The following is a 115,343-nucleotide window of genomic DNA, read 5'->3' as shown; positions in this document are numbered from 1 at the left end:
TTCCGCCTGGGCATAGACACCGGCATTTTTGGTTTCCCCTTCCGGGTGGGAGCCCGAGCCGCTGCGGGTATAGGAGCCGAAGTCACGCGGATTGCGCCGTTCCTGATACTGGCCGTCGAGGCCGGTCGTCAGATAGGCCATCCAGGTGTCGCTCAGCGCGAAGGTGGCGACGTTGTCGATCTTGGCCTGATAGGTCTCGTAGGAGTATTCGGAATTATAGCCGAACGGGTAGTAGCAGAAGGTGGGGCTGAAACAGATCTGATCCTGGTTCTTCTGTTTCACCCTTGTGTCCGACCAGCTGACCTGGGCTTTGACATCAAGGAGATCGTTGCCGGAAAAGGCGTTCTCATAGCCCAAAATCGCGGTCTGATCGGTCACTTTCCGGTCGACGTCGCCAAAGCCGGTGCCCCAGGCAATCTGGTCGTAATTCTGGTTGTCCTCGTCGCTCGACCAGTTCTGGTAGCTTGCAAAGACCGACTGATCGTCGTTTTCGCCGAACGTGTAGCGGGCCTTGATGAGGCCGTTGATCGAGGAAAAATCCGTGTCGTCGATCTTATTGCCATGGCCATCCTTCAGGTCCTGGGACTGGCGATAGTTGAGCGCACCGAGCAACTCCAGGTTCTTGACTGGTTCGGCCGCGATGATCGCACTGCCGAGCCAGCCATTGCCATTGGAATCCCAGGAGGTCTTCAGGCGGCCGCCGAGTAGGTCGCCCGGGTCGAGGAAATCGCTGGCGTCCTTGGTGGTGAAGGTGACAACACCGCCCATGGCGCCGGACCCGTAGAGCGTTGAGGAGGCCGGTCCGCGCAGGACCTCAACCTGCTTGTAGAGCTCCGGATCGGAAAAGAACGAGCCCATCCGGTACTGTTCGTAGAACTTGTTGACCCCGTCGACCTGCATGATGATGCGGGTTTCGTCGCCGGACAGCGCTTCCCCGATGCCGCGAATGTTGATGCTTTCGCCCAGCACCGAGTTGGATCCGATCGGGGTGACGCCCGGAATTTCCCGGAAGACGTCGCCAATGGTGCGCGGTTGCTGCTCGTCGATGGCGTCCTGATCCAGAACGGTGACAGCCTGCGGCGTGTCGATGGCGACCTTGTCGACGCCCGTGCCGACCACAATTCTCTGCAGCGGCGTCGCTGCCTCGTCCGCCGTGATGTCCTCAGCGGCTGCCCCGCCATTAAAAGCCAATACCCAAAGGGCAACACCGCCCATAAGGCGGCTGTGACTGGTCTTCTTGAGCCCCATTAAATTCTCCAAGAGTGCGCGTTGATCGCGTCCTGACCGCTGCCTCTCAAACAGCGTTTTAAACATGAGTCAGTGACTCAGGTATTGCGGTGATAATGAAACATGAGTATAGGAGTCAAGTATTAGATCGCGGTCGCGAAGAGATTTTGCCTCTTTAGAAGAGTTCAAAATTATCTCGCAGTCTCAGGCATTTAGCGAAACGAGGCTGAGCGCGTCGCTTTCCCGATACGAGCCACAGACCTTGAGGGCAGGACCCATGAAAGCCGAACAGATTGCCGCTGAAACCAGGCCAGGTGCCGCTGACATTCGTCAGGCGCGGGAGCAGAATCCGAAGATGCGCGAGCGCGACCTGGCGCGGCTGCTGGGCATCTCCGAGGCCGAGTTCGTTGCCAGTCTTGTCGGCCATGGCGCCCGGCGAATCGCGCCCGATTTCGAGGCCCTGTTTTCAGGACTGCAAAGGGTCGGCGAGGTGATGGCACTGACCCGGAACGAAAGCGCGGTTCTTGAAAAGATCGGTCCTTTCGAGAAATTCGTGAACGGCAAGCGCGCGGCGCTGATGCTGGGCGAACAGATCGACACACGCATGTTCCCGGCAAACTGGGTGCATGGCTATGCGGTCGAAAAAGACGACGGCAAGGACGTGCGACGGTCGCTTCAGTTCTTCGACGCCCATGGCGATGCGGTGCAGAAAATCCATGCGCGCCCGGCGACGGACCTGGCCGCCTGGACAGCACTTGTCGAGACCCTGCTGCTCGACGACCAGACCCCTGACGTTCTGCCGGATGTAACCGACGCCGAACCGTTCACCCGCAAGCTGCCGTCTGACGGGGTCCAGGAGACGCTGCGCGAACGCTGGCAGGGAATGACCGACCCGCATCAGTTCCACGGGCTGCTGAAGGATCTCGACATCGACAGGGTCAGCGCCTTTGAACTGGCCGGAGAGGCCTGGGCCTGGCCGCTTGATCGGGGTTCCGTTCCGGCCCTGTTGCGGCTGGCCGCATCGGAAGGCATTCCCATCATGTGTTTTGTCGGCAACCGTGGCTGCATCCAGATCCATTCCGGCGCGATTTCAACCGTGATGGACAAGGGACCCTGGATCAACGTCATGGATCCGGCGTTTCATCTGCATCTCAGAACCGACCACATTTATGAGGTCTGGGCCGTGCGCAAGCCGGCCGATGTCGGTCACGTCACCTCGATCGAGGCCTATGACAGCGACGGCCAGCAGATCATCCAGTTCTTCGGCGTGCGCGGCGAAGGCAATCGCGAGCGTGCCGACTGGCGCGGGCTGGCCGAGAACCTGCCGAAACTCGACCGGGCCATCCAGTTGGGAGCGGCAGAATGAACAGCCTCCTTCGTAACCGGGTTTGCAGCCTTGCTGCTGCGCTCACGCTGACGGTCGCCGCGCTGATCACGCCGGCGCGCTCGCTTCTGGCGGAGACCTCCGCAGGGGTGGACGCCACGCGCATCGTTGCCATTGGCGGGTCGGTGACGGAAATCGTCTTCGCGCTCGGTGAACAGGACCGGCTGATTGCGCGCGACACGACCAGCATTCACCCGGAAGCCGCCGGCCGGCTGCCGGATGTCGGCTATATCAGGGCCCTGTCGCCGGAAGGGGTTCTGTCTGTCGATCCGGATCTCCTGTTGATGCTGGAAGGCAGCGGTCCGCAGGAAACCGTCGATGTTCTGAAAAAGTCCGGTATTGCCATTGCGGACGTGCCGGAGGCGTTCACGGCGGAAGGGATCGTCAACAAGGTGCGGGCCGTCGGCGCAGCCCTTGATGCGGCCGACAAGGCCGAGGCTCTGGCGGAACGCCTGGAAGCCGATCTTGCGGCTGCCCAGAAGGAGGCTGCCGGCAAGGCACGCGGTGTCCGGGTGCTGTTCATCCTGTCGACCAAGGGCGGCCGTATTCTGGCTTCCGGCCGGGACACGGCTGCGGACGGCATTCTGCATCTGGCCGGTGCGGAAAACGCTGTCGCTGATTTTCCCGGATACAAGCAGCTCAGCGATGAGGCGATCCTGAGCGCTGCGCCTGACGTGGTGCTGATGATGGACCGGACCGGCGATCATGGTGCGACTGCCGACGACCTGTTCACCCATCCCGCCCTTTCCCAGACCCCGGCCGGCAAGAACAACCGGTTGATCAAGATGGGCGGTCAGTATCTGCTCGGCTTCGGACCACGCACCGCGGAAGCCATCCGCGACCTTGCCCGGCAGCTCGCCGCGATCAGGAGCTGACGGGCCGATGAGCGAGACAACGGCACCACAACGCCTGCCGCAGCCGCCGGTCTGGAGCGTGTTGCACCGGGCCGCGGCAGGGAACCGGGAGCCCCTTGCGCGTCTGGTGATCGGGGGGCTGGCGCTGACCACGATCCTGGTCATGCTGGGCAGCCTTGCGACCGGGCCGATCTCCGTTCCGGTCCTGGACGTGGTGCAGCGGTTGCCCGGTCATGTGCTTGCGGGTGCAGACGGCGTGCCGGTGGGTATTTCGATCCGCGACTGGATCGTGATCATGGACATCCGGTTGCCACGCGTGGTGCTCGGCGCTCTGGTCGGTGCGGCTCTGGCTGTTTCCGGCGCGGTCATGCAGGGGCTCTTCCGAAACCCGCTGGCGGACCCGGGGATCGTGGGGGTTTCCGCTGGCGCCGGTCTCGGCGCGGCGCTCTTCATCGTCCTGGGCAATGCGGCTCTGGCACCGGCCATGGCCTTGCTCGGGATCTATGCGGTTCCGCTTGCCGCCTTTGTCGGCGGTCTGATCACCACCTTGCTGCTTTACCGGATCGGCACGCGGGGTGGCGTCACCTCCGTTGCGACCTTGCTGCTTGCCGGTATTGCCCTCGGTGCCCTGACGGGTGCGGTCACCGGGCTCCTGGTCTACGCGGCCGATGACCAGCAATTGCGCGACCTCCAGTTCTGGGGACTTGGCTCTCTCGCCGGGTCTAACTGGGAAAAGGTCCTGTCCGCGGCACCGATCATCCTGGCCATGCTGGTCTGCGTGCCGCTCCTTGCCAGAGGGCTCAACGCCCTGACACTTGGTGAAGCGGCTGCCAGCCATATCGGTATTCGGGTTCAGCGCCTGAAGAATCTCAGCATTGTCCTCGTCGCCGCAGCGACAGGCGCATCGGTTGCCGTCAGTGGCGGCATCGGGTTTGTCGGCATCGTGGTGCCGCATCTCCTGCGCCTGACCATCGGGCCGGATCATCGCTATCTGCTGCCGGCCTCGGCGCTGTTGGGAGCGTGCCTCCTGATTGCCGCCGATACGCTGGCCCGAACGATTGTGGCCCCGGCCGAAATGCCGATCGGCATCATCACCGCCTTTGCCGGTGCGCCATTCTTCTTGTGGATCCTGCTGCGCAAGCGCGGGCTGATGGGCCTTTGAGGAGGACGTGATGCTTTATCAACCCGTTTCAGAAGGCGTGTCCCTGACATCCGATCTTGTGGTTGACCGGGCTTCGGTATCCGTTGGCAGGACGCAGATCGTCAAGGACGTCTCGTTTCATGCCGGGGCCGGTGAACTTCTGGCGATCATCGGTCCGAGCGGTTCGGGCAAAACCACCTTGATGCGGGCGATGACAGGAGAGATGCCCTATGCCGGTGCGATCCGGCTGGCCGGGCTGGAGGTCAGCGGTCTAGCGCCGGAGTTTCAGGCCGAACTCAGGGGCGTCTTGCCACAGGCAAGTCAGATCTCCTTTCCGCTCAATGTCTCGGAAGTGGTCGGTCTCGGGCTGATCGACCGCCGTCGCGGACGGCAGGAAAGATCCCGCCGGATCGCCGAGGCGCTTGGCCGGGTCGGGCTTGCCGGATTTGAAGGTCGTACCTACCAGGACCTGTCCGGCGGTGAGCAGCAGCGCGTTCAGCTGGCCCGCGTGCTGTGCCAGGTCTGGGACCCTGTGCCGGCCGATGGACCTCCGCGCTGGCTGTTTCTCGACGAACCGGTCTCCAGCCTCGACATCAAGCACCAGTACCAGATCATGCGTCTGGCGGCGGCCTATGCAGCCAAAGGCGGCGGAGTTGTCGCCGTCATGCACGACCTCAACCTGACAGCCGCCTTTGCCGACACGGTGCTGGTCATGCGGAACGGTGAACGGCTTGCCTTCGGGACACGGGATGAGGTGATGCAGCCCGAACTCCTGTCAAAGGCCTATGATTTCCCGCTTGAAATCATCCCGCACACGCGCGCGCGACCGGTGATTGTGCCGATGGAAGGCGAGTGACCGGGCCCGTTCACTTGACCGGCAATTTGCCAGACGATGCAGGCTTTCCTCGGCGCGCTGCTTCGGCAAATGCGCAAATCAGGTTTGGTTCAAACACGATTATCTTGTGCGTTTAGGCCGTTGCTTTCTGATCCGGGGCAGCTGCGGAGAAAGTACCGTCCACGTAGCTCTTGAGCGTTGCGGCAACGCCGTTTGCCCTGATCCTTTCCACTGCATGACGGAAGGCCCTCAGGAAGGCTTCGTGCGTTGCAAGTGTGCCAAACAGCTCTGGCAATGTGGACAGTTCCGGATCTCCTTCGAAGACGCTGCGGGCCCAGGCGTGAAGCAGATCGGCGCTTTCGTCCTCGATGACATGCGTGTTGCCCTGTTCGTCTCTGCCCAGGCAGTAGCGGCACCAAAGCGCAGTTTCAAGGGCGAGGCCCGTGATGGAGAGGCTCCGGTTCAGCCGATCCTGAATGGCCGGTAGAATGAATTTCGGCTGGCGGTTTGAACCGTCAAGGCAGAGGCGCGGAATGGTATCGCCGACGGCCGGATTGGAAAAGCGTTCCATCACGGTCTGAAGATAGGCTTCGAAGCTGACACCTGGAATGCCGGGAACGGTCGGCAGGATTTCCTGTTCTTCGAGCCGCTTCAGATAAGCCCGGATCAGCGGATCGGCCATTGCGTCATGGACGAAATGATGTCCGAGAAGGGCCCCGGGATAGGCAATCGCCGCATGGCCGCCATTCAGGATGCGCAGCTTCATCAGCTCGTATGGGGCAACGTCTTCGACGAACTCGACGCCGACTTTTTCCAGGGCCGGACGGCCCGTCGGGAAATTGTCTTCCAGAACCCACTGGCGAAACGGTTCGCAGACCACGGGGGCCGCATCGGTGAGACCGAAGGTTTCTCGGACAAGCTGGCGTTCCCTGTCACCGGTGGCCGGAGTGATGCAATCGACCATGCCGCTTGGAAAGGCGACGTTTTCTTCAACCCAGTCACCAGCTTCGGTGGATAGTGCGCGCGCAAAACTGGCAACCGCTTGTCGGGCGATGTGACCGTTTTCCGGCAGGTTGTCACAGGACATGACGGTGAAGGGGGCGAGACCATTGTCCCGCCGTTTGAGGAGAGCAGAGACAAGAGCTCCGAAAACGGTTTTGGGGGCGTCCGGGCGGTGTAGATCAGCGAGGATCTCAGGATGAGCCGCATCAAAACCGCCCGTGTTCGGATCCACGAAATAACCACCCTCGGTGATGGTCAGCGAGACGATGCGGATGTCCGGTTGGCAAAGACGCGCCACGAGCTTTGCCGGGTCGACTTCGAGGAAGTCGATCATGGCGCCACAGACCAGTGCGTTCAGCCCGTCCGGGGCGAGTTCGACGACGGTTGTCAGCCAGTCCTGCGGGGCAAGCCGGTCGCGCATGGCGGTGTCATAGGGTTTCAACCCGGCACCGACGATGGCCCATTCGTGGCTTTCGCCGAGATCGAAGAGCCTGTTCAGATAAACCGCCTGATGGGCGCGGTGAAAATTGCCGACACCGATATGGAGAATGCCGGGTGACAGGTCGTCCCGGCGATAGGACGGCTTGGCAATGTTGCCTTCAAGGGTGTCGAGCACGGTCTTGTCGAGTTTCTGGGTCATGGTCAGCTCATCCAGTTGCCGCCATCGACGTTGTAGGTCTGCGCGACAACGTAATCGGCGTCGGAACTCGCCAGGAAAACCGCCATGCCGGTCAGGTCCTCGGCGGTGCCCATGCGCCCGAATGGCACGGCGGCGCCGACGGCGGCTTTCTTTTCGCCGGGTTGCAGGCCTTCATGTTTGGCAAAGAGTGCGTCGACGCCGTCCCAGTGTTCGCCGTCGACCACACCGGGAGCGATGGCATTGACGTTGATGCCGTGTTTGATGAGGTCGAGACCTGCGGACTGGGTCAGGCTGATGACGGCGGCCTTGGTGGCACAGTAAACGCCCACAAGTGCTTCGCCACGTCGGCCTGCCTGGCTCGCCATGTTGATGATCTTGCCGCCCCGGCCCCGCTTGATCATGGACCTGGCGGCGGCCTGCAGCATGAACAACGTGCCGCCGACATTGATCTTGAACAGGCGATCGTAGCTGTCGCGGGTGATCTCCACGATAGGGGCAAGATCGAACAGCGCCGCGTTGTTGATCAGGATGTCGAGACCTCCCGTTCTGGCTTCGATGGCTCCGATCGCGGCGTCGATGGAGGCCTGGTCGGTGACATCGAGCTCGACCGCATAGGCATTCGGCCCGAGTTCACTGGCCGCCGCCTCCGCGCCGGCGAGATTGATATCGCCGATGGCGACCGTTGCGCCTTCGGCCACATAACGTTCGGCAAAAGCCTTGCCGATGCCGCGGGCGGCGCCCGTGATCAGTGCGGATTTTCCGGTCAGGCGCGTCATGCGATCCTCAGGCCCTGGTTGTCGAAACGGTGAATTTTTTCCGGGTCCGGCGTCAGGTAGACCGTGTCGCCGTGGCGCAGGCCGACCTCGCCGGAGGAGCGCACGGTGAGCGGGTCGTCCAGCCCGTCGATCTCGACATACAGGAACGTGTCGGAGCCGAGGTGTTCGGAGACGCCGACAGTGCCCTGCCACTTGCCCTCGGTTGAAGAGACCGTCAGATGTTCCGGCCGGATGCCGATGGTGGTGGCATCATACTCGGACGCATAGGCGCCCATCAGGAAATTCATCTTCGGCGAACCGATGAAGCCGGCGACGAACTTGTTGCGCGGCGTGTGATAAAGATCCAGCGGCGAGCCGACCTGCTCGATGACACCTGCCTGCAGCACCACGATCTTGTCGGCCATGGTCATGGCTTCGACCTGGTCATGGGTGACATAGATCATCGTCGTCTGGAGCGACTGGTGGAGCTCGGAGATTTCCAGGCGCATATTGACGCGCAGAGCGGCATCGAGGTTCGACAACGGTTCGTCGAACAGGAAGGCCGCCGGTTCGCGCACGATGGCCCGGCCGATGGCGACACGCTGGCGCTGGCCGCCGGAGAGCTGTCCCGGACGTCGGTCCAGGTAGTCCGTCAGGTTCAGGACCTTGGCCGCCGCTTCCACCTTCGCGTTCTGGGCGTCCTTGTCGAGACCGGCCATGCGCAGCGGAAAGGCGATGTTCTTGCGCACCGACATGTGCGGGTAGAGCGCATAGGACTGGAACACCATGGCAAGACCGCGCTTGGCGGGCGGCACTTCGGTCGCGTCCTTGCCGTCGATAGTGATCTGGCCGCTCGTTGTGTCCTCCAGGCCCGCGATCAGACGCAGCAGCGTGGACTTGCCGCAGCCGGAGGGACCGACAAAGACAACGAATTCTCCATCTTCGATCTGCAGGTCCAGCGGCGGGATCACCTGGACGTCGCCGAAGCTCTTGGTGATCTGGTTGAGGGTAATCTGACCCATGGTCCGTCTCCTATTTGACCGCGCCGAAGGTGAGGCCGCGCACAAGCTGTTTCTGGCTGAACCATCCGAGGATCAGGATGGGCGCGATCGCCATGGTCGAGGCGGCGCTGAGCTTGGCGTAGAAAAGGCCTTCCGGGCTGGAATAGCTGGCAATGAATGCGGTGAGGGGCGCGGCCTTGGCGGCCGTCAGGTTCAAGGTCCAGAACGCTTCGTTCCAGGCCAGGATGAAGTTGAGCAGCATCGTGGAGGCAATTCCGGGAATGGCCATTGGCGTGAGGATATAGAGAATTTCCTCTTTCAACGTCGCCCCGTCCATCCGGGCCGCTTCCAGGATCTCGCCAGGGATTTCCTTGAAGTAGGTGTAGAGCATCCAGACGATGATCGGCAGATTGATCAGCATCATCACGATGGTCAGACCGACGCGGGTATCCAGGAGGCCCAGTTGAATGAAGAGAAGGTAGATCGGATAAAGCACGCCGACGGCGGGCAGCATCTTGGTGGACAGCATCCACATCAGGATGTCCTTGGTGCGTTTGGAGGGCACGAAGGCCATCGACCAGGCTGCCGGGACGGCAATGATCAGCCCAAGAACGGTTGAGCCGCCGGCAATGATCACCGAGTTCCAGAGGAAACGCATATAGTCCGAGCGTTCCTGGACGATGGCGTAGTTCTCCAGGGTCCAGTCGAAGAACAGGAACAGCGGCGGGTCGTTGATCGCCTGGGCTTCCGTCTTGAAGCTGGTCAGGATGGTCCAGAGGATCGGGAAGAAGATCAGGAGGCCGATGGTCCAGGCGGCCATCGTGTTGATCGTCTTGCGGCGGGTGGTAACAGCGCGTGCCATTTGCAGTCCCTCCTCAGGTGTCCAGGTTTTTGCCGACGATGCGCATCAGGAAGATGGCAACGATGTTGGCGAGAATGATTGCGTAGACACCGCCCGCCGATCCGAGACCGACATTCTGGCTTTCCAGAACCCGCTGGAAGATCAGGTAGGTGAGGGTTCTGGTGCCGAATGCGCCGCTTGTGGTGACGAAGATTTCCGCGAAGATCGCAAGCAGGAAGATCGTCTGGATCAGCACCACAATGGTGATGGCGCGCGACAGGTGCGGCAGGATGATGAAGGCGAAGCGGGCGAGCGGCGGCGCGCCGTCCATTTCGGCGGCTTCCAGCTGCTCACTGTCGAGCGACTGAATTGCGGTCAGCAGGATCAGGGTGGCAAAGGGGAGCCACTGCCAGGACACGATCAGGATGATGGAAAACAGCGAGGCATCGCTGAGCCACTCGATCGGCTGGGCGCCGAAGGCTTTCCACAAATGGGCGAAGAGGCCGTTCACGGGATCCATGAACATGTTCTTCCAGACAAGCGCGGAAACCGTCGGCATGACGAAGAACGGAGCGATCACGAGAATGCGGACGATGCCCTGGCCCCACATGGGCTGGTCGAGCAGGATCGACAGCAGGACGCCGAAGACAATGGTGATGACAAGCACGCCGCCAACGATGACGAGGGTCGTCTGGACGCTGGGCCAGAAGGCGCTGGAGGAGACGAAGCGGACATAGTTGTCGAACCCCACCCATCCGAGGTCGCCGCCGCGCAGCGGCAGGTATTTCTTGAACGAGAACACCAGGGTCATCGTGAGCGGGATGAGCATCCAGCCGAGCAGCAGAATGACAGCAGGCGCCATCATGATGCGGGCGGCGGAGCGGGAGTGCTGGGTAGCCATGGACACACCTTCTCTGTTGACGGAAGCAAGCTTACCGCGACGAGGGAGTGATGGGGGTGCTTGTCGAAGGAGAATTAAAAAGGGAGGGTGGATCGGTTCCACCCTCCCAGTTAAGGGGAGGAAACCCTTAGTAGCCGGCGGCTTCCATTTCCTCGGCGGTCAGCGCCTGGGCCTTTGCCAGGGCTTCGTCAACGCTCTGCTGACCAGCCACCATTGCCGAGAATTCCTGACCCGCCGCGGTGCCGATGCCTGCCCATTCCGGGATGGCGACATACTGGATGCCGACATAGGGAACCGGCTCGACGGTCGGGCTGTCCGGGTTGGCCGCGTTGATGCTTTCAAGCGTCATCTTGGCGAACGGGACCTTCTGGTATTCCGGGTTCTCGTAAAGGGACGTGCGGGCGCCCGGAGGAACATTGGCCCAGCCTTCCTTGGACGCGACCAGTTCGATGTAGTCCTTGGAGGTTGCCCATTCGATGAACTGCTTGGCCGCTGCTTCCTTCTGGGTGCCGGCCGGGATGGCAAGAGCCCAGGCCCAGAGCCAGTTTGCCCGCTTGTCGACACCTTCCTTGTTCGGTGCCAGCGCGAAGCCGACCTTGTCCGCCACGGTGGAGTCATTCGGGTTGGTCACGAAGGAGGCCGCGACGGTGGCGTCGATCCACATGCCGCACTTGCCCTGCTGGAACAGCGCCAGGTTCTCGTTGAAGCCGTTGGTGGAGGCGCCCGGAGGACCGTAGTTTTCCAGAAGGTTGTTGTAGAAGGTCACGGCGTCCTTCCACTGCGGGGTATCCAGCTGCGGCTTCCAGTTCTCGTCGAACCAGCGCGCGCCGAAGGAGTTGGCAACGGTGGTGATGAACGCCATGTTCTCACCCCAGCCGGCCTTGCCACGCAGGCAGACGCCGTAGATCTCGTTGTCCTTGTCGGTCATGGCCTTTGCCGCTGCCTCGACATCGCTCCAGGTCGGAGCGTCCGGCATCGTAACGCCGGCCTTTTCCATGAGATCCGTGCGATACATGATCATGGAGCTTTCGCCGTAGAACGGGGCGGCGAAGAGGCTGCCACTGTGGCTGAGACCGGCGCGCATGGCCGGCAGGATGTCATCGGCGTCGTAGCTTGCCGGCAGGTCGTCGAGAGACACGAGCCATTCATTGGCGGCCCAGATCGGGGTCTCGTACATGCCGATGGTCATGATGTCGAACTGACCGCCCTTGGCGGCGATGTCCTGGGTGACGCGCTGACGCAGCACGTTCTCTTCCAGTGTGACCCACTCGACCGTGTGGCCGGTCTTGGCGGTGAAGTCTTCCGTCAGGCCCTGCATGCGGATCATGTCGCCGTTGTTCACGGTCGCAATGGTCAGCGTTTCCGCATAGGCGGCTGAGGTTGCAGAAATCAAGGTAAGTGCGGTGACCGCACGTAATGCGTTCTTCAATGACATCCTATGTCCTCCCTGGCTTGGATGTTGATCAAAGCCTGAGGTAAAAATTGTCTGGCGTCAAGAAAAATTTTACGCGCGCAAAATTTTAGGCGGACGCGCGTAACACAAGTCGCGCTGCAAACAGGGTTTCCTGCCGATTTTGGAAGGTGCCGCCGGCCTCGATCAGATCCTGCAAAGTCCGGAATGCATGGTCGGCAACGGAGTCGTAGTCATGTGCGGCGGTCGTCAGGGACGGGCAGGTGAAGCGCGAAAAGGGGTGGTCGTCGTGGGAGGCGACCCTGAGGGCGCAACCTTCGCCACGGCCCACACGGAAGCCCTTTTCATAACAGGCGGACAGGAGGCCGATGGCCAGGCGGTCGTTGCTGCACAGGATGGTGTCGGTCGGAAAGCCGTGCACGTCCAGGATCCGCAGTGCCCCATTTCGGCCGATTTCCTCGAAGGCCCAGCCTTCGCCGTCGACCTTGACCACGTGCGCTTCGTGCCCGAGGTCCTCCATCACCTTCAGGTATGCGTTGCGCCGCTTGTTGGCGTTCGGGTTGGCGGGCGTGCTCATTTCAAAGAAACACGGCGGTTCTCCTGACCTGGTGAGATATTCGACGGTCTGGGAGACGAAGCTGAAATTGTCCGAGCCGACAAACGCCTCGCCAATGCCTTCAATATTGCTGTCGAAGAGGACGGTCGGCACATCCTTGCAGAACTTTTCGATCACGGACCGGTCCGAGGCGCGCCCAAGCGGCGCCAGAAGAACGCCGGCCGGCTTCAGGGAGCGCAGGCTGGAGAGAATGTCGTTTTCCTGTTCCTGCTCGCCGTGGGAACTGAACAGGGTGGGCCAGAACCCGGCCTCGATACAGCGCCGCTCGATGTTGCGGGCGATCTCCGCAAAAAACGGATCGGCAAGATATGGCACCACGATGCCGATATTCTTGGTCAGGCGCCGGTTCTGGTTGATGGCATAAATGTTCGGGCGGAAATCATAGCGTTCCAGGGCCTGCTCGATGCGCTCGCGGGTCGACTGCCGGACACTTTCCGGGTCGTTGAAATACTTGGAGACGGTCGGTCTGGAGATGCCGCTGACAGAGGCAAACTCTTCCATGTTTCTGATTTTTCGATCCGTCATCTGCTCGTCCTGGCGTGAGCCGCATTGTTGTCATTCTTGGTGCAATTGCCTGTTGATACAGGCGAATTGCAAACTTTCCGCGAGTAAAGTTATTTGTTTACATTAGAAACTTTCCGCCGGACCGGTCAAGGTGGCCGCCGTGAGAGACCGAAGTGGAAGGCGGTGGCAATCAACTGTGTAAAGTCGCCGCCGTGCGCTGGAGGAAGAGTGCCTGCGGGGAGGGCCTGCCAAAACAAACCCCCTTTTTTGAGGAAGCGCGCTAGGGCTGTCTCGAAGGATCGGTGACGTATTCCGACAAGAACGGACAATCCGTGGAAAGGAACCTGCCGGTCCCTTTCAGGATGTGCCTGAGATTAACGGCAGCGAGTTCTGCGTTTCCGCTGTCTGGCTCAGCCGAACCAGCGCTTCAGCCAGCGCCGGAAGCCGCTGGTGGCTTCGCTTGCCCGTTTGGAGGCATGGGCGCGTGCCTGTTCCGCATTGTCGCCGACATCGTCCATGAAGCCGTCGATGCTGTCGACAACCGGATCGATCCGGCGTTTCTTGAAGGCATTCACGGTCTTCAGGATCAGCATGCCAAGCGCGGCGAGCACCAGGATGAACAGGATGTTGAACCAGGGGATCAGCAACGTGTCAGGTCCGTCAACGACCTCGATGTCGATGGCGTTCGGAAAGATCGTGAACAGCTCGACACGCCAGCCGTAGTGGGTAACGGCGACCCAGACGTCGCCCTCTTTCTTGACCAGGTCCTGGGCGCGGGCGGTTATGTTGCTGCTGTCGAACTTGAAATAGGGAGGCCAGCCCCAATCGGTGTCTTCGTTGCGATAGACCCTGGGACGTCCGTCCGGCCACACCGTGCTGATGAAGCGCACGTCACGGGTCCAGTTCGGGTTGGTGCCGGCGTCCGGCGCGGCCCAGAAGAAGGCCGAAGAGCCGATGTCCATGCGTTTGACGTCGGTGCCGACAATGCGCACGACATCGCGGCCAGGCAGCGTGTAATGCAGGAAGGCAACGACCACGATGAGCAGCGGAATGCCGATGATCCATTTGAGATATTTCATCGCGCTCGGTCCTCGTCCTCATCTTGCGGTACGGCGCCCCAGGGCCCGCGATTGCGGCCGAAGCCGTAATCCTCGACCTCGTCTTCTTCCATGCCGGGTTCCGGTCCGAACAGTTCCAGACGGGTGCCGACCTTGTCGACGAGGTATTCCTCGGCCAGGAAATTGGCGGCATAGGTCTTCTTGGTGTCGGACCAGGTCGCGTAGTGGGCGTAAAACGCATCCTTGTGGCAAATGAACAGCTGGCGGAAGTCCAGTTTTGTCAGGTCCGCCAGCAGCATGTTCACCAGATCCCGGTCGCGGTGGTTGCGGGACCTCAGCAGGTAGAAATAGGCGGGATTGTCGACCGATGGCCAGCCACTGCCGCCGCCGCGGCCAAGCGTTCGGACCGCCCGGTCGAGCGCGTGATATTCGGGCGGAAGGTTCTGGTGATATTTCCGCTTCAGGACACGCAGATCGCGCCGGGTGACGTCACTCAGGTCCTCGCCCTGACCGGCTGCGGCGTCAATGACGATGAAGTCGAGTTTCTGTTTCAAAATGTTGGCCGCGCGTTCTCCGCAGGCCTCGTAGATCGGTTCGACCAGGGTATTCCGGTACAGAAATTCGGCAATCGACTGACGGTCTTCGAGGGTCAGCACTTCATTGACAGGCAAGTCGACCACGATATCCGTGTCGGACGGGGCAATCACGGCCGAGTCCTTCACGTCCCGGAACACATAAAGACCGCCATAGTGCGAGGTATAGAAATTCCGCTGCTCGTAACGGACATTTTGCAGCGTGAGGGGCGTGCGGATGATGTCGCCGGTCTGTTTGGACAGCTCGATCATCTCGGCGATGAGCACGTCGTCCCACCAGCCGTCCGGCTCCTTCATGAAGCGTTCGATCAGGTCCCCGAGATCCTCGCCGGCCTCTGCATGACCGCCAACCGTGTCTGCCTCGATTTCAATGGTGCGGATGTCGAAGAGATCCCTTGGAGACCTCAGCGAATAGACGGAGTTGATCAGCTCGCCGACAATGCTGTCACGAATGGAGAGCGCAAAGAGCTGTTCCTCGTTGTCGTCGATGAAACGGCGCAGGATCTTTCTGGATGTCGAAAACCTGGCATTGAGCAGCGGGGCGGTCTTCTGCTCGACAGTCAGCAGAATGAACTGCCGGTTGGAGCCGTTCGGGTTCAGGTAATGTTCGTCGCCAAGCTCGTCCCCGATCTCCGGTGAATATCCGGATATGTCGATGTGGAATTCCTGGAGGCTCGTTTGCTTGCCGGTCAGGTGTTCCAGGGCCCGATTGTAGCGGGCAACCATGGACGGAGACGTCACCTCGATCAGGTTGCCATACATCAGTCCATGTTTGACGAGACGCATCATGGGCGGTTGGCTTCCATGTAGCGGCGCTTGGCCTCCTCCATGCGCTGCATCTCGCGAACCGCGTTTTCAATCGCCACTTCGTCGGACTTGTCCGCATAGCGGAATTCGCTGTCGGCGTAGCGGTTGATCTCCTGGATGACCATCTCCACCGTGATCGGCTGGGCGAGGTCGGCGATCATGGATTTCTTGGTGTCATAGTCCCTGAACAGGAACAGGTCCGGATTTTCCATCCACTCATCGGGCAGCTCGAAGTCCATCGCGCGCACCTTGATGGCGTCCGTGATGTTCTTGATCGCACGGCCGGTGAAACGCTCGTCCGCTTCCTGGATGCCTTTCAGATAGGCGCCCAGCTTGGCGATCGTGTCGAGACCGCCAATATCTGCCTGCACCTTGTCGAAGACCTTCAGGAGCGCGTCTTCCTGGGGACGGGAGTGCTTGTCATAGGAGGCCGCGACCGCCTTCTTGATCGCCTGCGCCTCGAACAGCTCGTGCTCGCCGACGGGGATCGAATGGTTCTTGCCCATCAGGAGATGCAGGATGTCGATATAGTCCTCACGGGTCTGCGGCCCGTCGACCAGGAAACGTGCGCCGGCCCGCTGGCGCAGCGCGTCGTCGACATTTTCCGGATAGTTGGAGAACATGCCGAAGGTGCAGTTGCCGCGCACCACCGTGTTGGCCCCGGCGAAGCTTTCCATCAGGACGGCGGTGATCTCCAGCTGACCTGCGGAAGACTGGCGGTCGCCGCGTTTGCCGGCGAGCTGATCGATGTCGTCGATGGTGCCGAAGCCGATGACATTCGGGTCGATGACGTTGCGAATGAAGGCCTTGGCGTTCTGGGCCGATTTGCCCTGGTAGCTGTCGATGCTGTCGGTCGAGAGATTCTGGTAGCGGAACGGATAGCCGGCGACCTGGCAATAGTCGTTGATCATGCCGGCCATCATCTGGATCAGCGTGGTCTTGCCGGTGCCCGGCTTGCCGTCACCCATGAAGGTGAAGATGAAACCACCAAGCTCGGCAAAAGGGTTCAGCTTTCGCTCGAAATCGTAGGCCATAAGCATCTTGGCAAGCTTCATGGCCTGGTATTTGGCGATATGGTTGCCGACAACCTCTTCGGGCTTCTTGAAGGCCATGGTTAGCGTGGTCGAACGCGCATGGGCCGACGGTGTGAAGCCGGTGATCTCGAAATTGTCGGCCTCGACCCGGTACTGCGCTTCGGAAAAGGGGGCGAGCTCGTTGAGGCCTTCGGCGCGCAGGGTCACCTTTTCCATCAGCTGCTCGCAGAAGGATGTGACAAGTGCGATCAGCTTGGCATCGGTGTCGACGCCGGCCGCGGCGATCTCCTGGTCGAGTTCCCAGAGCGTTCCGTGCAGGGCGAGCTGGTCGTTGTCGATCAGGATTTCCTCGACATCGCCGCACTGGATTTCCGCTTCGCCTTCGTCGGCCGACAGGCCGGACACCAGAAAATCCGTCATGTTGGCAAAGACATGCAGGGAAATCAGCGCGCTGGCATTGAGCAGCTTTTCAAATCGCAGCTTCTGGGAGGCATCGAGGGTCCCGGCCAGGTTGGCCCGTTTCAGGTCCGACAATCCGGTCTGGTCGGCAAACTGGTCAGACGTCACCTGGGCGACCGACAAGGCACGGCGCAGGGCGCGGAGCAGGCTCGCCTGCAGCGGCGTGGTCAGCGCGTCGTCGTCGCTTTCCAGAATACGCTCTGAAAGCTGTACGCCTTCCGGCCGCGCCGTGGAACGGCTGACCAGGCCCGGGGTGGTGGAGCGGAAGCGCCGGCGGGAGCCGAGCCCTGGCGAACGTTCGGAAGACACACGGTCGGGTGCGCTTTTCTTGGCGATGCGCGGTGTGTGGTCAAAGCCCTGCAACATCGCTTCCGCGAGTGGATATTTCTCGCGGATCTTGTCTTCTTTCAGTTCCATGAGGTCGTTGGAAAGGGTCACGCGTGAAACCTATTTGTAGCTGAGAATTTTGCCCGCAGGCGTAACGGCGTATTTGCGGATATGGGAAAAGCCGGGCGGATCGCGTTCCGCCAGAATCTGGTAGGGGCGCTGCGGCAGGATCAGCGACCGCTGCTGATGCGTATGGCCGGCCACCTCATAGGACGTGGCGCTGCCGGCTGCCAGCGGGTCGAGCTCATAGATCTGCCGTTCGACGGAGGAGAAGAACCCCGAGGCTTCATATTCGGAGCCGGAAGACACCAGCGTCTCCGTGGTCCAGGCAAGCGCCCAGTCTTCCCCGGGCCGGCCGTCGACCTCCGCTAGCACGTCCCGCAGGGGGCCGGTTTGCTGGGTGAAGGTGTGGCTGTACATCGGTCCGACAAAAAAGCGCCGAAGCCGCTTGGGGTGCAGGTCGTCGAAATCCCGGTCGAAGCCGCGCGCGATCGTGACCAGCTTTAGGGACGCTGCGGATTGGGCCGTCAGGTGGCTTTGAACCCGCGGCCAGCGGCGCTCGTCCTTGGCAAGCGGGCGCTTGCCGCTGTCCTCGACGTCCATGATGTAGATGAGCGGAATATTCTGCTGGCTGTCATAGACCGCCCAGTGCAGCCGGTACCTGCGGCGGCTTTCCGTGACATTCCCGGTCCAGGTGAGGCGGGGATCGTTGCGCGCCCAGAACAGCTCGCTTCCGGCAAGCTCTTCGTAATACTGGCGCTGAGAGGCCGCAAATTGCAGGTTGGTCGGCGCCGACTGTTCCCGCAGGATGTGGTTGATCATCGCCAGCTTGAGGCCGCGCATGTCCGGCAGCGACCGCAGGTGGTTGTCCACCTGCATGGCGTCATTCGCCATCTGCAGCAGTTCCTGGTAGACGGGAAATCCGCTGTCCTGCCGGTCGATGCTGAGCAGGGACGGCATCATTTCGGACACGCGGCCGGCCAGCAGATACTTGTAGGACAGCGCCGTGAACGTGCCGGACAGGGCCGCCAGGTATTGCTGCAGGATGGGAATCTCGCTCGCCAGCGCCGTGTTTTCATTGACGACGCTGTCGGCGACACCCTTCAGGTGATGGATGATCCGCTCGAACTTGGCGAAGTAGCGCCGTGTTTCATGCGCTTCTTCCAGGGTTCTGTGATCCAGTGTCAGATCCAACGCTTAGGCTCCCGAACCGGAGTGTCAGGCACCGTAGGCGTTCTTGTCGTGTTTCTCGACGATCTTTTCAAAGCGGCGGGCGAAGCGCTCGTCCGACTTTGCCTTTTCTTCCAGCACCTTGCGGGCGAAGACCATGTGGTCCTCATGGGCTTCCATCATGTCGGCCATGCGCTGGTTGGTGGCAGAGCCGATGGCGGCCATGGCAGACTGGGCTTCCTTGTCGGTCGCCACTCCGATCTCGTTGATCTTGTGGGCAACATCCTGCTGCTGTGCCGTTTTCAGCGACTTGACCAGGGCATCATAGAGAACGACTCGCTGCTTGGTATCCGTCTGCAGCTTGTTGATCAGCACCATCTGGGTGGCCGCCTGGTTCTGAAGGCTGTCGACCCAGGTCTTGCCTTTCTCGATGTAGCGTTCCAGCGTCTGGCTTTCGGCGAGCTTGACCTGCTCTTCCTGCGCAAGACGATTGTATTCGGAATTGAGTTCCGCCAGCTCGCTCTCCAGCTTGGTCCGGGCGGCGGCGTCGGTTTCCATCGAAATCTTGTTTTCCAGCGCGATGATGTCCGGGTCCATCGCGACCAGCTTCTGCTTGATGTCTTCCAGCGTGCCGACGGTCTGTTCCCGCTGGGCGAGCGTGCCGGACAGGTTGGTTTCCACCCGCTTGGAATGTTCGTTCAGCGTGTTGAGCTGTTCCTGCAGCAGCTGGCCGATGACATTGGACTTGGAAATCAGGTCCTGCAGCTTGTCGTCGATGCTGGCGGTGCGCATGCGTTCCTGACGAATGCTGTCGGAGCGCTGCTTGGAGAAGAAGCCGATAAAGGTCTCCCAGCCGGTCTTCGAACGCATGGCGTCGAAGTCCTTGGAGAAATTCGCCGTGACATCGTCGAGACCCATGATCAGCTCGGCGATGTTGGCGCCCATCAGCTCGGTATGCGCATGAACGTCGTCCAGGGTTGCGTTTTCAATGTCGATCGAGATGTCCTGGCCGGCCTCCAGCTTTCCACGTGCGGATTCGATTTTCGAAGTCAGCTCGTTGATCTTCTGCTGCGCTGCAGCCACTTCCTGTTTCGATTTCTCGATTTGAACATTGAAATCTGCCATGGGCCCCTTCCTGAATTTTCCTAAAAATAACACATCTTATGTAGCAACTCTTCTTGTAAATACAATTACAAGCGGTGCCGCCGGGATCGTTTACAGCGTCAAACGTTAACATTGCGTCGCGGCAACAAGTCTCTGGCAAGAAGGTCGTCCACCATTCTCTTGATATGCCCCGGCTAAACGAATGACCTTTTCTGCGAATCGGTGCTGTATATCCCTGTCAGACATGGCCGGTTTACCTGCAAGCGGCTGACTTTGTTGGACAAAGCCGGTTCGGTTTCGAGGAGTTGGATACAACTTGATTGACGTATGTCAGAATGCTGCCGACAGTAGCGCTTTCAAGGAGGCGTAATGGCAAAGCCAACCGTCCATGATATCGCGCGGGAAGCCGGGGTCAGTCTGTCGACCGTCGACAGGGTGCTGAACGGCCGTGCCGACGTGCGGCCGAAAAATGCCGAGCGGGTCAAGGCGGCGGTCGAAAAACTTGGCTATGTGCGGGATACGAACGCAGCCAACCTGGCCAAGCAGCGGCAGTACCGCTTCGTGTTCGTGCTTCCGGAAGGCGGTAATCACTTTGTTGAAACCATCGTGGCGGCCGTTGGTGAGGCGTCCGGCACACGGCTCGCCGACAGGACGGATGTCAGCGTTCTTTTGGTCAATGCCGCGGATCCGCATGCCATAGTCGAGGCGCTCAAGGCACTCGATCTGTCGACCCTGGACGGCGTTGCCATGATGGTTCCCGAAACGCCGCAGGTGCGCGACGCGATTGCGCATATCAAGAGCGCTGGCGTTTATGTCGTGGCTCTGGTTTCGGATCTTCCGAACTCGAAATGCCACTATTTTGCAGGGATCGACAACTTTTCCGCCGGCAAGACGGCGGGGGCGCTGCTCGGGAAATTCCTGCGCAACGAAACCGGCAGCATTCTGGTGACCACAAGTTCCATGGTGGCGCGCGACAGTATCGAGCGGCGGTTCGGGCTTGATGAGGTGCTGTCACGCGACTTTCCGCATTTGCAGACCCTGCCGACCATCGAATTCCACGATGACCCGGACCGTATTCACGAGACCCTGCATCACGCGCTGAAGGCGCATCCGGAAGCCAGGGCCGTCTATTCCATGGGGGCCGGTAATGCCGCGATGCTGGACGCCCTGCGGGCGCATGGCGTGGCGGGCAAGCTGGTGGTCATCGCGCATGACCTGACCACCGTGACGCGCCAGGCGCTTCAGGACGGAGAGCTGGATGCGGTCATTGCCCAGAATGTCGGTCATCTGGTGCGCAGCGCCCTGAGGGTTCTGCGGGCGAAATGCGATGACACCGACATTTATGAGGCGCAGGAAAAGATCCGCATCGAGATCATTATGCGCGAGAACCTCTACTGAGGTTTTGGCTCAGGTCCTGAGAGCAGGAAAATAAACACAACAAAATCAATGTAGTGAGGCCGCATCAGGGTGGGCGGTGCACGTGTCTGACATCAAAAAGAAAGACGTATGTCAGTTTTTTCATTGACGTGACATACGTATGTCAATTACCGTGCCCGGGCACTTGGAGGAGTGCAGCTGCCCGGCAGGCGCCGGTGCGCGATCACTTCGGGAGGATTTCACCCATGAAAACTGCGCAACTACTCGCAGCCACCGCTATTCTTGCGGTCGGCGGACTGTCTGTTTCCAAAGCGCAGGCTGATGACCTGACGCTGTGCTGGGCGGCCTGGGATCCGGCCAACGCCCTTGTGGAACTGTCCAAGGAATTCGAGGCCGAATACGGCCACACCATGAACTTCGAATTTGTGCCCTGGCCCAATTTTGCCGACCGCATGCTCAACGAGCTGAATTCTGGCGGCAAACTCTGTGACCTCCTGATCGGCGACAGCCAGTGGATCGGCGGCGGCGCGGAAAACGGCCATTATGTCAAGCTGAACGACTTCTTCGACAAGGAGGGAATCAGCATGGACGATTTCGCCCCGGCGACCGTCTATGCCTATTCCACCTGGCCGAAAGGCACGCCCAACTATTATGCGCTGCCCGCCATGGGCGATGCCAATGGCTGGTTCTATCGCAAGGACTGGTTCGAGATGCCTGACATCCAGGCAGCCTTCAAGGAAAAGCACGGCCGCGATCTGGCGCCGCCCAAGACCCAGGCCGAATTGCTAGAGGTCGCACAGTTCTTCCAGGGCCGCGAGATTGACGGTCAGACCCGCTATGGCGCTGCCATCTTCACCGAGCGCGGCTCGGAAGGCATCACCATGGGCGCGACCAGCTCCATGTATCCATTCGGCTTCAAATACGAGATGACCCCGGGCAAATACGACATGGAAGGCGCGGTGAACTCACCGGAAGCCGTTGCAGGCCTGGAGTTCTACAAGGAGCTCTACAAGACCGGCACGCCTCCCGGATATACCGACAGCTACATGGAACAGTCGCTCGACGCGTTCAAATCCGGTCAGGTGGCAATGGCGATGAACTGGTTCGCCTTCTTCCCCGGCCTTTATGCGGATCCTGATACCGGTGGCGACAAGATCGGTTTCTTCGTCAATCCGGGCCAGAATGTCGAAGCCTCCACGCTCGGCGGGCAGGGCATCTCCGTGGTGGCCTATTCCGACAAGCAGGATGCGGCGCTTGAATACATCAAGTGGTTCGCCCAGCCCTCCGTCCAGAAGAAATGGTGGGATCTCGGCGGTTATTCCTGCCATGTCAGCGTGCTGAACGATCCGAGCTTCCCGGACAGCGCACCGTTCGCTTCCGACTTCCTGCTGGCGATGGATAACGTCAAGGACTTCTGGCAGGAGCCGGCCTATGCCGAACTGCTGCTGGCCATGCAGAAGCGCCTGCATGACTACGTGGTGGCCGACCAGGGCACCGCCAAGGAAGCTCTCGACAAGCTGATCGAGGACTGGACGGAGACCTTCGAGGACGAAGGCAAGCTCTGACCATCCGCATGCATCTCAGCGGTCCGGCCATGCGCCGGACCGCACCTGGCGACAGGCTCCATCGACCACACCAGCCCGGCTGCGCAAGACTTGCATCCGGGCGCCGTGTGAGGCCGCTTGCAAGCGGGCTTTCCGCCTGACCTTTCCTTTCCAAGAGTTTCTCATGGCCGTGACACCAATCGACCACGTAGCAAAAGCGACCCCGCCCTCGGTCGCGAAAAAAATCAGGGGTCTCTCGGATCGCACGATAGCCTGGCTGTTTGTTGCGCCGACCATCTTCCTGCTTCTGGCGGTAAACATCTTTCCGCTGATCTGGACGATCAATCTGAGCTTCACCAACTTCCGCGCCAACCGGCCCAACCGCGAGGTCGACTATATCGGTCTGCGCAATTACGAGCGCATCCTGACCGACGGCGATATCTGGCTGACCATGCAGGCGACCGCGCATTTCCTGTTCTGGACCATCGTGCTGCAGGTGCTGATCGGTTTTGCGCTGGCCTGGCTGATCAATCGCAAGTTCAAGGGCAACGATCTCTGGACAACGCTGATCGTGTTGCCGATGATGCTGTCGCCTGCGGTGGTTGGGAACTTCTGGACCTTTCTCTACCAGCCGCAGATCGGTCTCTTCAATTACGGCATTTCGTTCCTCACCGGTATCGATCCGTCCTCGTTCCAGATGATCGGCGATGTGAAGCTGGCACCCTGGGCCATCGTAATCGTCGACACCTGGATGTGGACGCCCTTCGTGATGCTGATCTGTCTCGCAGGCCTCCGATCGATCCCGGACTACATCTATGAAGCAGCCGAGATCGACCGGGCAAGCAAATGGCGCCAGTTCTGGACGATCACGGTGCCAATGGTGCTGCCCTTCCTGATGCTGGCCGTGCTTTTCCGCGGCATCGAGAACTTCAAGATGTTCGACCTGGTTGTGCAGCTGACCGGCGGTGGCCCGGGCTCCGTCACCGAGCTCACCTCCATCAATCTCAAACGCGAAGCCTTTGAAAAATGGCGCACGGGCTATGCCTCCGCCTACGCCATCATTCTCTTCGTGACCGTCTTCGGCCTTGCCTCGATCTATGTGAAGGCGCTCAACAAGGTGAAAGAAAGATGAGCAGTTTCTCCATTACCGAGCCGTCCCCACGGCAGAAATGGGTCGCCGGGTCCCTGGTCATCGCCTATGCGGTCATCACCCTGCTGCCGCTGGTCTGGATCCTGACCACCGGCTTCAAGTCGCCGGTCGATGCCATTGCCTATCCGCCCAAGGTGCTCTTCGAGCCCTCGCTGGAAGGTTATGTCAATCTCTTCACCACCCGCACGCGGGTGTCCCCGGAACAGCTTGAGGCCCTGCCGCCACCAGCAAGCTGGTACGAGGAGATCGTTCGCAACCGGGACATGGTCATTGCCGGCCCGTCACGCTACGGCGAGCGGTTCCTGAACTCCGTGATCATCGGGTTTGGCTCGACCTTCCTGTCGGTGTTTCTCGGGACGTTGGCCGCCTATGCCTTTTCCAGGTTCAAGGTGCCGCTCAAGGACGATCTTCTGTTCTTCATCCTGTCGACGAGGATGATGCCGCCGATCGCGGTGGCCATCCCGATCTTCCTGATGTTCCGGACGCTCGGCCTGTCGGACACCCATCTCGGCATGATCCTGCTCTACACGGCGGTGAACATCTCGCTGGCGGTCTGGCTCCTGAAAGGCTTCATCGACGAGATCCCGCGAGAATATGAGGAGGCGGCGCTGATCGACGGCTATACCCGGTTCCAGGCCTTCTACAAGGTGGTGCTGCCGCAGGCGGCGACCGGGATTGCCTCGACCGCCATCTTCTGCCTGATCTTCTCGTGGAACGAATATGCTTTCGCGGTGCTCCTGACGTCGGGAACGGCCCAGACTGCGCCGCCCTTCATCCCGACCATCATCGGTGTCGGCGGCCAGGACTGGCCGGCGGTGGCGGCGGGCGCGACCCTCTTCCTCGTGCCGGTCATGGTCTTCACTATTCTCCTGCGCAAGCATCTGCTGCGTGGCATCACCTTCGGAGCGGTCCGCAAATGACTGAGTTCGTCAACGGCCTTGTGCGCTTCCGCCGCGGGTCCTGGGAAATGCTGGCATCCATCCTGATCGCGGTCGGCGTGATCATGCTGATGCAGCCGCTGGTTCTCTGGGCCTACACCTATTCCTTCATTGTCACGCTGACCGGAACGGTGATGTTCATCGTCGTCAGCCACTTTCCGGAGTGATCTTCATGGCAGAGATCGTGATCAGGAACCTCAGGAAGGAGTTCGGCGATTTCACCGCCGTGCAGTCTTCCTCCTTCAAGATCGAAGACGGCGAGTTCTTCATGCTGCTTGGCCCGTCCGGCTGCGGCAAGACCACCACCTTGCGGATGATCGCCGGGCTGGAGCTGCCGACCGCAGGCGAGATCTATATCGACGGCGAGGAGGTCGGCCAGCATCCGGCGAGCAAGCGCGACATTGCCTTCGTCTTCCAGATGTTCGCCCTCTATCCGCACATGAATGTGCGCAAGAACATCTCCTATCCGCTGGTCAGCCAGGGCATGTCGAAACAGCAGGTCAAGGAGAAGGTTGGCGAGGTGGCACAGATCCTCGGTATCACCGACATCCTCGACCGGCCGGTCGGCGGCCTGTCCGGTGGCGACCGCCAGCGGGTTGCGCTCGGGCGAGCCATCGTGCGCGACCCGAAGGCCTTCATGATGGACGAGCCGCTGGGTGCCCTTGATGCCGAGTTCCGCGAACACATGTCGGAAGAACTGCGCGCGCTGCATGACCGGATGGGGGCAACCACGGTCTATGTCACCCATGACCAGCTGGAAGCCATGCAGATGGGTGACAAGATCGTCGTCATGAACCATGGTGTCATCGAGCAGTTCGGCACGCCGCAGGACATTTACGACAAGCCGGCGACCATGTTCGTCGCCGACTTTATCGGTTCTCCGTCCATGAACTTCCTGCGCTTTCATGGCGAGGTACATGCCGGGTCATCAGAGGTGAAGATCCATCACGAGAGCTTGAAGGTGCCGCAGCTGCGCGAGCCCTTCGAAGGGGATCTCGTTTTCGGCATTCGCCCCGAGCACATTTCTTTGACGGACAATGGCAGCTATCGCGGCGAAGTGCTGGCGGCGGAATATCTCGGAACGACCCAGATCGTGACGCTCAAGACGGCCAATGGAGAGCTCAAGGCCCGGATCCCCTCCGACCAGCCGGTCCGGGTGGGCGAGTTTGTCGGCCTTGATTTCAACGGTTCGACCGTCACCCTGTTCGACAACCAGTCGGGCCGGGCGCTGCGGTCCGAGCTCAACGAGGGAGTGCTGGCCCATGTCTGAAGTCAAGCTCGGCAATCTCTCCAAGGCATTCGGGGATACGCTTGCCGTCGACGATGTCACCATGACCATCCCGAACGGCGCGTTCGTGACGCTGCTGGGGCCGACCGGGGCAGGCAAGACAACGATCCTGCGGCTGATCGCAGGGTTGGAGCAGCCGGACAAAGGGGATGTGACCATCGCAGGCCGATCCGTCGTGCAGGACACGCCTGCGCAACGAAACGTCGCCATGGTCTTCCAGCAATATTCGCTCTATCCGCATCTGAGCGTGAAGGACAATCTGGCCTTTCCGTTGAAGTCGCCGCTTTTGAAAACACCGGCAGACGAGATCGATCGCAAGGTGCAGGAAGTCGCCGAGGTCCTGAAGATCTCGCACAAGCTCAACAACAAGGCGACCAATCTGTCCGGCGGCGAGATGCAGCGGGTCTCCATCGGGCGGGCTCTTGTGCGCGATCCCTCCATCTACCTGATGGATGAGCCGCTCAGTTCGCTCGATGCCAAGCTGCGCTCGGATCTGCGGATCGAGCTGAAACGCATTCAGGAAAACCTGGGGGCGACCTTGCTCTACGTGACCCACGACCAGATCGAGGCGATGACCATGGCCACCCATGTCGGGGTGCTTGATCATGGCCGTCTGGTCCAGTTCGGCTCGCCGCGCGAGATCTATGAAGACCCGGTCAATCTTTATGTGGCGGGCCGGCTCGGTCAGCCGCGTATCAACGTCCTGCCCGCGGACCTGTTTGCCGGAGCGCCGTCAGGCGCGACATCGATCGGTCTGCGGCCGGAGCATATTGCGCAAGGGGAGGGCAAGCCGTCCGAGGTCCGGCGGGTGGAACATCTGGGAGATCAGACCCGCCTGCACCTGTCACTGGACGGACACGACATCGTCACCCTGTCGGAGCCGCACACATCCCTTGAACCCGGCGACATGCTCGCCATCCAGCCACGCAATCCGCTGTTTTTTGACGGCAGCGGCGCCAGAATTGCCTGAGGAGACGGGACATGAAACAGTTCATCAATACCAAGGAAACCCTTGTCACCGAAGCGATTGACGGCATGCTCCGGACCGCCGGCGGGCGGCTTGCGCGCCTCGATGGTTATCCGCATATCAAGGTCGTTGTCAGGACCGACTGGGACAAGTCCAAGGTGGCGCTTGTTTCCGGAGGCGGTTCCGGTCACGAACCGAGCCATGCCGGCTTTGTCGGCCAGGGCATGCTGACGGCAGCCGTCTGTGGCGAGGTCTTTGCCTCGCCCTCCGTCGATGCGGTTCTGGCAGGCATTCTTGCGGTGACCGGCAAGGCGGGTTGTCTGCTGATCGTCAAGAACTACACCGGCGACCGGCTCAATTTCGGCCTGGCGGCGGAACGCGCCCGAGCCTTTGGTCTCAAGGTCAACATGGTGATCGTCGACGACGATGTCGCCCTGCCGGACCTGCCGCAGGCACGCGGTGTTGCCGGCACCTTGTTCGTGCACAAGATCGCCGGGGCGCTGGCCGACCAGGGAGCCGATCTCGACACCATCACGGCGGCGGCCAGGAAGGCGATTGGCGGTGCAATTTCCATCGGCATGTCGCTCGACACCTGCACCATCCCCGGGGCGCCCAAGGAAGACCGGATTGCCATGGGCAAGGCCGAACTCGGCCTTGGCATTCACGGCGAAGCCGGCATCGAGCAGGTGGACTATTCCAATGCCAGGGCGGCCATGGCCATGGTTGTTGAAAGGCTTGCCCCCAATCTCAAGCCGGGTCCGCATGTGGCGATCCTCAACAATCTCGGTTCGACGACGCCTCTGGAAATGAGCGTGCTGCTGGAAGAGATGACAACGTCCCGGATCGGCAGCCAGATCCGCTGGGTGATCGGACCGGCGGCCATGATGACATCGCTCGACATGCATGGGTTCTCCGTGTCGCTGCTGCCGGTCGACAAGGCCGAAGAAGCGCTGTTGCAGGCGCCGGTCGCGCCCTGGGCGTGGCCGGGTTGTCTGTCGCTTGGTGCCGTCGCCGTGCGGCCCTTGCCGGACGGGCTGAGCCCGATCCAGCCGCTGCCGTCGAAAAATCCGGAAACCCGCGCCTTCATCGAACGTTGCTGCAACATCCTGATTGCCGCGGAGGACGACCTCAATGCGCTCGACCTGAAATCCGGCGACGGCGATACGGGCAGCACGCTGGCCACCGCAGCGCGTGCCTTGATCCAGGCGCTGGATCGCCTGCCGCTGGCCGATCTGACCCAGCTCTACCGGGCCATCGGCCTGGAACTCAGCCAGACCATGGGAGGCTCGTCCGGCGTGTTGCTGGCGATCTTCTTTGCCGCGGCGGGGGATGCGTCATCCAGCGGCCGCGGTGCCATCGGCGCTCTGCATGCCGGGCTGGACCGGATCATGCAGGTCGGCGGGGCGAAGCCGGGCGACCGCACCATGATCGATGCCCTGCTGCCGGCCCTGAATGCGCTGGACAACGGCATTGAAGCGGCAGCGGCAGAAGCCCGCCAGGGCGCGGATGCAACGGCCCGGATCACCCGCGCAAGGGCCGGCCGGGCCTCCTATGTCTCCGAAGCCAGCCTCTCCGGTCACAATGATCCGGGCGCAGAAGCGGTTGCGCTTCTCCTCGAGCAACTCACGGACACACCGGCCCTTTCCTCCCGATCCGCATAAGGCCGGACCTCGACCGGCGGGCCCCAGCAGCTTGAGCCCGCCGGTTTTTTTGCGCCATATCGTTTTTGGCCGACAATCATTTGATTTCCTTCTTTGGAAAGTAAGTGGCTTAAATTCTCATTTTACTTCCTGTTTTGGTTCATTCAATATCCGAGACAACAGGGAGGATCGGATGCATGGCCAGGATCTCATCGTCGCGCGTGATCCGTTGCGGCCGCCGCATGACGAGCCATCCAGCGCCTCGCGCGACAGGTGAAGGCAACGACAGGCGAGCACAGCCGATAGGCCTGCCGGCCTCTGGTTTCGCGCCATCTGACCCGTACGGTATCTTGCCTTCCGGAAAAATTCGTCACACACTCCGTCCAAATTGGAGGGGAAATGTGATGCTTTGGGAGCCGGTCCGCAGGAATGACTTTTCGTCAGGGCCTGCGCATGCAAAGCTGGCCGCGGCGGTTTGCCTGACAGAGCCGCTCACCGAGGTTGAACAAGGTTACAAAGTATAACTATCTTATTTCATCACCTGGTTGGAGCGAGGATGCCGGCCGGGTTTTGGAGTTGATCGAACAGGGAGGAAACCATGATCAACTTGAACAAGACGATTGCCAAGCTGGCTGCTGCGGCCGCCGTGTCGGCCGTCGCACTGGCCGGCACGGCCTCGTCCAGCTTCGCGCAGGAAGTCACCTTGCGCATGCACCAATTCCTGCCGGCCCAGGCCAATGTGCCGAAGAATGTGCTCTATCCGTGGGCGGACAAGATCGAAGCCGAATCCGGTGGCCGGATCAAGGTGGAGCGCTACCCGTCCATGCAGCTGGGCGGAAAGCCGCCGGAGCTGATCGACCAGGTGGTTGACGGTGTTGTCGACATCGTATGGACCGTGGCCGGTTACACGCCGGGCCGCTTCCCGCGCGCCGAAGTGTTCGAGCTGCCTTTCACAATGGGTGATGCGGAAACCATGTCCCGCGCCTACTGGAAACTGGCCGAAGAAACCATGATGGACGAGGACTTCGCCCGCTTCAAACCGCTGGGCCTTTGGGTCCATGGTCCGGGTGTGATCCATTCCAGCAAGCCGATTTCCTCGCTGGATGACCTGAACGGTGTCAAGCTGCGCGCTCCGACCCGGATGACCAACAAGCTGTTCTCCAATCTCGGTGCAACGCCGGTCGGGATGCCGGTTCCGGCAATTCCGGAAGCCCTGTCCAAGGGCGTGATCGATGCCACCGTCATTCCGTGGGAAGTGGTTGGCGCGCTGAAGGTGAACGAGCTTGTGGGCAACCACACCGAGTTCCCGGGCGATGCGCTCTACACCACGACCTTCATCTTCGCGATGAACAAGGAAAAATACGACAGCCTGCCGGACGATCTGAAGGCCATCATCGATGCCAATTCCGGTGAGGAGTTCTCCGCATTCGCCGGCAAGCAGATGCAGTCCGACGATGCCGGTCCGCGTGCGGCGGCCGTGGACAAGGGCAACAACATCATCACGCTCACTCCCGAGCAGATCGCGGAGTGGAAAGCGGCTGCCCAGGCAACCAGCGACGAGTGGGTTGCCGAGATGGACGGCAAGGGTCTCGACGGCAAGGCCCTGAAGGACCGTGCTGCAGAACTGATGGCCAACTGATAGCGCTGTCTGATAAGACGTCCCCGGAAGACATCTTCCGGGGACACTCTCTGACTGGATTACCGACATGCTGCAAACCCTGATGGAACGCCTTGCACGTTTCATGGCGATCCTTGGCGGTCTGGTGCTCACAGCAATGATTGCGCTGACCTGTGTCAGCGTGCTGGGGCGCGGCCTGAACACGCTGGGACATTCGGACCTTCTGAAGTCCATTTCCGATGCGGCCGCCAATGCGCTGATAGCCACCGGTGTCGGTCCGGTCTTCGGCGATTTCGAGCTGGTCGAAGCCGGGGTCAGTTTCACGATTTTCGCGTTTCTGCCGATCTGCCAGCTGCACCGGGGCCATGCCACCGTTGATGTCTTTGCAACGGCTTTCCCGCGCTGGCTCAACCGCTTGCTGGAAACTGTCTGGGAAGTGCTCCTGAGCGCCCTGATCCTGCTGATCACCTGGCGCCTGTTCCTCGGCATGGAAGACAAGATGCGCTACAACGAAACCACCTTCATCCTGCAGTTTCCGATCTGGTGGGCCTTTGCGCTCAGCTTTGGCGCAGCGCTGGTCGCTTCCGTGGTGGCGATCTATTGCGCGGTGAAAAGGGTGTTTGATCTGGTGACGGGCAAGAACATGTCGCCGGAGAGCGGGGAGGGCGTCCATTGAGCATGCTCGAACTCGGGTATTATTCCTTTCCCGTCCTGCTTCTGCTGATTTTCCTGCGTGCGCCGATCGGCCTGGCCATGATGATCTGCGGCCTTGGTGGCCTGTGGCTGGCAATCGGAACGCCGAACATGTTCCTGTCCAAGCTGAAGAGCGAGACCTATTCGACGTTCTCCAGCTATTCGCTGACGATTATTCCGATGTTCCTGCTGATGGGCCAGTTCGCGACCCATTCGGGCATGTCGTCGTCGCTGTTCAAGGCGGCTGAAAGCTGGCTTGGGCACCGCAAGGGCGGTGTCGCCATGGCGGCGGTCGGCGCCTGTGCCGGGTTCGGTGCCATCTGCGGCTCCTCACTGGCAACAGCTGCAACCATGAGCCGGGTCGCGCTGCCGGAGCTGCGCCGCTACGGCTATTCCGGCGGCTTCTCGACGGCGACGCTGGCGGCCGGCGGCACGCTTGGCATTCTCATTCCCCCGTCGGTCATCCTGGTGATCTACGCCATCCTGACCGAACAGAACATTGCCAAGCTGTTCCTGGCGGCCTTCATCCCGGGCATTCTGGCGGCCATCGGCTACATGATCACCATCTCGATCTATGTCCGCCTGCATCCGGACGCGGCCGGCACGCGTGAACCGGTGCCCTATTCAGAGCGGATCAAGGCCATGATCGACGTCTGGCCGGTGCTCCTTGTGTTTGGCCTTGTGGTTGGCGGGATCTATCTTGGCTGGTTCACCCCGACCGAAGGCGCTGCCGTGGGCGCCGCCGGAACCGGCGTGATTGCCCTTCTGTCGGGCAATCTCACCTGGAAGATGTTCCTCGACAGCATGATCCAGACCGCCATGAGCACGGCGATGATCTTCTTCATCATCCTCGGGGCCGGGTTCTACAACAGCTTCCTAGCGCTCAGCCAGTTGCCGCAGGAGCTCAGCGGCTGGGTCGTCGGCCAGGGCCTCAGTCCCTGGATGGTGCTGACCCTGATCCTGCTGTTCTACCTCGCCTTCGGCTGTCTGATGGACAGTCTGTCGATGATCCTCCTGACCATTCCGATCTTCTTCCCGGTGATCAGCGTACTCGATTTCGGCATGAGCCCTGAACATGTCGCAATCTGGTTCGGTATTATCGTGCTGATCGTCGTGGAGGTCGGGCTGATCACGCCACCCGTGGGCATGAATCTCTTCATCATCAACACGATGGACACGACGACCCCAATGACCGCGACCTACAAGGCCGTGATGTGGTTCGTCACGTCCGATATTCTCCGGGTCGTTCTTCTGGTTCTGTTCCCCTCGATCACCCTGTTCCTTCTGGGCGGCTAGGCCGCCCGGAACACCGGAGAGGATATGTGTGCGTTTAAATAGATATGTGATATAACAATGATGATGAATACTGAAATGGAGGCGAGTCAATGAAACTGGCGCAGAGCAGGGTACTGGTGACAGGCGCGGGCAGTGGCCTGGGCGCGCAGACCGCGCGCCATTTCGCCGGGCAGGGTGCGAAAGTTGTCCTGCTGGACCATGACATTGACAAGGCCCGGCAGGTCGCCGACGAGATTGGCGGGCAGGCCGTTCAGGCCAATGTCAGCGATGAAGCCGCGGTCGGCCGAGCCCTCGATGAGGCTTCGGCACATCTGGGCGGTGCGCCCCGGGTGATTGTCAACTGTGCCGGCGTCGGCTTTGCGGCACGCATCGTCGGGCGGGAAGGCAAGCTCTCCTTCGACACGTTTGAAAAGACATTGAAGGTCAATCTCTTCGGCACGTTCAACGTCATGAGCCATGCGGCCAGACGTTTGCTGGACGAAGACCCGACGGAGACCGGCGAGCGTGGTGTGATCATCAACACGGCGTCCGTCGCCTTCGAAGACGGTCAGCTCGGACAGGCGGCCTATTCGGCCTCCAAGGGCGGGATTGCAGCGATGTGCCTGCCGGCGGCGCGCGAATTCGCCCAGCATGGCATCCGCGTCATGGCGATTGCCCCTGGTCTCTTCCGGACGCCGATGATGGAAGGCTTGCCGGAAGAGGTCTCCGCGAAGATCACCGCCAACATTCCTTTTCCGCCACGTCTTGGCGAGCCGGACGAATTTGCGCGTCTTGCAGAACACATCGTGAGCAATCCGTTCCTGAACGGAACAACCATCCGGTTGGACGGCGCCGTGCGCCTGCCGCCGCGCTGAGGAAAAGCAGATGACGGACGACATCCTGACCATCGACATTGACGACGGCGTCGCGACGCTGACCATGAACCGGCCGGACAAGCGCAACGCCATGTGCGACGCCCTGCTGGACAAGATTGACGGCTTTTTCTCCAAACCGCCGGACACTGTGAAAGCCGTGGTCCTGACGGGAACGGCCGGTCACTTCTGCTCCGGTCTCGATCTGAGCGAGCATGTTGCCCGCGACGCGGAAGGCACGATGCGGCATTCGCGTGGCTGGCACGAGGTGATGGACCGGATCCAGTTCGGCGGCCTGCCTGTTGTCTCCGCAATGTTCGGTGCGGTGATCGGCGGCGGCCTGGAATTGGCCTCGGCCACCCATGTGCGGGTTGCGGAACCGACCGCCTTCTTCCAGTTGCCCGAAGGACGCCGCGGCATCTTTGTCGGAGGGGGCGCGTCCGTGCGGGTCGGCCGCATTCTTGGCGCAGACCGGATGACGGAAATGATGCTGACAGGTCGCAAGTACAGCGCTGAGGAAGGTCTCGCCCTGGGTCTGACCCACTACGCTGTCGGGGATGGTGAGGCATTGGCCAAAGCACAGGATCTGGCCCGCAAGATCGCCTCGAATGCACCGCTCTCCAACTACATCATGATCCAGGCGCTCGCCCGGATCGGCGACATGTCCAAGGCCGACGGATTGTTCACGGAAAGCCTGTGCGCTGCAATCACGCAAACCAGCCCGGATGCGCTGGAAGGCCTTGCGGCCTTCCTGGAAAAGCGCAGCCCGACATTCCGGTGATGCCATGAAGACACCAGCCCTCAAACCGGATGTCCAGAGGGAAGCCGTCAGCGTCAGCGACCGCACTTTGCGGTCCTTGTACGGTTATCAGATCAAGCGTGCCTTCAACGTGATCCAGTCCGATCTGAACCGGACCCTGAAGCCCTTCGAGCTTCGCATGATCACCTATACGGCGCTGGTGCTGATCGTCGACAATCCTGGCTTGCGCCAGTCGCAGCTGGCCGAAGCGATGGATGTCGAACGGCCAAATCTTGTTGTCATCATCGACGAGCTGGAACGGCGGGAGCTGATCGTTCGGGACAGGTTGCCGAGCGACCGCCGCGCCTATGCGCTCAAGGCAACGCTCGCCGGTCGCCAGCTTTATGAAAAGGCCGTTGCCGCGGTTCAGGCTCATGAAGACCGCCTGGTGCAAGGCATCACGCCCGAGGCGCTGAAAGGGGCCATGAAGGTGATGCAGTTGATTGAAGCCAATCGGAACAGGGAGACCTGAGATGGCTTTGGGAGGAGATGTCATGCAACGCACGGCCGACTATCAGGTTCATTCCGTCGACCAGGAGATGCGCACAGATGGTTCGATCCTGCTGAGGTCGAACCACATTCTGTCGGAAGCTGCCGAACGCACCGGCGACTGGCTGCATCAGTGGGCGGAGACAGCTCCGGACCGTGTGTTCCTCGCAGAACGCAGCGGTGCCGGGTGGCGCGCGGAAGGCTACGCCGCCATGCTGGAAAAGGTCCGCGCCGTTGGCGCAGCCCTGCTGGCGCGGGGACTGGACGGCTCGACACCGATCCTGGTGATGTCGGGCAACGGTGTCGATCACGGCATTCTGGCACTCGCGGCGCAATATGTCGGCGTGCCCATCGTGCCGGTGGCCGAGCAATATGCGCTGGTACACGGTGCTCACGGCCGGCTCCGCGAGGTGATCGGACTGATCCGGCCGCGCATGGCTTATGTGGTCGATGCCGAGCAATTTGGCGAGGCGCTTGATCTGGACGCACTGCAGTCTGTCGAGATCGTCGCCAGCCGGCCGGGCGCGCGCACTGTCACTCCTTTCTCGGATCTGCTGAAGGGCGATGGCGGCATTGATGTCGACAAGGCCTTTGCCGATGTCACGCCGGATACGGTTGGCAAGATCCTGATGACGTCCGGCTCGACGTCCAGCCCGAAAGGGGTTTTGACGACGCACCGGATGATGTGCGTCAACCAGGCGCAGCTCCGCGATGCGCTGCCGTTCCTTTGCAAGCGCCCCCCGTGATCGTCGACTGGCTGCCCTGGAACCATGTCTTCGGCGGCTCGCATAACTTCAACATGATGCTGGCGAATGGCGGCAGCCTCTACATTGACGACGGCAAACCGGTCAAGGGTCTGTTCGAGCGTACGGTCGAGAACCTGGGTCTCAAGACCGGGACGCTGGCCTTCAATGTGCCGCTCGGCTTCGGCATGTTGCTGAAGGCCCTTGAGGCTGACCGCGACCTGCTGAAGCGCTTTTTCGAAGACCTCGACCTGATCTTCTACGCCGGAGCGTCGCTGCCCCAGGACGTCTGGGCGGGCTTTGAGAAAATGGCGCTGGAAGTCAAGGGCGAGGTACCCCTGATGACCTCTTCCTGGGGCCTGACGGAAACAGCCCCATCCGCAATGATGCAGCAGGAACCGGCCCCGCGCTCGGGCATTGTCGGCGTGCCGCTCAATGGTGTCACGGTCAAGCTGATCCCGGACGAGGACCTGCGCTGCGAAGTCCGGGTCAAGGGCGCCAATGTCATGCCGGGCTATTTCAACGACCCCGACAAGACCAGGGCCGCCTTCGACGAGGAGGGGTTCTTCATTACCGGCGACGCCATGGTGTTTCTGGACAAGAACGACCCGGACAAGGGCATGCGTTTCGACGGCCGGATTTCCGAGGATTTCAAACTGCAGTCGGGCACCTGGGTGCGCGCGGCACAGCTGAAACTCGACTTGCTCGCCCGCCTCGCTCCCCTGGCTGCCGATCTTGTTGTCACGGGTGCGGACCGCAAGGAGATCGGCGTGATGATCTTCCCGAACATTGCGGAACTGACAAGGGAAGGGTTTGACCTTGCCGAAGCGGAGGGCGCCTATCGCTGCAAGCTGTTGCAGGGCGAAATCCATCGACGCCTGACTGAGCGGGCCCGCGAGATCAGCGGGAGCTCAACACGTGTTTCGCGCGCCCTTGTGCTCGCCGAACCGGCCTCGATGCCGGACGGCGAGATGACGGCAAAGGGCAATCTCAACATTCGCAAGGTCCTTGCGCGCCGCGCGGCGCTTCTGGACCGGCTTTACACCGACGACGACCCGGCTGTGGTCCGGATTTGAGGAGCGTTTGAAATGGTTGATATCACCAAGGTTCGCGCCATCGACATTCACACCCATGCGGAAGAACCCTGTGGCTGTCATTCCGATGACGGCTACGACGATCTGCAGGCGACCATGGCACAGTATTTCCGCGCGCCCTGGACCCATCCGCCGACGGTGCCGGAGACGGCGCAACACTACCGCGAGCAGAACATTGCCGCGGTGATCTTTCCGGTCGATGCGGAGCGCGAGACCGGGTACCGCCGCTACAAGAACGAAGAGGTCGCCGAACTTGCAGCCGAGAATGACGACGTTCTCATTCCCTTTGCCTCCATCGATCCGCACAAGGGCAAGATGGGCGCGCGCGAGGCCCGGCGGCTGATCAGCGAATTCGGTATCAAGGGCTTCAAGTTCCACCCGACCATGCAGGGGTTCTACCCGAATGACCGCATGGCCTATGAACTTTACGAGGCGATTGCCGAGGCAGGTGCCATCGCCCTCTTCCATACGGGGCAGACCGGGGTCGGCAGCGGCATGCGCGGCGGCAACGGCATGCGGCTCAAATATTCCAATCCGATGTACATGGATGATGTCGCCGTCGACTTTCCGGACATGAAGATCATCCTGGCGCATCCGTCCTTCCCCTGGCAGGAGGAGGCACTGGCGGTCGCCCAGCACAAGCCGAATGTCTATATCGACCTGTCCGGCTGGTCGCCGAAATACTTTCCGGAAATCCTGGTCAAATACTGCAATTCGATCCTGAAGAAGAAAGTGCTGTTCGGCTCGGACTGGCCGATGATCACGCCGGAGCGCTGGCTGGCCGATTTCGAGAAGATCAACATCAAGGACGAGCTGCGCCCGGACATCATCAAAGGGAATGCGGCGCGGCTTCTGGGGCTGACATGATCGTTCCCGAGCTCCGTCATTTCTGTGACCTCGAAGTCCAGCTCGGTCCCGTGCGAGAGATGGGGGAGGGACGGAACGGCACTCGCCGGATCGTTCCGATCACCGGTGGATCAGTGTCGGGCAATATCTCTGGCAAGGTCCTGGATCTGGGCGCCGACTGGCAGACGACCCTGGCCGATGGGTCTACGGATATCGACACGCGTTATGCGGTCCAGACCGACAATGGCGCGGTGATCGAGATCGTCAACAAGGGCGTTCGACACGGTCCGCCTGAGGTGCTCGGTGCGCTGGCGCGCGGCGAAGACGTTGATCCGGCACTGTATTACTTTCGCACAAGCGCGCGTCTGGAAACCGGCGATGAGCGCTTCACCTGGGTCAACCGCACGATCTTTGTCGGCACCGGACGGCGGCTCGCCTCCGCCGTTCAGGTGTCGTTGTTCGCCGTCAATTGAGAATGGTTTGAAATGATTCAAGAGCCTGTCCCAGCAAACGCCCGCCACACCCACAGTGTCATCCTGAGGAGGACCGCAAGGTCCGTCTCGAAGGATCTGCGACACATGCGAGCGCAAGCGGCCGATCCTTCGAGACGGGCTGACGCCCTCCTCAGGATGACGCTTGTGGGGGGAGAGAGACTGCATGCCTTCGTTTGGAAACCAGGCGTATGCGAGGTGCGTCCATGAAACCCTTCTCCGCCCCGCTCGATGACATCCTGTTCTCGCTGGAGCATGTTGCCGGCGCCTCGGTCCTGCCGCACTGGGACAGGGACCTTGCCGCCGAAATCGGTGCGCATTTTGCCGCCTTTGCAGAAGGACAGCTGGCGCCGCTGAATGAACCGGGTGACCGGCAGGGCTGCCGGCTGGAAAACGGGCGGGTGCGCATGCCGGACGGGTTCGCGACGACCTATGCCGCCTATGCCGAACAAGGCTGGCCAGGGCTGACCGTTCCCGAGGCCTTTGGCGGGCAGGGGCTCGACGCGACAGTTCTCGCAATCACATCCGAGATTTTTTCCGGGGCCAATCACAGCCTGCAGATGGTCACCGGGCTGGTGCCCGGCGCCGTGAGCACGCTTCTGGACTTCGGCACGGAAGACCAGCAGGCGCGCTACCTGCCGGAGTTCGCGTCGGGCGCTGCGCTGGCGACCATGTGCCTGACGGAACCGGAGGCCGGGTCCGACCTGTCTCGTATCCGCTGCCGGGCCGAGCCGGCTGGCGCAATCTGGGCCATCACCGGCGAGAAGATCTTCATCTCCGGCGGTGACCAGGACTTGAGCGAAAAGATCCTTCACCTGGTGCTGGCGCGAACGTCTGATGACGGGCTCAAGGGACTGTCGCTGTTCCTTTGTCCGGGCACGCTCGGAGATGGCAGCCGCAATCAAGTGTCGGTCACCCGGATCGAGGACAAGATGGGGCTGCATGCCTCGCCGACCTGCCAACTCAGCTTCGAGGCTGCCGAAGCGGAGTTGGTTGGCGAAGAGGGCGCCGGGCTGAAGGCCATGTTCACGATCATGAACCATGCCCGTGTCGATGTGGCATTGCAGGGTATTGCCCATGCCGCCCGCGCAGGTGACATCGCGCGCAGCTACGCCGCGGAGCGGGTCCAGGGACGCGGCGCTGATGGCGCCGCCGCCACCCTTGACGGACATGCGGACGTACGGCGCATGCTCGACGAGATCGATACGCTGGCACTGGGCGGTCGTGCCCTTGCCCATCTGACGCTGGTCACGATTGAAGAGGGAAAGGACCCGGCGCTCGCGGAATTTCTGAAGCCGGTTGCGAAGGTCTATTGCACCGAAGCCGGCATGCGTGCCACGGAGCTCGGCATGCAGGTCCTCGGCGGCTACGGGTACCTGAAGGAATATCATCTGGAACAGGCCTATCGTGACGCGCGGATTACTTCGATTTATGAAGGCGCCAACGGAATACACGAACGCGCAGTCGCAACGCGGCTCCTCTCTGCTGACGCGGGCCGGGCTTTCACGACGTTCCTGAAACGGACCTGCTCGGGGCCCGACAGGGAGCATCTCCGGCTTGTGGACCTATTGCGCGGCTGGGAGGCGGCGCGTGACCAGGTTCTGGCAGGCGATCATCCTGCGGCACTGGCCCACGCGTTCATGAAGGTGACCTGCGATACGCTTCTGCCGATCCTGTGGGCGCGCATGGCGGAGACGGCAGACCATCATCCGGACCCGGCACGGATCAGGCGTCTGGCGGAGAAGGTTCTGGCACCGAAGGGGGTGTTGTCGGCGGTGTGAGCGGAAGTTCGATGACCTTCTGTTGTCGTCATCCCATGGCTTGACCATGGGATCCATGCCGCTTCTTTTCTATTTGCAACGCCTTTCTGAAGGACAGGGTCACGGAATGGATTGCCGGATCAAGTCCGGCAATGACGAAGGCGATGAAAGGGTGTTGACGGAACTGCCGAACCGGCAATTCGAAGGCAAGTTCACCACATGGTCGGTGTCACTCCTGGCGACTGAAGGGAGACCCGGGGCCAACTCCTTTCCAGGGCTATTGAAGGTTTTGGAGAGCTTCTTGAAAGGTCCCAGATCTTAAGCAAGCTGACTTGCGAGTAGGCCCCGGATCTCCGCTGCGCTGCGTCCGGGGTGACACTGTATGAGTGGATGAGGTTTTGGTTTTAGTGGTGTTGCGGGGCACTCACCCTTCCCATTCCCCGCCAGCTGACGCATGCTGGCCAAAAGAAAACAAAAGGCTTTCCGGATGCACCCGCTCAATCTCGATCAGCTGAGAGCGTTTCTGGCCGTTGTCCGCCACGGCGGGGTCAACAAGGCGGCGCATATTCTTCATCTCACCCAGCCTGCGGTGACCTCGCGTCTGAAGCGCCTTGAGGAGACACTGGGAACCGAACTGTTTGAACGTTCACCCGGCCGTCTAAAACTGACCAAGCGCGGCGAATTGCTGCAAACCTTCGCCGAACAGTTCGAGCGCCTCTCCGACAAGGTGGAGGAGACCGTTGTCGCAAAGGGAGGCATTGACCGGCACCTGCGCATCGGTGCGTCGGAAACCATTGCCCAATGCTGGCTGCCGGACCTGGTGGCGGAGCTGCGGAGCGAATATCCGAACCTGATCGTGGAAATCAATGTCGATATCTCGGTCAATCTGAGAGCGGCCCTGATGGATCGCGAGATCGACCTGGCACTGCTGCTCGGGCCGGTTTCGGAATACTCGGTCGACAATGTCGAACTGCCCGGATTTGAACTTGCCTGGTATGTGCAGGCGGGCACCGGAACAGAAGACGGTGCGGCGTTGCTCAGGGAGAAGCCGGTGATCACCTATGCCCGGCACACGCGGCCCTATCGGGAGTTGAAGACACTGCTGCAGGAGAGGGTCGCGACGGATGTGCAGATGTTTCCTTCGTCTTCCCTTTCGGCCTGTTTCCGGTTGGTTGAGGCCGGGCTGGGCGTGGCGGCCCTGCCAAAGGTGCTGGCACAGCCTTATGTGGAGGCTGGCCGGATTGAGGAATTTGCCCCTGGATGGGTGCCGGAAGCGTTGAGGTTCTCGGCCAGCTATCTTGGCGATCCGCGCAGTCATGTCGTTGCGGCTGCCGCACAAAAGGCGCGCGAGGTTGCCGACGCCTATTCAGGATATAAAGATCCTTTATAGTTTTTCTTAAAAAACTTCAATTTGAGTTTATAGCTCCTGTGCGGGACGCTTCTCTTAATGGAGGAGTAAGCCCGTGTTGCAGAATTATGATGCCCTTCGGCTGGAACCGATCGACGCAGTCCGTGCACAGATCAGAAGCGGCGGTTACACCGCGCACACGGCCGGCCTGGGGCGCAATCTGCTGCAGGCCAATCTCGCCATCATTCCCGAACAATATGCGCTTGATTTCATGCGATTTTGCCAGCGCAATCCCAAGCCCTGTCCGCTGATCGGCGCGTCCGATACCGGCAACCCGATCCTGTTCACCCTTGGCCAGAACATCGACATCCGCACTGATGTGCCGGCCTACAATATCTATCGGGACGGCCAGCTGGAGCGCTCGGTGACGGAGCTTGTCGACCTGTGGTCGGACGATCTGGTGGCCTTTGCGCTCGGCTGTTCCTTCACCTTTGAACACGCGCTGATCGAGGCGGGTTTCGACCTCTGGCACATTACCAACAATGTCACCGTGCCGATGTTTCGCTCCAGCCTGGAAACCATTCCGGCGGGCCCTTTTCGCGGGCCGACGGTAGTCTCCATGCGCATGATCCCGAATGAGCGGGTCGAGGAAGCCATCGCGATTTCGGCACGTTTTCCGCTGGCACACGGGGCTCCCGTGCATGCGGGAGACCCCGCCGTCATCGGTATCTCAAACCTCCAGGAACCGGATTGGGGGGACAGGGTGCCGGTGCCGGCGGGGCATACGCCGGTGTTCTGGGCCTGCGGTGTCACGCCCCAGGCCGTCATACAACAGGCCGCCCTGCCGCTGCTGATCACGCACAAACCCGGTCACATGCTGATCACGGATATCCCGGACACGGCCGAAATTCCAATCATAACAAGCAATAACGTGCCAAAATAAAACCTTCACGGAGTGGAACCAATGAAAAAGATCCTGCTTTCCCTTATGGCCTCGGTGGCCGTTTCTTCCCCGGCGCTCGCCGAAGAGCTTTCGGTGGTCGGCAGCTGGTCCAGCCTGCCTTTGCACAAGGAATACGAGGCCCCCTTCTGGCAGAACAAGCTGCCGGAGGCTTCGGGCGGCGCCATCACCACCAATGTCACCACCCACAACCAGATGAACCTTGGGGTCGGCGAAGTCTTTCGTCTGCTGGGCCAGGGCGTCTTTGACGTCGGAATGACCGTTGGGGACTATGCGGTTGCCGATGCGCCGGAGCTGGAAGGTCTGGATGTGCCGCTGGTTGCCATGAGTGCGGACAAGGCTCAGCAGGCGGTCGAAGCCGCCCGGCCGATGGTCGAGGAGATCTTTGAAAAGCGCTTCAATGCCAAGGTTCTGGCCATTGCGCCCTATCCGCCGCAGGTTGTCTTCTGCAACGCCGAAATCGGCTCGCTGGAAGACCTGAAAGGCAAGAAGATCCGGGCGTCCGGGCGCATGACCGCCAAATTCCTCGAGGCGCTCGGGGCCGAGGGCATCACCGTTTCCTTTTCCGAAGTGCCCGGTGCGCTGCAGAAGGGCGTGGTCGACTGCGCCGTGACCGGTGCCGGCTCCGGCTACAGCGCCGGCTGGTGGGAAGTCTCCACCCATCTGCTGCCGATCCCGCTGGGCGGTTGGGACCCGGTGGTGACAGCAATCAATCTCGACAAGTGGAACTCGCTCAGCGATGAGACCAGGACCCTGATCGAAACCGAAATTGCCACCCAGTTCGAGGCTCCGGCCTGGGCGACGGCCGAAGGCGCCCTCGCCAACGACATTGCCTGCCTGACCGGCAAGGGCGATTGCGCCTCCGGCGACAAGCGCAGCATGGTGCTTGTCGAGGCCAGCGACGGTGACATCGAGCGGGCCCGCGAGATCCTGCAGAGCCAGGTTCTGCCGGAATGGGCAGAGCGTGCCGGTGGCGACTGGGCTGCCCGCTGGAACGACAGCGTCGGCCAGGTCGTCGGCGTCTCGATTGAGACGAACTAACGGACAGGAGAGGTCGAGGTGGCGGAGTTGCTCTTATCAATCCTGGCGCGGATCAACCGGGCAATCGCGATTGCCGTCGGTGTGGTGTTTCTCACCTGCGCAGGGCTTGTTCTCATTGATATCGTGCTCCGTCAGCTCGGCGCATCCATCGGCGGAACCGACGAGATTTCCGGATATGTGATGGCGATCGGCACAGCCTGGGGCATGGCCTACGGCCTGACGGAACTGTCCCATATCCGGATCGATTTCCTGCGCCGCTCGGTCGGTCTGCCGAAATGGCGGGCGGTGCTGGACCTTCTGTCGATATTTACACTCGCGAGCACGATCTCCGTAGTCGCACTGAAATGCTGGCCGGTGGTGGAAACCACCTTGCGCAACAATTCCACGGCAAACACACCCCTGGAAACCCCGCTGATGCTGGTGCAACTGCCCTGGTTTGCCGGTTGGGTGTGGTTTGCGACTGCGGCCTGGCTCACCTTTGTTGCCGCGCTGGCCCTGATCGTGAAAGGCGAATTCACCAAGTCCGAACAGGCCATTGGTGCATTTCCGGAAGGGGAGGTAGCCTGATGCTGTCCTTTGTCTCCATCGGCCTGCTCGGCCTTCTGACCCTGTCCATCCCGGTTGGAATCGTACTTTTCCTGCTCGGCTTCGGTGTCGACCAGTTCTTCAGCCCCTTTCCGCTGACGCGCGGTCTCGGGTCCATGGTCTGGTCGACCTCGGAAAACGCGGCGCTGATTGCCATTCCGTTCTTCGTGCTCTTGGGCGAAATCCTCGTGCGCACCGGGATTGCGGCCCGGACCTATTCCGCGCTGGATCGCTGGGTGTCCTGGCTGCCGGGCGGGCTGGTGCATGCCAATGTGGCAACTGCCACCATGTTCTCCGCAACGTCCGGCTCGTCCGTGGCCACGGCAGCCACGGTGGCAACGGTTGCCATGCCTCAGGCCGACCGGCTCGGTTATGATCCGAAACTCTTCTCCGGCGCCATTGCCGCCGGTGGCACGCTCGGCATCATGATCCCGCCGTCGATCAACCTGATCGTCTACGGCTTTCTCACCCAGACCTCGATCCCGCAGCTGTTCCTCGCCGGACTGGTGCCGGGGATATTGCTGGCACTCGGCTTCATCGTGGTGACGGCCCTTGTGTGCATGGTCCGGCCGCAGCTTGGCGGGGCACGGCGCACCTTTCCGATCATGGAAATGCTGCGCGGCCTGGCGGACCTGCTGCCGATCATCCTCCTCTTCAGTGCCATCATCGGCTCGATCTACAAGGGATGGGCGACCCCGACCGAAGCAGCCTCCGTCGGGGTCGCCGGGGCGCTGGGGATCGCGGCCCTGTTCGGCGGCCTCAACCTGCGCATGATCTATGAAGCCATTCTGGGCACAGTGAAGGTCACCTCGATGATCATGCTGGTGGTGATCGGCGCGTCCTTCCTCAACTTCACACTGTCCGCCGCTGGCCTGTCCGGTGAGCTGCGCGGGTTCCTGGAAGGGCTCGGGCTCAATCCGCTGGCGACGCTGCTTGTCATTGTCGCGATGTATATCGTGCTCGGCTTCTTTATCGAGACGCTGTCGCTGATGGTGATCACGATCCCGATCGTCGTGCCGATTGTCATCGCCCTTGGTTACGACCCGATCTGGTTTGGCATCCTGATGATCGTGCTGATCGAGATGGCACTGATCACACCACCGGTCGGCCTCAACCTGTTCGTGGTCCAGGGCGCGCGCCGGGGCGGATCCATCGCCGAGGTCATGCTGGGGGCAACGCCTTACGTGCTGGCCATGCTGGCCATGGTGGTCGCACTGATCGCCGCGCCCGAAATCGCGCTCTACTTGCCGGCTGCCATGCGTTAGCGATCATCCTCCTGTTCTCCCCAGACCCTTGCCGGCCGGGCAGCCCTCTGCCCGGCCGGTCCTTTTTCAGGCAGGGGCAAGTCAATTGGCCGGTGCCGCGCTGGCAAAGAGGGCGTCGATGGCCTTGCGGGTTCCCGGGCCGATGACGCCGTCAATGCCGCTCTGGTAGAGGCCTTCGTCTGCAAGCACCCGCTGGAACTCGAGACGAAGCGGTTTGGGCCAATACTTGAAGGACGTGGTTACGTGATCGTGCAGGTAGCGATCGCCCCGGCGGAGGCCAGCTGCCAGGAACGCAGCCACTTCCGGTGCTTCTAGACCTTTTTCCTCCGGATCGTAGAGCCCGACCAGCATGCGCACGGAATTGGCGTTGCCGGTGCTGGCAGCCATCCTGTGACCGTTGATGTCCCTGAAGCGTTTTTCGCTGTCATCCAGCTCCTCTTCCGCGAGCCATTTCGACAGGGCTTCGCGGGCGGTCGGGCCGATCTTGCCGAGAGCATCATCGCGCGCCCTTGCCAGCCGCTTGCGCGTTTCCGGCGAGAGCCAGACCGCGTGTTCGGGCAGAATGCCATCAAGGGATTTGATCGCCAGCCGCGCTTCGCCCCATTGCGCGGCTGAATAAGCGAGCGAGTCGATGATGCATTCCGCATCGGTATCCGAGCTGCAGTATTCCGTGTTCAGAGCATTTTCGACGGCTTTGGCGACGCTTTCCGTCGCGCCCCAGCCGAACTTGTAGCTGCCGGCTGCCTTGCGCCACTCTTCGACCTGCTGCTTGTGGTCTTCGGAGGCCGGCTGCCAGCCACCGCGGGTTTTGTGGTCCCTGGCAGACGCGATCTCTCGCACCCGCGCAGCCTCCTCGGTTTCGCCAGCCTCCTCCAGCTGAACGGCCAGTTCCCGCAGCATCGGAGGCAGGTCGGTGGCCACCGTGCCTTTCAGGATCAGGTCTTCTGCGTCTGCAAACTTGTTCTGGCGCATCAGATGCCGGGCAGCGACCTTGACGGTTCTGCTGAAGTGGTTGTCGATGGACTGGTACCAGGTGTCCCATTCTTCGTCGTCACGCGTCTCCAGCGTCGCCAGCGCCTTGCTGGTATTGCCGGCCAGGATGTGCAGCAAGAGATCGGTCATGCGGCTGTAGTCGGTTTCGTCGTTGGACAGGTTGATCACCTGTTTCCGGGCACGGCTGATCCCGTCGCGGTTGCCGATGGGCAGCGAAAGCCTGGCCACGGCGACCGAATTGTTCCATTCGCCAAGCGGATTGAACGGGTTTCCGCCATTGTCGCGTATGACTTTCAAAGCCTTCCTGGATTGGGTAAGCGCCGCCAGGGCTTCATGACTGTCCGGTTTGCGCCGCAGGATCTTTCTGGCAAGGGGTTGCCAGTCTTCGGGGGGACGGAAGGTGAGTATCGCATCCCGAAGCTCGATTTCCTTGAAGTAGAGATAGTCGCTGTTCCATTGCCGGTGAGCGAAATAGGGATCCTTGCTGTTCTCTGCCAGGGACAGGCGGACCAGATCGGAGACGGTGTATTTGTCGTCGGTCAAGAGCTCCTTCGGCAGCTTCTCCAGCATGGTCAGGGTGGCTGCCGGAAAAAAATCAGCCAGCACATCCAGTGCTGCGACAAGGTCGTCGAGATAGTCCTCCGGATCGTCAAAGTCGGAATAGGCCTCGACAAGCCCGACGAGGTCGCCGACATCGGCAAGGTTATCCCGCAGTCTTTCCGAGGCGCTGCCGGGATCATAGTCATAGGAATGTGTTTCGCTGTTCTGGCGCGCGAGTTCCCTGGCCTCAGCCGCGATCTCCTCGTTCCCCACCTGGTCGGCGTTTCTGGCGATCGTATCGAAGAGGTCCGTCTTTTTCGGTTCCGAATAGTCGTTTTCAGGCGGCACATCCGGGAACTCCCGGGCAGCTGCGATTGCCCTGCGAAAGAGATCCGTCTCGTTTGCAAGCATCTGTTCGTTCAGCCGGGAGATTTCCTTGGTAATGGCTTCTGCATTCGTGGCCTCCGGCACCATGACCAGGTAAAGCCGGAACAGCAGGGCTGCCTTGATCGTGTTGCCGTTTCGGGCGTTTGCCAATGCGTAGTTGAAGACAACGCTCGGATTGGATTCCGTTTCCGAGTTGACCAGGCCGATCACTTCAACCGCTTTTTCGAAATCGCCGGCCCTGGCGGCATCCAGGCCTCTTTGATATTCCGCCTTCCAGTCCCTGAGGTCCGCCCAAGCCGGCTGGCAACAAGTGGCACAAGCTGCTGCGAACAGGATCAAGAACCGTTTCATCACGACACCTATTGTTGGGCCTGGACGATTTCCTCTGCAGTCTCGAACGGATCAGTCATGAATTCCGCCCAGGCGGCATATTCCGCGGCATTGAGCCGGTCCCGGATGACCTTCCAGGGCGGGCGAAGGTTCGGATCGTGGCGGACCAGAACATTCGCGTCGTGGCGGGTCTCCTTCAGGTCGCGCCAGGTGTCTTCCAGCCGGTTTTCAAACTCCGACAGAAGAAAGACCTCGCCCGTCGGCGTGTACTCTCCGGCCAGACCGATCGCGTGATAATAGGCAAAGGTTGCGGCATCGTCGTCGAGCAGCGCGCCTGGACTTAAATGGTCGATGGCGCCTTGATAGTCACCCGTGCCCATCTTGATAAAGGCCTCGGTCAAGGTCTGTATGTCGGAGCCGGTTCCGGCCCGTTCCAGGACCCGTTCCCTGAAGTCGTCCCAGGCTGCGAGGCCCTCGACATATTGCAGCGCTGCACGCCGGTCGGGGTCGGCGCCGGGATCGGAATAGAGCGAACGGGCCTGCATCAATCGTTCGCGTTCGTCGTCACTCAGAAGCTCATAGGCTCCGCTGTTCAGGAGCGAGGCATATTCTCGGACATAATGCAGGGGATCCGGCGGCGGACAGATCAGCTTGCCGCAATTCTGGTTCCAGTCGAGATAGAGGTCCGCCTGGGCGAGACCGGAGACAATGCCGTAGGCCTCCAGAGCGGACGGATCATCGGGGTCTATCTGGTAACTTGCCGCGAGAAAATCGGCGGCTGTCTGGTAGTCGCCGTCCATCCAGGCATTGATGCCCTTCTTGTAACGGGCATTGCCCAGTTTGGAGATGGCCAGATGGCCCTGGTGCAATCCTTTCAGATAGAGCAGCGCATCGCGTGCCGCCCTGTCATCCGGGTTGTTCCGAAGCGTTTTTTCCAGATCCCTGATGCTCTCCGCCCAGTCGCCCCGGCCGGCCTCCAGCGCATCCAGGAGATGGTTGGCCTTCCGGCTCGGCATGATGGCGTCGGCGTCGAGAAAACTCAGTCCCGTGTCGGAGGAGAGGGCCGGCGCATCAGACGAGGCTTTTGTCGCGGCAGCTTCTATCCTGCTCTGGCTCCGTCCCGCCTCCCTTTGCAGTTCGGCAAGCGCCGAGAATTTGCTGTAACTTGTTTCCAGGTTCGACCGCATGCCGCTGAGCGAGGTATCCGATCCGACATCGGTGCAATCATCGTCATAGCCGCAGAGTTCCAGCGCTTCGTCATAGTAGCTGACAGCAGCGGCATAGTCCTTGTCCGTCTCGGCCTTGTCGGCATTGGCAAGGGCCATGTTCCAGCGATGAACCTTGCAGCTGCCGCCTGCCTTCTGGCAATAGTCCAGGGCAGCCGAACAATGCCTGATCAGCGTCTTGATGCGTTCATCGTTGAAATAGAGAACGTCGAAGGCTTCCAGGCACTTTTCGTTTTCCTGCGACGCCTTGCGGCGCCAGTTTGCAATCTGCTTCTGCCGACGGATCTTCTTCCTCTGGCTCGCGCTTGGGCGCATCTTGCGCGGCCCGGTGCTGGGCTGCGTCTTGGAGCGCTTCATCTGTTCGTGCTGGTAGCTGTAGGAGCCGCCGCCATAGTCATAGTCGTCATAGGTCGGAGGCGTGTAGGTGTCACAAAAGGCGACACAGACCCCGTCGCCGACATCCGGAACCTGGGCCGATACAGGCAGGGAGCAGGCGAAGATTACGGTCGCCGTCAGGCCCATGTGCCGAAGCACGCTTGCGAAAGAAAAACCCGGATTTTTGCGCAGGTCTTGCCGGCCCCTCACCAGCTGGTGAGAGATGCAGTTCAGAAAGCTTCCAACAGAATGACGCGTCATAGTCAGACAGGCAGCAACGCCCGCTCCCGACCAGAGGATCCTTGAGCCCTGACAGTATACCCTTCGACAGGCCGTGAGGGAATTGTAACAAGTGCCCCAGCGGATGTGAGCATGTGTTGTGTTTTGAAAAATTGAGCGCTCTGGATGGTGTCGGGCCGATCCAGCGAGAGCTTCCGTTGTGTCTCACCCGGTTCCACCGGTCCGTTATGACACAGGTCCCTCTTTTCACAATGCTCCGGATTCCGTCCTTTTCAGCCGGGGGTGGTTCACTCGGGCGTTGATTGTCGCTTCAAAAGCGGTCATAGCGGGGGCACGCGGCCGGTCCACGCCGCATCGAATGACGGAACAAAGGTGTTAAAGCGAATGCTCGCGAAATTCGGACGGCGGATTGCCTACAAGATCAGGCGCAAACTTGGCCTCAAGGCGATCGTCCTCAATGGCATCAAGCTGACCACCGACCCACAGGAGGTGCCGCTCGGTGTGCGCAAGCAGCTGCTGCAGAAACAATATGAAGACCAGGAATTTGTGCTGGTGCGCGAGGCGCTCTCGCCCGATGACAAGGTGTTGGAGGCCGGTGCCGGTATCGGTTTCATCGGCATTGCCTGTGCCAGGATCTGTGGCCAGGACAGCATCCTGTCCTATGAGCCCAATCCGGCGATGAAGCCGGTGATCGAAAAGAATTATGCCTTGAACGGCATGCAGGCCAATCTGAGAAGCAAGGTGCTGTCGACAACGACTGGCGAAGTCGAATTCTTCTTTTCCGAAGGCGTCCTGTCCTCCTCCCTGGTCGACCGCAAGCATGGCGGCGCCACCAGGGTCCAGTCGGATGCCATTGCCGATGTGGTCGAAGCCTACGGCCCGACGGCGCTGGTCATCGATGTGGAAGGGGCCGAGATCGATCTGCTGCGCGGTTGCGATCTTGGCGGCATCGGAAAGATCATCATCGAGATGCACCCGCACATCGTTGGCGAGGACAAGATCGAGGATCTGCTTGCCTATCTTGCCGGCAAGGGGTTCTCCGTCAGGAACCGGCTTGGCAAAAGCTACTATCTCGCAAAGTAACGCGCTGACCGCTGCGGCCGGGAGTGCCGGCCGCAGGGTAATTTGACAATCAGGCGCCGAAAATATCGGCGGTGATGCCGTTGTACCAGCCGACAGATTCCTCATAGGTCGCCTGGCGCAGCGCGGCGTCCTCGCCGGTCTGGGAGATGAATTTCGACGTCGAGGCGATCTTTTCCTCGTTCGGTGCATATTGGGCACCGACTTTCACGCCGTCATTGGTCTCTATCAGGCTCCAGCAGGTATTGGAGTATTTCGCCGGGAACACCTTTGATCCGGTCAGGTCGCCGCGGATCGCCATGGCCGCAACCTTGGCCTGGCTGTTGGCGGAGAAGCCGGATTTCGGCATGTCACCGGCAATCGAGGCATCGCCGATGACGAAGATGTTCTCGTCGGCCTTGGAGCGCATCGATTTCGGGTCGATCGGGCAGAACCCGCTGTCATTCGCAAGGCCTGCCTTGGCCGCGATCATGCCTGCCTTCTGTGCCGGAATGACATTGACCAGATCGCCCTTGAACGTGTCGAAATCCGTCTCGACTTCGCCGGTCGACGGATTGACGCTCTTGATGCCGCCATGCACGTCCGGGCCATACCATTCGATCATGCCCGGATAGTGTTTTTCCCAGCCTTCGGTGAAGAGCGCCTGTTTGGAGAATTTCGGTTTCGGATCCAGGATGACGATCTTGGAGTCGTTGAAGCCTTTTTCCTTCAGGATATGGGCCATCATGGAGACGCGCTCGTAAGGTCCCGGCGGGCAGCGATAGGGGTTCGGCGGTGCCACCATCACGATCTGCTGGCCGTTTTCGATGGCATCCAGCTTGGCTTTGAGCAGCTGGGTCTGCGGGCCGGCCTTCCAGGAATGAGGCATGATTTCCGCAGCTTCTTCGGAATAACCGGGGACGCTGTCATAGATCAGATCAATGCCGGGCGCGACGAGCAGACGGTCGTAGGGCACTTTCGAGCCGTCGGCCATCACTACGACCTTGGCGTCGCGGTCGACCGCGTCGGCCATGCCATTGACGATGGAGATGCCATAGTTCGAGGCCAGCTTGTCATAGCCATGCGTGATGGAATCGAAATCCCGGTAGCCACCGAGATAGAGATTGGAGAAAAAACAGGTGGTGTAGAGCGGGTTCGCCTCGATCAGCGTGACATCCATGTCGTCGCCGGCATCCTTGGCCATGTAACGGGCGGCCGTGGCCCCGCCGGCCCCGCCACCTATGACAACCGCGCGCGGCTTGCCCTGCGCGCGGGCGTAATAGGGCATTGCCAGGGTGGTGGCACCGGCGCCGAGCAGCAGTCCGAAGCCGCGACGTGACAGATTTGGCATTTCCTTCCTCCCATTCAGGCAGCGCGGCAGGAGGGTTCCGTCAGATCCGCGTCATTGCGGATCGAGAGAGCCGAAGTAAGCCGCAAGTGCTGCGATTTCCTCGTTGCCGAGATTGACGGTCATGTTCTGCATGACCTGATGTGACCGGACATTGGTCTTGTAATCGAACAGCGCCCGGATGAAGGGCTCCTTGGGCCAGCCGATGATCGACGGAATGCCGTCGGCACGGCCGGAGATCTGGTGGCAGGTGACACATTCGCTGGAGAGATATTCGCCATATTCCGGATCGCCTTCAAGTTGCATCGCAACCGAGCCGATTTCCGGCCGGTCACCGTTTGCCTTCGTCGGGTCCTCCGCCGGTGCTTCCTGCGACAGGGCCTTCAGATAGGCGATCACATCCGTGCGGTCGCGGCTATCGCCCATGCCCAGATAGGACATGCGCGTGCCGGGCACGTAGGCGCGCGGTTTTTCCAGATACTGATCCAGCGTGAATTCGTTCCAGACGAGACCTTCCGCGCCGAGTTTCTTCATGGCGCTTGAATATTTGAAACCCTCAATGGCGCCTGCCGTGCGCTCGAACAGGCCGTCCAGATGCGGCCCGACACCATTGCGTGCACCGGCCCCGACCTGGTGGCACGCCTTGCAGGCCTTGTAGACCTGCTCGCCGCGCTTTGGATCACCTTCCTGGGCAAAGGCAGATCCAGTCGCCGACAGGCATAAAACCAGAACGCCGACCGTCCGCGTAAACCCTCCAGTGAAAGTCTTGGGCGCGTCCGGCGAAGCCGGATACTGCAATCCGGGACGTCTCATTCCGGGTCCTCCCTTAACCCGTTCAGATCATATTCTGGATCCTGTGTTTTGCCAGGACCTATGCAACCGGTCCTATGGTCTCAGAATGGTATATCCGTCGATGTCCAGTTCCATCAGGGCAACGGCTCCAGCAGGAACAATTTCGACACCTTCCAGCAACTGAATGTCTTTGCCGGTTTTTTTCACCATCGTCTGCAGTGTGTTGTTACAGGCTTCAAAGGAGACGTTTGGCATGCTCTGCACAAAGGAGGTCATGCGTTTTGAGACAGGAGAAGTGTCGGCGCGAAACATGTGGAGTCCCTGGTTGAAAGCAACAACCTTGATGTCGACTTCCTCACCCATGTCTGTGTAGTGGCGTGCGACATTTGCGGCGACGTTCAGAACGGTGTTCATCTTCTGCGGATCGTTGTCTGTGATCTGCAGGGCGAGCTTGTGAACCTTGTCTTCCGCCAATGCGGTTAAGGTCACCATGGTCAGCGCGGAGAAAGCGATCACCGCTCTTGCAATCAGTCTCATTCTTCCCTCCCATATTGCTACCGCAAAGCGGAACCACGTCAGCTGGCCGGTGACTGCCAATTGTCGCCAGCCACAGGCAGGTGTCAGTCGACGCCTCCGACACCTGCCGCAGCATCGTCATCAACCGATCCCGGCGTAACATCCAGGATGCGTGCTCGCATGGTGATGTCGGCGGCCGGTTTGCAGTCGCTCATGCAAGGTTCCCCCTGCCTGGCATAATGCACTTCCTCTGGACGATCGTCAGCGATGAAGTTCTCCTCGTTCGGCAGCCGCATTTCCAGGAAGTTCTCGTTGGAAAGCTCGAACTCCTCGTCATCGACAATGTCGTTCAGATAAAGCAGATAGGCGGTGATGGCATAGACATCGTCGTCGGAGAGCGAGCGTGCATTGCCATACGGCATGGCTCTTCGGACGTAGTCATAGACCGTCGACAGATAAGGCCAGTAGGAGCCGATCGTCTTCTCCGGACGTTCCTCGGTGAGCGTATCGTGACCGCCTGCGAGAACCGGCCAGCGACCGACCCCTTCGCCGAAGTCGCCATGGCAGACGGCGCAATTGTCCGTATAAAGCGGTTCGCCTTCCGCTACTGTACCTGAGCCGACCGGCAGGCCCTGACCATCCGGGCGGATGTCGATGTCCCAGGCGGCGATCTCGTCGGCCGTGGCCTTTCGGCCGAGGCCAAGGACACCTCCGTCCCGGGTCGTGGAAACAGGGGTTGCCGCTGGTGCTGCGGCGGCCGTCCGGGTGTCTTCTTCAGCGGGCGGTGCGGCAGAGCTTTGCTCTTCACCAGAAGGGGCGGCGCTGGAGAAGGTCGCCAGATAGGCGATCACATTGTCCAGGTCTTCCTGTTTCCTCAGACCGGCAAAGGCCATCTTGGTGCCCTTGATCATGGCCTTGGGCTTTTCCAGATAGGTGGCCGTCGTGGTTGCGTCCCAGACCAGGCCGTCCTCTCCGGCCTTGACCATGGCCTTGGAATATTTGTAGCCCTCAAGCCCGCCGGCTGTCCGGCCGAACAGTTCGTTCAATTGCGGGCCAACCTTGTTCTTCGCGCCGTCTCCAACCGCGTGGCAGGCGGCGCATTTCTTGAAGACCTTCTTGCCTTTTTCAGCATCGCCCGCGAGGGCCAGGCCGGGAAGAGCGGCCAGCGCGGTACCAAGGCACAGTGCTTTAAGAAACTTCGACATTTTCCACCGTTCCGTCTGCTTTGACATGCCAGGTCTGGATGCCGTTGTTGTGGTAGATCGAGTTTTCGCCGCGGGCGGCCCGCAATTCGTTCTTGGTCGGCTGGTAAAAGCCGTTCTCGTCCATGGCGCGGGACTGGATCAAAAGGTCGGATCCGTCCCAGTCGATGTCGAGATAGAAACGATGCAGGGCCTTGGGCAGGCTCGGGCCATCAAGACGCGCGGTCTTCCAGTTGCGGCCGCCGTCGAGCGACACGTCGACGCGGGTGATGCGGCCGTTGCCGGACCAGGCAACGCCTGAAATCACCATCGGCCCCTTGCCGTGAGCGACGGGCGCTTGCGGGCTCGGACTGGTGATGACGGATTTGGCATCCATAACCCAGGTGAAGCGCCGTGCCTTGCCGGTCTCCAGGAGGTCGGTGTATTTGGAGGTCTCTTCCCGCTGGTGCCAGGGCTCGTCGCCAACCTCGATGCGGCGCAGCCACTTGACCCACATGTTGCCTTCCCAGCCGGGCACGACAAGGCGCAGCGGATAGCCCTGTTCGGGGCGCAGGGCCTCGCCGTTCATCTTGAAGGCCACCAGGCAGTCATCAAGCGCCTTTTCCATCGGGATGGAGCGCGTCATGGCCGACGCGTCGGCGCCTTCGGGCATGACCCACTTGGCGCTGGTCTTGATGCCCGCTTCTTCCAGGATCAGCTTCAGCGGCACGCCGGTATACATGACGCAGTGAACCATGCCGTGGGTGTACTGGCAGCCGTTCAGCTGGGAACCGCGCCATTCCATGCCGGAATTGGCGGCACATTCCAGGAAGTAGACCCGGTTCTCGCGCGGGAACCGTTTCAAATCCTCCATGGTGAAAACAAGCGGCGTGTCGACGAGGCCGTTGATCATCAGCCGGTGGTCGGCCGGATTGATTTCTGCAATGCCGCCGTGATGACGTTCGAAACAGAGACCGTTGGGCGTGATGATGCCGTCGAGCTCATGCAACGGGGTGAAATTGACGGAGCTCTCGGTCGAGGCTGTCAGCCATTCCACATCGCGGCGCACGACATGAGCCTCGAATTCCGACGGCGTGCCATAGGGGCGGGCCTGAACGCCGTCACCGAGATAGCGGTTCCAGTCCTGGATCTCGGTAATCAGCGGATCACCCGCGGCCTTCGCCGCTCCGGCGGACCCGGCAACGGCGCCGGCCGCAAGACCGGCCTTGAGAAGAGACCTGCGGGAGAGGGATTGGGGTTGGGAACCCTTGGTATCACTCATGGGTGTGTCCTTAGGATTTCACGTTATTCAAGTCAGCCGGCCAGCTTGACGGACTGGTTGTCCGGCAGCTTCACAACTGGGTTTTTCAGGATGTAGCTCTCGACGACTTCGTCGATGGGCGGGCCTTCTGTTTCTTCATTGACCGAGGCCCAGCCGGTGACGACATAGTCTTTTGCGGGGTCAATGGTCTCGCCCGTTGCCAGCAGCGTCATGCCGGAAATGCGGGAGCCGATATCGGCATTGGGGTCGATCGTGTAGCCCATGCCGCCGACGCGCACCATGTCGCCGCCCTGCTGGTAATAGGGGTCCTTGTTGAAGAGGTTGTCGCCGACATCTTCCAGGATGTCCTTCAGCATCTGGCCGCTCATGGTGGAGCGATAGGCGGCCGGGTAGGTCATCGCGCAGGCGTTGTGCAGGTCCTCGAACGTGATGTCCTGGCCCGGCAGCAGCGAGGTGCCCCATCTGAAACCCGGAGACAGCGCGATCTGGGCGTCGCGCTCTGAAAGCAGCGCCTGGCAGATCAGGTCGTCGAACGTGCCGTTGAAATTGCCACGCCGGTAGAGAAGGCTCTCGGTCCTGCCGAGCACGCGGGCAAGATCGGCCTCATAGGGCGCGCGCACCTCGTCGATCAGCCCGGTCATGTCGGCGTCCGGCGTGATGACTTCGGAGAAGATCGGGATCAGGCGGTAGGCATAGCCTGAGACCTTGCCGTCCTGCACATCCAGATCCACACGCGAGACGAACTTGCCGTTGGAGCCGGAGGCTATCACCAGCGTGTCGTTGACGATCACCGGTTCGGGCAGGGCGTCATGGGTGTGGCCGGTCAGGATGACGTCAATGCCGTCGACGCGGGAAGCCAGCTTGCGGTCGACGTCGAAGCCGTTATGGGAGAGCAGCACCACCACGTCGGCGCCTTCGCCGCGGGCTTCCTCGACATGGGTGGCGATGTCTTCCTCGCGGATGCCGAAGGACCAGCCGGGGATCATCCAGCGCGGATTGGCAATAGGCGTATAGGGGAAGGCCTGGCCGATCACCGCGACCCTGGAACCGCCGCGCTCGAACATCTTCCAGGCTTCGAAGGCCGGTTCGTCCCATTCATTGTCATAGATGTTGGAACCCAGAAAGGCGAAGGGCAGCTCTTCGATCAACTCGTTGACCCGATCGGTGCCATAGGTGAATTCCCAGTGCCCGGTCATGGCGTCCGGTTCGAGGGCGTTCATCACCGTGACCATGTCCTGGCCAAGCGTCTTGTTGGAGGTATAGCTGCCCTGCCAGGTGTCGCCGCCATCGAGAAGGAGGCAATTGTCTGCGCCGCGCTCGGCCCGGATGCGTTTGATCACGGTGGCGACGCGGTCCATGCCGCCCATCCTGCCGTAGGACCTGGCCAGCGACACGAAGTCTTCAGAGGTCAGGGCGTAGGCGTCGGGCGTGCCGGGCTGGATGTCGTAGAGTTTCAGGAAATCAGCACCTGTCACATGCGGCGGTTTGCCGGTGACGTCGCCGATGCCGAGATTGATGGAGGGCTCGCGGAAATAGAGCGGCTTCAACTGGGCGTGGATGTCGGTGATGTGGATCAGCGTCAGCTGGCCCGCCGGTTCCATTGCCAGCAGCTGGTCTTCGGTCAGCGTCTGCTGCGCCATCAGCCGCGACCAGGACCCGGCCATGCCGGAGCCCAAAAGGGCGCTTGTCGCGGTTGCCGCCATCAGGAACTCACGTCTTGAGAACATTCCCGGTCACTCCACTCCGTTCAAGGCACGCCGCTCCGAGGTTTTTGATCGGAGCATCTCGGGTGCCGTTCAAAAGGCACAATAAACCCGTTGGCGCACAGTTGACCGCGCGCCTCCATGTCTGGAAGTCGGGTTTGTTGTTTCGTTGCCGCTCTTGCGGCGAAGGTCCGGCGCGGCGGCTGCAGCCGCGCCGGAAGGGTGCTGTCAGCCTATTGGCGCACTGCCGGCGTTTCGACGCCAAGCCCTGAGCCGCGCCAGGTCACATAGACTTCCAGCGCCATCAGGTCGTCGGAGAATGCGGCCGGAAACTCGGCGCGCGTGTCCCGGATGCAGCCACGGAAGCGATTGTGCAGCGACACCATGGCGGACTGTTTCAGCCGGTAAGTCGGGAAGCCGTTGACATTCCCCTGGCTGAGGTGATCCGCGCGGATATAGTTGCCGTTATAGTCCTCGTGGCAAGTGGCGCAGGCAAGGTTCAGCTGGCCAGTCCGGGTGTAGTAAAGGTCCTTGCCCTTGTCCCACCAGGCCTGCATCTCGCCCTTGGTGAGGTCGACTTCCACCGGCATGCCAAGCGACTGATGCTTGATATAGGTGGTGAGTGCCTTCTGATCGGCCGCGTCGAACTTGTAGGGTTTCGCCTGCATGTTCTGTTCGCGGCACTGGTTGATCTGCAGCTCGATGTTGAACGGTTTGCCGGCTTCCGCGTTCCATTTCGGATAACTTGCGCCGAGGCCCTTCAGGAACTCGGAAGCATCCTCGTGGCAGGAGGCGCAGGATTTTCCCGCGTCCCCGTCGACGGTGTTCCAGATTTCCTCACCGCGCTCCACGTAGAGCATGCCGGGGTTCTGGAAACTGTCTGCCTCCAGGGCCCGAGTTTCCTCGGTCCGGTAGTGCCAACCGGAAATGATTTCGTCCAAAGGGTGCCCTTCTGGCGGAGCAACCCGCGTCTTGATTTCCATTTCCCCGTCGATCACGAGCTTGTCATCAACCGGTCCACCGGCCATGGCGGCGACAGTCCCCATCAGGATCGCTGAAGCCAGGGTGGCGATGCTTTTCATTCTCTTGGCCAAATCGTCTCCTCCCGATTTGTGCGGCAAATCTGCCGGCCTATTCAACAGCGATTTTTTTCTCGGTCTCGTAGACGCTGCCGTCATCGTCCACCCAGGTGAACTTGAAAGTACCTGGCTCATTCACCTTGGCGCTGAATTCCATGTACGGATTGGCCGAGACAGCGGGATCCATGTCGCAGCTGAAAACGACCTGGCCATTGAACTCACAGGTGAACTTGTTGATGATCTGACGTGGGATCAGTTCGCCGGTCTTCTTGTCCTTGCGCTGACCGGATTCCATCGGGTGACTGATCAGGGTCTTGATCGTGATGACTTCGCCCTGTGCGGCCTTTTTCGGCACTTTCACGCGGGGTTTTGGAGATGCCATGATTTTGTCCTCGTAATCCTGTTCCGCTCGATTAGCCGCCGCAGCCGCCAATGGTGACCTTGACTTCCTTGCGGTCGATGAAGGTGGAGCCATCGTTCATTTTCGCGACAGCAATCACGTTCTGTGTCTTGGCCAGGCGAATACGGGTCTTGGCTTCGGCCGCACCGCTCATGGCGGTGAAATGGAAGGTGGCTACAGCCGGATTCGGGTTGCCGTCCGCCAGGATCATGACGGATTCAACATAGCTGTCGGCGGTCATCGGGCTGTCGACAGAAACGCCCACAGGGACAGTGTTGCCGTTTTCAGCGATTTCCGGGGTATCAAGGGAAACCGTTCCTTCAGCTGGTGTCGCCCCGCCGGTAAATGCCTTGATTGCGGCTTCGGTTTCATCCGTCGCAGCAATGGAGAAAGTTGGTTTGAATGCCAGGGCGGCGGCAGCACCTGCCGTCAGTCCGAACACTTGGCGTCGCGTGATATTCATCTCTTGCTCCTTGAACCTGAGATCAGTTTTCTTTGAGCGTTAGCAGGTAGGCGACGATGTCTTCCACTTCCTGTGCACTCAAGATGGTCGTGCCGGCATGCTTCTCGGCAACATTGATGCCCACTTTCATTGTGTAGAACCCGGGCATGATGGTCTGTTCGCCGAAGACGTCCTTGGAGTTGACGATGATGGCGCGCAGTTGGGCTTCTTCCCAACGGTCGGCGACCCCGTCCAGCGGCGGGCCAACTTCCCCGTGAAACAGCTGGTCGTTCAGGTCTGCATTGACATGACACGCCAGACAATTGCCCTTCTTCCTGTCCGCAAATGCTTCACGCCCTGCAACGGCATCGCCCGGCGAACCGGTCAGCGACTGTTTCAGCTCCATGTCTTCGATTGGCACGCTGTCCGGTGCCACCGTCCCGGCTGTCGCCACCGATGCGGCCATGAGAGCCAGACCGGCCAGAGCGGCCGGCAAGACTTTAAGTGTCGCGCCCTTGATCATGTGTCGGCTTTCCTCCTCAGTGCGAAACGTACGGCTTGATGCCGTTTTCCGTTTCTGCGGCAGGTGCGAATCCCCAGCCTGCCTGGTCTCCTCATATTAAAAGATATGATTTTTTGCATATGTTATGCAATAGGCCTTTTTGCGAAGGCTGCTTCAGACCCGGATTTTGATCGTCCTTCAGTCTTCGGCAAGGCGGCCCTGTTCCCGTAACTCGTTGATTATGCGGGCATGATATTTCTGAAAATGCTCATCGCCCTCGTAGCCCTTTTCCTGAACCCAGCGGAACATGTTCAAAAAAGTCCACTTGCCGAAGGACCCGGGCATGGTGGCAACGGCGGCTTTCGCGGCGGTCGTATCCGCCGGGACGTCCTCAGGCAGGAAGACGAGGGTCGGTGTGAAAACATATCCCCACTTGCGGGCCGCAGTCTTCTCTGTCAGCTCCTCGCCGTCCAGGTCAATGACTTCCTCGTCGCCGAACATGTTGTACTGCACGACCATGAAATGGTCCTTGATGTAGTCGGCGACTTCCGGGTCGGAGAGGATCTTTTCGTGCATCTGGCGGCAATAGATGCAGCCGCGCTGTTCAAACACGATGACCAGTCGTTTGCCCTCATCGGCAGCTGTCTGGATATCCTCCGCCATGTCCTTGAAGGTGATTGTGAACCAGTCCTGCTTGTGAAGACCGTCCTCGCCCACGGTGGCGGCCAGGCTCGTCACGTGAGCGCCAAGTGCAAGAAAAAAGGCAGTGATCAGAACTGTCAGACTGCGCATGTCAAATCCTCCCAAAAGTGTCAGCCGATCTGCGAGAAGATCGGAAAAGTGTCCAGGAGCCAGAGGGCAATGGTGGACATCTGCCCGGTCACGAACAGCAGGCCGGTCAGAACCAGCATTGCCCCCATGATCGTCTCCACCGTGCCCATGTGCTTGCGAAAGCGCCCGGCAAATTTCAGGAACTGGCTGGCAAAGGCGGCGGCAAGGACAAAGGGCAGGCCGATGCCAAGCGCATAGACTGCCAGGAGGCCGGCGCCGCTCCAGATCGTGTCCGAGGAGCCTGCAACAAACAGGATCGAGGCCAGCACCGGGCCGACGCAGGGTGTCCAGCCGAACGCAAATGCAAGCCCCATCAGAAAGGCACCGATCAGCCCTGCCGGTTTGCTCTCCACATGTATACGCGCTTCGCGGAACAACAGGCCGATCCGGAACACGCCGAGAAAATGCAGGCCCATCAGAATGATAATGCCACCGGCGACGTAGGTGAGAATGTCGTAATACCGCGCGATCGATTGCCCGATGACGCTTGCCGTTGCTCCGAGCGCCACGAAAACAACGGAAAACCCGAACACGAAGGCAATGGCTGCCAGCACCACGCGCCGGCCGGTTTCCGCCGTGGCAGCGTCTCCTTTCAGCTCGTCAACGCTGACACCGGCAAGGTAGCACAGGTAAGGCGGTACGATTGGCAGCACGCAGGGCGAGACGAAGGACAACAGCCCCGCCAGGAAGGCGGCGCCCAGAGTAACATCGAGCAAGTCGCTCCTCCCTGTGAATCTCGAGCTTGGGTTGCTTTAAAATATTCAAAAATTCCTATATATTGCAATCCAAGAAATTCGGAGACGGCTCGATGTCTTTCAAAAGCCCTGTTTTTCAGGCGGTTATCGTAATGCTCAGCCTGGTGTGGATGTTGCCGGCAATGGCGGCGGAACTCATCATGGTGGAGCAGCCGGGGTGTGTCTGGTGCGAACGTTGGGACGAGGAAATCGGGGGTGCCTATCCAAAGACCGAGGAGGGCAGGGTAGCGCCGCTGCGCCGGGTCGATATCACGGACGGCTGGCCTGAAGACCTGGCAGGTGTTGCCCGTGAAAGGCTGACGCCAACCTTCATTCTGGTCTCGGACGGCGTGGAGATCGATCGTCTCCGGGGCTACCCGGGTGAGCATTTTTTCTGGCCGCTGCTGTCGGCAATGCTTGAAAAGCTGCCGGAAAAAATCAATTGAATTTGCTGAACCGGAGAAACTTCGGGAACATGGTCGCAAACGAGTGTAGTGTGCGCCGCACAAGATCAAAAACGAGGGGCATCAGGCTTTCATGAACCTGCCGGTCTTCAACAAGGACATGGATGCAAAGGATCTCGACCTGCTGATGGAGCAGGCGCGCAAGGCCAGCGACCTGCTCAAGGCCCTGTCCCATGAAGTGCGCCTTGTTATCCTTTGCCTGTTGTCGGAAGGCGAGAAGTCGGTCTCCGAACTGGAAGAGATCCTGACCATGCCGCAGGCCGCCGTTTCACAGCAGCTGGCGCGGTTGCGGCTGGAGGGGCTGGTTCAGTCCCGGCGCGAAGGGCGCATGATCTATTACCGTCTGATGGACGACGAAGTCAGTTCGATCATCGCCAGCCTCTATGAACTGTTCTGCAAGGATGTCCGGTCGCCGGATGCTTGATGCGTTGCAGCACCCTCTTTGATTGCTGGCGAAATCGCCGCCTGTTACGCTTTATGAAAATCGCCGGACCGTACGGGGTCGAAACGGCGAAGGGGAGGAGACGCAGCACATTGCTGCGGAGGATGGTGCTGACATGGTTGTTTTCGAGCCGGTGGTGCTGCTGCCGCTTCTGGGTGTCCTGGCTGGCTGTGTGCTGGGCTTTGTCGCCCGGGCGACGCATTTCTGCACCCTGTCCGCCCTTGAGCGCCACTGGTACGCCGGCGACAGCAGCGGTCTGAGAACGTGGGTCCTGGCAGCGGTCTCCGCCCTGATCGGCACGCAGATCCTCGTGGCCCTTGGCCTTGCGGACACCCATGCCTCTTTCTATCTCGAGTCGGCCTTTCCGTGGACCGGGGCCATCATCGGCGGCTTCATGTTCGGCATCGGCATGGCCCTGGTCGGCACCTGCGGGTTCGGCGCCGTGTTGCGCCTGGGTGGCGGCAGTCTGAGGGCGCTGGTGGTTCTGACCGTGATCGGCCTGTCTGCCCTGGCTGCACAGCGCGGTATTGTCGGTATCCTGCGCGTGCCGCTGGTTGATGACCTTGCCGTTTCCTTTGCCGGAAGCGGCAGCCAGTCCATGGGGGACATTGCGTCCGGCCTGTTCGGCCTGGATCTGGTTGGCGTGGTTGCGGGGCTGATCGCGATCGCCGGTCTTGCCTGGATCTTCCGCTCGGCCGACTACCGGTCCCAGTTCACCCGGATCGGGGCGGGTATCCTGATTGGCACCGTCATCACCTTCGGCTGGTGGGCGACGACGTTTGTGGCAGCGCATTCCTTCGAACCGGTGCAGATCGAAGCCGGGTCCTTCGTGGTGCCCGTCGGCGACACGATCATGCAGCTCATCACCTATACAGGCACCTGGCCCGACTATGGTGTCGGGCTGATCGCCGGTACGCTCATGGGTGCCGTTGCGGCGGCGCTGTGGAACCGGGATATCCGCTGGGAAGCCTGCGATGATGCACGGGAACTCGGCCGGCATATTCTGGGCGGCACGCTGATGGGAATTGGCGGTGTCTTTTCCATGGGCTGTACGGTCGGGCAGGGGATCACGGGCTTTTCCACCCTCGCCATTTCAGCACCCATCGTCATGCTGTCCATGGCGCTTGGCGCACGTGTCGGGCTGGCCTGGCTGCTGGAAGGCTCGGTTCTGGCAGCCTTCCGCCGCAGCGATGGTGTTGCGGCGGAATAGTTCGCGAGACCCAAAATTTAGCCGGCGACATATCTGTAGGCTTCACCGGATCGTTCCACCCGTCCGCTGCCCGGATGCGGAAAATGAAAACCGATCAGGCGTGTCTGATCCCGGGAAAGCCGATCCAGCAACGCCTTGCGTGTTGAAATGCCCTTGTCCGGATTCTGATCCGAACCGGACACCCAGCCCGGTTTCTCGAACGAGATGACGGCATTTGTGATCGCATCTCCGAGCACCATGACACTGTCGCCGCCGCCGTGAAGCACATAGGACATGTGGCCCGGCGTGTGCCCGGACGTGTCGACCGCTTCAACGCCGGGCAGGACCTCCTGGCCGGGCCGGACCATGGAGACCTGGTCCTCGATGGCCTCGAATCTTGACTGGGCTCCGACCACGAAGCTCTTGCGGGCTTCGGGGGTCTTGGCAAGCGTGTCATCCGCGCGCCAGTAGTCCCATTCGGCTTCCGGCACCCAGATGCTGGCTTCGGGGTAAAGCGGATCGTCGAAGTCATCCAGGATGCCCCAGAGATGGTCCGGATGGGCATGGGTCAGCACCACATCGGTGATCTCTGCGGCATCGATGCCGGCGTCTTCCAGCTTGCCGGGCAACTCGCCTGCGCTTGCCTGAAAATTGGGTCCTGCGCCGACATCAAACAGAACCAGCCGCTCGCCAGATTTCAAGAGTGTGATGTTGCAGTCCGGGGTCAGCGTATCTGTGGCCAGACCATGCGGCTCCATCAGGGCCGCGATCTCCGCTTCGCTTTTGTCGGGCAGGACAAAATTCATTGGCAAGGTCAGGTTGCCGTCGGAAAAGACCGTTATGTCATGATCGCCGAGTGTGAGGCTGGCTTCCGCGAATGCCCTTGGCAAACTGGTCAGACTGGCGCCCGCCGCAGCGAGCCCGCCTGCAAGGATTGTTCTTCTCGACAGGCAATTGCGCTTGGATCGGGCCATGTTGTCCTCCACATATTCAAACTTTTGAATTTATCTATGTTTCCTTGAGATTGGTCAATGCCTGCGCCGCGAAACTTCTGCGCAATGGCCGAAATGACGTGCGAAGGAGCGCGCAATGGATCTGACCTATCTGCTGGACCGCATATCCGAACCCTTGCTGCTGGCAGCCGGTGGGCTTGTTGTCGGGGTTCTTTTTGGTGCCTTCGCACAACAGAGCCGGTTCTGTCTGCGCGCGGCGAGCCTGGAGTTTTCCAGAGGGGCGCCGAAGGACCGGTTGCCGGTCTGGTTGCTGGCCTTTTCGGCGGCCCTGATCGGGACGCAGGTCTTGATGATTCTGGGCGAGGTTCAGGCGAGCGAGGCCCGCCAGCTGGCGTCACCGCAAAGCCTTTCAGGCGCCTTGTTCGGCGGCGTGATGTTCGGGACCGGCATGGTTCTGGCGCGGGGCTGCGCCAGCCGGCTCCTGGTTCTGTCGGCAACGGGCAACCTCAGGGCACTGCTGTCAGGACTGGTCTTTGCGGTCGTTGCCCAGGCGAGCCTACGCGGCGTGCTGGCGCCTGTTCGCGAAGGTCTCGCCGGCCTCTGGACAACGGGCGACATTGGCGGCAATGACCTGACTGCACATCTCGGCCTGACACCGGCCATCACCATTTCATTTGCTGCTCTATGGCTGGTGGCAGGTCTGGTATTTGCCTGGCGCGCAAGGGTTCGGATCTGGCAACTCCTTGCGGCTGCGGGAGCCGGTCTGGCGATCCCGTTCGCCTGGTGGTTTACGTCCGCCATGGCCCGGCAGGCTTTTGACCCCGTTCAGGTGGAGGGCGTTACCTTTACCGGACCGTCGGCCGATACGTTGATGCTGGTTCTGTCCCCGCCTGGCAATGTGCTCGATTTCGACATCGGCCTGGTACCGGGTGTGTTTCTGGGCTCGTTTCTGGCAGCGCTCCTGACGAAGGAACTGGCCCTGCAGGGCTTTGAAGGCGGCCGCTCCATGGCACGGTATCTGACCGGCGCGACGCTGATGGGCTTTGGCGGCATGCTGGCCGGTGGCTGCGCCGTCGGAGCCGGCATTACCGGTGCGTCGATCTTTGCGGTGACGGCCTGGATAACGCTGACGGCGATCTGGCTGTCAGCCGCTGTCACCGATCGGCTTCTGACCAGAAACGGCAAGTCGCGTGCGGCGGCGGCAGACGAGGCCAGCCAGCCAGCGTGATCAGCCGCGGCCGTCCGGTCAGCGTTCCTGAAGCGCAAGGCGCAGGCCAAGTGCGCAATAGAGCGTTCCAATGACCTTGCCCTGCCATTTCAGGACAGCGGCATTGCGGCGGAGAAGGTCGCCGAGCTGACCTGCCCCGAGCGCGAAGACCACGGTGCTGAGAAGGCCAAACAGCACGAAAACCGTGCCGAGTATCGCCAGCTGCAGGTCCGCCGGGCCGTTTTCCAGCTGCACGAATTGCGGCAGGAAGGCCAGGAAAAACAGGGCGGTCTTGGGGTTTAGCACTTCGGCCAGGATCGCCTGGCGAAAGGCCTTACCGGCGGAGACCGGCAGGGCAGCCTGACCGGGAACGCCGGGCGCCCTTGCGAGGAGCGCGCGAATGCCGAGATAGATCAGATAAGCCGCGCCGGCATATTTGATCAGGCTGAACAGAAGGGCTGACGTTGCGATGATCGCAGACAGCCCAACAACGGCCATGAACGTATGGACGATATCGCCAACGGCAATGCCAGCACCTGTTGCGATGCCGACCTTCGTGCCGGACCCTGTCGCCCGGGCAATGGTCAAAAGTGTTGCCGGGCCGGGGATGAAGACAAAACCGAGCACCATGGCAACAAAGGTCAGAAGGGTGGTGGTCTCGATCATGGAAGCTCCGGAGCAGGGACTATCCCATTAAGGATTGCTTTCTTTGCTGGAACAAGAGCGTTCATGTCCAGGTGAGACAAGGTGCGCGCGAACAATGAAAAAGGGCACGCCTCGGCGCGCCCTTTTCATTCACCAATAGTCCCGGTGCACCGGTGTGCGGACCCTAGAACAGGTCGGTGAGGTTGGCGTAGTCGAATGACACGGAGAAGTCTTCACCCGGCAAGTCATGTTCGACCGAGTTGCCGACGGCAAAGACGTTGCCATCGCCGGTCCTCAAGAGGACGGTGTCATCTGCCTCGAACAGATTGCTGACCAGCGAGGTGGTAAAAAACGCAGTGTCGACATCCCGCTGGGTGAGCTCGTCCAGATCGACCCCGTCGAGAAAGGCGATCTCGACCGGATTGTCCGGAGACTGGTTCTGGAAGAGGACCGCATTCGTATTCTCTCTCGGCGGGTTGCCATTGTAGACAAAGTTGAAATCCGAGTCCGGGATGTTGAGATCACCGGGGAACTGCGCATCTTTCACTTCGCCGGTTTCCAGGTCGAACCCCTGTGACTCGAACTGGATACGGCCATTGCTGAAATCCTCGGGCGAAAACAGGGGATCACTGGGATCGCTTTCAATCAGGGCATAGTCGAAGGAGACCTTGTAGTCGCCGCCTGGCTGGTCGCGTTCCACCGCGTTGCCGAGAGCGTAGACATTGCCGTCCCAGGTCTTGATCAGAACAGTGTCGTCGGATTCAAACGGCTGCTGCAGCTGCTCGCTGGAGAAAACGGCCGAGTCGATCTGAGCCTGGGTCAGGTTCAGGAGCGAGGTCTCGTCAAAGAAGGCGATCTGGGCCTCGTTGAGCGGTGAGCCGTTTTGAACGAAAATGGCATTGGTGCCATCGGAGGGCGTCGTCTGGTCGTAGTCGAACATGAAGTCGGCGTCCAGAAAGTCGAAGTCGAACGGAAAGGTGCCGAACTGGGCCGTGCCGGTTTCCAGATCGAAGCCCTCGAACATGAACTCTACTTCGCCGGTGCTGAGATCTTCGGCCGAAAGAACACCATCCGGCGGGGGTGGGGTGATGCCTTCAACCTGCACGTAGTCGAAGGAAACGGAATTGTCTTCTCCCGGCAGGTCGTGTTCCACCGTATTGCCGATGGCAAAGACATTGCCGTCGCCGGTTTTCACGAGGATTGTGTCGTCATCCTCGAGCAGCATATCGACAAGGTCGGTGGTGAAGACGGCGCTATCGACATCTGCCTGGGTGAGGGTGTCCAGATCGACTTCGTCGATGAACGCAATCTGGACCGGGTTTTCCGCGGACTGGTTCTGGAACAGGGTTGCGTTGAATCCTTCTGGCGGCTGGTTGCCGTTGTAAAAGAAGGAAAAATCGGTCCCCGGAATGTTCAGCTGCAAGGGATAGTCTGCCTCTTTCACCGTTCCGGTTTCCAGATCGAACCCCTGCTGTTCGAAAACAACACGCCCGTTGCTGTAGTCATCGACGGTAAACAGCGGGGTGCCGCCTGTCGTGCCGCTGACCTGCGCGTATTCGAACGATACCGTAAAGTCATCGCCGGGCTGATCAAACTCAGCGGTATTGCCAATCGCGAAGACGTTGCCATCTGCGGTTCTCAGAAGGATGGTGTCATCGGCCTCGAATGGCAGGTCGACAAGTTGCGTTGTGTAAACGGCGCCGTCGACGTCGGCCTGGGTAAGGCTGCCGAGCGCAATTTCGTCCAGAAAGGCGATTTCAACCGGATTTTCAGGCGTCTGGTTCTGGAACAGGACCGCGTTGACGCCCTCTGGCGGGGTGTTGCCATTGTAGGCAAAGGTGAAATCTGACCCTGGGATTTCCGGCATTCCAGGGAAGTCGGGAGTTTTCACTTCGCCGGTTTCCAGGTCAAAGCCCTGGAACTCATATTCGATGCGCCCGGTGCTGAGGTCTTCGGCGGAAAACAGCGGCTCGCCTGCGGCTCCCGTCACTGTGACGGTGATCGTATTGACTGCCGTTGCGCCGTGTGCGTCGGTTGCGGTTACTTCGATGAGGACGTCTTCGGTCTCACCGGTTTGCAGATGGGAGAAGGCGCCGGACGGGTCGAAGGACAAGACGGTCCCGTCGACAGTGACCTCTCCCTTGTCGGGTGCACCGCTGACCGTATAGGTGAGCGAGCTGCCATCGTCATCGCTGTCAATATCGGACCCGAGCGCGGAAAGGTCGAGATCGACGGCGTCACCGTCCTCGGTCGCGGCAAGGGCGCCGGCCTGGAGCATCGGGTCGTCGTTGCGGCCCTCTATCGTGATGGTGACGGACGCGGTTGATGTGGCGCCAGAGCCGTCGGTGACGGTGTAAAACAGTGTTTCCGTCGTGCTGTCACCGAGGCCAAGGTTGTCGTAGCTGTCGCTCGCGACATAAGTGAATGTGCCGTCTCCGTTGTCCGTGATGTCGCTGAGGCCAGCGCTCAGCGACACTTCGGAATCCTCGAACGAGACAACATGAATATCGCCGAGATCCGGGTCCGTAAACTGCGGTGTCAGCAACACGCTGCCAGTATCTTCATCCATCACCGCAGCGATGTTCTGGGCCGTCGGAGCGTCGTTTGCTCCGGAGATCGTTACAGTGACAAACCCGCTGTCCGTCGCCTGGCCATCGTCGATGTTGACTTCAAAAACCACCTCCAGATGCTGGTCGGCGGCAAGGAAATCAAGCCGGGCGTCCTCGATCGAGAAGGACCAGTCGATCATACCTTCTCCGTCAACGACACTGCCGAGATCGGCTGCAAAGCCGAGGCTGAGCTGTTCGAGGGCAGCAGCGGAAAGATCCCCGCCCGACCAGGTTGCGCTGTGCAGGTTGGCGGATACCGTGTGTTCGGAGAAAGCATCGTCGGCGAATTGCAGACTGCCTGTCGCAGAGACCGTTTCGGACGATCCCGTTACATTCTCTGTTTCAGAAATCAATTTTGCATCTGATGATTGAATTTCTGGATCAACAATGATTTTTAATTCTTCCCAGCCATAGGCAACGAGTCCAAGATCTTGAAACGTGAAAGGAATATAACTCCAGAACGTATTCAAGTTCGAAATGAAATCTTCGATGTCTGATTTCGAATTCTGGTAGTCTTCAAGTGACAGGTTCAGAACAAGCGTGTCGTAACCGCTGCCACCGCTATAGAGGTCGTAGCCGTCGGTGTTCGTGTCGGAAAAAATCCCGGTATCGTTGCCGGAGCCGGCAAAAACCCAGTCCGTTCCCGTTCCGCCATCGATGGTATCATCTCCACCACCGGCAAAAATCCGATCATTGCCTGAGGAGGACTCAATGAAATCGTCTCCCTGGCCACCAAAGATCAGGTCATTTCCGGCGAGCGGATCACTGCTCGAAAGTAATTGATCCAATTTATTTTTTTGCCAATGAACCGGGTACCAAGGCAATTGTTCGGCAAGGTCCTTGATCGTGGTATTGGTGATGGTGGTGTTGGCAGCGCTGCCATTGATAACCAGCCCGCCGAGCCAGTCGGAATAATAAATATTGGAAAGCCCCATCTGATCCTCTGAAATCCGGTTGCAAATGCGAATCAACTCAATCCGAATGTGATATGATTCAAACAAAGAGGGTAAACAGATAGTTTGACATTTTTAATTGCAGGATAAGTATATCCGGAAATTTCTTTCCGGTGCGCGCGGTGTCGCACGATAGCTTTGCCACTCAGCCGCGTTCGGTCTGAGAGGTTGTGCTTGAGCCGCAGGTGAGATCAGAGTTTGTAGGCTTGTTTTGCCAGTCGGTAGGTCAGGTCTTGCGCAACCTCGTACGCCTCGTCCTCGTCCAGGCGTCCGGTAATGACAAGATCGGCAAGATACGCGCAATCGACCCGACGGGCGACGTCATGGCGGGCGGGAATGGAACAGAAGGCGCGCGTGTCGTCATTGAAACCGACCGTGTTGTAGAAACCGGCGGTTTCCGTTGTCATCTCGCGGTAGCGGCGCATGCCTTCCGCGCTGTCATGGAACCACCAGGCAGGCCCGAGCTTCAAGGTCGGATAGGCCCCAGCCAGTGGCGCCAGTTCGCGGGCATAGACGCTTTCATCCAGCGTGAAGAGGATGATGGAGAGCTCCCTCTCCAGCCCGACGGCATCCAGCAGCGGCTTGAGCGCGCGCACATAGTCGGTTCGGGTGGGAATGTCGAAACCCTTGTCGCGTCCGAACTCCTGGAAGGTTTTCAGGGAATGGTTCCGGAAGCTGCCTGGATGGATCTGCATGACCAGTCCGTCCTGAAGGCTCATGCTGGCCATTTCGGTCAGCATGTGGCCCCGGAAGGCGTCTGCCTCTTCAGCCGAGCAGGTGCCTTTGAGCGCTTTTTGAAACAGGGTCTCGGCGTCGGCAGGGGAAAGATTTTCGGTCCGTGCGGTCGGGTGGCCGTGATCGGATGACGTTGCGCCGAAGGACTTGAAATAGGCGCGACGGACCAGGTGGGCGTTGAGATAGCCTTGCCAGGTAGTGGCATCTTCGCCCGCCAAAGCGCCGAATTGCTCGACATTGGCGGCAAAGCCCTCGAATTCTGGATCAATGACCGGGTCCGGCCGGTAGGCGGTAATGACACGGCCTGTCCAGTCACTGTCGCGGATCTGCCGGTGCCAGGCGAGATCGTCCAGGGGCGATTCCGTTGTGGCGATCACCTCGATGTTGAAACGTTCAAAGAGAGCTCGTGGCCTGAATTCCGGCCGGGCGAGGCACTCGGCAATGTGGTCATAGGCGTCGTCCGTCGTCTCGGCAGAAAGGCGCTTTGTCCAGCCAAACACTTCCTGGAAGGAGTGCTTCAGCCACAACCTGGAGGGTGTCGCCCGGAAGAGATGGAAATTCTCGGCAAAGATCCGCCAGATTCGGCGGCTGTCGGTCTCGCTCGGGCTGTCGTCGATGCGTTGCACACCCAGGTCGGCGAGTTCGATGCCCTGAGAACGCAGCATTCGGAAGACATAGTGATCCGGCACCACGAACAGCTGCGCTGGATCGGGAAACGGTTTGTCTTCGGCAAACCAGCGCGGATCGGTGTGGCCATGGGGACTGACGATCGGCAGGTGCCTGATGCTGTCGTAGAGGTCCGCCGCAAGAGACCGGCTGGCCGGATCGGCGGGAAACAGCCGATGCGGGTCGAGCGCCCTTTTTCCGGGGATGACCCCTCCGTCCGTTTCCGATGGCATGACGTCCTCCACATCGTTCAAGGCGGTCCGTGTTGATGAGAATATGCTAATATGCTAGTTGCTGGTGGGCGTCAACGAAGAGGAGCGCAATGCCTGGCAGAGATGGACTGAGACGACTGGAGCCGGTCAGGTCGCCAAGTGTAACCGATCAGGTGTTCGAGGCCCTTCACCGGCAGATCCTGTCGCTTGATCTTGCGCCCGGAACGAAAGTGTCAGAGATTGATGTTGCCCGGGCATTCGAAGTGTCGCGGCAGCCTGTGCGCGATGCGTTTTTCAGATTGTCGCAACTGGGGTTTCTTGAAATCCGGCCACAGCGCGCCACTGTCATCACGCGAATTTCCGAGACCGCTGTGTTGCGTGCCAGATTTGTGCGGACAGCTCTGGAACTCGCCTGTCTCAAGGCGGCGATCCAGACGATTTCGGAGCCCGACATCCGGGAGCTTGAACGCCTGCTGGCGGATCAGGAGGCTGCGGTTGCCGCAGACGACCGGCCCGGCTTTCACGCGCTGGATGATGAGTTTCATCGCAGGATGTGCGAGATGGCGGGGCAGGGCCATGTCTGGTCCCTGATCCGGGACCAGAAGGCGCATATGGACCGGGTGCGGTTCCTGTCGCTCGCCTCCAGCGCGCAAACCGCCTTCGCTGATCATGTTGATCTTGTCGATGCGCTGCGCCGGAAAGATGCAGCTGGTGCGGAAGCGATCCTGGGCACGCATCTCGGCAGGATTGCAGCCGTGCTTCAGGCCATCCGGGGCGAGCACCCTGAGTATTTTGACGATTGATCCCCAGAGAAGCTGGTGGCCATGGGTCACAGTGGCGTGAGATTAAGGATCTGTTTACCATAATCCTGTTGCCTACTTTTCAGGATAGCGTGTTTAGTTCCTTGATTTATTTGATCCGTTTGAACCCGCCCACAGGCGGTCGCCGAAAGGACGCGAAATGGCGCTGAAAATCAGCCGACGCGCATTTGTCGCCGGAATTCCGCTTTTGCTCGCAGCCTGCCAGAGCAAGCAGCGGTCTACCATTGACGCAGGGCTGACACCGCTTTCCGACGGGACGCCGGATTATGCCATTGCCTACGCGGCAAGAACCGATAACGGCTTTCCGCTGCCGGCCATCCAGTACCAGAATTTCGATCCCAAATTCCTGCGCCAGGTCGTGTTCTATCCGAGCAAGTATCCGGCCGGTACGATCGTGGTCGATCCGAAGAACAAGTTTCTTTACCTGGTCCAGCCCGGAGGCCGTGCGATCCGCTATGGCATCGGCGTCGGCCGTGCTGGCTTTGCCTGGAGCGGCGAAGCAGTCATCCGGTTCAAGCGCGAATGGCCGAAATGGTTTCCGCCCGACGAGATGATCGAGCGAGATCCCAAGCTGGAGAAATACCGGGACGGCCAGGAAGGCGGGCTCAGCAATCCGATCGGCGCGCGCGGGCTGTACCTTTGGCAGGGCAATGTCGACACGCTCTACCGGATCCACAGCACCAACCAGCCGAGCAGTATCGGTACAAACGCCTCCAGCGGCTGCATCCGCATGTGGCACCAGGATGTGATCGATCTCTACAACCGCGTCGAAGTCGGCACCAAGGTTGTTGTTCTGAGCTAGTGACGCGCCAGTGAACGCGCCGTTGAAAATGCTTCAGGTCCAGACGCACTTTCTGGTGTCATCAACGCAATGAGTTGATGGCTCCGGTGGACCCGATAGTATAGGCGCGTGAAGCGCGAGGCTTTCCGGGCGATTGTTTTCCCTCAAGCGCTTTCCCGCAGCGGCTCGGCCCGTGCGGCACAGACCCGCTGGGTATGCGGGGTCACGCCGAAGCGGTTCTGGTAAGTGCGGATGAAGTGCGAGGGGGACTCGTATCCGCACGCAAGGGCGATCTCCGAGATCGACTGCTCGGTCTGCAGGAGCAGATTGCGCGCCTTGGTCAGTTTCTGCTGGATCGCGAATTTCTTCGGCGACACTTTCAGATGTTTCTGGAACAGGCGCTCCAGCTGCCGGGTGGAGATGCCGATCTTGCGGGCGATTTCCGACGTCGGCAGATAATAGGGTGCACTTTCGTTAAGCAGGCGGATCGCTTCGGCGATGTGCGGATTGCGGATGCCGTGCCGGGCCTGCAGGGATATCTGCTGAGCTGCATCGGCCGGTCGGACACCGGAATAGACCATCATGTCTGCGATCGCTGCGGCAAGATCCTCACCATGGGTCTCGCCAATCAGGTGCAGCATCAGGTCGGTCGCCGCGGTGCCGCCCGAGGCGGTCACAAAGGTCTCATCAGCGACAAAGACGTTGCGACACAGGTCCACCTCCGGAAAGTTTTCCTGAAAGCTGTCGTGAAACGACCAGTGAATGGCAGCGCGCCGGTCCTGCAACAGGCCGGCCTTGGCCAGCACGTAGGCACCGGAGCAGATGGCGCCGATCTTTGTGCCGCGGGCCCGCTCCCGCCGCAGGAAGGAGAGCACTTCGGGGGAGGCCCGGTCGCCGACATTCTGTCCGGAAATCAGAAACAGACTGCTGCGCGGGGGCAGGTCGGTCAGGCCCTGATCGACCAGGGTCACGGTCCTGTTGGAGCAGACGGCCCGTTCGCCGTCTTCAGAGGCCAGGCGCCAGCTGTAAAGCTCTTCACCCTGCAGGAGATTGGCGATGCGCAGGGGCTCAACGGCGCAGGCAAAGGCGATGTGGGAAAAATCATCGAGCAGCAGGAAGGTGACGTCGCGCGTTCTGGGCATGTCGCTTTTCTCCGGAGCCTGTCGCCTTGGCCCGTTTCGGGCATGCGGCGTCTTTGTATAATTATTGTGTTGATATTGTATTCACATTGTATACAAGTCAGTCAACCTAATTCGAAACGGAGTGGACCGATGCCCCCCCAGCGTGGAACGGCAAAGACGGTTGCCTATGAAGACTTGAAGCGCGCGATCCTGACCCTGGAGCGCAGGCCCGGAAGCGCGCTGGAGGAAACGGAGCTGTGTGATCTCTATGGCCTGTCGCGTACCCCCTTGAGGGAAGTGCTGCAGCAACTGTCCGGCGAAGGCTACGTCACACTGCAGCTCAATCGTGGTGCGCGCGTGTCGGACATGACCCATTTCACCTTGCGCGATTTCTTCCTGGCGGCGCCGCTCATCTACAGCGCCATTTTGCGTCTGGCTGCCCAGAATGCGACGCCGACACAGATCGACGAGCTGAAGGCGGCGCAGGATGCGTTCCGGGAGGCCATGGAAACGGGCGATGTAACGGCACGCGCGCTGACCAACGACCGCTTCCACCGCATCACCGGACTGATGGCCGGCAACAGCTACCTGATGGCCAGCCTTGACCGGTTGCTGATCGACCACACCCGCATCGGCATGACCTTTTTTCGTCCGAAGAACGGGGCCAAGGATGACCGGCTCAAACTGGCCAGCGAGCAGCATGACGCGATGATCGTTGCCATCGAGGAGGGCAATGAAGAGCGCGCCGCCGAACTGGCGCTCGAGCACTGGGCCCTGTCGCGGGACCAGATCGAACTCTTTGTCATGCCTGCCGGGCTGGAAGCCCCGCTCGGCCAGCCGCCCAATCTCAAATCCGCCTGAAGCCGGAGACCATCTGGATGACACCAAGACTGACCTTTGAAGGCATCTATACGCCTGCCGTGACGCCCTATGATGCCGAGGGCAACGTCGTTTGGGACGCGCTTGGAAAGGTGATTGATCACCTTGTCGACAGCGGCGTTCACGGCCTGATTTCCGGGGGCTCCACGGGAGAAAACTATACCCAGACCGTGGAAGAGCGGCTGGAGCTGGCGCAGTTTACCAAGGACAGGCTCGATGGACGTCTGCCGCTCATCGTCGGCACCGGGACCATGCGGACACCGGATTCCATCGCGCTTGCCGAAGGCGCGGCAAAGATGGGGGCCGAAGCGATCCTGGTCGCAACGCCTCCCTATGCGGTGCCGACGGAACGGGAAAACGCACTCAACGTCCTGACCATCGACCGGGCCGCCGACCTGCCGATCATGCTCTACAACTATCCGGGCCGGATGGGCGTCAACATGGGAGAGGAATTCCTCGATCGGGTCGGGCGCTCGCGCAATGTCTGCGCCATCAAGGAAAGCTCGGGCGACATCAACCGGGTGCATCTGCTGGCCCGCGACTATCCACATATCCAGATGTCCTGCGGCATGGACGACCAGGCGCTTGAATTTTTTGCCTGGGGTGCGCGCAGCTGGGTCTGTGCCGGTTCCAACTTTCTGCCAAAGGAACATGTCGCGCTCTACCAGGCCTGTGCGGTTGACGGGGATTTTGACAAGGGCCGCCGGATCATGTCCGCGATGATGCCGTTGATGCGGGTCCTTGAGCAGGGCGGCAAGTTCATCCAGTGCGTCAAGCATGGCGTCGAGATGTGCGGGCTTTATGCCGGTCCGCCGCGGCCACCGCTGAAGGCGCTCAACAAGGACGACAAACGCCAGCTGGACCAGGTCGTCCGCGTTCTGAAATCCACTATCGAAGACATCACGGCGGGGGCGTGACCATGACCGATCTTCTGACACGTGACGAATACAAGGCCCTGGCCGCCAAGCTCACCCTGCCGACCAATGCCTTTGTCGATGGCAGCTACCGGCCGGCGCACTCTGGCAAGACATTTTCAACCGTCAATCCGGCAACGGGCGAGACCCTGGCCGAGGTTGCGGCCTGCGGCGCGGAGGATGTCGATTTTGCCGTCCTGAAGGCGCGAGAGGCGTTTGAGGACGGGCGTTGGTCGAAGCTGCATCCCGGTGAGCGCAAGGATATCCTGATCCGCTTTGCCAAGCTGCTGACCCGCAACCGGCGCGAACTGGCGGTGATGGAAAGCCTCGACAGCGGCAAGACCATCTTCGATTGCGAAACCGTCGATGTTCCGGAGACTATTCACTGCCTGAAATGGCATGCCGAGGCGATCGACAAGATCTATGATCAGGTGTCGCCTGCCTCCGACGATCATATCGCGATGCTGGTTCGGGAGCCGATCGGTGTGGTCGGGCTGGTGCTGCCCTGGAATTTCCCGCTTCTGATGCTGGCCTGGAAGATCGGTCCGGCGCTTGCCGCCGGCTGTTCGGTGATCGTCAAGCCGGCGGAAGAAACCTCGCTGACGGCCTTGCGTGTTGCCGAACTGGCCATGGAGGCCGGCATTCCGCGCGGTGTCTTCAACGTGGTGCCGGGCACCGGCCCTGAAGTCGGCGAGCCACTTGGCCGGCACATGGATGTCGACATGGTGTCCTTCACGGGCTCGACTGAAACCGGTCGTCGCTTCCTGCGCTACGCCGCCGACAGCAACCTGAAAGAGGTCGTCCTGGAAATGGGCGGCAAGAATCCGAGCGTCGTTCTGAAGGACGCCGACAATCTCGACCGTGTGGCCGCCCATGTGGTCAACGGTGCTTTCTGGAACATGGGCGAAAACTGCTCGGCAAGTTCCCGTCTGATCGTGGAAGCGGAAATCAAGGACGCGCTGTTGGAGCGGATCCTGGCACATGCCCGGGAGTGGACCCTGGGCGATCCGCTTGATCCGGAACACCGGGTCGGCGCGCTTGTCTCAAGCGCCCATTTCAACAAGGTCTGTTCCTATCTCGACACCGGTGCAACGGTGCTGATGGGGGGCAAGAGCCATGATGGCGCCTATGTGGAACCGACCGTGCTGGAGGTCGATGCGTCTTCGACGATTGCCAGGGAAGAGATCTTCGGTCCGGTCCTGAGCGTCTTGACCGTGCAAGGGTTCGACGAAGCCATCGACATGGCCAATGCCACGGACTATGGCCTGGCGGCATCGATCTTCACCTCCAATGCCAAGAAGGCCCTGCGCGGTGCGCGCGCCATCCGGGCTGGCACGGTGACGGTCAATTGCTTCGGCGAAGGCGACATCACCACGCCATTCGGCGGCTTCAAACAGTCCGGTTTCGGCGGGCGCGACAACAGCCTGGCCGCCCATGACCAGTACACCCAGCTGAAGACCATCTGGCTGGATCTCTCCGATGACGAGGACGAGGCTGTCGGATGACGACGCGGGCCGCCAGCTCTCTGCCTTGCCTGCAAGGACCGGCGGCCTGGAACAGGATCCTGCCGGAGGCTCCGGCGGTTGATGTGCTGTGCGGCGACATTCGTGCCGATGTGACCATCATCGGCGCGGGGTTCGCCGGCCTCAGCGCTGCAAGGCGTCTCAAACAGATTGATAGCGCTCTGAACGTCGTGGTGCTGGATGCCATGGCGATTGCCGACAGTTCGGCCGGGCGCAATTCCGGCTTCATGATCGACCTGCCGCATGAACTGACATCGGAGGATTACGCGGGCGCAGGGGACGACAGGTCGCTCATCGCGCTCAATCGCCAGGCCATCGCCTTCGCGGGGGAGGCCGTTGCCGATTACCAGATCGATGCGAACTATTTCGATCCGGCGGGCAAGATCAACGGTGCGGCCAGTGCCAAGGCGGAGGCGCATAACCGCAGTTACGCCGAGCATCTGGCCAGCCTCGGGGAGGATTTTGAACTGCTGGACCGGGCGCAGATGAAGGATCTGACCGGCAGTGCGCACTATGCGGCAGGGCTCTATACGCCCGGGACGGTGATGCTGCAGCCGGCTGGCTATATTCGCGGACTTGCCGCCGGGCTGCGCCGTCAGGGCGTCCGCAGTTTCGAAATGAGCCCGGCAACGGCGTTCTCACGGCAAGGTGCCGACTGGCAGGTCACCACGCCCAAGGGGCGTGTGAGCACTGGCAAGATCATTCTGACCGTCAACGGCCACCTTGAAAGTTTTGGTTTTGAGCGGGACCGGCTGATGCAGCTGTTCCTGTTCGCGGTGATGACACCTGAACTGGATGCGGAGGCGCTCGGGAAACTCGGCGGTGCGCCGCGTTGGGGGATCACGCCGTCCGATCCGATGGGCACGACCCTGCGCCGGATCGACACCGGCCAGGGGGGCAACCGGATCGTCACGCGTACCTGTGCGGTTCTGAAGCCTGACATGCGCCTGTCCGGCAAGCATGTGGCCCGGGCGGCTGCCGTGATGCAGCGAAAATTTGATCGACGGTTTCCGCAACTGGCCGGTCTTGAAATGGAATACAAGTGGGCCGGCCATCTCTGCCTGTCTCTCAATGGCGTTGCTGTCCTGCGCGAACTGGAGGACGGGGTCTATTCCGGCTGCGTCCAGAACGGCCTCGGCACGGCGCGCGGAACATTGACCGGGATCGGGGCAGCCGAGCTCGCCCTGGGTGTTACAAGCGACATCACCCGGCATTTTGGTGCGGAGACGAGGCCAAAAAAACTGCCGCCGCAGCCCTTTCGCGAGATCGGCGCCAATGCGGTTCTGCGCTGGAAGGAATGGCGGGCTGCCGAGGAGTGAATTCTCGCATTTTTGCCTGGCCGGCGGCTCGAAGGACGGGCTGCAAACTCCCGGGCGGGTATCAGAAGCCTCAAACCACCCAGCCAAAGCCGTATCCGGCCAGCAGCGAACCTGTGACAGCCAGTCCCAGATAGAGCAGGAACGGGCGTAACCGCAGCACGGGGAAGATCGCCAGAGCGCCCCAGATGCTGACAACGCCGCCGGAGACGAGAAAGGCCATGGCTGCCCCCGGAGACATGCCATTGTCGATGAGACCGCGAGTCAAGGGGAGGGCGGCGTACCCGTCGATATAGGCGGGGGCGCCGACAAAGACGGCAGCCGGGATTGCCCACCATGTGTCTTCGCCGACATAGGCGGCCAGCGCGCCGGGGGTCAGTGCGGCGTTGAGTGCATATTCTGCAAAGAATGCGGGGATCAGGCAGATCAGGATCAGCCGTGTTGTGGCCAAGGCCTGTTTGGCAAAGGCGCGGCGGCGTTCCCTGGTTTGCCAGATCCGCGGCTCGAAGGTGGACGGTCCGCAGCTGCAGGACGTCGTCAGGGAGTTGGTCAACCCGCCTTTGCGCAAAGCCGACTGACCACCCTCGCTGCCGGTCAACGCAGCCGTTACCATGCCGCCGAGAAGTCCCAGGCCAAAGGCGGAGATGGTCTTGCCGATAGCAAAGGCCAGTCCGAGCGTTGCCGCTGTCGTCGCCAGCATTGCAGGGTCGGTGACGGGAGAGGACAGCCAGAACGCCATCACCGGGGCGAGGGGAACCCCGGCCGCAAGCAACCCGACCATCAGCGGTAACACAGTGACGCCGCAGACAGGGGTAATGGCCCCGATGGCCGCGGCGGCCAGAACGGCGGGAAACAGGCGGCCTTCAAAGGCCTTGCCGATCAGTCTGTCCGCACCGCTGGCCATGATCCAGGCTGTCAGGGCGATGCCTGGAAGGACAAGCGGTGCGACTTCGACAAGTCCCTCGCCGGTGAACAGCAGGCCCTCCCGGAGCAGGCTGGGCCAGAGCCAGGCCGAAACGACAGCGCAAAGCAACACGCTCCCAAACAAGATGGGGCGGATCCTGAGGGGCGTTGATGAAACCGTCCGGTCTTGCAAGGGAACCTCCTGTTGTTGACGCTCGAATGATAGTTATGATCAACTCATTCGGAAAACGAATATCTTGAATAACGGATATTGAAAAAACAGATGATGTCACTTGATAGCGACCTGCTCCGGACGTTCCTTGCCGTTGCCGGAAGCGGCAGCATCACCGAAGGCGCCGGGTTGATCGGCCGCTCGCAATCGGCAACCAGCCTGCAGATCATGCGGCTGGAAGAGGTGCTCGGGCGTGAGGTGTTCGACCGGACCGGGCGAGGCGTCAGCCTGACGGAAACCGGGCAGAAACTCTTGCCGGTTGCCAGGGAAGTGACCGGACGGCTGGATGCCGCCTTGCGGGAGATCACCTCCGATGGTCTGCGGGGAAAATTACGCCTGGCCATTCCGGATGATCATGGCCGCGCCAAACTGGCCGAGATCCTTGGGGCCTTCGCCCAGTCTCATCCGCAGGTGGATCTGGACGTCACCTGTTCGCTGAGCACGGAGTTTCCCGGAATGCTGCGGAAGGGCCAGCTCGATCTGGCCGTCTACGAGGTTGAAAGTCCGGAAACCGGCGAGGAAGTGGTCCACGAGGATCCGACCTGCTGGGTCGCCTCAGGCCATTTGAAGCTGGACAGCGCAGAGCCGGTTCCCGTTGCCCTGTTCGACCGGGCCTGCTGGTGGCGGGATGCGGCCATCGAGGCTCTGGAGCGCCGGGGCAAGCCCTACCGCATCGTGTTTTCCAGCCAGAGCGTGTCCGGTGTGACCTCAGCCGTAGAAGCAGGCATCGCCATCGGCCTCCTGGGCAGATCTTCTGTTGAACCGCACCTGACCGTGCTGGGGGAAGAACAAGGGTTTCCGGAGATGCCCAAATCGCGTCTTGTCATTGGCACGGCCGAAGACGTGGAGGAACCGTTGGCCGAGACAATGAAAACAGCCATCCGCAAGGCGTTTCGGGCCCAGGGTCATGGCAGGCTGAGCCGGGTCATGCGGCCGCCGTCAACGGTATAGACCTGACCCGTGATGAAACCGCTTTCTTCGGCTGCCAGGAAAGCCACAAGCGCTGCGACCTCTTCCGGTTTGCCCGTGCGCTTGACCGGGTGGATCGCGCCGACACCGCGCCGGAAGGCGTCCGGATCCGGCATGGTCTCGATGAAGTCGAGATTGAGATCTGTATCGATCCAGCCGGGTGCGACTGCGTTGCAGCGGATGGCGTCCGGACCGTGATCGACGGCAACGGCCCGGGTCAGGCCGTGCAGCCCGGCCTTCGAGGCAGAGTAGGCCGCATGGTTCGGATTGCAGCCAATGCCTTCGATGGAGCCGATATTCACGATGGCGCCTCTGGTGGCACGCAGATGCGGCAGGGCGCCTTTGATGGTCAGGAAGGGCGCTGTGAGATTGACGGCAAGCGAGCGCTGCCAGTCGGCAAGGCTCATGGCCTCGATAGAAGCTTCCTGCATCACGCCGGCATTGTTGACCAGCACATCCAGCTGCTGCGCTCTGGACATGACTTCGCCGACAACCTTTGCCGGAGCTTCCGGATCGGTGAAATCCGCCACAACATGATCAAAGTCAGGATCCGCGCCGCGCTGTGCGGTGAACACCCGGGCTCCTTCCTCCCTCAGACGGACCGCGATGGCTCGACCGATGCCACTGCGGCCGCCGGTGACCAGCGCGACCTTGCCCTCGAACCGTTTCATGCGACCGACTTTCCGCCATTGACTTCGACCAGCGCGCCGCACATGTAGCGGGCCGCATCAGACGCGAGAAACAGGACCACATCGGCTATATCGTCCGGCTTCGCGACCCGGCCGAGCGGAACCGTCTTGCCGAGCGCGTCAATCGCGGTTTCCGGATCGAAGCCTCGTTTTTCAAAACCGGTGCGCAGCATCGGCGTGTCGACCTCGTTCGGGCAGACCGCGTTGATGCGGACCCCCTGATGAGCATGGTCCCGGCCCATGCATTGGGTGAGCGAGGCAATCGCTGCCTTGGTCATGCAATAGAGCGCGTGATTGGGACCCGGATGCACGCCCCAGCAGGAGGCGAGGTTGACGATGGTGCCACCGCCTCCTGCCGCCAGGATTGGAATGCCCGCCCGGCAGATCCGGAAAGGCGCCTCGACATTGACGCCCACCGAAAGATCCCAGTCGCGGTCGCTTGTGTCCGTGACAGGGCCGCGCGTGATGACCCCGGCATTGTTGATGATGATGTCGAGGCCGCCGAGCGCGTCCGCGGCCGCCTGTGCAAGTCCGTCGCTGTAGGATCTGTCCAGGAGGTCGCCGGGCAGATCGACATCCGTCTCCAGGCCGTCGCAATTCATGTCGGCAACGGCGGTAACCGCGCCTTCCGTGCGCAGCATCTGCGTGATCACCCGGCCCATGCCGCCGGCTGCGCCGGTGACAAGAGCCTTCTTGCCTGAGAAACGCATTTCAAAGTCTCCTGATCAAAAAGCGGCGACGGGTGAACCGAACAGGCTTTCATCCGGTTCAACGCCAAGTCCGGGGCCTTGCGGCAGGCGGATGTGGCCGTTCCTGATCCGGACGCCTTCACCGAGCGAATAGCTGCCCTCGATCATCGGTTCGGCCAGCCAGACACCTTCCAGCAATGAGGGTTTGACGGTGGCGGCGATATGGGTGCAGGCGGCGGCGATGACATCGCCGCCCCAGGCATCGTCGCAGGTATGGGGCAGGTTGACGGCTTCGCAGATATCCCGGAACGCAGCCATCTGCTGCAGTCCGCCGATCCGGGTGACCTTCATGCCGAAGCCGTCGACCAGCCCCGTTCCTACCGCCCGGATTATGGTTGCAAGATCCGTGCCGTTCTCGTCCATGTAGAGGGCGTGCTGGATCTGCGGGCGGACCTTTTCCAGATCCTCGATCCGGTTACAGGGCTGTTCCAGGACAAAGGGGACATCAGGACACTCGCGGCAGATGCGAAGCGCATCGCGGGTTGTCCAGCCACGATTGCCGTCAACGGCAAGGCGCATGCCCGATCCCCTGATCTTCTCCCAGACCTTGCGGATGGTCTCAATGTCGAGTTCCACCGGCCGTCCGCCCAGCTTGACCTGCAGGCGCGGATAGCCTTCCTGCTGCTTTTCAGCGGCAATGCGGGCGATCTCGTCCGGTGCGCCGACACCGGTGGCAAAGTAGGACGGCACGCTGTCGGTGGCAGCGCCGCCGAGAAGCACTGCGACACCAAGGCCAAGATGTTTGCCAAGCAGGTCGTGAACGGCGATGTCGACGGCGGCCTTAGCGTAATTGTGGCCGTTGAGCTGCCCCTGCATGAGCCGGTTGATTTTCAACGGTTGCACAGGCTTGCCGATCAGCGCGGGTGCGATCTGCTGCAATGCCGCCTGCGCGCCGGCCGCATGAGCCTCCGCATAGGTCGGCCCGACCGGGCAGGTTTCCCCCCAGCCGGTCAGGCCTGTGTCTGAGGCCAGCTTGACGAGGGTGGTTTGCAGCGACCAGACCTCGGCATTGGCCATCTTGTAGGGGCCGTTTTTCACCGGCAGATCGTGCCGGAAGATCTCGACGGAAGCGATGTTCATGCAAGGTCCTGACTGGGAAGATGCAATAGCAAGTGGTGTCAGTATTCCTGGTTCAGGGCATCTTCGGCCGGGATTTCGCGCTCGCGGCGGGCGATATAGTCCAGCAGCGCCTCGTTCCTTGCTTCATCCAGCTTCGGCTCCTGGTATTCCGACAGGAGCTTGCGGGCCTGTTTGAGCGCACGCTCGGTGATTTCCACTTCGCCTTCCGCCTTCCATTGCTCGATCGAGTTGTTGTCGAACATGTCCGGCATGAAAAAGGCACGCTGGAAATTCTCCTGGGTGTGCGGATGGCCAAGATAGTGACCGCCCGGACCGACGTCGCGGACTGCTGCCAGGGCTTCGTCGAAATCGTCCCAGCGGGGTCCCTCGGCCATGCGATAGGCCATGGCGCATTGTTCTGCGTCGACGATGAACTTGGCGACCGAGCAATGCATGCCCGCTTCGTTCCAGCCCGCTGCATGCCAGATGTAGTTGGCGCCCGCATGCATGACCGCGCTCAGGGTCGCGGCGCTTTCATAGCCGGCCTGGGCGTCGAAGGTCTTGGCGCCGCCGAGAGAACCGGAGGTACGCCAGGGCACGCCGTAATAGCGGGCCATCTGGCCGATCAGGAAATTCATCAGGCTGATCTCGGGTGTGCCGGCCATCGGGGCACCGGATTTCATCGAGACGGTCGACAGATAGTGGCCGTAGATTGCCGGAGCGCCCTTGCGGATCACCTGGGTGTAGGCGAGCGCACTCAGGGCCTCGGCATTGAGCTGGGCAACGGCTGGAACGACAGACGCCGGCGTGTTGGCGCCGCCGAGCACGAAGGGTGAGCACAGCACCGGCTGGTTCCGCTTGCAGAATGCGCGCATGGCGCCCAGCATGGTCTCGTCCCAGACCAGGGGGGAGTTGCCGTTGCAGTTCCCGGTCGTGACCGGATGATCTTCCAAATAGTCTTCTCCGAAGAGAAGTGCGCACATCTCCATGACGTCTTCGGCATTCTTCGGGCTTGTCGTCATGCCCATGAAGGTCTTGTCCGAATGCTTCATCGACGAATAGGTGATGCGCAGGTGACGGTGGCTGATGGGGTGGTCATAGGGTTCGACAATGTGATGCGCGCTGGAATGCATCGCCGGCAGCATGTGGCTGAGCTTGTGAAACATCGCCAGATCGGCGAGCGTCGGATTGCGGCGTTCGTCGTTCAGGTCGCGGATGAACGGGGCGCCGGTCATGGGCACGAAGATCGACCGATTGCCGCCTAGGGGCACGTTCTTGTCGGGGTTTCGGGCGTGGTAGGTGAAGCTGGACGGAATGGTGCTGATCAGCTCGCGCACCAGGCCTCGATCAAGATAGACCCGTTCGCCATCGACCCTGGCGCCGGCCCTTGTCCAGTCGTCCAGGGCAATCGGATCGCGGAAGATGATACCGACCTCTTCCAGGATTTTCATGGAGGCAGCGTCCAGGCGTTCGATCTGGTCCTGGTCCAGAGGCTCGCACAAAGGCAGCTTGCGGGTCAGGCCCGGCAGCATGTCGTGATCAGGGGCGGTGCGGATGGCGCGGCGGCCGGCACGGCCGCCGCTGCGGCTGCGCGTTGCGACACTCATGTGGGTCTCCAGTCTTGTCCTTGTGAGAACCAGACTGCGCCTCATTCGGGAGCGATGCCTGCCGGAAACCGAACAGCCGCTGCATTTTCCGACATTTGCAGATGTTGGCGGCAGCAGAATGAACCGGCATTCAGTGGGTATGCACTAATAGGCTCTCAGGACCAGTTTTCTGACTTGCCGGGCGGCTTTGGTCAGCCCTTCGTTACGTTCGATGAGCTGAATGTGACTGTTCGGCAGGCTGGGCAGACCGTCACCGGCATTCAATTTGACAAGGTCGTTCGGAATCATGCCCTCCATCATCACGGTGGCGGCCATGCCGGCGGCGACAGCGCATCTGACGACCTGACCACTGGTGCTGACAAGCGCTTCGCGGAACGCAGTGTCATGGGCCCTTAAGGCCGAGATTGCGGCTTGCCGGAACACGCAGGGTTCTGGGTAAAAAGCCAGTGGCCAGGGCTGTCCGTCCGGCAGTTCGAAATCCGTTGCCGCAACCCAGAAAAGGGGCGGGTTGGAAAGCGTCTTTGCTAAATGTGTGGGATCAGGCAGGGTGACGATGGCCAGGTCCAGACGGCGCGCCTCGATCTGGTGCTGCAGGTTGGTGCTCATATCGCTGACAATGCTGAGTTCAATGCCCGGGAACTGGTGCCGTAGCTGCCGCAGCAGCTTCGGTAATATCGGCAAGGCGTAGTCCTCTGCTATTCCGAGCCGGACGCTTCCGGATACGACGCCCTGGTGGATGTGGTCCAGGAGAACGTCGTGCTGATCCACAAGCGCCTGTGCGTGAGGCAGCAGATCCTGTCCGGCGGCCGTCAGCTTGACCCGATGATAGGCCCGTTCGAACACGGGCGAGCCAATCTGGTCTTCCAGGGCGCGAATGCGCTGGGACATGGTTGCCTGCGAGCAGGCCATGCGCGCCGCAGCCTTTGAAAAACTGCCTTCCAAAGCCACGGATAGAAAGGAACGCAGGAGCTTGGTGTCGATATCGGGCATCGCTATTGAAAATACCAATACTACTCTTCATGCAATATTGTTTTACCAATTTTGTCTCCCGCACTAGCGTTTTCCCGAACACTGCGAGGGTTGTAGATGAAAGTCGGTTTTATCGGTCTGGGCACCATGGGTGGCAATGCCGCCAAGAACGTCATTCGTGCAGGCTTCGATACGGTGGTCCACGACCTGCGCCGCGAAGCCGCAGCTGACCATCTCGCCATGGGGGCGGGCTGGGCAGACAGCCCAAAGGATCTCATCGACCAGGCCGATTGTGTTGTATCGATGGTGTTCGGTCCAGCCAATCTTCAGGACATCTTGCAAGGTGCGAACGGACTGTTGCAGGGGGCGTGCACCGGAAAGATCTGGATCGATTTGACCACGTCGTCTCCGAAATTCATGAGGGCCCTGATCTCGGACTTTGTTTCTCAAGGCGGCAAGCCGATTGACGCGCCGGTCACCGGATCGGTCGATGCGGCCATCCGCGGGGACATGCCCATGTTTGTTGGTGGTGAAGACACACATATCGAAGAAGCCAGGCCGGTGATCGAAGCCATGGGTGAGATCCGGAAGGTCGGCCGGTACGGCAACGGATATGTGGCAAAACTGGTCAACAACCAGCTCTGGAAGATCCATGCCGCCGCCATCGGCGAGGCGATGGTCTGCGCCAAGAAGGCGGGTATCGAGCCGGATGTCTGGTGGGAGGTGATGAAGGGCGGTGCGGCCGACAGTTTCGTCATGCAGCATGATGTTCCGTCGATCTTTGCAGGCCATTACGATCCGTCCTTCCCCTTAAAACTTTGCCTGAAGGATCTGAAGCTCATCAAGGAGCTAATGGATGAGACCGGAACACGCTCGGAATTGACCGATGCCTGCCACAAGCGCTTTCAGGAAGCTGAAAACCGCTACGGACACGAGGCTGGTGAAATGAGCGTGTGCAGGCTGATCGAGGATGCTGCAGGTGTCGCGTTACGGGTCGATGGCAACTGGCTGGCACCCTGGGAGGTAGAGCCGGAGACAGCTGAGCCCCGCGTGCCTGGTTGACGCGGCATGGGCCGGAATTGCCGGAAATAGGGGGGCGTCAAAGATATCCATCAGAAGAACGGAAATAGATGAAAATATAGGCAGGTTGGACCTGCCGAGACCTCTGAAATGACAGCAGGCAATCACAATAATGCTGCTTCGCACAAAAATACGGCGCCAAACCAACATTAAAAATTTTAAATGATGAATTTCGCCAAAGGGGTGGCCGAAGCAGGGGAGTTCGTGTTTTGCTAGGTACATGTCGCAAATGAGCATAGCCAATACGAAAAAAGGCACGATGCTACGTTTGGGAATTTTACTGTCGACAACTTTTAATAATCCAGACGGGGAGACAGATGACAAAATCCGAAGACAAGGACATGATCCATCGCCTTGAGCAGGCTGCGCGCACAGGCGGGATCACCAAACGCGACTTCATTCGCTATTCCTTGGTGGCCGGCCTTACCGCGACAACGGCGACGGGCCTCTGGTCCACCAAGGCCAAAGCCCAGCCGAAATCCGGCGGTACTTTCCGCTGGGGCGTCCATGACGGCAATACCTCTGACAGTCACGATCCGGGCACTTATCTGACCCGCGTGATGATCTTCCTGGCGCATACCCACCGGTCCTACCTGACCATGATCATGGGCGACGGATCGCTCGGTCCGGATCTGGCGGACAGCTGGGAAGCCAGCGCGGATGCGTCCGAGTGGACCTTCAAACTGACTGAAAACGCGTCGTTCCACAGCGGTAAGAAGCTGACCGCCGACGACGTCATTGCCTCGCTGAACCATCACCGCGGGGACAAGACCACTTCCGCCGCCAAGGCCCTTCTGGCCGATGTCACCGACATCACCAAGGACGGCGACTACACCGTTGTCGTGAAACTGTCCGGCGGCAATGCCGATTTCCCGTGGCTGATGACCGACTACCACCTGGCGATCTGCCCGGCCAAGGAAGACGGATCCATCGATTGGGAATCCGGCGACGGCTCCGGCCCCTACAAGATCGACAGCGGCGATTTCGGCGTTCAGTTCAGCCTCAGCCGTCATGACGGCTGGCATCGTGAAGGCGCCTATTTCGACAAGGTCGAAATCATCACCCTGAACGACCCGAACGCCCGCCAGGCGGCGCTTGTGACCGGGGACGTCGATGCGGTGTCGCTCATCGAACTCAAGACGATGGCGCTCCTGCAGCGCAACCCGAACATCAAGATCCACAACATCCCGTCAGCTGGTGCAATCACCATGCCGATGCATTGCGATACGGCTCCGTTCGACAATCCGGATGTCCGCAACGCGCTGAAACATTCCATTGACCGGGACGAAGTCATTCTCAAGATCGCCTATAACGCGGCGACCAAGGGCAATGACTTCCACCATTCGCCGGCGCAACCTTACTTTCCGGAAGGCCTGGAGCAGAACAGCTACGACCCGGACAAGGCGAAGTCGCTCTTGAAGAAGGCAGGTGCGGAAGGTCTTACCGTCAATCTGAGCGTCGCGGATTCTGTCTATGCCGGCGCGGTCGATATGGCCGTTCTTTACGCGCAGCAGGCCAAGGCATCGGGCATCAACATCAATGTCGTGCGTGAGCCGAATGACGGCTACTACTCCGACGTCTGGCTCAAGAAGCCTTTCTGCCTGGTGTCCTGGGGCGCGCGTCCGACCCCGGATGTGATGTACACCCTGGCCTATAAGGACGATGCCGCCTGGAACGAATCGCGCTGGAAAAATCCGCGCTTCAACGAGCTGCTGCTGCAGGCGAAAGCCGAACTTGACGATGCCAAGCGTGCGGAAATGTACAGCGAGATGGCTGTCTTGGCGCGGGATGACGGCGGCACCATCATCCCGTTCTTCAACAACTTCGTCTACGCCAACAGCACGAAGGTGGGCACGCCGGAGCAACTGGCGGCCAGCTGGGAAAATGACGGCGCCCGCGCCGCAAGCCGCTGGTGGTTCGAGTCCTGATCCTGAAACGGGGGCGGCGGGAAACCGTCGCCCCCGCCCTGGTTTCTCCGCATTTTATGCGGTGAAGCCGTTTTCATGTCGGGTTCCTCTGCCAAAGCAAAGTTCAAATCGCTGACAGGGTGTTCCCGATAGATGTCCGGCCAATCAGAGGGGTGCCGGGCTTCCTATTCTGGAGGGACAAATGGGGGACATCCTACGGCTGGTCTTGAAGAGACTTGGCTTGGGTGTGATCACGCTTTTCGTGGTTTCAATCCTGATTTTCTTTGCGGTCGAGCTACTGCCGGGCGACATCGCACAGGCCGTTCTCGGCCAGGGGGCAACGCCCGAGACCGTTGCGGCACTTCGTGAAAAACTCGGCCTCGATCAGCCGGCCATCCTGCGCTACTTCCAATGGCTCGGCGGCGCCCTGACGGGCGATTTCGGCGTTTCGCTGGTTTCCGGCGAACGGGTCAGCGCAGCCATCAGCGACCGGTTCATACAGACGCTGTTCCTGGCGACTTATGCCGCGGTGATCGCCGTTCCGATTTCCATCATTCTCGGCATCATCGTCGCGCTCCTGCGCAACACGCTGTTCGACCGGGTCGCCAACGTCGTGACCCTGACCTCCATCTCCTCGCCGGAATTCTTCCTAGGTTACATCCTGATCCTCTACCTGGCCGTGAAGACCAACTACTTCCCGGCCATTGCCAGCCTGAGCGCCGACATGACCTTCGGCGAGCTGCTGCATCGCACCTTCCTGCCGGCACTGACGCTGGTCTTGGTGGTGACGGCGCACATGATGCGCATGACGCGGGCGGCGATTATCAACCTTTTGGCGTCGCCCTATATCGAAATGGCCCGGCTGAAGGGCGTGCCACCCTGGAAGGTGATCGTCAAACACGCCCTTCCCAATGCCTGGGCACCGATCATCAACGTGGTCGCGCTCAACCTTGCCTACCTCATCACCGGTGTGGTCCTGGTGGAAGTGGTCTTTGTCTATCCGGGCATCGGCCAGCTTCTGGTGGACGCGGTGGCCAAACGCGATTTTCCGATCGTGCAGGCTTGCTGCCTCATCTTCGCTGCAACCTTCATTCTGCTTAATCTGGCAGCCGATGTCGGGGCGATCCTGACCAATCCGCGTTTGCGGCATCCGAAGTGAGGGCAGCGACATGAGCACATTTGTCATCGGATATTACGCGCTGCTGATCGGGGCCTCCTGTCTCGCAGCCTATTACAAGCGGCGGGAAATTTTCCTGCTGATATTCTCTCTTACCCTCGTTTCCTTTGTTACGGGGATCATCGGCGGTGCGCCTGCGCTCCGGCTCATTACGACATTTGCCGGCCTTCTGGCGCTGGCCGCTGGAACCTCTTACGCGTTTCGAGAATTCCTGATCCTGATCACGCCGGAAGGCGTTGCAAAGGAACTCCGGACCGCTCCGCTCACGGCGGCCTTCGGCATGTTCGTGATCTTCACCTATGCCATTGCCGGTATCTTCGCGCCGATCATCGCCCCTTTCGGGGAGGCCGAGGTGATTTCCTCCGCTTTCGCGCCGGCGGATGAAAACATGCTGCTCGGAGCCGACCAGCTCGGCCGCGACATGTTCAGCCGTATCATCTACGGGGCACGCAACTCGGTTGGCCTGGCACTGATGGCAACAACCCTGGCCTTCGTCATGGGAGCCATGGCCGGGCTTCTGGCCGCCACGAAGGGGGGCTGGTTCGACCAGTTCATGGGCCGGTTCGCGGATGTGATCATGTCCGTGCCGTCGCTGATCTTCTCGCTGCTGATGCTCAGCATCTTCGGCACGAATCTCATCGTGATCGTGATCGTGGTCGCGGTGATCTATGCGCCGCGTGTTTTCCGTCTGACCCGAGCCGTCGCGGGCAACGTCGTGGTGATGGACTATATCGAAGCGGCAAAGCTGCGCGGGGAAGGCACCTGGTACCTGATCCGCAAGGAGATCCTGCCGAATTCAACGGCGCCTTTGATTGCCGAATTCGGTCTGGAATTCTGCTTCGTGTTCCTGTTGATCGCGGGTCTGTCCTTCCTCGGGCTGGGCATTCAACCGCCAACCGCTGACTGGGGGTCCATGGTGCGCGAGAACGCCACCCTGATCTCCTTCGGTGAAATGACACCGCTGATCCCGGCAGCCGCCATTGCGCTGCTGACGGTTGCGGTCAACTTTGTCGTCGACTGGATGCTGTTCCGGTCCTCCGGCCTGAAGGAGGTTTGAGCATGGTTCCAAAGAAAGACGTGCTCCTGCAGATCGAGGGTCTGCGTATCGAAGGCTATTCCGACGAGAAATGGATCGAGATTGTCCACGGGGTCGATCTCACCCTGCACAAGGGAGAGGTTCTCGGCCTGATCGGCGAGTCCGGGGCTGGTAAGTCTACCATCGGACTGGCGTCCATGGGGTTTGCGCGCGACGGCTGCCGGATTTCCGGCGGCTCGATCGAGTTCGACGGCATGGAGCTGACCACAACACCGGAATCTGCCCTGCGGGCCCTGCGCGGGTCGCGGATCGCCTATGTGGCCCAGTCCGCTGCGGCCTCCTTCAATCCTTCTCACAAGATCATCGATCAGCACACGGAAGCCCCGATCCAGTACCGGATCCAGAAAAGGGTCGAGGCGCAGGAAGATGCGATGGAGCTCTACCAGCGGCTTCGTCTGCCCAATCCGGATGAGATTGGTTTCCGCTATCCGCACCAGGTGTCCGGCGGTCAGCTGCAGCGCGCCATGACCGCCATGGCGATGGCCTGCCGTCCGGACCTGATCATCTTCGACGAGCCGACCACGGCGCTGGACGTGACCACCCAGATCGAGGTGCTGGCCGCAATCCGGGACATTGTTGACCAGTTCAACACCGCTGCGATCTACATCACCCACGATCTGGCGGTCGTGGCGCAGATGGCGGACACAATCAAGGTGCTGCTGAAGGGAGAGGAAGTCGAGGAAGCGCCAACCGCACAGATGCTCGACACTCCTAAGGAAGAGTATACCAAGAGCCTGTGGGCCGTGCGCAGCTTCAAAAGGCCGCAAAAGTCGCGGCCGGCCAGTGCCGATGCGCTGCCCATCGTCTCGGTTCAGGGCATCGATGCAGCCTATGGTAAGGTCAAGGTGCTGGATGATGTCTCCTTTGACATCTATCCGGGTATGACCGTTGCGGTGGTGGGCGAATCCGGCTCGGGCAAGTCGACCACGGCGCGCTGCATCACGGGCCTTCTTCCACCCTCAAAGGGCAAGATCCTCTTCAATGGCGAGGAATTGCCGCCGCGCTATCAGGATCGCTCAAAAGACCAGCTGCGTCAGGCGCAGATGATCTACCAGATGGCTGATACCGCGCTGAACCCGAAGATCCGGATCAGCGATATTATCGGCCGCCCGGCGCAGTTCTATAGCGGATTGCACGGCGCGGAGCTGAAGAACCGGGTAGACGAGTTGCTCGACCTGATCGAGCTGGACCCGGCCAAATTCTACAATCGTTATCCGCCCGAACTCTCAGGTGGACAGAAGCAGCGTGTCGGCATCGCCCGTGCGCTGGCGGCCAACCCGGCCTTCATCATCTGCGACGAGGTGACCAGCGCGCTCGACCAGCTGGTGGCGGAAGGCATTCTGAAATTGCTCGACCGGCTGCAGCAGGAGTTCAACCTCGCCTATATGTTCATCACTCACGATCTGGCAACCGTGCGGTCGATCGCCGATGAGGTGGTGGTGATGCAAAGAGGTAAAGTGGTCGAACAGGGGCCGAAGGACGAAATGTTCACCCCGCCGCATCACCCTTACACCGACCTGCTTTTGTCATCGGTTCCCGAGATGGATCCGAACTGGCTGACAACGCTGCTCGATGAACGGGGCACGGATGCCATTGGTGAGGCGGCTGACGTTTGAAGCAGGCCGGAAAAACAAACACCCCCGGATCAGCTGATCCGGGGGTGTTCAAAACTCAAAACCACGCGTGTGGCAGGACGGTTCAGCCGACCATCAAATAGCCGGAAACAACCATCGCACCGACAATAAGCGCATAGACACCGACCAGCGCCGGCCAGGTCCCGCTGTGCTCCTTGTACTCGCGAATGAGATCATCACGTGTCATGCCGATCTCCTCTTCTGCCTGCCGATTGTGCAGGATGATGGCTGTTTGATCTTTCGCGACACTTAAGCGAGACACGTTAAGAATTCAATGCGGGATTCCGCGAATCTCACCCCTAATTTCGCATAACAGCCCTGCAAAGCTCTGCTGTTTTTGCAGAGCACAAAACAGTGTTCGGTTAACTTGCCTATTCTGCCGATGAAGTTTTTCGCAGCTCCCGCGATACTTCGGCCGCCTTGCGGATTGCCGCAGCATAGAGCGTAACGTCGATGCTTGTTGCAACAAACAGGGAGCCGAGTTTCAGGCAGGTGGCGGCGAAATCGGCATTGGTGGTCAGGATGCCCGGCGCCTTGCCGGCTGAGCTGATCCGCGTCAGCGCGTCCGTGATCGTGGCGACGACGTCCGGGTGCATGGGCTCACCGATATGACCCATGTCGGCAGCGAGATCCGCCGGACCAATGAAGACGCCATCGACACCCTCAACGGAGAGAATGCCGTCCAGTTCGGCAAGGCCTGCGCGATTTTCGACCTGGAGCAGCAGGCAGATTTCGGCGTCGGCCGTCTTCAGGTAGTCCGGAATGGCCGAAAAACCCGAGGCACGGGCAAGGGCCGATCCAACTCCGCGCATGCCCTGCGGTGGATAGCGGACCGCACGCACAAGTTCTTCGGCCTGAGCCTTGCTTTCCACCATCGGGATCAGCAAGGTCTGGGCGCCGGCATCCAGAAACTGCTTGATCAAAGTGGTGTCGCCGATCGGCAGCCGAGCGACGGGCTTGCTGTCCGAGGCCTCCACGACCCGGAGCTGGGCCATCATGGAGCGCAGGTCGTTGGGCGCGTGTTCACAGTCGATCAGCAGCCAGTCGAAACCTGCGCTCGCCGTGATTTCCGCGACATACGGATCGGCCAGGCCAACCCAGCATCCCATCTGGACGTCGTTGTTCTTCAGGGCAGCTTTGAAGGCGTTCACCGGTGCAGGCATTTTCTTTCCTCAGGAAAAAGAACAGGAGACCGAGCCGAACGGTCCGAAATCGGCGTGGATTTCAGCACCGGACGGGCATTCCACCGGCCGGATGAAAGAGCCGGACAGAATGACCTGGCCGGCTTCAATCGTCTGGCCGTATCCTGCCATGCGCCGGGCCAGCCAGACCACACTTTCCACCGGATCGTTGAGAACGCCGGCGCCGAGGCCGGTCTCCTCGACCTCGCCGTTGCGGGTGACAATCGCTCCGACCCAGCGAAGGTCAGTTGCGCCGGGATCGTGTTTCTCGGTGCCCAGCACCAGTCCGGCATTGGCGGCATTGTCGGCGATCGTGTCGAAGACCTTGCGGGTTTGGCCAGTCTCCGGATCGACCCGCAGGATGCGTGTGTCCAGAATTTCAAGGCTCGGACAGACGTAGTCGGTTGCCGCCAGAACCTGGTCTCTGGTGACAGTGTCACCACCCAGAGGTGCCTTCATCACGAAGGCGATCTCCGCTTCGATGCGTGGCTGGATGAAGCGGGTTTTCGGTATGGTGCCAGCGTTTTCAAACAGCATGTCGTCAAACAGAACACCGCTGTCGGGAATGTTGATCTTGAGCGCATCCTGCATGGCCTTTGACGTCAGGCCGATCTTCCAGCCGATGACCTTGCGCCCGGCATCCAGCTTGGCCCTGGCAAAGGCTTTCTGGATGGCATAGGCGCCGTCCATGTCGAGATCAGGGTGGCGTTTTGTTAGAAGGCCGATTTGCGTCAGAGACTGCTCTGCGGTGAGCAGGTCTGCGGCCGCCTGTGAGATATCCGTGTCGGAGAGCCTCATTGTTCGTCATCCACACCGTTCCTGAGAAGACCGATCCCGTCCACTTCGATCTCGACCACGTCGCCGGGTTTCAGATATCGGGGCGGGTCGAAGCGGGCACCCGCACCCGTCGGTGTGCCGGTCACGATGATGTCGCCGGGCTGAAGGGTCATGAAGGTCGAAATATAGGCGATCTCTTCCCGGATCGGGAACGTCATGCGCTTCAGGTAGTCGTCCTGACGGACCTCGCCGTTGACGCGGGTGACGAGGCGCGCCTCGTCCAGCTGTTCTGCCCTTTCGAAAGGCACCAGCCAGGGACCCATGGCACCGGAGCAGTCCCAGTTCTTGCCCTGGGTAACATTGAATTTTGCGTGCCGCACCCAGTCGCGGATGGTGCCCTCGTTGCAGAGTGTCAGGGCGCAGATGTGGTCATAGGCGTCTTCGGGCCTGATGCGCCGTCCGGCCTTGCCGATGACGATGGCAACTTCGCCCTCGTAATCGAGTGTGTGATTTTCGGGCGGCCGGATCAGCGGTCGGTCATGTCCGGTGAACCCGCTGGCAAAGCGCGGAAACAGGGACATGTATTTCGGCTGGCTGCTGCCGTCCTTGTATTCCGCATTCCGGTCGGGGAAGTTGACGCCGACACACAGGATTCGCGGTGCATTGGGCAGCACCATCTCATAGGTGACGTCCGTATGCGTGACAGGTCGGTCTGCTGCTGCGTCGATGAGATCCTGCAAGCCGCCTGCACGCAAGGCGTCGTAGAGCGTCGGCCAATGGGAGAACAGGGGCGACAGCGCGATCATGCCATCGCCGGTCACCGCGCCGTAAAAGATTTCACCATTGACGCTGTAGGTCGCAAGGCGGGTCATGAGGGCTCCAGGTTGCGGGCGACATCCGTAATGACGTCAAGGGCATAGGCAACGTCGTCTTCGGTGCAGTCGAACTGGCCGACCTGAAACCGGATGACCTTGGCGCCATCAAGGAGCGTCTGGGTCAGGTAGATGCGGCCATCGTCGTTGATGGCATCGACAAGGCGTTGATTGAGGGCGTCGAGATCCGCGGCGCCAGCGGGTGCATGGCGGAAACTGAAAAGCGAGAGAACCGGTTCGGATGTGATCTCGAAGTCCGGTTCGGCGCGCAGGCGCTCGGCAAGTTTTCCGGACCAGGCAACATGGTTGCGGATGCGCTGGCGCAGGTCTTCCAGTCCGTAGGAGCGGATCAGGAACCATAGTTTCAGGGCTCTGAAACGGCGGCCGAGCGGGATCGACCATTCGGAATAGTTGATGACACCGTCATGGCCATGGGTCTTCAGATATTCCGGCCGGATCGCCAATGTACGCACCAGGTCTTCCGGATCACGGACAAAATGCGCCGAGCAATCAAACTGGGCGCCCATCCACTTGTGCGGATTGAAGACCATGGAATCGACGCCGTCGACACCGGTCCAGAGCTCCCGGTACTCCGGTGCGATCATGGCGGCGCCCGCCCAGGCCGCATCGAGATGGACATAAAGGCCGTGTTCCCTGGCCATCTTGACCACGGCGGTAACGTCGTCTGACGCGCCGACACCGGTGCCGCCGGTACAGGCAATGATGCCGGCCGGCAGGTACCCTTCTGCAAGGTCGGCCTCGATCGCATCCCGGAGCGCGTCCGGATCCATGGAGCGGTTCTGTCCCTTGACCGGGATCCGCACCAGATTGTCCGCGCCGATGCCGGAAATCCAGATGGCACGGTCGATCGACGTGTGCACTTCGTTGGAGGCATAAACACGCAGCGTTTTCTGGCCGGACAGGCCGGATGTATTGCCATCCCAGCTGAGGGCCTTTTCGCGCATGGTCAGGACGGCGGCGAGCGTTGCGGTGGAGGCGCTGTCCTGGATCACGCCGGTGAAATTGTCCGGAAGACCGACGGCCTGGCGCAGCCAGTCCATCATCTTCGTTTCCATTTCCGTTGCCGCCGGTGAGGTCTGCCAGAGCATGCACTGGGCGGCCATCGCGGTGACCAGCTGCTCGGCGAGAATGGACGGCGGCGAAGCGTTGGCCGGGAAATAGGCAAAGAACCGTGGGTGCTGCCAATGAGTCATGCCCGGCAACACGATCTTCTCGAAATCGGCGAAGATCCGTTCCATCTCTTCGGCGAGTTCGGGTGGTGCCTCCGGCAGCGCATTCAGGATCTGGCCCGGTGCGACCTGTGCGCGGACGGGCCGGGTGCGGAGGGAGCGGTGGTAGTCCGCCGTCCAGTCGGCAAAACGACGGCTCCACGAAGCAAAATCGGTCCAGTTCATATGACCACCTATGGCGCAACGATGGGCTGGGCCGCAAGGCTTGGTGCCCTGACGTCGGTTCCTTCAAAAACCGAACCTTCCTCGAACCAGCTCTTGGGGCAGGTGCACCCCAGAGGGTCTGGCGCTGCGGGTCTTTCAGATCCCACCTGATCGGCTCCAGGTCCGGATCGACCGTCTGGTAGTCGGAACAGTAGATCTCGATCCGATGGCCATCCGGGTCGCGGATATAAAGAAAGAAGGCATTGGAAATGCCGTGACGGCCCGGGCCGCGTTCAATATTGGCAACCCATCCGGTGGTTGCCATCAGGTCGAGCAGGTCGATGATGTTGAGCGGGGTCGGCACCCAGAAGGCGGTGTGGTGCAGGCGCGGTCCGCGGCCATTGGTAAAGGCGATGTCATGGACGCCACCCTTGCGATGGGTCCAAGCGGCCCAGAGCCGGCCGCTCTCCTCGTCCTCGGTGTATTCGGTCACGCGGAAACCGAGCTCGTTGTAAAAGGCAACCGACGCATCGACGTCGGGCGAGAAACAGTTGAAGTGGTCGATCCGGAGCGGCTTCACGCCTTTATAGAGCGCATATTGCTGATGGATCGGCGGCAGGCGGTCCATCCTTGAGTAGAATTCCAGCGGGATGCCGTGCGGATCGCGCGTGCGGAAGGTCCGCGACTGATAAGGCCGCTCGACCCAGTCCACAGGAAGGCCCTTTGCTTTGAAGAAATGTTCCGCCTTGTCGAGATCTTCTTCGCTGAAGACCTTGAAGCCGAGATCGCGGGCACAGGCGGCCTCTTCCTTCCGCAGGACCAGACAGTGATGACCGCGTTCTTCCATGGCGCGCAAGTAAATCACGTCGCTGCTTTCGTCGGTCACCTGCAGGCCAAGCGTGTCGACATAAAAGGCACGGCTCTTCTGAAGGTCCGTGACGGCGAGTTCGACATGGCTCAGACGGACTATGTTGAAGGGGGGATAGAGATTGGGGGCGGGGATGGGCATGGGCTGTCCTGAAAAGCTTATTGGACCGGGAAGATGACGTTGGTCTGGCCGGTGCCGGAACTTGGGAAATACTCTGTCACGACCTCGCATGCCGCGGTGTAGGCATCCCAGCCGAGCGCACCGTAAAGCATTGCCGTATCGTGCATGGATCCTTCGCCGCAACAATGTTCCGCATATTCGGGAAGCATCTTCAGGAAGGTGGCGTGATCACCGCGTTGCCACATGTCGAGCACATGCAGGTCGACCTGACGATTGAATTCCGACGAGATCGTGAAGGTGCCGTTGTTGGCGGCGTAGTCCCTGTTTGCCCAGATCTTGTGGCTGAGCGAGCCTGAAGCGACCAGCAGCACCTTTTCGTCGCTTGCCTCGACCGCGGCGCGGATCGCTTCGCCGACGATCCGGCTTTCATCATGGCCATGGACCGTGCACCAGGCGGCAACGGACACCACCTTCATCTTGTGTTCCCGGCTCATGAACCGCATCGGCACCAGGGTGCCGTATTCCAACTCCAGGCTGTCGAGATGATGGGCGAGCGTGTGGGCGCCCCTGTCCGACGCCTCTTTGGCGATGGCATCGCCCAGGGCCGGATTACCTTCATAGGCATAAGGCAGGTTCTGAATGAAATGCGGAAATTCGTTGGAGGTGAACAGGCCCTCGAAGCGGCTGTTGGCGTTGATATGAAACCCTGCATTGATGACCCAGTGGGTGTCGCAGACAATGGCCGTGGTGGCACCGAGTGCCTTGGCGCGGCGGGCAATTTCTGCGTGGCCGTCAATGGCCGGCTGGCGCTTGCCTTCGACGGGGCCGGGCTGTTCCGACATGAGCATGGTCGGCACATGCGTCACCTTGGCCGCAAGAACGATTTCTCCCATTTTGTCCTCCCAGAACGGCGTTTGTCAGTTGGCGCCGAGGCGCGGGATAGCGTGCTGGCCGGTGGCCAGGCCGATGTGTTTCTGTTCCATGTAGAAGTCGAAGGACCAGTCGCCGCCGTCGCGGCCGATGCCGCTGGCCTTGACCCCGCCGAAGGGGGTGGGCAGATGCCGGACATTTTCCGAGTTCACCCAGATCATGCCGGCCTCCAGCTGGTGGGTGAAACGCAAGGCGCGCGTCAAGTCATTGGTCCAGACATAGCCGGTGAGGCCATAGGGAATGTCATTGGCGATCTGGAGCGCTTCGTCTTCGGAGGAAAACCGGATGCTGGTCAGGACCGGACCGAAGATCTCCTCCTGGGCAATCCGCATGGAATTGTCGGCACCGGTAAAGAGGGTCGGGCGGACGAACCAGCCCTGATCGCCGTGCCGCTCGCCGCCGGCGGCAATGGTGGCACCGTTTTCCTTGGCAATGCCGAAATAGCCGGTGACCTTGTCGAAGTGGGTCTTGTGGATCAGGGGACCGATTTCGGTCTTCGGGTCGAGCGGGTGGCCGACCTTGATCCTGTTGACACGCTCGACCAACCTGGCCTCGAAGGTGTCTGCAATGGTGTCCTGCACCAGGAGGCGGGAAGACGAGGTGCAGCGCTCGCCGTTCAGCGAATAGATCATGAAGATGGCCGCATCCAGTGCGCGGTCGAGATCGGCATCGTCAAACACGATCACCGGGTTCTTGCCGCCCAGCTCAAAGTGGACACGCTTCAGTGTCTCCGCTCCCTGTTTCATGATCATCGAACCGGTCCGGCTCTCACCCACAAAGGCGATTGCCTTGATGTCGGGATGTTCGGTCAGCGCCTTGCCGGCGTCTTCACCATAGCCGTTGACCAGGTTCCAGACGCCTTTCGGCAGGCCGGCCTCTTCCGCGATTTCCATGAGAATGCGCGCGGTCAGCGGCGAGAATTCCGCCGGCTTGTGGACCACCGTACAGCCGGCGGCGAGCGCCGGCGCGATCTTCCAGGTGGAAAGCATGAAGGGTGTGTTCCACGGGGTGATCACACCCACCGGGCCGATGGGGACACGTGTTGTTATGTTCATGAGGGTCGGCGATGGCAGAGCCTGGCCGTCCCGGGCGCCCGGTGCCTTGTCGGCAAAGAAGCGGAAATTTTCGGCACCGCGCAAGGCGGCCTTTGACATGAAGCGGAGCGCCTGGCCGGTGTCCCAGCATTCGCACAGCGCGATTTCTTCCGCCCGTTCGACAATGCCGTCGGCAATCTTGTGCAGGATCTTCTTGCGTTCTGAGACTGCCATGTCACGCCACGCGGGGAAAGCTGCCTTGGCCGCCTTTGCTGCTGCGTCTATGTCGGCCGCGCCGCCCTTTGCGACCTCGCAGATCAGGCTTTCATCGACCGGTGAGCGTGTCTGGAAGGTTTCTCCGGAGACTGCGGCAAGTGTCTCTCCACCGATCTGGTTGAGGATGCCGGTCTCCTGAAAACGTGCCAGGTAGCCGGTCAGTTTGCCGAGATTGGTCTCAAGGTCGGACATGGTTCAAGCAGTTCCCAAATGGTCGCGAATGGTGCCCGTCTTGGGCGAAAGGTTCGGGTCGATGTCACGCATCTCCAGGGAAAGCGCGAGCGAGCTGGTGGTCAGTGCGGGGGTCAGAAACACCTTTGCAGCCTGAAAGAGGCGCTGGGCCGCTTCCTGTTTGACAGCATCCGACCGCCCGGCGCGCAGGCGTACAGAAATGTCGATGAAACCGTGTTTCGGGTCGCCGTCGGCGATGGAAAAGTGCTCACACCGGATGGCGCGGACCCTTAGGCCCGGCATTGGAAAGGCGTCGATCAAGGCAGCCTCTGCACGCAGATGGTTGCAAAGACCCTGCAAATCGAGCCGCTCTTCCAGATTGGCGGAATACTCCAGCGTGATGTGCGGCATCGGATTTCCTTAACAGCGCAATATTTGCTATGTTAAATATATTCCGGCAGGCTTGTCAAACTTATTATGTTAAATAACAGGCAGACTCACTGTGGACCTTGCATGACAGAAAACGAAAATCCCATGGGTGGCGAGGCGCTGCCTTCCACCCGGCGTTCCATCCCGATTGCGCTGATCCGTGCCCGTGAAAAGGTAATGACGCCGATCCGCGAAATGCTGGCCGACAGTGGCATTACCGAGCAGCAATGGCGGATCCTGCGGGTGCTGGAGGAATTCGGGCCGCAGGACGCGTCCACCCTGGCCGAGCGTGCCTGCCTTCTGTTGCCGAGCCAGACCCGGATCGTGCAGACGCTTCTGGAAAAGGGGCTGGTGACCCGTCAGGCGGACGAGAAGGACCGGCGCAAGCAGACGGTGGCCATCACCGATGCCGGCCGCGCTATCATCGAGGAGAAGCTCGATGATGCGAGGGCGATTGCCGCAAGGATCGAAGAGGTCATCGGCAAGGAAAAACTGGCACAGCTTCTGGATATTCTGGAGGACTTTCAGAAGCTTTAGGTGGATTTTCCTGGGTGCGATTTCAAACCCAGCGTCATCCTGAGGAGCGCGCCTGCGCGCGTCTCGAAGGACTGGTTGCACACTCCCGAACACGTTGCCGCTCCTTTGAGACGGACCTTTTGGCCCTCTTCAGGATGACGATGGTGTTTGTGCCGGCAGCTGGAGTGTCAGGGTGCCCGCATCGTTAGCCACTCCGGAGCGCTGCGGACAGGATTGGGGCCCCGATCGCGCTTCGCTTGTCGGGGACCGCCACCAGTGGGGAGGCTGAGCAATCGTCCGCTTCGTCGCCGTTCAGTCCGACACCGCCTTGAGTCCCGTTTCCACAGCCGACAGGATCTTCGAGACATGCTCTGCGGTCAGGATGAGGGGCGGTGAGAAGATGGCGTTGTTACCGGAGACGCGGATCATGACGCCGTCTTCATAGGCGGCCTGTTGCAGTTTCAGCGGGATGTCCTTGCCGACAGGCTTCTTGGTGGCCCGGTCCGAAACCAGTTCGATGGCGCACATCAGGCCTTCACCACGCACGTCGCCAATGAGTTCGTACCGTTCCTGCAACCCTTTCAGGCCGCCCAGCAGCTCCGGGCCGCGGGCGGCGGCATTTTCATGCACCTTGAGGCGCCTGATTTCAGCAAGGGCGGCGAGCGCAGCTGCCGCTCCGACGGGATGTCCGGAATAGGTATAGCCGCTGTCGATGGAAGCGACGCCAGAGGCATCGTTCTCGAAGACCTCGGCGACCTGGCCGGAAATCATCACCGCGCCAAAGGGGAAATAGCCATTGGTGATCGCCTTGGCGGTGCACATCAGGTCCGGTTTGACGCCCCAGTGACGGGCGCCGCTTTCAGACCCTGTGCGGCCGAATGCGGTGATGACCTCGTCGGAGATCAGCAGAATGCCGTTCCTGTCGCAGATCTCGCGCACCATCGGCATGAAGCTCGGATGGGGCGGCATGACACCGCCGGCACCCAGCACAGGCTCCATGATGAAGGCGGCGATCGTGTTGGCGCCCTGGAAGGCGATCTCGTCCTCGAGCGCCGCGGCGCAAAGCTGGGCGAGCCTGGCCGGATCGCTCTCGTTGAACGGGTTGCGGTAGGTATAGGGCGCCGGAATGTGAAAACAGCCCGGCAGCAGCGGCTCATAGGCGTTGCGGAACTTGCCGTTGCCATTGACGCTGGCGCCGCCGAAATGGGTGCCGTGATAGCCCTTTTTCAGGCTGATGAACTTGGTGCGTCCGGCTTCGCCGCGGATCCGGTGATACTGGCGGGACAATTTGAGTGCGACCTCGACGCTGTCCGAACCGCCGGAGGTGAGAAAGGCGCGGGTGAGGCCGTCGGGGGCAAAGAACTCGGCGAGCTCGTAAGAGAGTTCAATGACCTTGTCGTTGGAGGTGCCGCGAAAGATCGAATAATAGGGCAGGGCCTCCAGCTGTGCGGCAATCGCTTCTTTTACCGGGGCGCAGGAATAGCCCAGATTGACGTTCCACAAGCCGCCGACCGCGTCGATGACCTCATGACCATCGACATCGGTGATGAAGACATCGCGGCCACCGGTCAGGATGGTCGGCAGGTTGGACTGACTGTCGGAGGGATGCGCCATCGGGTGCCAGACATGGCGGGCGTTGTTTTCCTTCAGGAAGTTGGAGTCCTTCATGTCAATTCTCCTTGGGTGAGCAACGGCAGGCCAAGAAGGCGCAGCGCATCGTCATATGATTGGCGTGGGGTGAGGACGTCGAAATGAACGGATCTGAGGCCGGCAGCCTCCGCACCGCGAATGTTGCGCAGCTGGTCATCCACAAAGACGCAGTTGGCCGCGGGCAGGTCGAGCTTGTCGAGGCAGTGCTGATAGGCACGCGGGTCGGGTTTCAGAATTCTGGTATAGGTGGCGTCGACGATAACGTCGAAATCCTTCAGGAAGGCAAGTTTCTCGCGGAATTCTGAGCCGTAGAACAGATCGAGTTCGTTGGAGAGGATGGCGAGTCTGCAGCCGGCGTGACAGGCGATTTCGATGGCGGCCAGGGCTTCCGGCCGCATCACGGCATCGGGATCCGCGCCACGGGCGGCCTTGACGAAATCCGCCATCTTCGTGAACGGACGGCCGGTGAGGTCTGCAACTTCACGTGTCCGGATGCGCCAGTAGTCGCGTTCGGTGATCTCGTCTTGCTGCATGGCCTGCCAGAGCGGGTCGGACGGTGGATCGAATGGTCCGCGCCAGGTAAGTGTTCCGGCGGCAAGTCCCAGTGCCTTTTCGGTCAGGTCGTGGGTTTCGAACAGGGTGCGTGTGACAACGCCGCCGAAATCCAGAACCAGGGCTTTTTGATCATGCGGCATGGTGCCAGATCCTCTGAAGGTCGGTCGGAACAAGCCCGCCGAGTTTTTCGGTGACCTCGGCGGCCGTCCGGATCAGGTGGCGCCGGATGTCTGATTTCAGGTCTTCGGTCATGCGCACCGTTGGAGCGGCAACGGCAATGGTGCCGATCGCCTCCAGGCGGTCCCCGAAAATTGGTGCCGCAAAAGACGAGACGTGCTCCTCAAAACCCTGGTCGACAAAGGCAATGCCGTTCTCGCGCACTTCTTTGACACTTGCCTGCAGCTGTTTGGCACTGGTGATCGAATGACGTGTCCAGGCCTTCAGGGGGGAGCGCAAAAGATCTGTCAGAAGCTGCTCCGGTCCGAAGGCCAGCATGGCAAGGCCGGAGGCGGTGGCGTGGAGCGGCAGCAGTTCGGCCTCGTCGAAATAGACCCGGGTGCCGTGGATCAGGGCGTCATGGTGATAGAGCGGCGACAGGTGGTCGCCTTCGCGCAGGGAAACATGCACCAGCTCACCAAGCTCTGCCGCCAGATGTTCCACCAGCGGGGCCACGAGCGTGCGCGCCGGGAACAGACGCTCGCGCACGGCGGCGAGACGCAGGATGGCCGGTCCGAGGCGGTAACCCTTGGTGCCGGGGTTCTGCTCCAGAAAACCATTTGCAGTCAGCTCCACCAGGTGGCGATGCACCGTCGCCTTGTCCTGACCCGACAGTTTGCGGAAGTCGGTCAGGCCGATTTCCGGACGGCTTGCCGAAAAGTGGTTCAGGAGGTTCAGCGCCTTGGTGATCGTGCCCATCGAAAGAAGGTTCCGCCTGTCTGCGTGTCTGGATCGGTGTTGTGATCTTGACATATAGTTTCATTTGAAACAATATATTTTTGATACTAAGGGTTCAATAAATGAACCAATTGAGAGGAGGAGGTGAGGCATCCTCTCGTAAATTGGAGGTTGACACAAGCTTATTTAAGATCACAATATTTAACAAAACAAATAAAAGCAGATCAAGACCGGCGCCAAGTCCGGCTGTCACCTGACCAGAAAGAGGGATTTGAAATGAGGAAACATGCCATCGCCCTGACGGCGGCGACCCTGATGTCCGTGACGGCCGCGCTGGCCGAATATCCGGAGAAGCCGGTGTCCTTTGTCGTGCCCTGGCCTCCGGGCGATCTTGAGGATGTGCTGACGCGCCTGATCGCGGACAAGTTCCAGGAGATGTACGGCGTTCCGGCTGCCGTGGTGAACAAGCCGGGCGGCGGCGGTGGTCCGTTCCCGGGTGCTGTCGAGGTCGCGACCGCGCCGGCAGATGGGTATACGATCGGATCCTTCGTCACCGACGTGCCGATCGGCGGGCCGCAGATCGGCATTCCGGAGCTGTCGCCCAACCCGTTCGAGCCGATCGGCATTTTCATGACCTATCCGTTCGTCATCGCGGCCGGCGCGGATGCGCCGTACAACACCTGGGAGGAACTGGCGGCTTACGCGAAGGACAACGACGTCGCGCTCGGCCATTTCGGTGCACCTTTGCCGCCGACCCAGATCACCTTTGCTGCGGCCAGGACATCCGGCTTTGACTTCGCCAGCGATGCGGCCTTCGACGAGCTGAACTGCAACACCTTGGCGTCCGGCGATGTCGATGTGATCAACACAACGCTGCAGCTGGTGCAGCCCTGCCTTGGCGATATCAAGGTGCTGGCAAGCGTCGGCAAGGAGCGCACGGCCCTGACGCCGGCCGTGCCAACGGTTCAGGAAATCAATCCGGAGCTCTCCGTCTCGCTGTGGAACGGTTTGTTCGTCCACAAGGACGTCCCTGAAGAGGCGCGTCTGAAGATCTCGGAAGCGGCTCGAGAGGCGCTGAAGTCGCCGCAGGCGCTTGACCTGATCGGTCAGACGGGCGTGCTGATCTACTGGCAGGACCCTGTGCAGTCGGCGCAGCAGATCGAGGCGGATGCAGCCGTTCTCGGCAAGATCTCCGAGCTGCTCGAGCAGTAAGTCCAAACTTGCCGGCCGGCACCATCTTGTGCCGGCCGTCTTTGGAGGGATGGACGTGGCGCATATCAAGACGCTGCAGGAATTGTTCAGGCGCTATCGCCGCCCTGGCGACATTGTCTTTGCGGTCCTGTTTCTGGCCTTTGCCTTGTTTTTGCTCTGGAAACTGCCGGGAGAAACCGTCTGGGCCAAGCGCACCAAATGGTTTGCGCAGCCGCGGTTCTGGCCGGCTGTCGCTGTGGGCGGCATGGTGCTATTCGCCAGCCTGCACTTCATCGGCTCGCTCTGTTCCAAACGCATTCCGGGACGCTGGCGAGAGGTCGGCTTCTGGCTGGTGTCGCTCGAATACGTGCTCTACTTCCTGATCTACGTCGTGCTCGTGCCGCAGATCGGGTATCTGCCGGCAACCCTTCTCTTCACCATTTTCCTGACTGTTCGAGTAGGTGAGGCCACACCGCTCAATCTGGTTGCAGCAGGGGTGTTCAGCATCGCTGTCGTCGTGATTTTCCGCGCCTTCCTGCAGGTGAAGATCCCTGCCGGTCACATCTACGAGGCGCTGCCCGACGGCATCCGCGCCTTTGCCCTGACCTATCTGTGAGGACCGGATGGATATTCTTCTTTCCAGCCTATCCATGCTGGCCCAGTGGCAGGTGCTGGTGGCGCTTGTCATCGGTTCCATCGGCGGTGTCATCATCGGAGCTATCCCGGGTGTTGGCGCGGCGGTTGCCATTGCGATCCTGCTGCCGGCCACCTTCGCGTTCGAGCCGATTGTCGGCCTGACGCTGCTTCTGGGCGTCTATGGGTCCTCCATGTATGGCGGCGCCATTCCGGCGGTGCTGATCAACACGCCGGGGACCGCGGTCAATGCCCTGACCACGTATGATGGGTATCCGATGACCAGGAAGGGGCAGGGGCACCGGGCCCTGTCGCTGGCCTATTCGGCGTCCTTCTTCGGCGGCATCTTCTCGATCCTCTGTCTGATCGTGCTGTCGCCGCTGCTGGCGATGATCGCGCCGCATTTCGGCAGCCGGGAGATCTTTCTGGCGGCGTTGATGGGCATCATTCTCGTGGTGGTGGCCCACCGAGGTCAGGTGTTCGCTGCGGGCATGCTGGCCTGTTTCGGCATCCTTCTGAGCACCGTCGGTCTGGAACCGGCGAAATACACCAAGCGTTTCACCTTCGATCAGAGCTGGCTGACCTCCGGTGTCGACCTGATCGTCGTCGTGCTTGGCCTGTTTGCGATTTCACAGGCGTTGCTGCTTCTGGTGGACAAGGAACATCACCCGGGCTCGGCCAAGGTCGGCGGTAATCTCTTTTCCGGTCTGAAAGAGTTGCTTGGCTTCAAACGAGTGGCCTTCGTCTCCTCCGGCTTCGGCGTGCTGATGGGCATGATCCCGGGCGTTGGCGAATTCACCGCTCAGTTCCTGTCCTATACGCATGCCCAGAAGACCTCGAAAACGCCGGACCTGTTCGGCAAAGGGGCGCCGGAGGGACTGATTGCCTCCGAAGCCGCCAACAACGCCGTCCCGGGCGCTGCCATGATCCCGCTTCTGGCGCTGGGCATCCCGGGCGAAGCGCTGACGGCGATGATGTTGTCGGTTTTCTATGTCCACAATGTCGTGCCGGGCCCGCAGCTGTTCCAGGGGCAGCTCGACTTTGTCATCGCGCTTTACCTGGCCCTGATCGTGCTGAACGTGATCGTGCTTGCCTTCCTGCTGTCCTCAACCGGACTGCTTCTGAAGATCATCCAGATCCCGACCCGTTTCCTCGGCATGATGATCCTGACGCTTTCCTTCGTCGGCGTCTATTCGCTGCGCAATTCGGTGACGGATTGCGCGCTTGCTGCCGGCTTCGGTGTGTTCGGTCTTGTGCTCAAGCGGCTCAACCTGCCGATTGTGCCGATCATTCTGGGCATGGTGCTCGGCGGCATCATGGAAGTGAAACTGCGCACCGCGATGGCGCGCGTGAAGACGCCACTCGACTTCATCGACCGGCCGATTGCCGCCTTCCTGTTTGTCATGATCCTCCTGATCCTTGTCCTGCATGTGCGCGCGGTGATCCGCGAGCACAAGGCCCGCAAGGTGCGCGAGCTGGTCGAAGACGCTTCAGAAACCTCCACGCAGCAAGGGTGATGCCACATGCTTGACCAGAGCAGAATCGATCCGCTGCGCCACGCAGCGATTGCCGAACGGGGTCATTTCATCAATGGCCGAATGGTGCCGGCACAAGATGCCAGGACGCTGAATGTCCTGTCGCCGATCGACGGCAGACCCTTCACGCGCATTGCGTCGGGCAGTGCGCAGGACGTGGACCAGGCGGTCACGGCCGCGCGTCATGCCTTCGAGGATGGCCGCTGGTCGGGCGCGACACCTGCCGCACGGAAGAAGGTGCTGCTGAAACTGGCCGACCTGATCGAGCAGAATGCATTGGAGCTCGCCGTCCTTGGAGTGCGTGACAACGGCACGGAAATCTCCATGGCCTTCAAGGCCGAGGCGCTGTCGGCGGCAGCTTCCTTTCGCTATTACGCCGAAGCGCTCGACAAGATCTACGGCGAAATCGCACCGACGGCAGATAACGTTCTCGGCCTCGTGCACAAGGCGCCGGTCGGTGTTGTCGGTGCGATCGTGCCGTGGAATTTCCCGCTGATGATTGGTGCCTGGAAACTCGCACCCGCACTTGCCACAGGCAATTCCGTGGTGCTTAAACCCGCTGAAACAGCGTCGCTCAGCCTGTTGAGGATCGCGGAACTCGCCTCCGAGGCCGGGCTTCCGGACGGTGTTTTGAACGTGGTTACCGGGCCGGGAGCCGTGGTCGGCGAGGCGCTGGCCCTTTCCATGGATGTGGACGTCCTGGTGTTCACCGGCTCGGGCGCCACCGGCCGGCGGCTTCTGGAATATTCCGCGCGCTCCAACCTGAAGCGTTGTTACCTGGAGCTCGGCGGCAAGTCGCCGAACATCGTCTTCAATGATGCTGCCGATCTGGCGAAGGCCGCCAAGGTTTCGGCCGCCGGCATCTTCCGCAATTCCGGCCAGGTTTGTGTCGCGGGCTCGCGCCTTCTGGTGCAGGAGGATATTCACGACGACTTCGTTGCCGCACTTTGCAACGAGGCCGAGGCCCTGAAGGTTGGTGACCCGCTCGATCTTTCCAGCCAGATCGGCGCCGTGCATTCCTTGGCCCAACTGGAGAGCCATTTGCGGTTTGTCGAAACCGCGGAAGCGGAAGGGGCGGAATGCCGGACCGGCGGGCAACGTATCCTAGAAGCCACCGGCGGGTATTACATGGCGCCAACCGTAATGACTGGCGTCAAGGCGACAGACACGATCGCGCAGAAGGAAGTCTTCGGTCCTGTGCTCGCAGTGAGCCCCTTCAAGGACGAGGCCGATGCCATCCGGATCGCCAATGCAACGGAGTTTGGCCTCGCGGCCGGTGTCTGGACGGCGGATCTCGGCCGCGCGCACCGCATGATCAGGGCCGTGCGATCCGGAGTCATTCACGTGAACACCTATGGCGGCGCGGACCTGACCGTGCCACTCGGCGGAGTGAAACAATCCGGCAATGGCCACGACAAGTCGCTGCATGCGCTCGACAATTATGTCGATCTGAAAACCGCCTGGATCCAGCTCTGAGGGGACTTCCGATGACAGGCCTTCCACCGTCCAAGACGTCAGAGTTGCTGGACAGACGTACTCGTCTTCTGGGACCCAATGTTTCCACCTTTTATGACGAGCCGGTTCATTTGGTAAAGGGGGACGGTGTCTGGCTTCAGGATGCTGACGGGCGGAGATATCTCGACTGCTACAACAACGTTCCCCATGTCGGACATTGCAACAAACGGGTCGTTGACGCGATCTGTCAGCAGGCAGCGATCCTGAATACCCATACGCGCTATCTGCATGAAGGCATTCTGGAGTACGTTTCGCGGCTCACCGGGACCTTCGCAAAGCCTCTGTCGACAGCAATCCTGACCTGCTCCGGATCTGAGGCCAACGATATTGCCTTGCGCATGGCGGAAGGCATGACCGGCAAGCGTGGGATTGTGGCCACGGACGCCACCTATCATGGCAACACGACACTGGTCAGTCATCTGTCCAGAAGCAACGTTCCAGAGGTCGGGTTCGGGCTTGGCGGCTATCTGCGTCATGTGGAAGCTCCGGACAGCTACAGGATTTCTGATCCGGACGGCAGACGGTTCGCGTCAAAGGTGAAAGATGCCATCGATGATCTGGAGGCGTCCGGGACCGGCTTTGCCGCTCTTATCGTCTGCCCGCTGTTTCTGAACGAGGGATTTCCGACCCAGGCAAACGGTTGGTTGCAGCCCGCCGCAGACGTTGCGCGCGCGGCAGGTGGGCTGCTGATCTGTGATGAAGTGCAATCGGGCTTTGGCAGAAGCGGCAGTCATTTCTGGGCGCATCAGAAACAGGGCGTGACGCCGGACATCGTCACTCTTGGCAAGCCGATGGGTAACGGCCACCCGGTGGCAGGTGTTGTTACCCGTTCCGATGTCATGGCCTGTTTCCGGGCTTCGTTCCGTTATTTCAACACCTTCGGTGGCAACCCGGTATCCTGTGCGGCCGCACAGGCCGTTCTTGATGAGCTTGAGGCCAACGATCTTCAGGGCAATGCTGCAAGGATCGGGCGTCTGGCGGCCGAGCGACTGTCTGAGCTGGCACAGAAATACGAGGTCATCGGCGACGTTCGTCAAAGCGGCATGGTGTTTGGAGCGGAATTCGTTCGGGACCGCGAGACCAGGGAACCTGCAAGCGCATTTGCGGACAGGATCGTCAATGCGCTCCGGCAGAAGGGCATCCTCCTGAGCAAGCTTGGGCGATACAAGAACACGCTCAAGATCCGTCCGCCAATGATCTTTGGCGAAGAGCATCTCGATTTGCTGATCCGGACACTGGACGAAACGCTGGCTGAAATGCCGCTGGTGCCGGCATGAAAGACATCGCGTCGCGCGCCCTGTCCTTATGGGCACTGAAGGACGCCGTCTGCGAGTTCGTCGCAGGGCGGGAAAACCAGGTCTTCCGGGTCTCCAGCGACCGCGGTCGGTTTGCGCTTCGTTTGCGCCGTCCGGGCTATCGCTCCGAGGCCGAACTTCTCTCCGAAACGTGCTGGCTGTCCGCACTCTTTGACGCTGGATTGCCTGTGCCGCAACCGGTGCCGACGCAGGCCGGAAAGCTGCTGGATCACGTCGACGGCCATTTCGTGGACCTGATTTCCTGGCTCGAAGGTGTGCCGCTTGGCAGCAGCGGTCAACCGCTTGCATTGGACAATCCGGAAAAAGTCTTTCAGGCACTCGGGAGCCGGATGGCCGAGCTTCACACGCTGTGTGATGCCTGGTCTCCGCCAAGCGATTTTGTGCGATGCGCCTGGGACGTGGAGGGCTTGCTTGGTGATGCGCCGCTTTGGGGCCGGTTCTGGGAAAATCCAACGCTTGACCCGGAAACCGCGGCGCTGATGTCCAGATTTCGCGACCGGGCCCGGCAGGTCCTTCATGCCAATGCAGAAAGGCTCGACTACGGCCTGATACACGCAGATCTGGTGCGAGAGAATGTCCTGCTCGGGAAGGGCGGCTTGTGCATGATCGACTTCGATGACGGCGGGCATGGCTACCGACTGTTCGATCTGGCGACAGCGCTGGTCAAAAATCTCGGCGAGCCGGACTACCCGAACATGAAAGCCGCGCTGCTGGCGGGGTATCGGGAGAGGCGATCGCTGGACACAAGGCTGCTGGACCTGTTCCTCGCGGTGCGCGCTGCAACCTATGTGGGATGGATCGTCCCGAGGCTGCATGAAAGCGGGGCGGACGAACGCAACACCCGCTTCATAGCCTGTGCCCGGCAATTGTGTTCTGAAATTCTCGATACATCTGAAACCGTTTGAGGACGGCCCATGACCAAGACAATCCTTTCCATTGGCACCTACGACACCAAGAATGCCGAGCTGGAGTTCATCGAGCAGACCATTCGCGACCAGGGCGGCGCTGTGCTGACCATGGATGTCAGCGTGCTCGGCGACCCCGAGGCACCGACCGATATCTCCAAGCACGACGTTGCCAGGGCCGGAGGCATGTCGATTGAGGACGTCATTGCGCAGGGCGACGAGAACAAGGCCTTTCAGGTGATGGCGCGCGGTGCCGCAAAGCTGGTGGCGGAGGGCCATGCGCAAGGCCGGTTCGACGGCATGATCGCGCTTGGTGGCACGATGGGCACGGATCTGGCGCTCGATTGTGCCCAGGCCTTGCCGATGGGTGTGCCGAAATTCATCGTCTCGACCGTCAGCTTCTCGCCCTTGATCCCGCCAGAGCGCCTGGCGCCGGACATCCAGATGATCCTGTGGGCCGGTGGTCTTTATGGGCTCAACGGCATTTGCAAATCCTCGCTCGCCCAGGCTGCCGGTGCCGTTCTCGGGGCTGCGAAGGCCGCGCAGCCGCCCGACCGCTCCAAGCCGTTGGTGGGCATGACGTCGCTCGGATCCAGCTGCCTCAGCTACATGAAGGTGCTGAAACCCGCGCTGGAGGAGCGCGGTTTCGAGGTCGCGGTCTTTCACTCCACCGGCATGGGCGGCATGGCTTTTGAAAGCCTGGCGCGGGAGGGCGCTTTCTGCTGCGTCATGGACTTCTGTCAGCAGGAATTCGGCAACATGCTGGCAGGGTCCCTGGTCAGCAGCGGGCCGGACCGGTTGACCAATGCCGGCAGGAACGGCACGCCGCAGATCGTGGCGCCGGGAGCGCTGGATCTTGTCGACTTTGCGGGCTGGCAGGAAATCCCTGAGCAATATGCCGACAGGCCGTTTCACGAGCATAACCGCCTGATCAATAGCTCTGTCTTCAATTCCGAAGAGCGGCGTCAATGGGCACGCGAGCTGGTCGATCGCCTGGAGGCCGCAAGCGGCCCGACCCATCTGCTGTTGCCGCTTGGGGGGATCGAGGCCTGGGACCGGGAGGGGGAAGAAGCGCATGATCCGGAAGGGCTTGCAGCTTTCATTGACGAGACCCGGAAGGCTGCACGCGGTCGCATCGGCGTGACCGAAACAGAAGCCCATATCAACGACGGAGAGTTCTGCGAGGCAGCTCTCAAGGTGTTTGATGCCTGGGTTGCGGATGGAACCGTCAAGACGGGGTGATCTCACAGGTTGCCCCGGTGGCGGGAAAGGACCGGGCTGGAGGCTCCTGTTCGCTTGTTTTGACAATTATCTGAAAGACTTCCCTATTCACCTCGTTGCAAAAAGGTGGTGCCAAACTCTCACGAAAGCACCTGATAACCCTTGACCTTTACAAGCGGTCGGGGAAGTCTTGGATTTGCGGCCGGGTCACCGGTTTTGCCGTCGCCGACTTGGCGGGCGGCGCGAATCAGCGCTGGAGGTGAGAATGGGATTGCAAACCAAAGCCGAAGCCTGTGGAACAGCGCTCACAACCGAAGACACGGCCTTTCCGCAAAACCTGCTTCCAGGGGGCGGCGCGCTTCAGCAGGCCGTAACCGGGGATGTCACGGGCCAGGCTGATGGGATGTTTGATCTCGTTGTGTCAGGAAAGGTGATGCGGGCGCGCCGGGCTGTCTCCTGTCTGATAGGACCGCAGACGGCTGATACCGTGGCGCTGCTGTCGACCACTGACGGGCTCTTCATCACCGATGTCCTGGTACGTCCCGAGCGCACTGACAAACCGCTGCGTATCGATGCCACGCGTGACGATGGCAAACATCAGGATGTTGTGCTGGCTGCGGACAATCTGACCCTGGAGGTGGAAGAGGGGTTGGAAGCGACCGGGAAAAACCTGTCCTTCCGGTTCGACGCCATGTTGATGACCAGCCGCCAGCTGGCTCTTGTCGGCAAGAAACTTCTGACCTCCATGCAGGATATCGTCACCAACGCAAAGACCCTGCTGGCCAGCTATGACACCAGCACGACACGGGCGAAGAACCGGATCGACCGGGTCTCGGAAACCGACCAGCTCAAGGCGGGCAGTCTGCAGACCCAGGTGGATACCGTGGCTCTGACCCAGGCGGAGACGGCTGTCTTCGTCGCCAAGGAGGACATTCGTCTCGACGGCAAACGCATTTCCATGGGGTGACCCGCAGGTTCCGCCCTTTCGACATTCTTTCGAGGAATTTGTAAATGCGCGTCATGAAACCCCTGAAGCTTGGTCTTCTGACCAAAACCATGCCTCACAAGGGCAAGGGGCTTTTCATCGTGACGACTTTCACCTTGTTCGATCTGCTCGATCCGGCCGATATTCTGGCTGAGACGGCGATGTGGCCGCTGGTGGCAAAGGAGCTGCCAAAGGGCGCGATCTTCGACGCTGCCTATCCCAAGCCTTTTGGCGAGTTCCTGATCGGTGGGCAGGCCATGTCCCAGGACCCGGTCAAGGCGATGCATGTGGCCGTGACGGTCGGTGAAAAAAGCCGGATGCTGTCAGTGTTCGGCGACCGGTTCTGGGAAGTGTCGCTCGAAGGGCCGGTCTTCACCGATCCGCACCCGTTCACCGAAATGCCGCTCACGCCTGAGCTGGCATTCGGCGGAGAGGGTTTTTCCGCAAACCCGGCCGGACAGGGTGCGGCTGCGGCAGAGCTTTACGAGGATGTTGCGCATCTGCCCTTGCCGAATATCGAACTGGCAGGCGCCGAAATCCGGGAAATCGACGACAAGCCATCCCCGGCTCTGGTCGGACCGATCCCGATGGACAATCCGGAGCGCATCGCGCTTGCCGGGACCTATGACAAGGCCTGGGTGGCGCACCAGATGCCCGACTGGCCGCAGGACTTCGATCCGCGCTACTTCATGTCCGCGCCGCGAGAACAGCGGTTCGATCATTTTTTCAACGGGCACGAGCCGATCCGGGTGGTGGGCATGTCGGCACGCCATCCCGATGTCCATTCCCACCTGCCAGGTGTGCGGGCAAGAGCCTTTGTCAGCCTGACTTCTGCGGAAGGCCAGCTGTCGGAACTTCCCATGCATACCGACACGGTGTGGATTCTCGGATCGGAAATGAAGGGCGTCGTAGTCAATCGCGGGGTCATGGCGGTGGGCGACCGGGACGGCCAGGATGTGGCCGATGTCATGGTGGCCTATGAATGGCTAAAGGATGCGCCCCGCTCCGCAGACTACTACCAGTCCGTCTACGCGCTTCGGGCCGATCCGGAAGAAGGCAAGAAGTATCTGCTTGCGGACGGACAGCTGTCGCCGGAAGAGGCGCCGGAGGAGACGGAGCGCCGGGAAGCGGCAAGGCTGGCTGCTGCGGAAGAGCGGCAGGAGCTCTGGGTTGAAGGCCGGCAATGGCGGCTTGAACGTCATTTTGTGGAACAGGGCCTGCCCGCTTCGCTGGTGCCGGCCGTCGAACAGCCCGACCTGAAGCCGTTCATACTGCCGAGCCAGGAGGATATTGCCCGGGGAGATGTCGATTTCGCGCGGCTGATTTCGGATGCGGAAGACCTGCGCCGTGAGGCCGAGTTGAAATTGGACATGGTGAGCGCGGAACTTTCCGGCCTGGTCAAGCAGCTTGGTGTGCCGTCGCCGGTCAAGCCGGCTGCCAGCATGAGCGAGATGGAAACGCTCAGCCATTCCGTCAGCACGGACAAGGGTTTCCTGCCGGCGATCGAGGAGCTGGTGCCGCAGGAAGACCTGGACCGGTTGCTGGCACAGTACGAAATCGCTCCGACACCCGACATTGCCGCCTTGAGCGAGAAGGATCCGCAAGCCGTGTTCGAGGCCGCACGGGTCCGGTTCGAGGAAAGCACCAGTGTCGGGCTGCTCGCACCTGCCCGAGACATGCTGGAGCGCATGCCGGAAAGCCCGGTTGCCGGGCGGGCCGACGTGGACAAATCGGCTGCCGAAACTGGCACAGAGACGGGCGGCGATGCGCAGTCCGGGGCGTCAGACGATCTGGAGGAGTTTCTGGCCGACACCTTTCCGGGGCTTGCCGGAGACAGCGCACCGACGTCCGAGCGCATGAAAGCGGCGGTCAAGGGTGTCAAGTCAGTCGATCTGCCCCTGGATGACCCCGGTGGCGTTGCCCGCCAGCAGCTGGAACAGACCCAGGAAATCGTCGAGAGTGCGCTGGCAACCTCCCGCCGGATGGCCGGCGAGCCAATAGCGCCACTGGAGCCGCTTGGACCGGAATCGGCGGAGTTGTTCGGTCAATATATCCGGGATCACGTGGCCGCCGGCGGTTCACTCGCTGGGCGGGATCTGGCCGGGGCGCCCCTTGCCGGCACCGGCCTTTCAACAATGGATCTCGGCGGCAGCTTTCTGGAAAGATGCAATCTTTCCGGTGCCGATCTGCGCGCCGTGTCCGGTGAAGACACGGTCCTTGCCGGTGCCGTCCTGGAGAACGCGGATTTCTCCGGCGCTGTGCTGAACCGGGCAAATCTCTCCGGCGTTCAGGCCGGCCGGGTGGTTTTTACCAAATCCCGGCTGGAAAATCTGAAGGTCATCGGAGCGGATTTCTCACACGCTGATTTTGTCGGCGCCGTGCTCAAGGAGTGCACTTTCATCAATT

Annotated in this window: 104 protein-coding genes and 1 pseudogene (2 of these 105 running past the window's edge); 55 read left to right on the top strand and 50 right to left on the bottom strand. The window is 60.7% G+C overall.

The window, feature by feature from the left end; all coding sequences use genetic code 11:
• Positions 1-1,248: the 5' portion of a TonB-dependent receptor domain-containing protein gene (locus CHH27_RS14360; RefSeq protein WP_208988220.1), read on the bottom strand. 843 nt of this gene lie to the left of the window's left edge; only the first 1,248 of its 2,091 coding nucleotides appear in the window; its start codon is at positions 1,246-1,248; its stop codon lies off the left edge, out of view.
• Between the two features lie 256 nt (positions 1,249-1,504).
• Between CHH27_RS14360 and CHH27_RS14355 the strand changes: the two genes are divergently transcribed.
• Genes CHH27_RS14355 through CHH27_RS14340 form a run of 4 tightly spaced genes read left to right on the top strand, consistent with a single transcriptional unit; the run spans position 1,505 to position 5,462 of the window.
• Entirely contained in the window at positions 1,505-2,593 is a 1,089-nt protein-coding gene (locus tag CHH27_RS14355) for a hemin-degrading factor (RefSeq protein WP_094072203.1), read from the top strand.
• Positions 2,590-3,486: a hemin ABC transporter substrate-binding protein gene (locus tag CHH27_RS14350; protein ID WP_094072202.1), complete on the top strand. Its 897-nt coding sequence runs from the start codon at positions 2,590-2,592 to the stop codon at positions 3,484-3,486. The genes CHH27_RS14355 and CHH27_RS14350 overlap by 4 nt, the downstream gene beginning before the upstream one ends.
• A 7-nt stretch (positions 3,487-3,493) precedes the next feature.
• Entirely contained in the window at positions 3,494-4,627 is a 1,134-nt protein-coding gene (locus CHH27_RS14345) for an iron ABC transporter permease (protein ID WP_094072201.1), read from the top strand.
• Between the two features lie 10 nt (positions 4,628-4,637).
• Positions 4,638-5,462: a heme ABC transporter ATP-binding protein gene (locus CHH27_RS14340; RefSeq protein WP_094072200.1), complete on the top strand. Its 825-nt coding sequence runs from the start codon at positions 4,638-4,640 to the stop codon at positions 5,460-5,462.
• Between the two features lie 112 nt (positions 5,463-5,574).
• Here the strand turns inward: CHH27_RS14340 and CHH27_RS14335 are convergent, their stop codons facing one another.
• The 12 genes from CHH27_RS14335 to CHH27_RS14280 form a co-directional block, all read right to left on the bottom strand.
• The gene (locus tag CHH27_RS14335; protein WP_094072199.1) at positions 5,575-7,083 is read right to left on the bottom strand and encodes a mannitol dehydrogenase family protein; all 1,509 of its coding nucleotides are present in this window, start codon (positions 7,081-7,083) and stop codon (positions 5,575-5,577) included.
• Positions 7,084-7,085: 2 nt separating this feature from the next.
• Positions 7,086-7,859: an L-iditol 2-dehydrogenase gene (locus tag CHH27_RS14330; RefSeq protein WP_094072198.1), complete on the bottom strand. Its 774-nt coding sequence runs from the start codon at positions 7,857-7,859 to the stop codon at positions 7,086-7,088.
• Entirely contained in the window at positions 7,856-8,860 is a 1,005-nt protein-coding gene (locus CHH27_RS14325; protein ID WP_094072197.1) for an ABC transporter ATP-binding protein, read from the bottom strand. The genes CHH27_RS14330 and CHH27_RS14325 overlap by 4 nt, the downstream gene beginning before the upstream one ends.
• 10 nt (positions 8,861-8,870) lie before the next feature.
• Positions 8,871-9,701, bottom strand: a complete 831-nt coding sequence (locus tag CHH27_RS14320; protein WP_094072196.1) for a carbohydrate ABC transporter permease — start codon at positions 9,699-9,701, stop codon at positions 8,871-8,873.
• A gap of 13 nt (positions 9,702-9,714) precedes the next feature.
• Complete coding sequence (locus CHH27_RS14315) at positions 9,715-10,581, bottom strand: carbohydrate ABC transporter permease (protein ID WP_094072195.1); 867 nt, start codon at positions 10,579-10,581, stop codon at positions 9,715-9,717.
• 127 nt (positions 10,582-10,708) lie between these two features.
• Positions 10,709-12,016 carry a sugar ABC transporter substrate-binding protein gene (locus CHH27_RS14310; protein WP_094072194.1) on the bottom strand — a complete coding sequence of 436 codons (1,308 nt, stop codon included), beginning with the start codon at positions 12,014-12,016 and terminating at the stop codon, positions 10,709-10,711.
• Positions 12,017-12,101: 85 nt separating this feature from the next.
• A complete protein-coding gene (locus tag CHH27_RS14305; protein ID WP_094072193.1) occupies positions 12,102-13,133 on the bottom strand; it encodes a LacI family DNA-binding transcriptional regulator in 1,032 nt (343 codons plus the stop codon).
• A 389-nt stretch (positions 13,134-13,522) separates the two neighbouring features.
• Positions 13,523-14,191 (bottom strand): DUF1523 family protein, encoded by a 669-nt coding sequence (locus tag CHH27_RS14300; RefSeq protein ID WP_094072192.1) that lies wholly within the window; start codon positions 14,189-14,191, stop codon positions 13,523-13,525.
• On the bottom strand, positions 14,188-15,552 hold the full coding sequence (locus tag CHH27_RS14295) for a DUF6638 family protein (RefSeq protein WP_094072191.1): 1,365 nt from the start codon (positions 15,550-15,552) through the stop codon (positions 14,188-14,190). Before CHH27_RS14295 ends, CHH27_RS14300 begins: the two co-directional genes overlap by 4 nt.
• Positions 15,549-17,501, bottom strand: coding sequence for an ATP-binding protein (locus tag CHH27_RS14290; protein ID WP_094072190.1), 1,953 nt, complete (start codon positions 17,499-17,501; stop codon positions 15,549-15,551). The genes CHH27_RS14295 and CHH27_RS14290 overlap by 4 nt, the downstream gene beginning before the upstream one ends.
• A gap of 9 nt (positions 17,502-17,510) precedes the next feature.
• Positions 17,511-18,644: a hypothetical protein gene (locus tag CHH27_RS14285; protein WP_094072189.1), complete on the bottom strand. Its 1,134-nt coding sequence runs from the start codon at positions 18,642-18,644 to the stop codon at positions 17,511-17,513.
• Between the two features lie 24 nt (positions 18,645-18,668).
• Positions 18,669-19,745 carry a hypothetical protein gene (locus CHH27_RS14280; RefSeq protein ID WP_094072188.1) on the bottom strand — a complete coding sequence of 359 codons (1,077 nt, stop codon included), beginning with the start codon at positions 19,743-19,745 and terminating at the stop codon, positions 18,669-18,671.
• Positions 19,746-20,093: 348 nt separating this feature from the next.
• Between CHH27_RS14280 and CHH27_RS14275 the strand changes: the two genes are divergently transcribed.
• The 24 genes from CHH27_RS14275 to CHH27_RS14160 all read left to right on the top strand — a co-directional run bounded on the left by CHH27_RS14275 (position 20,094) and on the right by CHH27_RS14160 (position 44,508).
• Positions 20,094-21,122 carry a LacI family DNA-binding transcriptional regulator gene (locus tag CHH27_RS14275; RefSeq protein ID WP_094072187.1) on the top strand — a complete coding sequence of 343 codons (1,029 nt, stop codon included), beginning with the start codon at positions 20,094-20,096 and terminating at the stop codon, positions 21,120-21,122.
• A gap of 224 nt (positions 21,123-21,346) precedes the next feature.
• A complete protein-coding gene (locus CHH27_RS14270) occupies positions 21,347-22,666 on the top strand; it encodes an ABC transporter substrate-binding protein (protein ID WP_094072186.1) in 1,320 nt (439 codons plus the stop codon).
• Between the two features lie 163 nt (positions 22,667-22,829).
• Positions 22,830-23,777 carry a carbohydrate ABC transporter permease gene (locus tag CHH27_RS14265; RefSeq protein WP_094072185.1) on the top strand — a complete coding sequence of 316 codons (948 nt, stop codon included), beginning with the start codon at positions 22,830-22,832 and terminating at the stop codon, positions 23,775-23,777.
• Complete coding sequence (locus tag CHH27_RS14260; RefSeq protein WP_094072184.1) at positions 23,774-24,715, top strand: carbohydrate ABC transporter permease; 942 nt, start codon at positions 23,774-23,776, stop codon at positions 24,713-24,715. The genes CHH27_RS14265 and CHH27_RS14260 overlap by 4 nt, the downstream gene beginning before the upstream one ends.
• Positions 24,712-24,900: a hypothetical protein gene (locus CHH27_RS14255; RefSeq protein WP_094072183.1), complete on the top strand. Its 189-nt coding sequence runs from the start codon at positions 24,712-24,714 to the stop codon at positions 24,898-24,900. Before CHH27_RS14260 ends, CHH27_RS14255 begins: the two co-directional genes overlap by 4 nt.
• A 5-nt stretch (positions 24,901-24,905) precedes the next feature.
• A complete protein-coding gene (locus tag CHH27_RS14250; protein ID WP_094074749.1) occupies positions 24,906-26,003 on the top strand; it encodes an ABC transporter ATP-binding protein in 1,098 nt (365 codons plus the stop codon).
• The gene (locus CHH27_RS14245) at positions 25,996-26,991 is read left to right on the top strand and encodes an ABC transporter ATP-binding protein (RefSeq protein ID WP_094072182.1); all 996 of its coding nucleotides are present in this window, start codon (positions 25,996-25,998) and stop codon (positions 26,989-26,991) included. The genes CHH27_RS14250 and CHH27_RS14245 overlap by 8 nt, the downstream gene beginning before the upstream one ends.
• 11 nt (positions 26,992-27,002) lie before the next feature.
• The gene (locus CHH27_RS14240) at positions 27,003-28,649 is read left to right on the top strand and encodes a dihydroxyacetone kinase subunit DhaK (protein WP_094072181.1); all 1,647 of its coding nucleotides are present in this window, start codon (positions 27,003-27,005) and stop codon (positions 28,647-28,649) included.
• Between the two features lie 577 nt (positions 28,650-29,226).
• Positions 29,227-30,267: a TRAP transporter substrate-binding protein gene (locus tag CHH27_RS14235; RefSeq protein WP_094072180.1), complete on the top strand. Its 1,041-nt coding sequence runs from the start codon at positions 29,227-29,229 to the stop codon at positions 30,265-30,267.
• Positions 30,268-30,334: 67 nt separating this feature from the next.
• The gene (locus CHH27_RS14230; RefSeq protein ID WP_094072179.1) at positions 30,335-30,922 is read left to right on the top strand and encodes a TRAP transporter small permease; all 588 of its coding nucleotides are present in this window, start codon (positions 30,335-30,337) and stop codon (positions 30,920-30,922) included.
• Positions 30,919-32,235 (top strand): TRAP transporter large permease, encoded by a 1,317-nt coding sequence (locus tag CHH27_RS14225; protein WP_094072178.1) that lies wholly within the window; start codon positions 30,919-30,921, stop codon positions 32,233-32,235. The genes CHH27_RS14230 and CHH27_RS14225 overlap by 4 nt, the downstream gene beginning before the upstream one ends.
• 89 nt (positions 32,236-32,324) lie before the next feature.
• On the top strand, positions 32,325-33,089 hold the full coding sequence (locus tag CHH27_RS14220) for an SDR family NAD(P)-dependent oxidoreductase (protein WP_094072177.1): 765 nt from the start codon (positions 32,325-32,327) through the stop codon (positions 33,087-33,089).
• A 10-nt stretch (positions 33,090-33,099) separates the two neighbouring features.
• Entirely contained in the window at positions 33,100-33,867 is a 768-nt protein-coding gene (locus CHH27_RS14215; RefSeq protein ID WP_094072176.1) for a crotonase/enoyl-CoA hydratase family protein, read from the top strand.
• 4 nt (positions 33,868-33,871) lie between these two features.
• Positions 33,872-34,357, top strand: coding sequence for a MarR family winged helix-turn-helix transcriptional regulator (locus CHH27_RS14210; protein WP_094072175.1), 486 nt, complete (start codon positions 33,872-33,874; stop codon positions 34,355-34,357).
• Positions 34,358-34,379: 22 nt separating this feature from the next.
• Positions 34,380-35,120 carry an AMP-binding protein gene (locus CHH27_RS28515; protein ID WP_208988219.1) on the top strand — a complete coding sequence of 247 codons (741 nt, stop codon included), beginning with the start codon at positions 34,380-34,382 and terminating at the stop codon, positions 35,118-35,120.
• Positions 35,117-36,193, top strand: a complete 1,077-nt coding sequence (locus CHH27_RS28510) for an AMP-binding protein (RefSeq protein ID WP_208988218.1) — start codon at positions 35,117-35,119, stop codon at positions 36,191-36,193. The genes CHH27_RS28515 and CHH27_RS28510 overlap by 4 nt, the downstream gene beginning before the upstream one ends.
• Positions 36,194-36,205: 12 nt before the next feature.
• On the top strand, positions 36,206-37,078 hold the full coding sequence (locus tag CHH27_RS14200) for an amidohydrolase family protein (RefSeq protein ID WP_094072174.1): 873 nt from the start codon (positions 36,206-36,208) through the stop codon (positions 37,076-37,078).
• A complete protein-coding gene (locus tag CHH27_RS14195; protein ID WP_094072173.1) occupies positions 37,075-37,530 on the top strand; it encodes a DUF3237 domain-containing protein in 456 nt (151 codons plus the stop codon). Before CHH27_RS14200 ends, CHH27_RS14195 begins: the two co-directional genes overlap by 4 nt.
• 224 nt (positions 37,531-37,754) lie before the next feature.
• Complete coding sequence (locus CHH27_RS14190; RefSeq protein WP_094072172.1) at positions 37,755-39,329, top strand: acyl-CoA dehydrogenase family protein; 1,575 nt, start codon at positions 37,755-37,757, stop codon at positions 39,327-39,329.
• A gap of 466 nt (positions 39,330-39,795) precedes the next feature.
• Complete coding sequence (locus tag CHH27_RS14180; RefSeq protein ID WP_094074748.1) at positions 39,796-40,698, top strand: LysR family transcriptional regulator; 903 nt, start codon at positions 39,796-39,798, stop codon at positions 40,696-40,698.
• A gap of 73 nt (positions 40,699-40,771) precedes the next feature.
• Positions 40,772-41,599 (top strand): putative hydro-lyase, encoded by an 828-nt coding sequence (locus tag CHH27_RS14175; protein ID WP_094072170.1) that lies wholly within the window; start codon positions 40,772-40,774, stop codon positions 41,597-41,599.
• A gap of 21 nt (positions 41,600-41,620) precedes the next feature.
• Positions 41,621-42,658, top strand: coding sequence for a TRAP transporter substrate-binding protein (locus tag CHH27_RS14170; protein WP_094072169.1), 1,038 nt, complete (start codon positions 41,621-41,623; stop codon positions 42,656-42,658).
• Between the two features lie 18 nt (positions 42,659-42,676).
• Complete coding sequence (locus CHH27_RS14165) at positions 42,677-43,225, top strand: TRAP transporter small permease subunit (protein WP_094072168.1); 549 nt, start codon at positions 42,677-42,679, stop codon at positions 43,223-43,225.
• Complete coding sequence (locus CHH27_RS14160) at positions 43,225-44,508, top strand: TRAP transporter large permease (protein WP_094072167.1); 1,284 nt, start codon at positions 43,225-43,227, stop codon at positions 44,506-44,508. Before CHH27_RS14165 ends, CHH27_RS14160 begins: the two co-directional genes overlap by 1 nt.
• An 81-nt stretch (positions 44,509-44,589) precedes the next feature.
• Here CHH27_RS14160 and CHH27_RS14155 read toward each other — a convergent pair whose 3' ends face one another.
• Both CHH27_RS14155 and CHH27_RS14150 read right to left on the bottom strand, forming a co-directional pair.
• Complete coding sequence (locus tag CHH27_RS14155) at positions 44,590-46,779, bottom strand: hypothetical protein (RefSeq protein ID WP_157738931.1); 2,190 nt, start codon at positions 46,777-46,779, stop codon at positions 44,590-44,592.
• A gap of 8 nt (positions 46,780-46,787) precedes the next feature.
• Positions 46,788-48,506 (bottom strand): hypothetical protein, encoded by a 1,719-nt coding sequence (locus CHH27_RS14150; protein ID WP_157738930.1) that lies wholly within the window; start codon positions 48,504-48,506, stop codon positions 46,788-46,790.
• Positions 48,507-48,983: 477 nt separating this feature from the next.
• Between CHH27_RS14150 and CHH27_RS14145 the strand changes: the two genes are divergently transcribed.
• Positions 48,984-49,682 (top strand): FkbM family methyltransferase, encoded by a 699-nt coding sequence (locus tag CHH27_RS14145; RefSeq protein WP_094072164.1) that lies wholly within the window; start codon positions 48,984-48,986, stop codon positions 49,680-49,682.
• A gap of 49 nt (positions 49,683-49,731) precedes the next feature.
• On the opposite strand, the gene CHH27_RS14140 is transcribed toward CHH27_RS14145, so the two are convergent.
• The 12 genes from CHH27_RS14140 to CHH27_RS14085 all read right to left on the bottom strand — a co-directional run bounded on the left by CHH27_RS14140 (position 49,732) and on the right by CHH27_RS14085 (position 60,450).
• On the bottom strand, positions 49,732-51,009 hold the full coding sequence (locus tag CHH27_RS14140) for an NAD(P)/FAD-dependent oxidoreductase (protein ID WP_094072163.1): 1,278 nt from the start codon (positions 51,007-51,009) through the stop codon (positions 49,732-49,734).
• 51 nt (positions 51,010-51,060) lie between these two features.
• Positions 51,061-51,819, bottom strand: a complete 759-nt coding sequence (locus CHH27_RS14135; protein ID WP_094072162.1) for a c-type cytochrome — start codon at positions 51,817-51,819, stop codon at positions 51,061-51,063.
• A gap of 72 nt (positions 51,820-51,891) precedes the next feature.
• Positions 51,892-52,335: a DsrE family protein gene (locus tag CHH27_RS14130; RefSeq protein WP_208988217.1), complete on the bottom strand. Its 444-nt coding sequence runs from the start codon at positions 52,333-52,335 to the stop codon at positions 51,892-51,894.
• Between the two features lie 83 nt (positions 52,336-52,418).
• On the bottom strand, positions 52,419-53,519 hold the full coding sequence (locus CHH27_RS14125; RefSeq protein ID WP_094072161.1) for a c-type cytochrome: 1,101 nt from the start codon (positions 53,517-53,519) through the stop codon (positions 52,419-52,421).
• Positions 53,503-54,777: a sulfite dehydrogenase gene (gene soxC / locus CHH27_RS14120; protein ID WP_094072160.1), complete on the bottom strand. Its 1,275-nt coding sequence runs from the start codon at positions 54,775-54,777 to the stop codon at positions 53,503-53,505. The genes CHH27_RS14125 and soxC overlap by 17 nt, the downstream gene beginning before the upstream one ends.
• Before the next feature lie 32 nt (positions 54,778-54,809).
• Complete coding sequence (gene soxB / locus CHH27_RS14115) at positions 54,810-56,504, bottom strand: thiosulfohydrolase SoxB (RefSeq protein WP_094072159.1); 1,695 nt, start codon at positions 56,502-56,504, stop codon at positions 54,810-54,812.
• 209 nt (positions 56,505-56,713) lie between these two features.
• Positions 56,714-57,562, bottom strand: coding sequence for a sulfur oxidation c-type cytochrome SoxA (soxA, locus tag CHH27_RS14110; protein ID WP_094072158.1), 849 nt, complete (start codon positions 57,560-57,562; stop codon positions 56,714-56,716).
• Between the two features lie 49 nt (positions 57,563-57,611).
• Positions 57,612-57,941: a thiosulfate oxidation carrier complex protein SoxZ gene (gene soxZ, locus CHH27_RS14105; protein ID WP_094074746.1), complete on the bottom strand. Its 330-nt coding sequence runs from the start codon at positions 57,939-57,941 to the stop codon at positions 57,612-57,614.
• Positions 57,942-57,972: 31 nt separating this feature from the next.
• Positions 57,973-58,422 (bottom strand): thiosulfate oxidation carrier protein SoxY, encoded by a 450-nt coding sequence (gene soxY / locus CHH27_RS14100; protein WP_094072157.1) that lies wholly within the window; start codon positions 58,420-58,422, stop codon positions 57,973-57,975.
• A gap of 22 nt (positions 58,423-58,444) precedes the next feature.
• Positions 58,445-58,924: a sulfur oxidation c-type cytochrome SoxX gene (gene soxX / locus CHH27_RS14095; RefSeq protein ID WP_094072156.1), complete on the bottom strand. Its 480-nt coding sequence runs from the start codon at positions 58,922-58,924 to the stop codon at positions 58,445-58,447.
• Between the two features lie 177 nt (positions 58,925-59,101).
• A complete protein-coding gene (locus tag CHH27_RS14090) occupies positions 59,102-59,695 on the bottom strand; it encodes a thioredoxin family protein (protein ID WP_094072155.1) in 594 nt (197 codons plus the stop codon).
• Between the two features lie 20 nt (positions 59,696-59,715).
• Positions 59,716-60,450, bottom strand: a complete 735-nt coding sequence (locus CHH27_RS14085) for a cytochrome c biogenesis CcdA family protein (RefSeq protein WP_094072154.1) — start codon at positions 60,448-60,450, stop codon at positions 59,716-59,718.
• A 92-nt stretch (positions 60,451-60,542) separates the two neighbouring features.
• Between CHH27_RS14085 and CHH27_RS14080 the strand changes: the two genes are divergently transcribed.
• The 3 genes from CHH27_RS14080 (at position 60,543) to CHH27_RS14070 (ending at position 62,584) form a co-directional block, all read left to right on the top strand.
• Complete coding sequence (locus tag CHH27_RS14080; RefSeq protein WP_247646105.1) at positions 60,543-60,914, top strand: transcriptional regulator; 372 nt, start codon at positions 60,543-60,545, stop codon at positions 60,912-60,914.
• A gap of 91 nt (positions 60,915-61,005) precedes the next feature.
• Entirely contained in the window at positions 61,006-61,356 is a 351-nt protein-coding gene (locus CHH27_RS14075) for a helix-turn-helix transcriptional regulator (protein WP_094072153.1), read from the top strand.
• A 133-nt stretch (positions 61,357-61,489) separates the two neighbouring features.
• Positions 61,490-62,584 carry a YeeE/YedE family protein gene (locus tag CHH27_RS14070; protein ID WP_094074744.1) on the top strand — a complete coding sequence of 365 codons (1,095 nt, stop codon included), beginning with the start codon at positions 61,490-61,492 and terminating at the stop codon, positions 62,582-62,584.
• A 17-nt stretch (positions 62,585-62,601) separates the two neighbouring features.
• On the opposite strand, the gene CHH27_RS14065 is transcribed toward CHH27_RS14070, so the two are convergent.
• Positions 62,602-63,537, bottom strand: coding sequence for an MBL fold metallo-hydrolase (locus CHH27_RS14065; RefSeq protein ID WP_094074743.1), 936 nt, complete (start codon positions 63,535-63,537; stop codon positions 62,602-62,604).
• Between the two features lie 115 nt (positions 63,538-63,652).
• Between CHH27_RS14065 and CHH27_RS14060 the strand changes: the two genes are divergently transcribed.
• Positions 63,653-64,744: a YeeE/YedE family protein gene (locus CHH27_RS14060; RefSeq protein ID WP_094072152.1), complete on the top strand. Its 1,092-nt coding sequence runs from the start codon at positions 63,653-63,655 to the stop codon at positions 64,742-64,744.
• A gap of 18 nt (positions 64,745-64,762) precedes the next feature.
• On the opposite strand, the gene CHH27_RS14055 is transcribed toward CHH27_RS14060, so the two are convergent.
• From CHH27_RS14055 to uxaC, 3 genes are all read right to left on the bottom strand, one after another.
• On the bottom strand, positions 64,763-65,389 hold the full coding sequence (locus CHH27_RS14055) for a LysE family translocator (RefSeq protein WP_094072151.1): 627 nt from the start codon (positions 65,387-65,389) through the stop codon (positions 64,763-64,765).
• Between the two features lie 163 nt (positions 65,390-65,552).
• A complete protein-coding gene (locus CHH27_RS14050) occupies positions 65,553-68,912 on the bottom strand; it encodes a VCBS domain-containing protein (protein ID WP_094072150.1) in 3,360 nt (1,119 codons plus the stop codon).
• A gap of 209 nt (positions 68,913-69,121) precedes the next feature.
• Positions 69,122-70,564 (bottom strand): glucuronate isomerase, encoded by a 1,443-nt coding sequence (gene uxaC / locus CHH27_RS14045; protein ID WP_094072149.1) that lies wholly within the window; start codon positions 70,562-70,564, stop codon positions 69,122-69,124.
• A gap of 89 nt (positions 70,565-70,653) precedes the next feature.
• On the opposite strand from uxaC, the gene CHH27_RS14040 reads away from it, so the two are divergent.
• Positions 70,654-71,346 (top strand): GntR family transcriptional regulator, encoded by a 693-nt coding sequence (locus CHH27_RS14040; RefSeq protein WP_094072148.1) that lies wholly within the window; start codon positions 70,654-70,656, stop codon positions 71,344-71,346.
• A 157-nt stretch (positions 71,347-71,503) separates the two neighbouring features.
• Positions 71,504-72,166: a L,D-transpeptidase gene (locus CHH27_RS14035; RefSeq protein WP_094072147.1), complete on the top strand. Its 663-nt coding sequence runs from the start codon at positions 71,504-71,506 to the stop codon at positions 72,164-72,166.
• Between the two features lie 143 nt (positions 72,167-72,309).
• Here the strand turns inward: CHH27_RS14035 and CHH27_RS14030 are convergent, their stop codons facing one another.
• On the bottom strand, positions 72,310-73,287 hold the full coding sequence (locus CHH27_RS14030; protein ID WP_094072146.1) for a GlxA family transcriptional regulator: 978 nt from the start codon (positions 73,285-73,287) through the stop codon (positions 72,310-72,312).
• Positions 73,288-73,416: 129 nt separating this feature from the next.
• Here CHH27_RS14030 and CHH27_RS14025 point away from each other — a divergent pair, with 129 nt between their 5' ends.
• Genes CHH27_RS14025 through CHH27_RS14010 form a run of 4 tightly spaced genes read left to right on the top strand, consistent with a single transcriptional unit; the run spans position 73,417 to position 77,901 of the window.
• The gene (locus CHH27_RS14025; RefSeq protein ID WP_094072145.1) at positions 73,417-74,127 is read left to right on the top strand and encodes a GntR family transcriptional regulator; all 711 of its coding nucleotides are present in this window, start codon (positions 73,417-73,419) and stop codon (positions 74,125-74,127) included.
• 29 nt (positions 74,128-74,156) lie between these two features.
• A complete protein-coding gene (locus CHH27_RS14020) occupies positions 74,157-75,062 on the top strand; it encodes a dihydrodipicolinate synthase family protein (protein ID WP_208988960.1) in 906 nt (301 codons plus the stop codon).
• A gap of 2 nt (positions 75,063-75,064) precedes the next feature.
• Complete coding sequence (locus tag CHH27_RS14015; protein ID WP_094074742.1) at positions 75,065-76,564, top strand: aldehyde dehydrogenase; 1,500 nt, start codon at positions 75,065-75,067, stop codon at positions 76,562-76,564.
• The gene (locus CHH27_RS14010; protein ID WP_094072143.1) at positions 76,561-77,901 is read left to right on the top strand and encodes an FAD-binding oxidoreductase; all 1,341 of its coding nucleotides are present in this window, start codon (positions 76,561-76,563) and stop codon (positions 77,899-77,901) included. The genes CHH27_RS14015 and CHH27_RS14010 overlap by 4 nt, the downstream gene beginning before the upstream one ends.
• A gap of 70 nt (positions 77,902-77,971) precedes the next feature.
• On the opposite strand, the gene CHH27_RS14005 is transcribed toward CHH27_RS14010, so the two are convergent.
• Positions 77,972-78,946 carry a permease gene (locus tag CHH27_RS14005; RefSeq protein WP_247646104.1) on the bottom strand — a complete coding sequence of 325 codons (975 nt, stop codon included), beginning with the start codon at positions 78,944-78,946 and terminating at the stop codon, positions 77,972-77,974.
• Between the two features lie 138 nt (positions 78,947-79,084).
• On the opposite strand from CHH27_RS14005, the gene CHH27_RS14000 reads away from it, so the two are divergent.
• On the top strand, positions 79,085-79,984 hold the full coding sequence (locus CHH27_RS14000) for a LysR substrate-binding domain-containing protein (RefSeq protein WP_094074741.1): 900 nt from the start codon (positions 79,085-79,087) through the stop codon (positions 79,982-79,984).
• Here the strand turns inward: CHH27_RS14000 and CHH27_RS13995 are convergent.
• The 5 genes from CHH27_RS13995 to CHH27_RS13975 form a co-directional block, all read right to left on the bottom strand.
• The gene (locus tag CHH27_RS13995) at positions 79,939-80,673 is read right to left on the bottom strand and encodes an SDR family NAD(P)-dependent oxidoreductase (RefSeq protein ID WP_094072141.1); all 735 of its coding nucleotides are present in this window, start codon (positions 80,671-80,673) and stop codon (positions 79,939-79,941) included. The two genes, CHH27_RS14000 and CHH27_RS13995, sit on opposite strands and share 46 nt — an antisense overlap.
• The gene (locus tag CHH27_RS13990) at positions 80,670-81,401 is read right to left on the bottom strand and encodes an SDR family NAD(P)-dependent oxidoreductase (RefSeq protein ID WP_094072140.1); all 732 of its coding nucleotides are present in this window, start codon (positions 81,399-81,401) and stop codon (positions 80,670-80,672) included. The genes CHH27_RS13995 and CHH27_RS13990 overlap by 4 nt, the downstream gene beginning before the upstream one ends.
• A 15-nt stretch (positions 81,402-81,416) precedes the next feature.
• The gene (locus CHH27_RS13985) at positions 81,417-82,520 is read right to left on the bottom strand and encodes a mandelate racemase/muconate lactonizing enzyme family protein (protein WP_094072139.1); all 1,104 of its coding nucleotides are present in this window, start codon (positions 82,518-82,520) and stop codon (positions 81,417-81,419) included.
• 38 nt (positions 82,521-82,558) lie between these two features.
• Positions 82,559-84,106 carry a trimethylamine methyltransferase family protein gene (locus tag CHH27_RS13980; RefSeq protein ID WP_094074740.1) on the bottom strand — a complete coding sequence of 516 codons (1,548 nt, stop codon included), beginning with the start codon at positions 84,104-84,106 and terminating at the stop codon, positions 82,559-82,561.
• Between the two features lie 144 nt (positions 84,107-84,250).
• The gene (locus CHH27_RS13975) at positions 84,251-85,114 is read right to left on the bottom strand and encodes a LysR family transcriptional regulator (RefSeq protein ID WP_157738929.1); all 864 of its coding nucleotides are present in this window, start codon (positions 85,112-85,114) and stop codon (positions 84,251-84,253) included.
• Positions 85,115-85,192: 78 nt separating this feature from the next.
• On the opposite strand from CHH27_RS13975, the gene CHH27_RS13970 reads away from it, so the two are divergent.
• The 5 genes from CHH27_RS13970 to CHH27_RS13950 all read left to right on the top strand — a co-directional run bounded on the left by CHH27_RS13970 (position 85,193) and on the right by CHH27_RS13950 (position 91,951).
• Complete coding sequence (locus CHH27_RS13970; RefSeq protein WP_094072137.1) at positions 85,193-86,137, top strand: NAD(P)-dependent oxidoreductase; 945 nt, start codon at positions 85,193-85,195, stop codon at positions 86,135-86,137.
• A 335-nt stretch (positions 86,138-86,472) separates the two neighbouring features.
• On the top strand, positions 86,473-88,083 hold the full coding sequence (locus CHH27_RS13965) for an ABC transporter substrate-binding protein (RefSeq protein WP_094072136.1): 1,611 nt from the start codon (positions 86,473-86,475) through the stop codon (positions 88,081-88,083).
• 181 nt (positions 88,084-88,264) lie between these two features.
• Complete coding sequence (locus CHH27_RS13960) at positions 88,265-89,221, top strand: ABC transporter permease (RefSeq protein ID WP_094072135.1); 957 nt, start codon at positions 88,265-88,267, stop codon at positions 89,219-89,221.
• 10 nt (positions 89,222-89,231) lie between these two features.
• Complete coding sequence (locus CHH27_RS13955) at positions 89,232-90,296, top strand: ABC transporter permease (protein WP_094072134.1); 1,065 nt, start codon at positions 89,232-89,234, stop codon at positions 90,294-90,296.
• Between the two features lie 2 nt (positions 90,297-90,298).
• The gene (locus CHH27_RS13950) at positions 90,299-91,951 is read left to right on the top strand and encodes an ABC transporter ATP-binding protein (protein ID WP_094072133.1); all 1,653 of its coding nucleotides are present in this window, start codon (positions 90,299-90,301) and stop codon (positions 91,949-91,951) included.
• Between the two features lie 82 nt (positions 91,952-92,033).
• Here the strand turns inward: CHH27_RS13950 and CHH27_RS28505 are convergent, their stop codons facing one another.
• The 9 genes and pseudogenes from CHH27_RS28505 to CHH27_RS13905 all read right to left on the bottom strand — a co-directional run bounded on the left by CHH27_RS28505 (position 92,034) and on the right by CHH27_RS13905 (position 100,003).
• Entirely contained in the window at positions 92,034-92,156 is a 123-nt protein-coding gene (locus CHH27_RS28505) for a hypothetical protein (RefSeq protein ID WP_256386386.1), read from the bottom strand.
• A 184-nt stretch (positions 92,157-92,340) separates the two neighbouring features.
• Complete coding sequence (locus tag CHH27_RS13940) at positions 92,341-93,132, bottom strand: aldolase/citrate lyase family protein (protein WP_094072131.1); 792 nt, start codon at positions 93,130-93,132, stop codon at positions 92,341-92,343.
• A 9-nt stretch (positions 93,133-93,141) separates the two neighbouring features.
• The gene (hpaH, locus tag CHH27_RS13935; protein WP_094072130.1) at positions 93,142-93,948 is read right to left on the bottom strand and encodes a 2-oxo-hept-4-ene-1,7-dioate hydratase; all 807 of its coding nucleotides are present in this window, start codon (positions 93,946-93,948) and stop codon (positions 93,142-93,144) included.
• Complete coding sequence (locus CHH27_RS13930) at positions 93,945-94,799, bottom strand: fumarylacetoacetate hydrolase family protein (RefSeq protein ID WP_094072129.1); 855 nt, start codon at positions 94,797-94,799, stop codon at positions 93,945-93,947. Before CHH27_RS13930 ends, hpaH begins: the two co-directional genes overlap by 4 nt.
• Positions 94,796-96,214 (bottom strand): pyridoxal-dependent decarboxylase, encoded by a 1,419-nt coding sequence (locus CHH27_RS13925; RefSeq protein WP_094072128.1) that lies wholly within the window; start codon positions 96,212-96,214, stop codon positions 94,796-94,798. The genes CHH27_RS13930 and CHH27_RS13925 overlap by 4 nt, the downstream gene beginning before the upstream one ends.
• An 8-nt stretch (positions 96,215-96,222) precedes the next feature.
• Positions 96,223-97,202, bottom strand: a pseudogene (gene hpaD, locus CHH27_RS13920) (3,4-dihydroxyphenylacetate 2,3-dioxygenase).
• Between the two features lie 17 nt (positions 97,203-97,219).
• Positions 97,220-98,074 (bottom strand): 3,4-dihydroxyphenylacetate 2,3-dioxygenase, encoded by an 855-nt coding sequence (gene hpaD, locus CHH27_RS13915; RefSeq protein ID WP_094072127.1) that lies wholly within the window; start codon positions 98,072-98,074, stop codon positions 97,220-97,222.
• 24 nt (positions 98,075-98,098) lie between these two features.
• A complete protein-coding gene (gene hpaE / locus CHH27_RS13910) occupies positions 98,099-99,613 on the bottom strand; it encodes a 5-carboxymethyl-2-hydroxymuconate semialdehyde dehydrogenase (protein WP_094072126.1) in 1,515 nt (504 codons plus the stop codon).
• Positions 99,614-99,616: 3 nt separating this feature from the next.
• Positions 99,617-100,003 (bottom strand): 5-carboxymethyl-2-hydroxymuconate Delta-isomerase, encoded by a 387-nt coding sequence (locus tag CHH27_RS13905; protein ID WP_094072125.1) that lies wholly within the window; start codon positions 100,001-100,003, stop codon positions 99,617-99,619.
• Between the two features lie 102 nt (positions 100,004-100,105).
• On the opposite strand from CHH27_RS13905, the gene hpaR reads away from it, so the two are divergent.
• Positions 100,106-100,558 carry a homoprotocatechuate degradation operon regulator HpaR gene (hpaR, locus tag CHH27_RS13900; protein ID WP_094072124.1) on the top strand — a complete coding sequence of 151 codons (453 nt, stop codon included), beginning with the start codon at positions 100,106-100,108 and terminating at the stop codon, positions 100,556-100,558.
• A 291-nt stretch (positions 100,559-100,849) separates the two neighbouring features.
• Here the strand turns inward: hpaR and CHH27_RS13895 are convergent, their stop codons facing one another.
• The 3 genes from CHH27_RS13895 to CHH27_RS13885 are packed head-to-tail and all read right to left on the bottom strand — an operon-like array spanning position 100,850 to position 103,657.
• The gene (locus tag CHH27_RS13895) at positions 100,850-102,205 is read right to left on the bottom strand and encodes an aminotransferase class III-fold pyridoxal phosphate-dependent enzyme (RefSeq protein WP_094072123.1); all 1,356 of its coding nucleotides are present in this window, start codon (positions 102,203-102,205) and stop codon (positions 100,850-100,852) included.
• Positions 102,202-102,882: an HAD-IA family hydrolase gene (locus CHH27_RS13890; RefSeq protein WP_094072122.1), complete on the bottom strand. Its 681-nt coding sequence runs from the start codon at positions 102,880-102,882 to the stop codon at positions 102,202-102,204. The genes CHH27_RS13895 and CHH27_RS13890 overlap by 4 nt, the downstream gene beginning before the upstream one ends.
• Positions 102,872-103,657, bottom strand: coding sequence for an IclR family transcriptional regulator (locus CHH27_RS13885; protein WP_094072121.1), 786 nt, complete (start codon positions 103,655-103,657; stop codon positions 102,872-102,874). The genes CHH27_RS13890 and CHH27_RS13885 overlap by 11 nt, the downstream gene beginning before the upstream one ends.
• Positions 103,658-103,912: 255 nt before the next feature.
• Between CHH27_RS13885 and CHH27_RS13880 the strand changes: the two genes are divergently transcribed.
• The 9 genes from CHH27_RS13880 to CHH27_RS13840 form a co-directional block, all read left to right on the top strand.
• Positions 103,913-104,848 (top strand): tripartite tricarboxylate transporter substrate binding protein, encoded by a 936-nt coding sequence (locus CHH27_RS13880; protein WP_094072120.1) that lies wholly within the window; start codon positions 103,913-103,915, stop codon positions 104,846-104,848.
• Positions 104,849-104,897: 49 nt separating this feature from the next.
• Positions 104,898-105,443 (top strand): tripartite tricarboxylate transporter TctB family protein, encoded by a 546-nt coding sequence (locus CHH27_RS13875; protein WP_198338424.1) that lies wholly within the window; start codon positions 104,898-104,900, stop codon positions 105,441-105,443.
• 7 nt (positions 105,444-105,450) lie between these two features.
• Positions 105,451-106,977, top strand: coding sequence for a tripartite tricarboxylate transporter permease (locus CHH27_RS13870; RefSeq protein ID WP_094072119.1), 1,527 nt, complete (start codon positions 105,451-105,453; stop codon positions 106,975-106,977).
• Positions 106,978-106,983: 6 nt separating this feature from the next.
• Positions 106,984-108,471 (top strand): aldehyde dehydrogenase, encoded by a 1,488-nt coding sequence (locus tag CHH27_RS13865; protein WP_094072118.1) that lies wholly within the window; start codon positions 106,984-106,986, stop codon positions 108,469-108,471.
• Positions 108,472-108,482: 11 nt separating this feature from the next.
• Entirely contained in the window at positions 108,483-109,787 is a 1,305-nt protein-coding gene (locus tag CHH27_RS13860; RefSeq protein WP_094072117.1) for an aspartate aminotransferase family protein, read from the top strand.
• Positions 109,784-110,731, top strand: a complete 948-nt coding sequence (locus CHH27_RS13855; protein WP_208988869.1) for a homoserine kinase — start codon at positions 109,784-109,786, stop codon at positions 110,729-110,731. The genes CHH27_RS13860 and CHH27_RS13855 overlap by 4 nt, the downstream gene beginning before the upstream one ends.
• Before the next feature lie 9 nt (positions 110,732-110,740).
• Entirely contained in the window at positions 110,741-111,973 is a 1,233-nt protein-coding gene (locus CHH27_RS13850; protein ID WP_094072116.1) for a Tm-1-like ATP-binding domain-containing protein, read from the top strand.
• Between the two features lie 244 nt (positions 111,974-112,217).
• Positions 112,218-112,919 carry a DUF3540 domain-containing protein gene (locus CHH27_RS13845; RefSeq protein ID WP_094072115.1) on the top strand — a complete coding sequence of 234 codons (702 nt, stop codon included), beginning with the start codon at positions 112,218-112,220 and terminating at the stop codon, positions 112,917-112,919.
• A 44-nt stretch (positions 112,920-112,963) separates the two neighbouring features.
• Positions 112,964-115,343, top strand: the 5' portion of a protein-coding gene (locus CHH27_RS13840; protein ID WP_094072114.1) for a DUF2169 domain-containing protein. 611 nt of this gene lie beyond the right edge of the window; the window shows 2,380 of its 2,991 coding nt (coding positions 1-2,380); its start codon is at positions 112,964-112,966; its stop codon lies beyond the right edge, outside the window.

This window comes from Labrenzia sp. VG12, from assembly GCF_002237595.1.
GTDB lineage: Bacteria > Pseudomonadota > Alphaproteobacteria > Rhizobiales > Stappiaceae > Roseibium.
This window is presented reverse-complemented; position numbering and strand designations above follow the sequence as displayed.

Coding starts and splice junctions, on each gene's coding strand:
- CHH27_RS14355 (WP_094072203.1), top strand. CDS start 1,505: ATGAAAGCCGAACAGATTGCCGCTGAAACCAGGCCAGGTGCCGCTGAC.
- CHH27_RS14350 (WP_094072202.1), top strand. CDS start 2,590: ATGAACAGCCTCCTTCGTAACCGGGTTTGCAGCCTTGCTGCTGCGCTC.
- CHH27_RS14345 (WP_094072201.1), top strand. CDS start 3,494: ATGAGCGAGACAACGGCACCACAACGCCTGCCGCAGCCGCCGGTCTGG.
- CHH27_RS14340 (WP_094072200.1), top strand. CDS start 4,638: ATGCTTTATCAACCCGTTTCAGAAGGCGTGTCCCTGACATCCGATCTT.
- CHH27_RS14335 (WP_094072199.1), bottom strand. CDS start 7,083: ATGACCCAGAAACTCGACAAGACCGTGCTCGACACCCTTGAAGGCAAC.
- CHH27_RS14330 (WP_094072198.1), bottom strand. CDS start 7,859: ATGACGCGCCTGACCGGAAAATCCGCACTGATCACGGGCGCCGCCCGC.
- CHH27_RS14325 (WP_094072197.1), bottom strand. CDS start 8,860: ATGGGTCAGATTACCCTCAACCAGATCACCAAGAGCTTCGGCGACGTC.
- CHH27_RS14320 (WP_094072196.1), bottom strand. CDS start 9,701: ATGGCACGCGCTGTTACCACCCGCCGCAAGACGATCAACACGATGGCC.
- CHH27_RS14315 (WP_094072195.1), bottom strand. CDS start 10,581: ATGGCTACCCAGCACTCCCGCTCCGCCGCCCGCATCATGATGGCGCCT.
- CHH27_RS14310 (WP_094072194.1), bottom strand. CDS start 12,016: ATGTCATTGAAGAACGCATTACGTGCGGTCACCGCACTTACCTTGATT.
- CHH27_RS14305 (WP_094072193.1), bottom strand. CDS start 13,133: ATGACGGATCGAAAAATCAGAAACATGGAAGAGTTTGCCTCTGTCAGC.
- CHH27_RS14300 (WP_094072192.1), bottom strand. CDS start 14,191: ATGAAATATCTCAAATGGATCATCGGCATTCCGCTGCTCATCGTGGTC.
- CHH27_RS14295 (WP_094072191.1), bottom strand. CDS start 15,552: ATGATGCGTCTCGTCAAACATGGACTGATGTATGGCAACCTGATCGAG.
- CHH27_RS14280 (WP_094072188.1), bottom strand. CDS start 19,745: ATGGCAGATTTCAATGTTCAAATCGAGAAATCGAAACAGGAAGTGGCT.
- CHH27_RS14275 (WP_094072187.1), top strand. CDS start 20,094: ATGGCAAAGCCAACCGTCCATGATATCGCGCGGGAAGCCGGGGTCAGT.
- CHH27_RS14270 (WP_094072186.1), top strand. CDS start 21,347: ATGAAAACTGCGCAACTACTCGCAGCCACCGCTATTCTTGCGGTCGGC.
- CHH27_RS14265 (WP_094072185.1), top strand. CDS start 22,830: ATGGCCGTGACACCAATCGACCACGTAGCAAAAGCGACCCCGCCCTCG.
- CHH27_RS14260 (WP_094072184.1), top strand. CDS start 23,774: ATGAGCAGTTTCTCCATTACCGAGCCGTCCCCACGGCAGAAATGGGTC.
- CHH27_RS14255 (WP_094072183.1), top strand. CDS start 24,712: ATGACTGAGTTCGTCAACGGCCTTGTGCGCTTCCGCCGCGGGTCCTGG.
- CHH27_RS14250 (WP_094074749.1), top strand. CDS start 24,906: ATGGCAGAGATCGTGATCAGGAACCTCAGGAAGGAGTTCGGCGATTTC.
- CHH27_RS14245 (WP_094072182.1), top strand. CDS start 25,996: ATGTCTGAAGTCAAGCTCGGCAATCTCTCCAAGGCATTCGGGGATACG.
- CHH27_RS14240 (WP_094072181.1), top strand. CDS start 27,003: ATGAAACAGTTCATCAATACCAAGGAAACCCTTGTCACCGAAGCGATT.
- CHH27_RS14235 (WP_094072180.1), top strand. CDS start 29,227: ATGATCAACTTGAACAAGACGATTGCCAAGCTGGCTGCTGCGGCCGCC.
- CHH27_RS14230 (WP_094072179.1), top strand. CDS start 30,335: ATGCTGCAAACCCTGATGGAACGCCTTGCACGTTTCATGGCGATCCTT.
- CHH27_RS14220 (WP_094072177.1), top strand. CDS start 32,325: ATGAAACTGGCGCAGAGCAGGGTACTGGTGACAGGCGCGGGCAGTGGC.
- CHH27_RS14215 (WP_094072176.1), top strand. CDS start 33,100: ATGACGGACGACATCCTGACCATCGACATTGACGACGGCGTCGCGACG.
- CHH27_RS14210 (WP_094072175.1), top strand. CDS start 33,872: ATGAAGACACCAGCCCTCAAACCGGATGTCCAGAGGGAAGCCGTCAGC.
- CHH27_RS28515 (WP_208988219.1), top strand. CDS start 34,380: ATGCAACGCACGGCCGACTATCAGGTTCATTCCGTCGACCAGGAGATG.
- CHH27_RS14200 (WP_094072174.1), top strand. CDS start 36,206: ATGGTTGATATCACCAAGGTTCGCGCCATCGACATTCACACCCATGCG.
- CHH27_RS14195 (WP_094072173.1), top strand. CDS start 37,075: ATGATCGTTCCCGAGCTCCGTCATTTCTGTGACCTCGAAGTCCAGCTC.
- CHH27_RS14190 (WP_094072172.1), top strand. CDS start 37,755: ATGAAACCCTTCTCCGCCCCGCTCGATGACATCCTGTTCTCGCTGGAG.
- CHH27_RS14180 (WP_094074748.1), top strand. CDS start 39,796: ATGCACCCGCTCAATCTCGATCAGCTGAGAGCGTTTCTGGCCGTTGTC.
- CHH27_RS14170 (WP_094072169.1), top strand. CDS start 41,621: ATGAAAAAGATCCTGCTTTCCCTTATGGCCTCGGTGGCCGTTTCTTCC.
- CHH27_RS14160 (WP_094072167.1), top strand. CDS start 43,225: ATGCTGTCCTTTGTCTCCATCGGCCTGCTCGGCCTTCTGACCCTGTCC.
- CHH27_RS14155 (WP_157738931.1), bottom strand. CDS start 46,779: ATGAAACGGTTCTTGATCCTGTTCGCAGCAGCTTGTGCCACTTGTTGC.
- CHH27_RS14150 (WP_157738930.1), bottom strand. CDS start 48,506: ATGGGCCTGACGGCGACCGTAATCTTCGCCTGCTCCCTGCCTGTATCG.
- CHH27_RS14145 (WP_094072164.1), top strand. CDS start 48,984: ATGCTCGCGAAATTCGGACGGCGGATTGCCTACAAGATCAGGCGCAAA.
- CHH27_RS14140 (WP_094072163.1), bottom strand. CDS start 51,009: ATGCCAAATCTGTCACGTCGCGGCTTCGGACTGCTGCTCGGCGCCGGT.
- CHH27_RS14135 (WP_094072162.1), bottom strand. CDS start 51,819: ATGAGACGTCCCGGATTGCAGTATCCGGCTTCGCCGGACGCGCCCAAG.
- CHH27_RS14130 (WP_208988217.1), bottom strand. CDS start 52,335: ATGAGACTGATTGCAAGAGCGGTGATCGCTTTCTCCGCGCTGACCATG.
- CHH27_RS14125 (WP_094072161.1), bottom strand. CDS start 53,519: ATGTCGAAGTTTCTTAAAGCACTGTGCCTTGGTACCGCGCTGGCCGCT.
- soxC (WP_094072160.1), bottom strand. CDS start 54,777: ATGAGTGATACCAAGGGTTCCCAACCCCAATCCCTCTCCCGCAGGTCT.
- soxB (WP_094072159.1), bottom strand. CDS start 56,504: ATGTTCTCAAGACGTGAGTTCCTGATGGCGGCAACCGCGACAAGCGCC.
- soxA (WP_094072158.1), bottom strand. CDS start 57,562: ATGAAAAGCATCGCCACCCTGGCTTCAGCGATCCTGATGGGGACTGTC.
- soxZ (WP_094074746.1), bottom strand. CDS start 57,941: ATGGCATCTCCAAAACCCCGCGTGAAAGTGCCGAAAAAGGCCGCACAG.
- soxY (WP_094072157.1), bottom strand. CDS start 58,422: ATGAATATCACGCGACGCCAAGTGTTCGGACTGACGGCAGGTGCTGCC.
- soxX (WP_094072156.1), bottom strand. CDS start 58,924: ATGATCAAGGGCGCGACACTTAAAGTCTTGCCGGCCGCTCTGGCCGGT.
- CHH27_RS14090 (WP_094072155.1), bottom strand. CDS start 59,695: ATGCGCAGTCTGACAGTTCTGATCACTGCCTTTTTTCTTGCACTTGGC.
- CHH27_RS14080 (WP_247646105.1), top strand. CDS start 60,543: ATGTCTTTCAAAAGCCCTGTTTTTCAGGCGGTTATCGTAATGCTCAGC.
- CHH27_RS14075 (WP_094072153.1), top strand. CDS start 61,006: ATGAACCTGCCGGTCTTCAACAAGGACATGGATGCAAAGGATCTCGAC.
- CHH27_RS14070 (WP_094074744.1), top strand. CDS start 61,490: ATGGTTGTTTTCGAGCCGGTGGTGCTGCTGCCGCTTCTGGGTGTCCTG.
- CHH27_RS14065 (WP_094074743.1), bottom strand. CDS start 63,537: ATGGCCCGATCCAAGCGCAATTGCCTGTCGAGAAGAACAATCCTTGCA.
- CHH27_RS14060 (WP_094072152.1), top strand. CDS start 63,653: ATGGATCTGACCTATCTGCTGGACCGCATATCCGAACCCTTGCTGCTG.
- CHH27_RS14055 (WP_094072151.1), bottom strand. CDS start 65,389: ATGATCGAGACCACCACCCTTCTGACCTTTGTTGCCATGGTGCTCGGT.
- CHH27_RS14050 (WP_094072150.1), bottom strand. CDS start 68,912: ATGGGGCTTTCCAATATTTATTATTCCGACTGGCTCGGCGGGCTGGTT.
- uxaC (WP_094072149.1), bottom strand. CDS start 70,564: ATGCCATCGGAAACGGACGGAGGGGTCATCCCCGGAAAAAGGGCGCTC.
- CHH27_RS14040 (WP_094072148.1), top strand. CDS start 70,654: ATGCCTGGCAGAGATGGACTGAGACGACTGGAGCCGGTCAGGTCGCCA.
- CHH27_RS14035 (WP_094072147.1), top strand. CDS start 71,504: ATGGCGCTGAAAATCAGCCGACGCGCATTTGTCGCCGGAATTCCGCTT.
- CHH27_RS14030 (WP_094072146.1), bottom strand. CDS start 73,287: ATGCCCAGAACGCGCGACGTCACCTTCCTGCTGCTCGATGATTTTTCC.
- CHH27_RS14025 (WP_094072145.1), top strand. CDS start 73,417: ATGCCCCCCCAGCGTGGAACGGCAAAGACGGTTGCCTATGAAGACTTG.
- CHH27_RS14015 (WP_094074742.1), top strand. CDS start 75,065: ATGACCGATCTTCTGACACGTGACGAATACAAGGCCCTGGCCGCCAAG.
- CHH27_RS14010 (WP_094072143.1), top strand. CDS start 76,561: ATGACGACGCGGGCCGCCAGCTCTCTGCCTTGCCTGCAAGGACCGGCG.
- CHH27_RS14000 (WP_094074741.1), top strand. CDS start 79,085: ATGATGTCACTTGATAGCGACCTGCTCCGGACGTTCCTTGCCGTTGCC.
- CHH27_RS13995 (WP_094072141.1), bottom strand. CDS start 80,673: ATGAAACGGTTCGAGGGCAAGGTCGCGCTGGTCACCGGCGGCCGCAGT.
- CHH27_RS13990 (WP_094072140.1), bottom strand. CDS start 81,401: ATGCGTTTCTCAGGCAAGAAGGCTCTTGTCACCGGCGCAGCCGGCGGC.
- CHH27_RS13985 (WP_094072139.1), bottom strand. CDS start 82,520: ATGAACATCGCTTCCGTCGAGATCTTCCGGCACGATCTGCCGGTGAAA.
- CHH27_RS13980 (WP_094074740.1), bottom strand. CDS start 84,106: ATGAGTGTCGCAACGCGCAGCCGCAGCGGCGGCCGTGCCGGCCGCCGC.
- CHH27_RS13970 (WP_094072137.1), top strand. CDS start 85,193: ATGAAAGTCGGTTTTATCGGTCTGGGCACCATGGGTGGCAATGCCGCC.
- CHH27_RS13965 (WP_094072136.1), top strand. CDS start 86,473: ATGACAAAATCCGAAGACAAGGACATGATCCATCGCCTTGAGCAGGCT.
- CHH27_RS13960 (WP_094072135.1), top strand. CDS start 88,265: ATGGGGGACATCCTACGGCTGGTCTTGAAGAGACTTGGCTTGGGTGTG.
- CHH27_RS13955 (WP_094072134.1), top strand. CDS start 89,232: ATGAGCACATTTGTCATCGGATATTACGCGCTGCTGATCGGGGCCTCC.
- CHH27_RS13950 (WP_094072133.1), top strand. CDS start 90,299: ATGGTTCCAAAGAAAGACGTGCTCCTGCAGATCGAGGGTCTGCGTATC.
- CHH27_RS28505 (WP_256386386.1), bottom strand. CDS start 92,156: ATGACACGTGATGATCTCATTCGCGAGTACAAGGAGCACAGCGGGACC.
- CHH27_RS13940 (WP_094072131.1), bottom strand. CDS start 93,132: ATGCCTGCACCGGTGAACGCCTTCAAAGCTGCCCTGAAGAACAACGAC.
- hpaH (WP_094072130.1), bottom strand. CDS start 93,948: ATGAGGCTCTCCGACACGGATATCTCACAGGCGGCCGCAGACCTGCTC.
- CHH27_RS13930 (WP_094072129.1), bottom strand. CDS start 94,799: ATGACCCGCCTTGCGACCTACAGCGTCAATGGTGAAATCTTTTACGGC.
- CHH27_RS13925 (WP_094072128.1), bottom strand. CDS start 96,214: ATGAACTGGACCGATTTTGCTTCGTGGAGCCGTCGTTTTGCCGACTGG.
- hpaD (WP_094072127.1), bottom strand. CDS start 98,074: ATGGGAGAAATCGTTCTTGCGGCCAAGGTGACGCATGTGCCGACCATG.
- hpaE (WP_094072126.1), bottom strand. CDS start 99,613: ATGTCCGACCTTGAGACCAATCTCGGCAAACTGACCGGCTACCTGGCA.
- CHH27_RS13905 (WP_094072125.1), bottom strand. CDS start 100,003: ATGCCGCACATCACGCTGGAGTATTCCGCCAATCTGGAAGAGCGGCTC.
- hpaR (WP_094072124.1), top strand. CDS start 100,106: ATGACAGAAAACGAAAATCCCATGGGTGGCGAGGCGCTGCCTTCCACC.
- CHH27_RS13895 (WP_094072123.1), bottom strand. CDS start 102,205: ATGAAGGACTCCAACTTCCTGAAGGAAAACAACGCCCGCCATGTCTGG.
- CHH27_RS13890 (WP_094072122.1), bottom strand. CDS start 102,882: ATGCCGCATGATCAAAAAGCCCTGGTTCTGGATTTCGGCGGCGTTGTC.
- CHH27_RS13885 (WP_094072121.1), bottom strand. CDS start 103,657: ATGGGCACGATCACCAAGGCGCTGAACCTCCTGAACCACTTTTCGGCA.
- CHH27_RS13880 (WP_094072120.1), top strand. CDS start 103,913: ATGAGGAAACATGCCATCGCCCTGACGGCGGCGACCCTGATGTCCGTG.
- CHH27_RS13875 (WP_198338424.1), top strand. CDS start 104,898: ATGGACGTGGCGCATATCAAGACGCTGCAGGAATTGTTCAGGCGCTAT.
- CHH27_RS13870 (WP_094072119.1), top strand. CDS start 105,451: ATGGATATTCTTCTTTCCAGCCTATCCATGCTGGCCCAGTGGCAGGTG.
- CHH27_RS13865 (WP_094072118.1), top strand. CDS start 106,984: ATGCTTGACCAGAGCAGAATCGATCCGCTGCGCCACGCAGCGATTGCC.
- CHH27_RS13860 (WP_094072117.1), top strand. CDS start 108,483: ATGACAGGCCTTCCACCGTCCAAGACGTCAGAGTTGCTGGACAGACGT.
- CHH27_RS13855 (WP_208988869.1), top strand. CDS start 109,784: ATGAAAGACATCGCGTCGCGCGCCCTGTCCTTATGGGCACTGAAGGAC.
- CHH27_RS13850 (WP_094072116.1), top strand. CDS start 110,741: ATGACCAAGACAATCCTTTCCATTGGCACCTACGACACCAAGAATGCC.
- CHH27_RS13845 (WP_094072115.1), top strand. CDS start 112,218: ATGGGATTGCAAACCAAAGCCGAAGCCTGTGGAACAGCGCTCACAACC.